General features: G+C 32.1%; 79 protein-coding genes (1 of these 79 running past the window's edge). 18 read left to right on the forward strand and 61 right to left on the reverse strand.

What is annotated here, in order from left to right:
* Nucleotides 1-23: 23 nt before the first annotated feature.
* The 25 genes from panD to NST77_RS24725 all read right to left on the reverse strand — a co-directional run bounded on the left by panD (nt 24) and on the right by NST77_RS24725 (nt 59,364).
* Nucleotides 24-407, reverse strand: a complete 384-nt coding sequence (panD, locus tag NST77_RS24605) for an aspartate 1-decarboxylase (RefSeq protein ID WP_341123783.1) — start codon at nt 405-407, stop codon at nt 24-26.
* 447 nt (nt 408-854) lie between these two features.
* Complete coding sequence (gene ectB, locus NST77_RS24610) at nt 855-2,120, reverse strand: diaminobutyrate--2-oxoglutarate transaminase (RefSeq protein WP_341123784.1); 1,266 nt, start codon at nt 2,118-2,120, stop codon at nt 855-857.
* Nucleotides 2,121-2,260: 140 nt separating this feature from the next.
* Nucleotides 2,261-2,515 (reverse strand): acyl carrier protein, encoded by a 255-nt coding sequence (locus tag NST77_RS24615; RefSeq protein WP_341123786.1) that lies wholly within the window; start codon nt 2,513-2,515, stop codon nt 2,261-2,263.
* Between the two features lie 18 nt (nt 2,516-2,533).
* The gene (locus NST77_RS24620; RefSeq protein ID WP_341123893.1) at nt 2,534-3,241 is read right to left on the reverse strand and encodes a GNAT family N-acetyltransferase; all 708 of its coding nucleotides are present in this window, start codon (nt 3,239-3,241) and stop codon (nt 2,534-2,536) included.
* Between the two features lie 508 nt (nt 3,242-3,749).
* Nucleotides 3,750-9,098 carry an amino acid adenylation domain-containing protein gene (locus NST77_RS24625; RefSeq protein ID WP_341123787.1) on the reverse strand — a complete coding sequence of 1,783 codons (5,349 nt, stop codon included), beginning with the start codon at nt 9,096-9,098 and terminating at the stop codon, nt 3,750-3,752.
* Between the two features lie 187 nt (nt 9,099-9,285).
* Nucleotides 9,286-16,242 (reverse strand): type I polyketide synthase, encoded by a 6,957-nt coding sequence (locus NST77_RS24630; protein ID WP_341123788.1) that lies wholly within the window; start codon nt 16,240-16,242, stop codon nt 9,286-9,288.
* Nucleotides 16,243-16,254: 12 nt separating this feature from the next.
* Nucleotides 16,255-17,574: a hypothetical protein gene (locus tag NST77_RS24635; RefSeq protein ID WP_341123790.1), complete on the reverse strand. Its 1,320-nt coding sequence runs from the start codon at nt 17,572-17,574 to the stop codon at nt 16,255-16,257.
* A 30-nt stretch (nt 17,575-17,604) separates the two neighbouring features.
* A complete protein-coding gene (locus NST77_RS24640; protein ID WP_341123791.1) occupies nt 17,605-22,332 on the reverse strand; it encodes a type I polyketide synthase in 4,728 nt (1,575 codons plus the stop codon).
* Between the two features lie 14 nt (nt 22,333-22,346).
* Nucleotides 22,347-23,600 (reverse strand): ACP S-malonyltransferase, encoded by a 1,254-nt coding sequence (fabD, locus tag NST77_RS24645; protein ID WP_341123792.1) that lies wholly within the window; start codon nt 23,598-23,600, stop codon nt 22,347-22,349.
* On the reverse strand, nt 23,593-30,570 hold the full coding sequence (locus tag NST77_RS24650) for an amino acid adenylation domain-containing protein (RefSeq protein WP_341123793.1): 6,978 nt from the start codon (nt 30,568-30,570) through the stop codon (nt 23,593-23,595). The genes fabD and NST77_RS24650 overlap by 8 nt, the downstream gene beginning before the upstream one ends.
* Before the next feature lie 14 nt (nt 30,571-30,584).
* Complete coding sequence (locus tag NST77_RS24655) at nt 30,585-33,710, reverse strand: type I polyketide synthase (protein ID WP_341123795.1); 3,126 nt, start codon at nt 33,708-33,710, stop codon at nt 30,585-30,587.
* Nucleotides 33,700-37,044 carry a non-ribosomal peptide synthetase gene (locus tag NST77_RS24660; RefSeq protein WP_341123796.1) on the reverse strand — a complete coding sequence of 1,115 codons (3,345 nt, stop codon included), beginning with the start codon at nt 37,042-37,044 and terminating at the stop codon, nt 33,700-33,702. Before NST77_RS24660 ends, NST77_RS24655 begins: the two co-directional genes overlap by 11 nt.
* A gap of 23 nt (nt 37,045-37,067) precedes the next feature.
* Nucleotides 37,068-37,772 carry a thioesterase II family protein gene (locus NST77_RS24665; protein ID WP_341123797.1) on the reverse strand — a complete coding sequence of 235 codons (705 nt, stop codon included), beginning with the start codon at nt 37,770-37,772 and terminating at the stop codon, nt 37,068-37,070.
* Nucleotides 37,773-37,792: 20 nt separating this feature from the next.
* On the reverse strand, nt 37,793-42,301 hold the full coding sequence (locus NST77_RS24670; RefSeq protein ID WP_341123798.1) for an amino acid adenylation domain-containing protein: 4,509 nt from the start codon (nt 42,299-42,301) through the stop codon (nt 37,793-37,795).
* 284 nt (nt 42,302-42,585) lie between these two features.
* Complete coding sequence (gene loaP, locus NST77_RS24675; RefSeq protein ID WP_341123799.1) at nt 42,586-43,086, reverse strand: antiterminator LoaP; 501 nt, start codon at nt 43,084-43,086, stop codon at nt 42,586-42,588.
* Between the two features lie 36 nt (nt 43,087-43,122).
* Nucleotides 43,123-50,355 carry a non-ribosomal peptide synthetase/type I polyketide synthase gene (locus NST77_RS24680; RefSeq protein WP_341123800.1) on the reverse strand — a complete coding sequence of 2,411 codons (7,233 nt, stop codon included), beginning with the start codon at nt 50,353-50,355 and terminating at the stop codon, nt 43,123-43,125.
* Nucleotides 50,356-50,404: 49 nt separating this feature from the next.
* Nucleotides 50,405-53,491 carry a cyclic peptide export ABC transporter gene (locus NST77_RS24685; RefSeq protein WP_341123801.1) on the reverse strand — a complete coding sequence of 1,029 codons (3,087 nt, stop codon included), beginning with the start codon at nt 53,489-53,491 and terminating at the stop codon, nt 50,405-50,407.
* Between the two features lie 27 nt (nt 53,492-53,518).
* Entirely contained in the window at nt 53,519-54,502 is a 984-nt protein-coding gene (locus tag NST77_RS24690; RefSeq protein ID WP_341123802.1) for a BtrH N-terminal domain-containing protein, read from the reverse strand.
* 40 nt (nt 54,503-54,542) lie between these two features.
* Nucleotides 54,543-55,520: a BtrH N-terminal domain-containing protein gene (locus tag NST77_RS24695; protein ID WP_341123803.1), complete on the reverse strand. Its 978-nt coding sequence runs from the start codon at nt 55,518-55,520 to the stop codon at nt 54,543-54,545.
* 15 nt (nt 55,521-55,535) lie between these two features.
* Nucleotides 55,536-57,332 (reverse strand): HAD-IIIC family phosphatase, encoded by a 1,797-nt coding sequence (locus NST77_RS24700; protein ID WP_341123804.1) that lies wholly within the window; start codon nt 57,330-57,332, stop codon nt 55,536-55,538.
* Between the two features lie 4 nt (nt 57,333-57,336).
* A complete protein-coding gene (locus tag NST77_RS24705; RefSeq protein WP_341123805.1) occupies nt 57,337-57,900 on the reverse strand; it encodes a hypothetical protein in 564 nt (187 codons plus the stop codon).
* 1 nt (nt 57,901) lies between these two features.
* Nucleotides 57,902-58,066, reverse strand: a complete 165-nt coding sequence (locus NST77_RS24710) for a hypothetical protein (protein ID WP_341123806.1) — start codon at nt 58,064-58,066, stop codon at nt 57,902-57,904.
* A 79-nt stretch (nt 58,067-58,145) separates the two neighbouring features.
* On the reverse strand, nt 58,146-58,274 hold the full coding sequence (locus NST77_RS24715; RefSeq protein ID WP_341123807.1) for a hypothetical protein: 129 nt from the start codon (nt 58,272-58,274) through the stop codon (nt 58,146-58,148).
* 38 nt (nt 58,275-58,312) lie between these two features.
* On the reverse strand, nt 58,313-58,582 hold the full coding sequence (locus tag NST77_RS24720) for an acyl carrier protein (RefSeq protein WP_341123808.1): 270 nt from the start codon (nt 58,580-58,582) through the stop codon (nt 58,313-58,315).
* A gap of 77 nt (nt 58,583-58,659) precedes the next feature.
* Complete coding sequence (locus NST77_RS24725; protein WP_341123809.1) at nt 58,660-59,364, reverse strand: 4'-phosphopantetheinyl transferase family protein; 705 nt, start codon at nt 59,362-59,364, stop codon at nt 58,660-58,662.
* Nucleotides 59,365-60,334: 970 nt separating this feature from the next.
* Between NST77_RS24725 and NST77_RS24730 the strand changes: the two genes are divergently transcribed.
* Nucleotides 60,335-60,847: a hypothetical protein gene (locus NST77_RS24730; RefSeq protein ID WP_341123810.1), complete on the forward strand. Its 513-nt coding sequence runs from the start codon at nt 60,335-60,337 to the stop codon at nt 60,845-60,847.
* A gap of 20 nt (nt 60,848-60,867) precedes the next feature.
* Here the strand turns inward: NST77_RS24730 and NST77_RS24735 are convergent, their stop codons facing one another.
* The 4 genes from NST77_RS24735 to NST77_RS24750 form a co-directional block, all read right to left on the reverse strand.
* Nucleotides 60,868-62,130: a Y-family DNA polymerase gene (locus NST77_RS24735; protein ID WP_341123811.1), complete on the reverse strand. Its 1,263-nt coding sequence runs from the start codon at nt 62,128-62,130 to the stop codon at nt 60,868-60,870.
* A gap of 10 nt (nt 62,131-62,140) precedes the next feature.
* Nucleotides 62,141-62,362 (reverse strand): hypothetical protein, encoded by a 222-nt coding sequence (locus NST77_RS24740; protein WP_047944556.1) that lies wholly within the window; start codon nt 62,360-62,362, stop codon nt 62,141-62,143.
* A gap of 339 nt (nt 62,363-62,701) precedes the next feature.
* The gene (locus NST77_RS24745; protein ID WP_162837595.1) at nt 62,702-62,854 is read right to left on the reverse strand and encodes a hypothetical protein; all 153 of its coding nucleotides are present in this window, start codon (nt 62,852-62,854) and stop codon (nt 62,702-62,704) included.
* Nucleotides 62,855-62,988: 134 nt separating this feature from the next.
* Nucleotides 62,989-63,825: an ATP-dependent DNA ligase gene (locus tag NST77_RS24750; protein ID WP_341123812.1), complete on the reverse strand. Its 837-nt coding sequence runs from the start codon at nt 63,823-63,825 to the stop codon at nt 62,989-62,991.
* A gap of 347 nt (nt 63,826-64,172) precedes the next feature.
* Here NST77_RS24750 and NST77_RS24755 point away from each other — a divergent pair, with 347 nt between their 5' ends.
* Together NST77_RS24755 and NST77_RS24760 are read left to right on the forward strand one after the other, a co-directional pair.
* Nucleotides 64,173-65,354: a hypothetical protein gene (locus NST77_RS24755; protein ID WP_341123813.1), complete on the forward strand. Its 1,182-nt coding sequence runs from the start codon at nt 64,173-64,175 to the stop codon at nt 65,352-65,354.
* Nucleotides 65,347-66,093 (forward strand): hypothetical protein, encoded by a 747-nt coding sequence (locus NST77_RS24760; protein ID WP_341123814.1) that lies wholly within the window; start codon nt 65,347-65,349, stop codon nt 66,091-66,093. Before NST77_RS24755 ends, NST77_RS24760 begins: the two co-directional genes overlap by 8 nt.
* Here the strand turns inward: NST77_RS24760 and NST77_RS24765 are convergent, their stop codons facing one another.
* The 8 genes from NST77_RS24765 to NST77_RS24800 all read right to left on the reverse strand — a co-directional run bounded on the left by NST77_RS24765 (nt 66,094) and on the right by NST77_RS24800 (nt 77,569).
* Nucleotides 66,094-66,792: a hypothetical protein gene (locus NST77_RS24765; protein ID WP_341123815.1), complete on the reverse strand. Its 699-nt coding sequence runs from the start codon at nt 66,790-66,792 to the stop codon at nt 66,094-66,096.
* On the reverse strand, nt 66,738-67,283 hold the full coding sequence (locus tag NST77_RS24770; RefSeq protein ID WP_016204239.1) for a hypothetical protein: 546 nt from the start codon (nt 67,281-67,283) through the stop codon (nt 66,738-66,740). Before NST77_RS24770 ends, NST77_RS24765 begins: the two co-directional genes overlap by 55 nt.
* A 17-nt stretch (nt 67,284-67,300) precedes the next feature.
* Complete coding sequence (locus NST77_RS24775) at nt 67,301-69,373, reverse strand: peptidoglycan DD-metalloendopeptidase family protein (protein WP_341123816.1); 2,073 nt, start codon at nt 69,371-69,373, stop codon at nt 67,301-67,303.
* A 6-nt stretch (nt 69,374-69,379) separates the two neighbouring features.
* Nucleotides 69,380-73,774, reverse strand: coding sequence for a hypothetical protein (locus tag NST77_RS24780; protein ID WP_341123817.1), 4,395 nt, complete (start codon nt 73,772-73,774; stop codon nt 69,380-69,382).
* A 20-nt stretch (nt 73,775-73,794) separates the two neighbouring features.
* Nucleotides 73,795-75,909 carry a VirB4 family type IV secretion system protein gene (locus NST77_RS24785; RefSeq protein WP_047944562.1) on the reverse strand — a complete coding sequence of 705 codons (2,115 nt, stop codon included), beginning with the start codon at nt 75,907-75,909 and terminating at the stop codon, nt 73,795-73,797.
* Entirely contained in the window at nt 75,857-76,747 is an 891-nt protein-coding gene (locus NST77_RS24790) for a hypothetical protein (protein ID WP_341123894.1), read from the reverse strand. Before NST77_RS24790 ends, NST77_RS24785 begins: the two co-directional genes overlap by 53 nt.
* A 19-nt stretch (nt 76,748-76,766) precedes the next feature.
* Nucleotides 76,767-77,117: a PrgI family mobile element protein gene (locus tag NST77_RS24795; RefSeq protein ID WP_016204245.1), complete on the reverse strand. Its 351-nt coding sequence runs from the start codon at nt 77,115-77,117 to the stop codon at nt 76,767-76,769.
* Nucleotides 77,118-77,185: 68 nt separating this feature from the next.
* Entirely contained in the window at nt 77,186-77,569 is a 384-nt protein-coding gene (locus tag NST77_RS24800; RefSeq protein WP_016204246.1) for a pilin, read from the reverse strand.
* A 900-nt stretch (nt 77,570-78,469) separates the two neighbouring features.
* Between NST77_RS24800 and NST77_RS24805 the strand changes: the two genes are divergently transcribed.
* A complete protein-coding gene (locus NST77_RS24805) occupies nt 78,470-79,753 on the forward strand; it encodes a hypothetical protein (protein ID WP_341123818.1) in 1,284 nt (427 codons plus the stop codon).
* A gap of 273 nt (nt 79,754-80,026) precedes the next feature.
* Here the strand turns inward: NST77_RS24805 and NST77_RS24810 are convergent, their stop codons facing one another.
* From NST77_RS24810 to NST77_RS24835, 6 genes are all read right to left on the reverse strand, one after another.
* Nucleotides 80,027-80,311, reverse strand: coding sequence for a hypothetical protein (locus tag NST77_RS24810; protein WP_341123819.1), 285 nt, complete (start codon nt 80,309-80,311; stop codon nt 80,027-80,029).
* Between the two features lie 768 nt (nt 80,312-81,079).
* Entirely contained in the window at nt 81,080-81,412 is a 333-nt protein-coding gene (locus tag NST77_RS24815; protein ID WP_016204923.1) for a hypothetical protein, read from the reverse strand.
* A 61-nt stretch (nt 81,413-81,473) separates the two neighbouring features.
* Entirely contained in the window at nt 81,474-82,733 is a 1,260-nt protein-coding gene (locus NST77_RS24820; RefSeq protein WP_341123820.1) for a DUF3854 domain-containing protein, read from the reverse strand.
* A gap of 23 nt (nt 82,734-82,756) precedes the next feature.
* A complete protein-coding gene (locus tag NST77_RS24825; protein ID WP_016204952.1) occupies nt 82,757-83,050 on the reverse strand; it encodes a DUF4258 domain-containing protein in 294 nt (97 codons plus the stop codon).
* Between the two features lie 179 nt (nt 83,051-83,229).
* Entirely contained in the window at nt 83,230-84,600 is a 1,371-nt protein-coding gene (locus NST77_RS24830; RefSeq protein ID WP_341123821.1) for a hypothetical protein, read from the reverse strand.
* Nucleotides 84,572-84,808, reverse strand: a complete 237-nt coding sequence (locus NST77_RS24835) for a helix-turn-helix domain-containing protein (protein WP_226793382.1) — start codon at nt 84,806-84,808, stop codon at nt 84,572-84,574. Before NST77_RS24835 ends, NST77_RS24830 begins: the two co-directional genes overlap by 29 nt.
* A 378-nt stretch (nt 84,809-85,186) precedes the next feature.
* On the opposite strand from NST77_RS24835, the gene NST77_RS24840 reads away from it, so the two are divergent.
* From NST77_RS24840 to NST77_RS24870, 7 genes are read left to right on the forward strand one after another with little or no spacing between them, the layout of a single operon-like run.
* Nucleotides 85,187-86,170, forward strand: a complete 984-nt coding sequence (locus NST77_RS24840) for a Rad52/Rad22 family DNA repair protein (protein WP_144545533.1) — start codon at nt 85,187-85,189, stop codon at nt 86,168-86,170.
* A 56-nt stretch (nt 86,171-86,226) separates the two neighbouring features.
* Nucleotides 86,227-87,366, forward strand: coding sequence for a DNA polymerase III subunit beta (dnaN, locus tag NST77_RS24845; RefSeq protein ID WP_341123822.1), 1,140 nt, complete (start codon nt 86,227-86,229; stop codon nt 87,364-87,366).
* 51 nt (nt 87,367-87,417) lie between these two features.
* Nucleotides 87,418-87,762, forward strand: a complete 345-nt coding sequence (locus NST77_RS24850) for a hypothetical protein (RefSeq protein ID WP_016204958.1) — start codon at nt 87,418-87,420, stop codon at nt 87,760-87,762.
* Between the two features lie 13 nt (nt 87,763-87,775).
* Entirely contained in the window at nt 87,776-88,327 is a 552-nt protein-coding gene (locus NST77_RS24855; protein ID WP_016204959.1) for a hypothetical protein, read from the forward strand.
* A complete protein-coding gene (locus NST77_RS24860; protein ID WP_341123823.1) occupies nt 88,305-89,018 on the forward strand; it encodes a hypothetical protein in 714 nt (237 codons plus the stop codon). The genes NST77_RS24855 and NST77_RS24860 overlap by 23 nt, the downstream gene beginning before the upstream one ends.
* 27 nt (nt 89,019-89,045) lie before the next feature.
* Entirely contained in the window at nt 89,046-89,999 is a 954-nt protein-coding gene (locus NST77_RS24865; RefSeq protein ID WP_016204961.1) for a hypothetical protein, read from the forward strand.
* On the forward strand, nt 90,000-90,848 hold the full coding sequence (locus NST77_RS24870) for a ThiF family adenylyltransferase (RefSeq protein WP_341123825.1): 849 nt from the start codon (nt 90,000-90,002) through the stop codon (nt 90,846-90,848).
* Nucleotides 90,849-90,893: 45 nt separating this feature from the next.
* Here the strand turns inward: NST77_RS24870 and NST77_RS24875 are convergent, their stop codons facing one another.
* From NST77_RS24875 to NST77_RS24910, 8 genes are all read right to left on the reverse strand, one after another.
* Nucleotides 90,894-91,259, reverse strand: a complete 366-nt coding sequence (locus NST77_RS24875; RefSeq protein WP_341123826.1) for a hypothetical protein — start codon at nt 91,257-91,259, stop codon at nt 90,894-90,896.
* Nucleotides 91,260-91,379: 120 nt separating this feature from the next.
* Nucleotides 91,380-91,505, reverse strand: a complete 126-nt coding sequence (locus tag NST77_RS24880; RefSeq protein WP_341118176.1) for a hypothetical protein — start codon at nt 91,503-91,505, stop codon at nt 91,380-91,382.
* Between the two features lie 122 nt (nt 91,506-91,627).
* Complete coding sequence (locus NST77_RS24885) at nt 91,628-92,140, reverse strand: hypothetical protein (RefSeq protein WP_341123827.1); 513 nt, start codon at nt 92,138-92,140, stop codon at nt 91,628-91,630.
* A 2-nt stretch (nt 92,141-92,142) separates the two neighbouring features.
* Nucleotides 92,143-93,006 (reverse strand): hypothetical protein, encoded by an 864-nt coding sequence (locus NST77_RS24890; protein ID WP_341123828.1) that lies wholly within the window; start codon nt 93,004-93,006, stop codon nt 92,143-92,145.
* On the reverse strand, nt 93,003-93,665 hold the full coding sequence (locus tag NST77_RS24895) for a hypothetical protein (protein WP_144545548.1): 663 nt from the start codon (nt 93,663-93,665) through the stop codon (nt 93,003-93,005). The genes NST77_RS24890 and NST77_RS24895 overlap by 4 nt, the downstream gene beginning before the upstream one ends.
* The gene (locus NST77_RS24900; RefSeq protein ID WP_047943199.1) at nt 93,662-94,237 is read right to left on the reverse strand and encodes a hypothetical protein; all 576 of its coding nucleotides are present in this window, start codon (nt 94,235-94,237) and stop codon (nt 93,662-93,664) included. Before NST77_RS24900 ends, NST77_RS24895 begins: the two co-directional genes overlap by 4 nt.
* A 158-nt stretch (nt 94,238-94,395) precedes the next feature.
* Nucleotides 94,396-95,241: a tyrosine-type recombinase/integrase gene (locus NST77_RS24905; RefSeq protein ID WP_171510392.1), complete on the reverse strand. Its 846-nt coding sequence runs from the start codon at nt 95,239-95,241 to the stop codon at nt 94,396-94,398.
* Between the two features lie 417 nt (nt 95,242-95,658).
* A complete protein-coding gene (locus NST77_RS24910) occupies nt 95,659-96,114 on the reverse strand; it encodes a hypothetical protein (RefSeq protein ID WP_341123829.1) in 456 nt (151 codons plus the stop codon).
* Between the two features lie 113 nt (nt 96,115-96,227).
* Between NST77_RS24910 and NST77_RS24915 the strand changes: the two genes are divergently transcribed.
* Complete coding sequence (locus NST77_RS24915) at nt 96,228-96,353, forward strand: hypothetical protein (RefSeq protein WP_341123830.1); 126 nt, start codon at nt 96,228-96,230, stop codon at nt 96,351-96,353.
* A 130-nt stretch (nt 96,354-96,483) separates the two neighbouring features.
* Here the strand turns inward: NST77_RS24915 and tnpA (NST77_RS24920) are convergent, their stop codons facing one another.
* The 5 genes from tnpA (NST77_RS24920) to NST77_RS24940 all read right to left on the reverse strand — a co-directional run bounded on the left by tnpA (NST77_RS24920) (nt 96,484) and on the right by NST77_RS24940 (nt 101,345).
* Nucleotides 96,484-96,975, reverse strand: a complete 492-nt coding sequence (gene tnpA, locus NST77_RS24920; protein ID WP_371474081.1) for an IS200/IS605 family transposase — start codon at nt 96,973-96,975, stop codon at nt 96,484-96,486.
* A gap of 178 nt (nt 96,976-97,153) precedes the next feature.
* On the reverse strand, nt 97,154-99,607 hold the full coding sequence (locus NST77_RS24925) for a Tn3 family transposase (protein WP_445668883.1): 2,454 nt from the start codon (nt 99,605-99,607) through the stop codon (nt 97,154-97,156).
* Nucleotides 99,608-99,866: 259 nt separating this feature from the next.
* Nucleotides 99,867-100,478: a recombinase family protein gene (locus NST77_RS24930; RefSeq protein WP_047185750.1), complete on the reverse strand. Its 612-nt coding sequence runs from the start codon at nt 100,476-100,478 to the stop codon at nt 99,867-99,869.
* A 225-nt stretch (nt 100,479-100,703) separates the two neighbouring features.
* A complete protein-coding gene (locus NST77_RS24935) occupies nt 100,704-100,961 on the reverse strand; it encodes a hypothetical protein (RefSeq protein ID WP_061794319.1) in 258 nt (85 codons plus the stop codon).
* 18 nt (nt 100,962-100,979) lie between these two features.
* Nucleotides 100,980-101,345 carry a hypothetical protein gene (locus NST77_RS24940; protein ID WP_061794320.1) on the reverse strand — a complete coding sequence of 122 codons (366 nt, stop codon included), beginning with the start codon at nt 101,343-101,345 and terminating at the stop codon, nt 100,980-100,982.
* Nucleotides 101,346-101,569: 224 nt separating this feature from the next.
* Between NST77_RS24940 and NST77_RS24945 the strand changes: the two genes are divergently transcribed.
* Nucleotides 101,570-102,166 (forward strand): hypothetical protein, encoded by a 597-nt coding sequence (locus tag NST77_RS24945; RefSeq protein WP_047185752.1) that lies wholly within the window; start codon nt 101,570-101,572, stop codon nt 102,164-102,166.
* Nucleotides 102,167-102,178: 12 nt separating this feature from the next.
* On the forward strand, nt 102,179-102,502 hold the full coding sequence (locus tag NST77_RS24950) for a hypothetical protein (RefSeq protein ID WP_047185753.1): 324 nt from the start codon (nt 102,179-102,181) through the stop codon (nt 102,500-102,502).
* 121 nt (nt 102,503-102,623) lie between these two features.
* Here the strand turns inward: NST77_RS24950 and ltrA are convergent, their stop codons facing one another.
* The 5 genes from ltrA to NST77_RS24980 form a co-directional block, all read right to left on the reverse strand.
* Nucleotides 102,624-103,886 carry a group II intron reverse transcriptase/maturase gene (ltrA, locus tag NST77_RS24955; protein WP_341123832.1) on the reverse strand — a complete coding sequence of 421 codons (1,263 nt, stop codon included), beginning with the start codon at nt 103,884-103,886 and terminating at the stop codon, nt 102,624-102,626.
* 826 nt (nt 103,887-104,712) lie between these two features.
* A complete protein-coding gene (gene tnpA, locus NST77_RS24960) occupies nt 104,713-105,168 on the reverse strand; it encodes an IS200/IS605 family transposase (protein ID WP_095330205.1) in 456 nt (151 codons plus the stop codon).
* 351 nt (nt 105,169-105,519) lie between these two features.
* Nucleotides 105,520-106,464, reverse strand: coding sequence for a hypothetical protein (locus tag NST77_RS24965; RefSeq protein WP_341123833.1), 945 nt, complete (start codon nt 106,462-106,464; stop codon nt 105,520-105,522).
* Nucleotides 106,465-107,183: 719 nt separating this feature from the next.
* Entirely contained in the window at nt 107,184-108,638 is a 1,455-nt protein-coding gene (locus NST77_RS24975; RefSeq protein ID WP_341123834.1) for a cell division protein FtsZ, read from the reverse strand.
* Nucleotides 108,639-108,670: 32 nt separating this feature from the next.
* Nucleotides 108,671-109,045 carry a hypothetical protein gene (locus tag NST77_RS24980; RefSeq protein WP_144545552.1) on the reverse strand — a complete coding sequence of 125 codons (375 nt, stop codon included), beginning with the start codon at nt 109,043-109,045 and terminating at the stop codon, nt 108,671-108,673.
* A 1,188-nt stretch (nt 109,046-110,233) separates the two neighbouring features.
* On the opposite strand from NST77_RS24980, the gene NST77_RS24985 reads away from it, so the two are divergent.
* The 4 genes from NST77_RS24985 to NST77_RS25000 form a co-directional block, all read left to right on the forward strand.
* Complete coding sequence (locus tag NST77_RS24985) at nt 110,234-111,526, forward strand: replication-relaxation family protein (RefSeq protein ID WP_341123835.1); 1,293 nt, start codon at nt 110,234-110,236, stop codon at nt 111,524-111,526.
* The gene (locus NST77_RS24990) at nt 111,501-114,122 is read left to right on the forward strand and encodes a type IV secretory system conjugative DNA transfer family protein (protein ID WP_341123836.1); all 2,622 of its coding nucleotides are present in this window, start codon (nt 111,501-111,503) and stop codon (nt 114,120-114,122) included. Before NST77_RS24985 ends, NST77_RS24990 begins: the two co-directional genes overlap by 26 nt.
* A gap of 201 nt (nt 114,123-114,323) precedes the next feature.
* Nucleotides 114,324-115,226 (forward strand): S1 RNA-binding domain-containing protein, encoded by a 903-nt coding sequence (locus NST77_RS24995; RefSeq protein ID WP_047943191.1) that lies wholly within the window; start codon nt 114,324-114,326, stop codon nt 115,224-115,226.
* Nucleotides 115,226-115,343, forward strand: the 5' end (the start) of a protein-coding gene (locus tag NST77_RS25000) for a replication-relaxation family protein (RefSeq protein WP_016205274.1). The gene runs 839 nt beyond the window's last position; 118 of the gene's 957 nt are visible here — the first part of the coding sequence; the start codon lies at nt 115,226-115,228; its stop codon lies off the right edge, out of view. Before NST77_RS24995 ends, NST77_RS25000 begins: the two co-directional genes overlap by 1 nt.

Genomic DNA, 115,343 nt, shown 5'->3' on the forward strand with positions numbered 1-115,343 from the left:
TAATCTTTTGTAGTGTTATAACTTTACTTGATTGTGTGTATCGGCTCCTGTCTCAACAGTTCAGAAATCCGGTTTTTCTCACCCATAATCGCAACCTTTGGCTTATGATGTTGCGCTTCTTCATTTGACATAACAGCATATGAAATAATAATGACCATATCACCAACTTGCACCAATCTAGCTGCCGCACCATTAAGGCAGATAGTTCCACTGCCCCTTTTTCCTGGTATAATATATGTTTCAAAGCGAGCTCCATTATTATTATTAACAATTTGTACCTTCTCATTAGGTAGCATATTCACAGCATCAAGTATGTCTTCATCAATTGTGATACTGCCAACATAATTCAAATTAGCTTCTGTTACTGTAGCTCTATGGATTTTTCCATTCATCATCGTCCGAAACATGGGCGTGTTCCTTTCTATTAGCTATTGTTATAAATTTGTTATCAATCTTGATTTTTAAGTGGACATTGTGCTGCAATAACAAAAGAGGTTTCCTAGTACAATGGCTCTTGCAATCCAAGATCACTTAGATATTCAGGTAATCAACTCTCTGCCCTTATCCTATATGTTTGATCTATTCAGATACATAAATATTATTTATACTTTTTGCTTGCCTTTTTTTGGTGCGATTCAATTTGATATCGGTAAATTACGAACTTTTTTCATTTTTATATAACACACCAGTTGTAATGAATAATATGCAATTATTGCTTCGGTCGGCGCTTGAAACTTAAAATGGACTAGTCATTATGCATCCCATAAATTACTTCTTCCTTTTTTATGAGAATATTATGATTTTCTTGTCCGAAGTTATACGTGTATATCTTCACTTCCTTATCAAATTTACTCTCAACTTGATGTATGAAAAAGTGCTTCATTGATACTATTATTCAATATATTTAATCCTTGTTCTAAACCTCTTTGATCAATAGTTAAAGGTGGAATCAGCTTTATTACATCCGATTTTGAACCCGAAGTTTCTATTAGTAAACCATTGCTAAATGAAATTGAACAGATTGTAGTTGCTAAACCATCTACTTCAAAAGCAAGACCTTGAATCATTCCCCTTCCACGCTTGCTAATAGGTAGATCCTGAAAATTCCTAACTAATTCATCTAAAAACTCTTCAATAATTGTAGAGCTGATCTTTATATTTTGGCTAAAATTATCTGCTTCCCAATATTTCAAAGCTTCTGCAGCAGTTATAAATGCAAGATTATTACCTCTAAATGTACCATTATGTTCTCCTGGTGACCAAACATCATATTCTTGTTTAATAAGGTTTAATGCCATTGGTAGGCCATAACCGCTAATGGATTTGGAGAGGCATATGATATCTGGTATAATTCCTGCATTTTCAAAACTAAAAAATGAACCAGTTCGACCACACCCAACTTGTATATCATCTACAATTAACAACATTCCATATTTACGACATATCCTTTCAATACCTTTTAACCACTCAATACTCGCTGAATGTAATCCTCCCTCACCCTGTACAGTTTCAAGAATAACAGCCGCTGGTAAAGACATTCCACTTCCTGGGTCACTTAGTAATTTATCAATATACTCTAAAGTATTGAAGTCTTCACCAAAATATCCATCATAAGGCATACGCAAAACATGATTTAAGGGAATTCCCGCCTTACGTTTAGATTTATTTCCATTTAAAGCAAGAGAGCCTAGAGTCATTCCATGAAAAGCATTGGTGAATGCCATTACGTTATGTCTACCTGTTACATTTCTTGCTAACTTTATGGCGCTTTCTACTGCATTTGTCCCAGTGGGACCTGTAAACATCATACGATACTCCAGACCTCGAGGTTTAAGAATAATCCTATTAAAACTCTCGATGAAATCTGTTTTAGCTAATGAAGCCATATCTAAACTATGGGTAATATTGTCATTAATAATATATTCAAGGAGCTTCTCTTTGAGTTTAGGGTTATTATGTCCATAGTTTAAAGCCCCAGCCCCAGAAAAGAAATCGATATATTCTCTATCGATATGATCGTATAGTCTATACCCTTTCGCTTTAACAAACATAGTAGGGAAACTCCTTACATAGTTCCGTACTCCCGACTCTAAATCTTCAATAATATTTAAAGTTGACATTGTTTATATCTCCTTGAGTTATTTTACTTTTCGCATGAGGTGTTCATATTACTGAGTATCTATGTTTTACAAAATATAAAAAGGTAGGAATTATACAAGCTCCTACCCGAAACAACATTTTAACTTAAAGAACCATCATCTTAATTCATCGCTATTACCTTTTGCTTAACGTAAGTACTTAGTTGATTTACATTACTAAAAGTTTCAGGATTTAAACTGTTATCATCAAATTCGAATCCGAATTCATTCTCTATTGCTACAAAAATTCTTAATCCGGTGACAGAGTTGATACCTAATGTAAACAGATCTGCTTCATTACTTATTTCTGAAATATCATTTATTTCATCAATATATTCAATTATAACTTCTTTAATTCTAGTTTCGATATCCTCCATCTTTTCACTAACCTTCCCCTACTTGGATTTAACCTTCGTTAATCTTTTGGCAAATGAATGGGGAGTCATTCTATGGAAGGATATTAATTCCCCTTCAAATATCACATTAAAGACACCATAAGGCGTTGGAGATAATTCCATCATTTCTGATCGGTCTTTAATTTGAATAATATTTGGTTTGATTTTTACAGCTTCTGCCGCTTTTAATGCATTTTGTGTAGCCACGTCTAAATATGGACATTGATTAGTACGTAATATAGTTAATCCTTGATTAAAACGATCTAAGCGTTCATTCCAATTCGTTGGGAAGTATGGGTTCTCGTGTTTATCCAGTATTTTATAAACTAATAGTTCAAAAGAGTAAGGTGCTTTATCAACTTGCTTAAAACCATTTTTAATAAAAATTTCTTTTGAAGGAGCCCAACCAGTATCTGGATTTGTAACTACTACGACTCCATTTTTATTCTGGTTCTTCGCATCATCGATACACTGTTGTATAAGTTGTGATCCGAGACCCAAATTATTCTCCCCAACCCATATACAATGAATTACTAAATAATTGTCCGCATGTACTGCTCTCCAAGAGTCTTCCCCTGGAGCATACTCTATAAAGCCTAATTGTTTCCCATTATCTTTGAATTGCATATATACTAGACCGTTTTTTGATTCTTCTTCCGTCCATTGTACCTTTTGTTTGTACCCATCAGACTTTTTCATACTTCTCATACAATAACATCCATGTTCACCAATATTATCTTTATATATTTCAATCCCCACTTTTTTCTCCTCCTATACTTGTGGACTCAATTGTTTTTCACGTTCTTTCTTTATTTCTCTTTTCCATCTCAGAATAAATTTAATTTTTCAATTATTTTCACTAAATAAAAGCCTAGCAATATTCTTTTTAACCAATTGTACCATAAATATTACCATAAGGGTTATATATTTCCATGATTTCCAAATAGCGTTGAGTACTAGTGAAATCATAAAGAGGCTGACCACATATTCATTGTTGGACTATTAAGTTATTATAGGTATTATTTTAATTAATTTTGGCAGGTGCCAATTCGGAACTAAATTTCATCCATACTGTATTAACTAGGAATTCCAGTATATCCCCATTGTACAAACCCCATTTAAATTAATTGAGATTGATTACTAAGGCTTGTTAGGTGCATCCTGTTTTTTCCTTATATATTTACATTTAATAATGGCTATTGAATAAATATAATTATTATCCCTCTTTATTTATATTCTTTTTAAAGCAAGCATGGTTTTCTATGATTTGTTCAAGATTTATATTAGAATTAATGTTATTAACCACATAATTAAAAAGTTTCTTATAATTTTGAAGCCATAACTCTACCTTTGAAGTTGGATATTTCTTTTTATCAAATTTGATGGACATTAATATGAACCTATTCTTAGTTGCATACCCTCTAAAAGGTACATTGTGAGTTAGAGTATTGCTTATATCACGAATATTAAGACTCCTGTGTTTAATATGATTCATATATGATTCATCTGATTCACCAACGAAGATAAATGAACGTTCATATATAGCTTGCTGTATATAATCAAGGTTTACATGTGTCCATTTAGCTATTTGTTCCGGAGAAACGAAATCATGTTGAAGCGCTTCAATTTGGCATATCTGTAAATTACGAATCCAATCAATCACAGTTATCTCATCCTTTAATTTACTACGCATTGGCAGAAAGTTCGATAGCGGTCCGGAAATTCTATCAACATTTTGAACTTCAGATGTGCGCCCTGAACTAAGAATTCCATATAATACATCATGGTTATTATCATAGCAACACCAAGTCATAGCCCATACTGCTTGTAATAGACTGTTTAGAGTTATACCGTACTTTTTAGCTATTCTTTCAGCATCATTAGTTTCCTCGCTACTAAACTCAAGTTCTATTTCTCCTGAAATAAAGGTTTGATTACTAGTTAAATTTAACGATTCAGTAGTGAATAATTTCATAGACTTAAATTCATTCTGCCAATATAACCTACTTAAGTCCGTATTTTTACTGAAAAACCATTTAACATAATCCACAAATTTCCCTTGATTTGTAATTTCTACATCAACACCCATGTTAAGAAAGTCATATGTTTCAATAACATCATTCATTATGTTCCTCCAGCTCCAATTATCGAATAAAGAAGTTGAGTAAGTAAACATAAAGAAATGCTCATTGGTTGATAGTCTAATGAGTTTAAATCTTACTAGTGGCAAGTGTGTAGAATTTATACCTTTTGTTCGCTCGTAGTCTATGAACTCATTAATTCTACTTTGGTGACTAGTGGTGTCCATCATTGACCAGTCAATATACTCAAAATCAAATGGAATTCGACGATATAAAATTTGTATCGGAGCTTTAAGTTTTCTCCATCTAAATGATGTTCTAAGTATAGGGTGGGCGTTAATTACCTTTTCCCATGACTTTTGAAATATTTCTACTTGAAGATCTCCTTCAAGTATCCAATAAATTTGTTGGCTATTTAAACCTTTATTCGCATAAAAAATATTATGGAACAAGATAGCGCGTTGCATAGGTGTTACAGGATAAATATCCTCGATTTCAAATTCGCTATTTACAATCTGCTCAATGTCATTTCGTTTTATATCATTTTGCGGGATACTAAGAATAGTGTAGTTGTAACTCTGTTGTGTTTCACAGTACTGAGTCATTATATCTATTTCGCTTATTAAAATTTCTGAAATTTTTTCTATTTCATGAACACTTAAAAACGAATCATTGTAAACGAAATTATAGTGAATTTTCCCTCGATTTATACCAAGGTTTACATCTAATACATAGTTAGTTCGATTACCTTTACCAATTGACTCACCAGGTGATTCTGATGAAATTGATAACAGTTTACCTGATGGTAGGGTTGAATCTAGGTCTCCAACATAATTGAATCTGATTCCCGAACTATGGAAAGTAGAAAGAGTATGTTTTTTGGACATGTATCGGAGTAGACCGAAGTTTATTCCATTCTGTGGTACTTTAGATAAAGCCATTTTAATTTCTTGAACCAAATCAAAATAATCCCAGTTTGATTTCCGCTCTATATGCAATGGATATAGACTTGTAAACCAACCAATAGTACGAGTCAAATCAATTTCTTCCATTGAAAGGTTACGCCCATGACCTTCCATATCAATTAGAATAGAATTTATATTAAAATATTTATAAAGTGTCTCTATCCAAACAGAAAGAATAACCTCTTCTATTCTAGCTTTTAAGAAATTAGGGACGATATTTAGAAATCTACTAGTATTTTCTTGTGAAATAAAATTTGTATATTCACGAACTTTTCCATATTTAACATTCGGTGTTTCGAATAATATTTTTCCTTTGTTAGAATGCTTGATAATTTTTTCCCAGTATTCTACTTCTAATTCTAATCTATTTACAGAAAATGACTGTTGCAGAGTACGTGACCACTCTGCAAATGAAGTAGATGATGGTAATAAATTTATTCTATTATTATTTAGTAACTGTTGAAAACATGTAAATATATCATTAATTAAGATTCTCCAAGACACACCATCCACCACTAAGTGATGGATAATCAATACTAGTCGCGAAGGCTGACCAAATCCGGTTTCTATATATGCAAATTTGAAAACAAAAGGTTGAAAAATATTAATCTCTGTTTGTAACTTTGCAGCGTAATCTTCAATTACGATTTTTTGTTCTTCGCTGTTTAACTCTGATATATCTTTTACTAATAATAATGATTCTTCTTCAATCAATTCATTACTTGGTTCGATAACATTAATGACATCATCCTTTTCGTTAAAATACATTCTCAGCGCATCATGTTGCTTAACAATAGTATGAATTACTCGTTTCGCCATCTCGAAAGATATTCTTGGATCTAAATTCAAAATGACCGCTTGGTTAAAATGATGCGGATTTTGTAAATTAAGTTCAAAAAACCACTTTTGAATAGGGGTAAGTAGGACAGGATCGTCACTCTCTTCGCTCATTTTTGTAACATCTTCACGCCTTGAGGCTATTTTAGCTATATTCTCTATAGTTAAATGCTCAAAAATATCTTTAGGCGTAATGTTTATATGCCTTGTTTTCGCCTTTGCTACAATTTGAATACTTTGTATTGAATCCCCTCCTAAATCAAAAAAACTATCATAAATGCCTATCTTTTTTTTTGGAAGTATTTCGGTCCAAACCTCTAGTAATATTTCCTCTGTTTTATTACGTGGTTGGACTATTTCTTTAGATTTATACTTATCTTCTACTAAAAGTTGATGGTTGGAAAGTAAAACACGGTCTACTTTTCCACTTGGTGTTAGAGGTATACTATCTATTCTAATAAATTGGGAAGGAATCATATGCTGGGGTAAGCGATGTTCCAACCATTTTCTAAATGAAGAAGAATCCCATTCTTTACTTTCCTCAATCACCAAATAAGCAACTAATTGCATATGGTCCCCATTTGTTTTTTCCTGTGCAACTACAACACATTGTCTTATAGAATGATGTTTAAGTATCTCATGTTCTATGTCACTAGGTTCTATTCTAAATCCTCGTATTTTTAGTTGTTTATCAATTCTTCCTAAGAACTCTACATCTCCAGTGGGTAACCACCTTCCAGCATCACCGGTTTTATACATCATTTGATTAGGAAAATAAGGATCAGAAATGAAGGATTCTCGTGTCTTTTCGTCATCCAACCAATATCCCTTACCAACAGCAATACCTGATATATAAATCTCACCCGGAGCTCCTATTGGGACTAACATATACTTATCATCAAGTATATGAACACGTACGTTCGGTAATGGTTTCCCTATTGGAACTCTTGCTTCATTTTCAGTTAATCGTTCTTTGGTGTTATACTGCATTGTATCGTCGGAAGCCTCAGTTGGACCGTATGCATTTGCTATCTTTGTATGTGGAAAGAATTCCAATAGCATATTGAGTAATGACACAGATAAAGTTTCACCTGTTGCCATAATCCATTGTAATGAAGACAGTATCGACGTATTATTAGATTGAGACATTGCATGTTGTACAAACATTTCTAGAAGCTGGGGTACAAATTCAATGACTGTAATCTTGTGTAACTGTATTAGTTCAAAAAGTTCATTTGGATTTAATAAACTATTTTTATCTACTATAACGGTAGTTCCGCCTATTAATATGGGTGAAAGGAATTGCCAGACTGAAATATCAGATGATGAAGGTGCACTTTGTAAAAACACAAGATCATCATGTAGATTCATATATTCAAATTGAGCATATATATGATTTATTACTCCATCGTGCCTTAGAACTGCTCCTTTAGGAAGTCCAGTCGAGCCAGATGTATACATCATATAAATCGGATTTTTTGCTGAAATAGGGTAATTCAAATTATCGGATGGATAATCTTCCAAGTCTGTATCTTGATTAGAAATGAAAATCACCGAATCAAGTTTTTCATATAGGTACTCGGTGTTATTTCTAACATATTCATCGACTATCACAATACTACACCCACTTTGAGTGAGCATGTATTGAATTCTCTGTTCAGGATATGTAGGATCTATAGGAATAAATGCTTTACCAGCTTTTAAAATTGCAAGCATAGCAACTAGGAAATCCGTACTTCTTTCTTTATAAATTCCAACAAATGTGTTATCTTCATTTTTTTGTGAAGATATTTCAAGAATCTTTGCTGATAATTTGTTAGCCTTCTTATTTAATTCATCATAAGTAAGTACAGTCTCTCCATAAATTACTGCAACACTATTAGGTGTTTTAAGTACCTGTTGTTCAAATAGTATATGCAAAGGAGTATTTACAGGATAGCTATTATTCTCATAATAAAATTTTTCCAGAATAAACTTCTGTTCTACTTCATCCATCCATTTTATATCTGAACATTTGATATTTGGATTCTCAATAATGTTTTGGGCAAGAAATATCCACCGATCTAAAAAATTTTTAATGGAATATTCTTTATATACTTTCGTATTGTATGTTGCGAGTAGTCTCATCCTATTTGGTGATTCATCTAATTGAATACAAACATCCGTACCAATTGGTATATCAATTGATTTAGAACCATGTAAGCCTTGAGATTTAAAAATGATGTGAAATAAGTTTTCTATTTTTATCTCATTCTCTTGCATTAAAAGATTTACTAACTCTTGGCAAGAAATATCTTGATGCTTGAATGCATCCAAAATAGTCTCTTTTACTTGTAGAAGAAATTCTTTAAAGGTAGTTTCTTCTTTCTGCTCTGTAAATAATGGTAAAAAGGAAGTCTTATCAATAGATGGGTAAGTAGGTATTCCAATAACAGTATTTTCTTCTCCCGAAAACTTTTGTAAAAGAACTTTCAATAGAGTAGCTCCGATAATAAAAATTGAAATAGGAGAATACTTTCCTAACTTTAGAATTGACTCAGCTAGATTTTTTGGAACTTCTGCCTCAATAGTTGCATATTCTGCTTCCTCAGTTTTATTTGAAATTAGATCGGGTATCAATTTTGTGGCTAATTCAAATGATTTTAACTTATTTAACCAATACACTTGATGAGAAAAATTCATTAATATTCTCCTTTTTTAGATGAGTTTTCAAAGAAGGACATTTAAGATATATATAATTAATTATTACTTTGATTATAATTTTCTATATTAATAGTTTTCTAATTAAAATTTTTTCCTCAAAATAATTTTAATAAGCTAGGAACACCCTGTTAAGGGGGTCACTAGCTTTAGAGTAGTATCCTTACTATTAAAAATCAAATGTTGCTTCTTCCTCCAATGGAACATTTAGAGATTTTGATTCGTGCCTAAGTTTAATTTCAGATAATGGTTTATTTTTATCTTCTAACATCTTCTCTATCAAATATAAATAGTCTTGCTTGATTTGTTCAATGGTCGAAGCATCATATAACTCCCTTGCATATTCAACTTCTAGTATCATTCCTTCTGAAGTATCAAGTACCTCTACTGATAACTCAAATTTTGCATGCTGGGACGGAACCATAGATGTAGAAACATCTAAATTACCTGGCATTTTGACATTCCAATCTTGCTCACTCATATAATTGAACATATATTGAAAAATATTTGTTGTATACCCTTTGTTAGTCGAAATTTTCTGAACGATATAATCGAAAGGAAGACGATTATAAATATATGCATTAATGAATGTATCTTTGGAAGCTCTCATAATCTCCTCGAAATTAGAATTCACTTCAAATTTATTTCGTAGTGCCAATGTATCAATACAACAACCTATTAAGGATTCAAATTCTTCCTCTATTCGGTTTGAGACAGGAATACCAACAATTATGTCTGTTTTTGTAGTATATTTGTACATTAATGCATAGAAAGCCGATAAAAGTGTTACGAATGCTGTTGTATTTTGGCTCTGACTAAACTGATAAATTCTATCTGTAAGTTGGGCTGGGAAAAGAAGGCCAGTTCGTTTTGCTGTATATAGAACATTCTCTAGACGAGGTCTATCAGTAGGTAATCGCAAATTCGGTATAGGATTTGAAAGCATTTTTTCCCAATATCTCAACTTATCAGCAGTTACATCTGAGTTCTTTAGTCGTTGTTCCCATTGTACATAATCTCGGAAAGGTATCTCAATAATTTCAGTTTCGGGAAATGAAATATTTCCAACTCTAAAAGATAACCATTTTCCGTAAAGATCAGCTAATTCACTGACTAACAGACCAATTGACCAAAAGTCGAATATTAAATGTTCAATCATGAAAAATAATTGATATTTATCCTGAGCATACTTAATTCCTTGCATGTGAAACATATATTCTTGTCTATGTTTTATATACATTTCGTTTTCTATTCTTTGGAAAATAGTATTTTCATCAATATCTATTTCATTACTAACATCAAGAAAATATATCTTATAATGTGAGAATTCTAGAACCTTTTGTAAAGGTACATCGCCATTAAAAATCACTTTGGTACGTAATACTGAATGTTTTTTCAACAATTCATTTAGACTCCACTCTAATCCTTTGATATCCAAATCACCTTTAATGTCAATTTTCATCTTTAACATGTAGGCTGAGCTATCTGAGTTTAATTGCTGATATGTCCATATCTTCTCCTGGGCTGTTGTTAGTGGATAATATTCAGAAATCTCATCCCCACTCAAACTCACTAGAGAAGAATCTAATTCAGTAATCTTCTCTCTAGATTGAAGAGATTGTTCAACATATAATCCAACATCATAAATTTTAGGTTTTCTATAAAATTCCCTCATTGTAAATGTAATCTGAAATTCTCGCTGAACCATAAAGATAAATCGCATAGCTTTTAAGGAATTACCACCTGCATTAAAAAAGTCTTCATAAATACTACGTGCAGGTTGTCCAAGCGAAGAAGTCCAGATTTCCATTAATGTTTTTTCGATAGCTGTCAATGATTGATTCCTACCCGGAATATCTGTATATTGTTCGATGTTGGAAGGTAATAAATTACGATCGATTTTACCATTTGGTAATTTTGGTAGAGATTCCACGAAACAGAATACATTTGGTATCATATAATTTGGTAAATATTTTTGTAGAAACTCTTTTAATTCAACATTTGATGGATAGTTATCAGTAGAATTTCCTGTTATATATGCTACCAACAAAATATTATTAGTTGAATCCTGATTTTCCTTTACCACTGCCTCTTTAATCGTTTTGTATCTTCTAAGTACAGTTTCAATTTCCTGAGGTTCAATTCGATAACCATTAAGTTGAATTTGGTTATCTCTACGGCCTTTGAATATAACCTCACCATCAGAATTAAAGTAACCAAGATCACCAGTTTTGTATACTTGCTCTTGTATATCTCCATTTGAAATGGTAACAAATCGTTCCTCCGTCCAATTTTCGTGATTGTGGTATCCTATTGCCAATCCAGATCCACCAATATATATATATCCCACAACACCAATAGGTACTTGTTCTAACTTTGAATTTAGTATATATACTTTAGTGTTTGAGATTGGCCTCCCCAGTGGGACGACTATATTTTCTATTTCATTTGTATTTATTTCATAATATAGGACATCCGCTGAAACTTCTGATGAACCATATAAGTTGATTAGTTTTCGTCCAGGCATTTTTTTATTCCATTGTCGTACAATAGATGATGTTAACTCTTCACCACTTGTTATACATAATTGTAGATGTGGTAAGAGATTGGATAAATCATCATATAAATCTAGTAGTAAAGTTAGAAGAGATGGAACTACTACAATCCTAGATACTTTATGGGTGAACATTTCTTGAACAAGTGAACTCGGGTCCATGACAATCTCAGTTGGGAATATAACTAATTGTATGCCTTGAGCTAGAGGAGAAAGAATTTCTGCAAGAGAATCGATAAAGCTTATAGAAGTCTTACAACAACAAACCTCATCTTCTCTAAATGGATACTTCTCCCACATCCACTCACACCTATTTAATAGTCCACTATGCCTACCCATTACACCTTTAGGTACGCCCGTAGAACCTGAGGTATATATAATATAAGCTAAATCATCATGATAGCTATTGTATTCTTGTTGCATTAGATTTTCATTTTGAAAGTTCGGAACATTATCGACATTCCATACCAAAACATCTTTTTCAGATAGGAAATCGTTTGTCTCATTTTGAGTTAATATTAGGGATAAATTAGCATCTTTTATCATATATTCAATTCTCTCAGATGGATATACTGGATCAAGTGGAACATATACACATCCAGCTTTCCATATCGACAGTAAACTTACTACCGATTCGATACTTCGATTCATATAAACTCCAATATGCATTCCTGGTTTCAAACCAATTTTCTTTAGCACCTTAACCTTCTGATTTACTTCCTCGTACATTTCGCTGAAACTCAAATGACTTTCTCCGTATGTAAGAGCAATTTTGTCAGGTGTTGATAAAGCATGAGTTTCAATCATGTTTAATAGATTATTCTTAGGAAAAGTTGTTTCTGTGCTATTCCAGTGCTTAATTTTTTCCTGTTCTATTTCTGTAAGTAAGTTAGTCTTCAAACTATTTTCCATTGAGTCTGACGCAATCGCACATAAAATATTTGAATAGTATTTTCCTATTCTATCTATTTCTGATTCCGTAAAGATATCTGAATCGTACTGTAATCCTAATGTAACCTCTTTGTTAAATCTCCCTTGAATGAATCTTACATACAAAGGAACATCTGTTACCTCAAACATTTCATCAGAAAGTACTTCCAACTCCCCATAATTATTAACCTCATTATAGATATGGAAGTTCTGATAGTTAAATATACTTGATATTACTATAGGCTTATTGGTAGTCTTTTGAATTTCTGCGAGAGGATACCTGCGATATGGAATCACTTCTTGTTCATTTTGGAATACACTTCTTAGCAATTCCTCCCAAGTTGAATATGAACTGTTAAATCTAAAAGGTAGGGTATTTAGGAATAAACCAAGGACTCTATCCCCACCATTTTGTTCTAATCTTCCATTTACTACAATTCCTGATAATACATCATTTTTACCACTAATTAGTTGTAATGCTTTAATATGTGCTGCTAGAAAAATTGTTTTTAATGGAACAGAAATTTTTCTGCTCACTTCTATTAATTGTTCAACCAGTTGCTCATTCACAGTTAATCTAATTTCTTGGAGAAATCTATGCTCATTTCTATCATCGTTCATCCGCTTACTTAGTAAATCTATAGCTTCCAATCCATCTAGCTTTTCTTTCCAGTATTTAGGAGCATCGTCTGATTGAATCATCTTACTTTCTGCTGCAATATAATCCCTGAAACCAATTTCTAAGTGTGAATCTTGCGAGATTGGTACTCCTACTTTTAGTAATGAATAATACTTGAACAATTCCGTCAATAGGCTAGATACACTCCACCCATCTAAAATAGAATGGTGAAAAATTAATGACAACTGGAATGCATCGTCACTTCTGTAGTGAATAAATACTCGTAAAAGCGGTGGTTTCGACCAATCAAACCCTTCATCTTTTTGTTTTGAACGCCACTTTTCAAGGTATGCATCCTGCTCTTCTTGGGTTAATCCAGTAATTTTCTCAATATAAATTGGAGCTTTTGCGTTAAAATGGACTAATTGTAATGGCTTACTAAAATTAATAAAATCAAATGTAGTACGTAATACTGGATGTTTACTTACCATAATGTTGACTGCTTTTTTGAAACTAGTTTCATCTAACTTTTCCTTGATATGTAGACTTAAAATATCATGAAAAGATTCAGATGAAGTTGACCAGATACTATGAAATAACATACCTGTTTGGAGTGCACTTATTGGATACGCATCTTCTATATTTGATGGTATTTTAGATACATCTTCGTCAGATATCAATTCAAAGTTCTTTATTAAAACAGGTTTTTGTTCTTTCTTTTCTTTTCCAACTGCCTGAACTAGTTCATATATAGTTTGATTCTCAAATAATTGTTGTACCGACATATTAAAACTTTGATCTTGAGCTTTAGATGTAACTTGTATTACTTTAATTGAATCACCACCAAGACTGAAAAAGTTGTCGTGTACACCAATTTTTTCTACATTTAAAACCTCTTTCCAAATAGAAATCATTATTTTCTCATCATCAGTTACAGGAGATATAATTTCATTTTGGTTTTCTTGGGAAACTAGTTTAGCTTTACGCCTTATGGATGCCTCTTGTCGCTCACGTCTTCTTTCTTTCGCTGACTTCATTTTTTTCTCTGAACCATCGATCCAGACCCTTTTACGCTCCAACGGATACAATGGTAGTTCAGTTTTAAATGTTTTTTTGTGATGAAATAGACTTTTCCAATCTATTGATGCACCTTTTACATAGTACTCCGATAACTTTTTCCAATTGAGATTATCACCGTCTAATAAGAGTTTTAGAATATAGGATGCCTCATCATTTAGCGCATTTAAATCTTTATCTGTTATCTCTCCATTTTGTTTTACATTTTCGTAATTTTTAATTATTCGATGCCATCCAAAATGAATATTACTATCATCAATTTCTTCCCAATCATCACAATTATGTAGAAGAAGAATTTTGTTATATAACTCTTCAATGCTATTAACCTGTAAAAGTACACGGGATTCATAATGTCCTCTTCCACATAGTGTTGTATAGCACATATCTTGTAGATCTAAGCTTTGCCAATCCACATCTTCAAGAAAATATTTATAGCTCTTTACAAGTTCCCTTAAAGTCTTCTCATTCTTAGTAGAAATTGAAAATAAATAGGGAAAAGAAGGCTCCTCTATTGCCCATCCATTCGAAGAGTTTCCATTATTCATGGGTTCTTCTAACACTATGTGACAATTTGTTCCACTAAACCCAAATGAATTTACACCACACCTACGTGGTTCTAATGAATCAACCCAATTGGCTGTACGATCACTTACATAAACTGCACTATCTGTAAAATCTATATATGGATTTACTTCTTTAAAGTTAATGTGATAAGGAATTTTCTTATATTTCATCGCAAATACTGCTTTAACTAAAGAAGCTATTCCAGATGCAGCGACAGTATGTCCTACGTTTGTTTTTACAGTACTGATTGCACAGAACTGTTTACGGTTAGTAAATTTTTTAAAAGCTTCAGTTATTGCTTTAACTTCTATTGGATCGCCCAAGAGAGTTCCTGTTCCATGTGCTTCTATATAGGAGATTGATTCTGGGTTTATTCCAGCAGATTCCCATGATTGTTCAATTACTTTTTGCTGCATATTTGCATTGGGGGTAGCAATACCCATCTTACCACCATCATTATTGACAGCTGAACCCTTTACAATAGCATAGACCCTATCTCCGTCCTTAACAGCTTCTTTATAACGTTTAAGTAAAATAGCACCTACACCTTCACTTAACAAAGTTCCTTTTGCACTTTTGTCAAAGGTCCTTACCATTGGTTCTTCTGTTAATATCCCTTGCATTGGTTGGTCTGGAGATTCTATAAAGTTTTCCCTAAGGTTTATGCCACCAGCTACAGCTAAGTTACATTGTCCATTCTTTAATGCGAGGCATGCTTGATGAATAGCAACTAAGGCGGATGAACAAGCAGTATCTACGACAATACTTGGACCTTGAAAATTAAATGTATGTGATATTCTACTAGCAAGTATAGATGAATATGATCCTGTAAGAACTAATGGATGAACATTTCCTGCGATTTTCGCATAGGAAGATTCAACAGCATGGTCCCTACCTATAAACACTCCTGTATTAGTTCCATAAGCGGTTTGACCCCCATACCCCGCATCTTCCAATGCGAGGTATACGGTTTCTAACATGTTTCTTTGCCAAGGATCCATAAACTTTGCTTCTTTTTTTGATATTCCAAAAAATTCAGCATCAAAGGCATTTACATCATCAAGATAACCGCCAAAAGATAGTAATTCTTCCGAGAGATTTTCTAATTGAAAATGGTCTTTTAAAACATCCTCCCAGCCCTTTCTTCTTAATATTGAAGGTCTGTCAATACAATTGACACCTCTCAAAATGTTATTCCAAAACTCTTTGATATCAGCTGCTTTGGGAAACCTTCCGGCCATACCAATAATTGCAATGTCATCTGAAGTCTCTTCATTACTTGTGTTTTTCTGGTTAAGTTCCTTCAATAATTTTTTTGCTTCTTCTATTGTTAGTTGATGGTTTGCGACCTGATGTAAAATATATTGTTTTAGTTGATCCACTGAGTTTCCTCCTTAAGCACCGAGGTTTGAAAGCTCATTTTCACGGAATGAATTTACTCTTTCTTCCCAATCCTCATCCCAAAATTCTTTTGCCAACTCTTCTGCTAATATAACTAATGTATCTTTAAGACTTCCAGCTTTCTTCTGTTTTTCTAAGAATTGTTCATAGATAGCATAAGCTGGATCATTGATCATTTCATGGTATAGTACTTTGATTTTTTCAAAATCTTGATTGATATTATAGAATTCTTTAAGTGTTTTTCCCGCAATATCAATACATTTTTCTAATTCAGTTCCTTTATAAAGAAGTTCCGTTGTTCTTAAATATGGTGGTAAATTTGCTGGGCTAGTAGTTAGTTTCGGGATAATGTCTGGTCTTTCACTTCCAACAGCATAAAGAGCATTAACTACAGTAAATATCCAAGGCATACCTGTCTGATCTCCATTTACTAGTCCAAACTCATTTAATCGCTCATTATTTACCATTTTAGTGTGCAGATATCCTTGTAAAGTTCTTTCCTTTCTTCCTAAAGGAGAACATAAAATGTGGTCGATACCTAGGTCTGCTAGCATAATAGCTGAATCTTTGAATAGTTGAATTGACTGCTCTTCTGTACAACCTGGAACACCAATAAGCAAGTTACCACTAGATTCACATTCGGCCTTACGAATGGTTGCGATAGCTTTTTCGATTTGTGCAGCACTTAAATTCTTATTTACCCAGTGATTCCTTACCCATTCATCACCTACTTCTACCCCAAATTCTATCATTACCTTTTTCCCTAAATTCTTTTTCCAAGACATGATTTTGTTATAATTCATACTTGATGCTCTTGTTTCAAAAATAGTTTTAAATGGACGGACTTTTCTGTTAAACATTTGTCCTTTATCAATAACATCTTCATATACTTTTTCCGGGATTTCTTGAGGATTTAAGCAGTCATATGCCGTAATAAGCTCTACCGCACTAGGTCTATGAATTTTATCTCTTGCATTCTCAATACTAAAACTTACAACTTTAGCGTATAATTCAGGGCTCATTCTCTTAAGAGCATTCAACATTGCAACCCCTTTTGTTTCAGTAGAATTATAATCGCAAAAACTGCATCCTGACATTTTTCCATTTCTCACATTATGAGGACAACCGCTAGTTACGAGTGCAATCATATTTAGCTCCCTACTCTGGAAGACAACGGTATCAACTTTTTTTACTTCTTCAATGATAATTTCCGCTAACTTTTCCGGTTCATATTTTAAAGCATTATTAAATTCGATTTCATAAACATCAGAAACTGGTTCCCAAATTTTCGTTACCACATCATCAATAAACATTACAACATCTCCCCTTAATTCTTTTTGAATTTAAATTAATTCCATTGCTTCACTTACAGATAGTGACTGATCTCTTAGTTGCTTTAGTACATCGTCTATTAACTCATCAGACCCATGGCTTACTCTATCTTTATTAGAAACAGTTTTTTCAGCTAGGTCTTGTTGAATCTGATTTTCAATATGTTTTGATATTTCTAGAATCGATGGAAATGCAAAAATGCTCCCTATATCAATTTTTCCTGGATACTCTTTATCTATTTCTTTATATATTCTCGTGGCAGTAATAGAATCCCCACCTAAAGAACCAAAACTATCATAAATTGAAACCTCTTCTATACCTAAAATATCACGCCAAATATTTGAAATCGTATTCATGACATCTTCATTTCTTGACGAATTTTTCTTTTTGAAAGATGTAGAACCATTTTCCTCTTTAGGATTAATAGTTTTAACAGTAGATACACTCTTTTGAATTCTAGAAATTATTTCGTTATCAAACAATATATCTACCTCTTTAAGTTTAGTAGCTAATAACTTTTCATTAAGCCTACCAACAACAACAGAACCCGCTTCATGCCCAAAGATATTTTCAAATGCTTCAATTCCCTCTGAAACATCCAGCATTTTGAATACTCCATTGTCCTGAACATTATTCTCAGCTGCCATACCTATATCCTTCCATGGTGCCCAATTTATTGTTAAGGTTTTGCGCCCATGAGAGTTCCTATAATCTGAGAAAACATCTAAGTAAGCATTTGCAGCAGCATAATCAGATTGGCCAGCTGAACCATATAAACTTGAAATTGAAGAAAAGGAAATAAAAAAATCCATTTCCTCATTGACTGTGTACTTATCAAGGAGCCAAGCACCATAAATCTTTGAACTCAACACTTGGTCAGTTTCCTCATCTGTTCGGTTGATAATAAATCCCTTTGAGGCTATTCCAGAAGCATGAATAATTCCATTGATTTTTTTATACTTCCCTTTAATATGTTGTACAACGCGTTTTACTTGTTCTTCATTGCTGATGTCGGCAGGAAGATATTCAACTGTAGAACCCAAAGCATTAATATGTTTTTTGGTATCTTGTATTCTCTGGGTATAACTAATATTTCCTTCTTTTTCAGTGGTTCTACCTACAAGAACCAGATGGATTTTTTCCTTTCTTGCAAGGAATTTTGCAACCTCATTCCCTAGAGCCCCTGTACCTCCAGAAATTAAATAAACCCCTTCTTGACGCAGAGGGAGGTTCTTCTTGATAGTACTATTTATTTGGCTGAGAACTGATATTTCCTTTTGATAACGCACTTGATTTCTGATTGCTGTAATATATTGCTGTGATTCAAAATAAATTTCCTTCTCGATTATTTCTAGCAAAGTATTATCGTCGATATCGATGGATCGACAAGACAAGTTAGGGTATTCATCAGGAATTGACTGCCCCCATGTTAAATATGCAGCATTTAATGGATGAATCAATGCTTCATTTCCTGTAACCTGAAATCCGTTCTTGCTCAAAAGTATAATCTCTATACCCCTGTTCTTCTGGCTATCAATCATACTTCTTAGCATATTTTTTAGGTTGTATACACTATTCTGAATTATATTATCTATATCTCTCCTCTCTTTAATCTGTTCTTTATGTAATAGTGTTGTCATATGAAGAATCTTGTATATATCGACATCACCTAACATACTAAAAAGTTTGTCATAATCCTCTTTTGTTCCTGAACAAATATATTGATTTGGACTAATTCTTTTAAATTCACTTCCAATGATGACATCTATTATATTCGAGCTAACTGAAAAATGATTTAATAAATCGTTACAACTATTTTCAAATCGGATACATAACATCTTTCCATTTCTTTCAGATAATTTATTGTTAGGAAGATCTGGAAGCTGAACCCAATTTATTTGATAGAACTTTGTTGAAGATATCTCATCACTACTTTGATGAAAATCAATTGAATTTACTCTTTTTACTGTAAAGTCCTGGGCAACAAATAGTATATTACCCTCGGAATCGTATATCGTTACATCAAAAGACATAGTTTCAGCATCCGAATGACTAACTTTCTTTTTACGTACATGACTGATAATTTTTCCTGGTAGAGCTGAATGCACCCTTATTGAATTATAAGATAAGGGTAGGTATAAGCCGTTTCCTGATACTTGACTAGCAACATTTACAGCTACATCAAGTAAAGATGGATGTAAACGAAAATTTTCTAAATCAGATGAAAAACAATCCGGTAGACTAAATTCAGCTAAAACCTCTTCCTTTCCAACATATAACCGATCTAATAGTGTAGTCCATCGTGGACCGAAATCAAAAAAGCTTTCCTCACTATTGTTGTTATTCTCATTTATGGGTTGCATTTGAGTATATAAATCATCTAAGGTCATTGATTTCACGAGTGGAAGTTGAATTGAATAGACATTAGCCTCACAATATTTAACCCATTGATGGGATTCTGATTGTTTTGATGCAATAATGATATCTAGTTTATCTTTTCGTTCTTTTACTATCATTTGAACTTCAATTTCTGTATTTGGTTCTACTATTAATGGGTTAAGAAAGAAGACATCCCTAATTTCATATGAATATTCAGTAGGGTAGTACCTAGAGCAAATTGTTTCTATCATCTCTAAATAAGCAGTTCCAGGCAACAGACTTTTCCCTAAAATTTTATGCTCTCTAAGTACCCAATGTTCATTCATTGAGAACTTACTCACATAAATGTCTTGTTCTAATGATACTATTGCGCATTCATCAATAAAGGGATGTCCGAAATCCTTAGCTGATTTTTCCTTCTTTATACTAATCGCCGATTTAGTACTAGGAATGTTTGGCCAACATCTTATATTGTCAAAGATATATCCAGGCATACTTAATTTGTAATAAGTATCCGAAAATAAGCTGTAAAAAGAATGCCATGATATATCAGCACCTTGAATATATTGGTTACAAATCTTCCGAAAATCGATAGGGGTAAGATTATTTGACAATCCTTTAATAAAATTATTTAAAGCGCTTGTAAGATAAACTTTATCAGAACCGTACATCTCTCCATTTTCAAGTTGGTTTTTAATATTGGGCACAACAAAATGAGATCCGTAAAATATATCTTGATCCTCAAAAGTATTCAATCCATGATATTCAAGATGTTTCAACTTGATTAAGAGCTCATCCATATTCCTTACTAAAATAACTAGACGATATATACTATGTGTTCTACCAGTATTAACCGTATAACAAACATTCTTTATATCTTCTTGGATATTGTTTTCTATAAATTTCCTTTGAATAGTCACCATTTTCTCAAGAACATGTTTCTTCTTAGCCGAAAGACTAAATAGGTGAATTTTTTCTTCCTTTACTGTTTTCGAATGATCATTTACCTGGTAAGCTGGAGCTTCTTCTAAAACAACATGACAATTGGTCCCACTTAAACCAAAAGAACTTACTCCACACCTTCTTGGGTGATTATTTACTGTCTCCCATTCTTGAACTTTATCAGAAACGTAAACTGGTGAACTAATAAAGTCAATGTTTCTATTAGGATAAGAAAAGTTAAGTGTAGGTGGAATTTTACGATTTTTTAACATTAATATTACTTTAAGTAATCCTAATATTCCTGCAGCGTGATCTAAATGACCATAAACCGATTTGATAGAACCCAGACCACAAAATTGTTGCTTATTTGTATATTTTCTAAATGCACGCGAAATAGCATCTACTTCAACAGGGTCGCCAAGCTTTGTTCCAGTTCCATGCGCTTCCATATAAGAAACGGTTTCCGGTTCAATACCTGCATTATCCCAAGCTTGTGTAATACAATTCTCTTGAGCCAGTACATTAGGTGCGGTGATTCCAATCGAGCGTCCATCTTGGTTCACTGCAGACCCTTTTATCACCGCATAAATATGATCATGATCATTAAGAGCACGTTGTAAAGGTTTTAACAACAAGGCTACAGTTCCTTCGCCAAATACAGTTCCATCAGAATTATCATCAAAAGTTCTTGTTTTTCCACTGCTAGATTCAATCCCAAGTTTGTCATCAGACTCAAAAGGAAGAAATGATATTTTAATCCCACCTGCAATAGCCATATCACATTCATTACTTCTAATAGCCTGACATGCCATATGTACAGCAACAAGTGAAGAAGAGCAAGCAGTATCAACCAATAAAGAGGGACCCTTTAAGTCCAAGGTGTAAGCAAGTCTACTAGCAATAATTGATTGAATATTTCCAGCTTCAGATAAGATTACGGATTCTGGTTGGACATCTGAAATAAACGTTTGATATTCACCATTACCTGAATATCCAACATAAACACCTGTTAGACTTCCGGATAATTTTCCCCCGCCATATCCAGCATCTTCAATAGCTTTACAAGCTACTTCAAGAAAAATCCGCTGATTAGGGTCCATTAGAGAAGCTTCCTTTGCCGTAATATTAAAGAATTCATGATCAAAATAATCTATATGTGGAAGGTAACTTCCATCACAATACGAGTTATGTGGGTAATTATTTTTATACTTCATATAAGCTGAAACATCTGGTATTCGGGATTTAGGAAAAGTGCTAATTGCATCTGTTCCACTACATAATAAATCCCAAAATGAATCAGGACTGTCTGCTTGTGGCAGTTTTGCCGAAACACCAATAACAGCTATTTCATGTAATGATTCTTCTTCTTGTAAAAAATCACCACTTTTATATTTTTTATTGTAATTCAATTTCAACATATTTTAACCTCGCTTCAATGCATCAAATTAAATGGAAGATTAATCTCCTTAAGCAAGTCCTTAGTACCAGTTTCATAGAGTAAGGACTTTATTCGAATATTACATTCTTGCATATCAGCTTTTTTAGTCTGGATAACTGTTAGCAACATTTCAATTGTTTCCTTTAGTTGTTCCATTGTTGGTGTTTCCTGTTTCTTTTCTAATAACAAGTACATTTCTTTAATGCGTTGATAGGGTTCTATGACACCAAGTTTATATTGTTCCACATCGTCGTTGTTATTTTTAATACAAACAGCAGTAGCTAACGCTCTTCCTATGAATGCCAATCTGTCCTCTTCAGGAGTCAATAAGTTTATTAATATCTCTGCATCTTTTTCAGTGTCATATGAATATACCTCTAGACCATTAAATTCCTTAGATAAATTATTAAGTACTGTGCCTGGACCTAATTCAATGGCATGAGTAATATTTTTCTTCAATAGATAGTTCATATTCTCGATCCATTGAACTGGTGCAGTCATTTGTAAAACAAGATTATCAATAATATTGTTAACTCCATGGTGAGGTTCCCCAGTAACGTTTGAAAGTACTGGCCATTTCATTCTTGAAAATCGGTATTTTTCAAGAGTTTTTCTTAATTCAGTGGCTGCTTCATTCATTAAAGAACTGTGAAATGCACCACTTACATTTAATGGTATAACAGTTCCACCCATCTTTTTAAGTCGCGTACTGGCCATTTCTACCGCCTTCTTTTCTCCCGAAATAGAACATTGTGTCAGGGAATTATATGCTCCTATCCCTACTATATGGCCTAATGACAGTAGTTCTAGACAAACACTGGTTACTTCATTAGAATCAATGCCAATAACTGCAGCCATTGTACCTTTCATTTGAGAAGTATCTTTCATTAATTGTCCACGTTTTTGTACAATTTTGAGAGCATCAGAAAATGAAAATACCTCACTACAACAAAGGGCCGAATATTCACCTAAACTGTGTCCAGCTAAAAGACTCGGATTTATCTCATACCTTTCATTTAAGAGTCTAAATTGAGCAACTGAAAGTGTAAGAATTGCAGGTTGTGCAATTTCTGTACTAGTCAAAGTTCCATTATTATCCTCAAAACAGATTTTTGAAAGTTCAATACCTACTGTTTCTTCAGCTTCTTCAAATGTTTCTCTTACAATAGAGCTAGATTTATATATATCTTGTCCCATACCAACGTACTGAGAACCTTGACCTGGAAATAACAATGCGGTTCTATTCATGAATTACTTCTCCTCCATTCGGGCCTATAGATTCTATAATGCTTTCGAGTACATTAGAAAATATATCAAGCATTTCTAAAACCCCTTCCTTACGAATATACTTACCTTCGTATTCACATATAATAAATATTTTCTCGTTATTTCGAGAATAGTAGAAAGGTAATCTTGAAATGTGTCGAATTCCATCTAATGTTGCTTTATGTTCAAAACTAGAAAAAACCGGTAAAAATTCATTTTGTTTTAATCTTATCTTTTGAGAGGTAAGGTATTCATAAATATTTGTATGAAAAGATTGATTATAAAGATTACTAACAATTTTAATAAATGTCTTTATTCCATTTATTTTATGGCTATTTAAATCTACAGATATTAGTCGAAGTTGTTGATCTAAAGTAACCCAAGTGTATATACTTGGCACTCTATCTTGGCTAAATTCACTAAGAGTATAGATATAAGCCGCTAATAATAGTTCATCCAAAGCACAACCCTGAATATGGGATAAGGTATCTAATTCTTTGACTATTAAGGAATCCAACTTTAGAGTACACTTTCCATTAGGACGATTGGCTAGGACGGAATAGGCATAATTATTTGGTATTTTACTTACTTCAATATGCTTTGTTAATTCCGGAGTACTTGATAATTTTTCGGATATTATACGAATAGTTGGATATCCGAATAGTTCAGTGATGGTAATTCTATTTGGATACTCTATGTTAATTCGATCATGCATTTGCATAAGCAGTATCGAGCTCCCCCCAATGTCAAAGAAATTATCATCAATATCAATGGCATCTGTTTGGAGAATATCACTCCATATTTTAAGAAGAGATATTTGAACTACATTCTCTGGATGAAATTTTAATTTAGAAAAATCTCCACCCTTTAAATTATCGTTTCTTTCAGAAAGAACTTTTCTATTAATTTTATTATTAGGAGTTAAGGGTAATGAATCTAAGCGAATCAAATACTGTGGAATCATGTATGCTGGTAATTTAGTGGTTAGAAACTGACGCATTAGTTTTGTGTCAATCTCTTCATCAGATACATAATAACCAAATAATATATCTTCAGTTCCTTTTTTCTTTTTTAATACTACCGCTTGGTTAACTCCTTCTAAAAGACCTAAAGTATTCTCGATCTCCACTGGTTCAATTCGATAACCTCTTATCTTCATTTGGTCATCTGTTCTTCCAATTAACTCGATTTCTCCATTTTTTAATTTTATTGCCTTATCTCCTGTTCGATAAATTCGCTCAGTTGGATTAAAAGGATCATTGATAAATTTTGCAAGAGTTAAATTCTCATTATTTTTATACCCTCGTGCAATACTTGGCCCACCAATATAGAGTTCACCAGGAACACCCTGAGGCAATAATTGTTGATATTCATCTAATACGTAACATCTATAACCTGGTAATGGTTGACCAATAGTGATTTTGTCTTCATTCTTTAACTCTTTGATTGTCGTCCAAACTGTAGTCTCTGTTGGTCCGTACGCATTTAAAAGTGTTCCTTTGTATTTCTCTCTCAGTTTTGGTAGCATTTGATTCGGAAATGTCTCTCCCCCAACAATTAACAGGTCCAAATTGTTAAAAATATCATTACAACCTGAGTGAGATAACATTAGCTGAATTCTAGAAGGGGTTGTTTGAATTACATTTACTTTATTATCAATTATTAACTCAGTTAACTTTTGCATATCTCTCTGCTGTTCTTCATCACTAATTACCACACTCGCTCCCAAAGTTAATGGAAACAACATTTCTGTTATGAAAATATCAAATGACACTGTAGTTAATGCTAAAAACCTTGCTGTGCTGTCTAAATTTAATCTACTACTGATGCTTGATATATAGTGATTCAAAGCTTTATGTTCAATCATCACACCTTTTGGTTCCCCTGTTGATCCCGATGTATACATAACATATGCTAAGTTATTTGATTCCAATTTTATTGGATTTACAGGGATAGACTGATTGACATTTTTATTATCACTATTGATATAGATAGTCTTCCCATTAAAATCCAAACTGGTTCTGTATTTATCTTCAGAGATTATTACTGATGTATTACTATCACGTAGAACATACGATACCCTCTCGGCAGGATATGTTGGATCTATTGTAAGAAATGCTGCTCCCGATTTAAGGATTGCTAGTATTGCTACAACAGTAGTATATGAACGGTCAAGCATTACACCAACAATTTGTTCGGGGCCAACACCAGACTCTAAAAGAGTTCTAACTAATTCGTTTATATCTCTATATAAATCGATATACGTATACTCTCTCTCATTGAAAACAATAGCGGCTTTACTTGGCATAGTACGAACACATTCATCAAAGCTTTCTAGGATAGTATGATATTCAATTTTAGATGAAGACAAATGACTTGTACTAGTAATATCAGAAACTTCATCTTCTCTTACTAAAGGAATTCTTAATATTTCCTTATCAATATAGTCCCCAATTACATTTATCATTAATTGAAATTGTTCACTAATGCGTTCTATGGATTCTGGTTTAAATAAATTTTTATCGTACTCTATGTGACAGGTTAGATTTTCTTTTTCCTCCCAAATATTTAAAGTTAAGTCATATTTAGCACCAAGTGATGTTGGTCTTACATAACTTACATTTAAATCTGGAAATGATATATGTTCGTCAGATTTATAGTTATGCCAAATAAACATTACATCAATCAGAGGATTCCTACTCAAATCTCTCTTTAAAGGAATCTTGTTTACAAGTTCTTCGAAAGGATAATCCTGATATTCAAGAGCATCAAAAACAGTCTTTCTTACTTCATAGAGATATGATCTGAAAGTTTTTTCTAATTTTGGGTAAATCCGCAAGCCGACATTATTAATAAATACACCTATCATATCAGTAATATCAGGATGCCTTCTTCCAGACACAGCTGTACCTATAACTATATCTTCTTGACCCGAATTTCTTGCTAACAGAACTCCAAATATCGATAAAACAAGAGAATACAGGGTAACACCCAATTCTGATGCCAATTTTCTTAAGAAAGCTAATTTTTCTAAATCAATCACAAATTCCTGTTCTTCGCCCTCATATTTTTTTATTGGTGGTCGTAAATAATCAGTAGGCAACTGAAGAATAGGACCACCGTCACTAAATTTGTTTAACCAATATTGTTCACCATTTAACATTTCATCAGTTTGTAGTAAGTTTCCTTGCCATACTGCATAATCTTTATACTGTAATGTTTTAGGGGATAGCTCTTCACCATTATATAAACTTAAAAGTTCAGTACGTAATAAATCTATAGAAATCCCGTCCACAATAATATGGTGCATATCAATTAGTAAAGAATGAAAATTTTCCCCATGGTTTACTAATAGAAATCTAAACAACGGAATTTTTGTTAAGTCGAATTCCTTTACAAACTTACGCATTCTAGCTTCTAAAAATTCTATTCCCTCATAGATTGTTACCAGTTCAAACTCAATATCATCATGAACTTTCTGTTCTACAGTAGAAGCTGTTAGTTGGAATGATGTTCTAAGAATCTCATGACGAGAAATCAAAATATCAATTGAGTTTCTTAGCCTCTCCACATCTAGTTTTCCCTCAAATTGAATAATATTTGGAAGGTTATAATGAATTCCATTTTCCATTAATCTGTTCATAAAGAATAGCCTTGATTGTGATGAGCTTGCTCTGTAATTTGATAGATTTGATTGCTTGTCTATTTTCGGTAATTTCATCTGAATATCATGGTTATTGATAATTGTAGCTAGTTTTTGAATTGTTACCCCTTCTAATATTTCCCTTAGAGGAATTTGGACTCCAAATGATTGATATATGCTAACTGAAAGCAGGGAAGCCTTAATTGAATTACCTCCATATTCAAAGAAACTAATATTAGTTCCAATTGAGTCCTGTTTTAATACCTCTTTCCATATTTTTAAAAGTTTATCTTCTATTTTATTTTTTGGAAGATCTTCATTGACCCTAGTGTATGAATAATCCATCGATACAAGTTTCTTTTTATCAATTTTACCGTTTGGTAGTAATGGCAACCTTTCCAAACGTAAATACAAATGAGGTATCATATACTGTGGAAGATGTTTTCTAAGATATTTTTTTAATTCCTCTTTATCAATAGCTCCCACAAAGTATACGCAAAGAGTATTTATTCGATTATTCATTAATACTACTGCTTCAATGATCTCACTGTGATTCAATAAAACAGATTCAATTTCAGTTAATTCAATACGAATTCCATTAAGTTTAATTTGGGAATCTTTACGTCCTATATATTCTATATTCCCATCTTCCAAAAACTTTGCTAAATCACCCGATTTAAATAAAACTTTTCCTTTGTCTGATTTAAATGGATTCATAACAAATTTTTCTTGTGTTAAATCCTCTTTGTTATAACCTATTGCAACCCCTTCTCCGCCGATATATATTTCTCCAACCACACCAATTGGAACTTGTTTCATTTCAGAATCTAAAATATATATCTCTGTATTTCCTATTGGCTTACCAATAGGAACCTTTTGATTTGTTTGAACTAAATCAGAGGTATCAAAATAAGTTGCATCTGCCATGACTTCTGAGGAACCATATAAATTAATTAGCTTAGTACATTGATTTGAAAGCTGCCTAAATTTATTTACTAGTGTAATATTTAGCTCTTCTCCACTCACAACCCAAAATTTTAGGAAAGGCAAATCCCTAGAAATATAAATATTATTTTCTACTATCATCTTAAGAACCGAAGGAACAAGGACAATTCTTGTTATTTTGTTCTGTTGAAGCACAAATATAAATTGATTGATATCTCTTACTGTTTCATCAGAAATAATTACACTGGGTATCCCATTTAATAGTGGACCAAACATCTCCCAAATCGAATCAATAAAATTGGAAGATGTCTTATGACAACATATTTCCGTTTCCTCAAACGGATACTTATTGACCATCCATTTTATTCGGTTAATTACATTTCGATGAGTACCTATAACTCCTTTAGGACGTCCAGTAGACCCAGATGTGTACATCATATACGCTGGAGTATGAGAATTTATAATTGTACCTAGACGTTCACTACACTCTTGCATCAAGCTATATTGATGTTCATCCACACAAATCACAGTTTGATTCGTAGATATAGGCAATAAGGAAGTGTATTTTGCCTTGGTTAAAATAGTCTTAATACCTGAATCTTCAATCATGTACTTTAGACGGTCTTTTGGATAATTAATGTCCAATGGTACGAACATTGCTCCAAGTTTTAGGATAGACAGTACAGAAATCATTGATTCCAACGATCTCTCTAAACAAATTCCCACTTTACTTCCCTTCATTACACCATGTTTCTTAAGATATCTTGCCCATTTGTTTGAATTAATTTCTAATTCGCTGTATGTGATAGAGCGATTGCCTTGAATAAATGCCACAGAATCAGGATGATCAGATACCTGAACTGAAAAAAGATCATGAATGGTACTTTCCAACTCATAATCTTCTCTCGTCTGATTCCACATGCTCAATAATTTACAATCTCCCACTGGTAAAGGTAACTCTGAAAGCTTAATAGATGGATTACTCACAATGATATCTACCAATGTTAAAAAATGATCAGCCAAGCGTTTAATAGTTTTTGATTTAAAAAGATCTGTTCTGTATTCAAATCGAAGCTCAATTGTGTTTTCATTTTCAATACACTCTAATGAAAGTTCCGCCATTGAGGTAGAACTCTCTATAGGTACATTATTAATCTGAATGTTATCCAAATTCATATTTGTAGTTTTAATATTCTGATAAATAAACATAACTTGAGATAAAGGGATTTTCCCATGTGGTCTATTTGGAAATAATTCTTCAACTAACATATCAAAAGGAATATTCGCATTACTATAAGCATTTATACTCGTTTTGGAAATACGCTCCAATACATTACTGAATTCTGGATTTCCATTTAAGTTTGTATCGAATACCACAGTGTTTGTAAAAAAGCCAATGATAGATTCAAAGTCATAATTAGTTCTTCCCGAAAAAGGTACTCCTACTACTAACCGAGACTGGGTAGTAAATTGATATAAAAGTACATTGAAAACAGCAAGAGTTGTCATGAATGTTGTTGTACCATTTTTCTGACTTAACATTCTAAGTTTATTTAATCTATCAGAATCAATAGTTGCTGAATGTACACTTCCAGAATTAGAAATCTTAACTGGATGGGAGAAATCTGTAGGTAAATCTAGGAAACCTGTCGAGTCCATTAATTGACTTTTCCAATAGTTCATTTGATGATTAAATTCTTCACTTTTCATCCACTGTCTCTGATATTCTGCAAAATCTTTATATTGCATCTTTAAAGGAGGTAGTTTTACTTGGATAAACCCTACAGCTTCCTTATAAAATGACAAAAGTTCATTAACAAAAATTTGAATGGACCATCCATCAGAAATAATATGATGCATCATTAATGAAAATATGAATCTCTCTTTCTCAAGTTCAAATACCGTTACTCTAAGTAAAGGACCAACTTCTAAATCAAATGGTATGTTTTGTATATTTTTAATCTTGTTAATTGCTTCATTTTTTCTTTCATTAAAATCTATCTTGTTTAAATCCTCATAAGAAAGATCAATAATTAATGAAGATTCAATTATTTGTTGAGGTTTACCTTCTCTTTCAATAAATCGACTTCTTAATATCTCATGTCTAGAAACTACTCTATTAATTGCATGTTCTAATGCTGATATATTTATTGGACCAAGTAGCTCAACGGCGTAAGTCATATTATAGGAACTATCAGCAGGATAATTTTGTTGATGTAAATAGATTCTCTGTTGATTTAATGACAAAAGAGAGGTAGTATCCTGATTTGGTATATTTTTTTGTAATTGATTTTCCCATTTTTCTTTAAGACGTATAATTTGTTCTGGAGATAATTGAGAAATTCTATCAGAAATAGTCTTCATGCAATCACTTCCTCTTATTTCTCAGTATTGAACTGAATAAATATTTTGGCCGCTTCCTCTTCAGTCAGTCCTTCTAATTCCTCGAGAATAGAATCGATTGTATCCTCTTCTTTTGTTAGAGAGTCTATAAAATTGCTAATATTATTTATATTTGGTTCCTCGAAAAAGTTTTGATAAGGAAGGCTGACACCAAATTGTTTTTGAATTCTTGATATTAATTGGGTAGCTTGTAATGAGTTGCCTCCTAACTCAAAAAAGTTATCAAAAATCCCTATTGGTTCAACTCCTAATAAATCAGTAAATATATTCGCAATTTTCTGATGAGATTCATTTTCAGCTTTAACAAATTCATTTGAAAGTCGTGGCCTTTGTTCATAAGTATTTAACCTAAGCGTTACTCTCTCTGAAGTATCAATTGTTTCGGGTATTTCTATATTGTTATTGTTCTCAATAATGTGTTTATGCTCATATTTAGCCTTTATCCAATAACTTTTTCGTTCAAACGGATAGGTAGGTAAAGAAATTCTTGATGCTTCATCTTTTTGATAAAAAGCTGAATCTCCAAATTTAAATCCATTACCCCATAGTTTTCCTGCAGTATTTAAAAAGAACTCATAATCATTAACTTTATCCAATGTTGACCTAATAGATGATAAAACCTGCTCTTTATCTTCAATGGACAATTGTTCTTGAACCAAAGAACATAGTGTGTCCCCTGGCCCCACTTCCAAGAAAATCATTTCAGATTTTTTTAATAATCCTCTTATACCTGCGTCAAAATTCACAGGCTGTCTCATATGCTTTACCCAATACTCTGGATCAGTGATTTCTTCTTTTCCGATAATACGTCCTGTTACGTTAGAAATAATAGTAAATTCTGGAGAGTTAAATGAAATCATATTCACAAGTTTCCTAAATTCATCTAGTATCGGTTCTGTCATAATAGAATGAAATGCATGTGACGTTCGTAACCTTTTGTAGAATACTCCATTTGTTTCTAATTTATTTTGAAGTTGATCTATTTCGTCGATTTGCCCAGAAATAACACAGAGGTTTGGACTATTTATCGCAGCTACTGATAATTTATCACCCGCAATTTCATAAGCTTCAGCTTCAGATAAATTTACTGCTAACATTGCCCCAGGTTCCATATTTTGCATTAATCGCCCTCTACCAGCAACTAACTTTAATGCATCTTCTAGCGGGAAAACCCCTGCAATACAAGCTGCGACTATTTCACCAATACTATGTCCAATTAAATAATTTGGTTTTATCCCCATTTCAATCCAAAGTGAGGCTATCGCATAGCTAATGGTAAAGATTGCAGGCTGCGTATATATTGTCTGATTTATGAGGTTTTCAATATCTGTCTTTACTTCAGTGGTTTCAGGATATATAATCTTTTCTATCTTATAACCAATCAATGGTTCTAAGATAGTTGAACATTCTTCTACTGTCTTACGAAATACTTCATTTTGGTTGTACAAGTCCTTAGCCATATCTACATACTGGGAGCCTTGCCCACTAAACATAAAGGTAATAGGCTTGATACTAGAAGTTCCGCCAACAATACTCATATCATATTTTCGTTCATTTAATATACGAATAGCTTCTTTCGCATTATTACAAACTATATGACTTCTAAATTCCATTTCTTTTCTACCAATTTGGAGTGTATGAGCAACATTATCCATATTGACATGTGGGTTATCAAATAAAAATTCTGCTAAATTATCTGCAATGGAATGTAGTGCTGTTTCAGTTCGAGCGGAGATCAGTAATAATTTCGAATTACTAGTTTCCTTTATAGCTGGTCTAGCTGGTGCTTCTTCTATAACAACATGGGCATTAGTTCCCCCCATTCCAAGAGAGCTCACTCCAGCACGTCTAGGATATTCTTCAGCATTCCAATCAGTTAATTTTGTATTTACATAAAAAGGGCTATTCTCTATATCAATATGAGGATTTGGTGATTGAAAATGTAAGCTTGCTGGAATCTTTTTGTTCTTTAATGATAGAGCTGTTTTTATTACGCCTGCTACTCCAGCTGCTGTATCAAGATGTCCGATGTTGGTTTTTACTGAACCAATAGCACAAAATTGATTTTTATTTGCGCCCATCATCCGATATGCTTGAGTTAATGCCCCTAACTCTACTGGGTCTCCCATTGGTGTTCCTGTACCATGTGCCTCAATATATCCAATACTCTCCGGTTCAAATTCAGAATAAGCAAGAGCTTCTGAAACCACCTCTGCTTGTCCTTCAACACTCGGAGCTGAATAACTAACTTTTTTAGAACCATCATTGTTTACAGCATATCCCTTAATAACAGCATAAATTTGATCTTTATCTTCTAAAGCATCCTCTAGTCTTTTAAGGACAATAGAACCTACTCCACTCCCAGTAACAAATCCGCTAGAGTTTGCATCAAATGCTCGACAGTGTCCATCTCGAGAAAGTATTCCACCCTCTTGATACAAGTACCCTGTTTTTTGGCGTGCTCCAACAGCAACGCCGCCAGCCAATGCCATATCACACTGAAAGTTTTGTAAACTTTGACATGCCATTGCTATAGCAACAAGAGAAGTCGAGGAAGAAGTTTGTATGGTTATACCTGGTCCTCTTAAATTCATACGATAAGATACATTTGTTGTTAAGCTATCCTTATCATTACCTATAGCCATCTGTAACGAATCAACACCAAGGGCACCACTAAATTGTGGGTAAACATTTTCAATTAAGTAGCTATTCATACTCTCACCTGCAAAAATACCGACTCGATGTGGATATCTTTCTGTGTTATAACCTGCATCTTCCATGGCTTCCCAGCAACTTTCTAAAAACAATCTATGTTGAGGATCAGTAACTTCCGCTTCTCTAGGAGTCATATTAAAAAATGATGCATCAAATAAATTTATATCTTCTAAAACTCCTCTAGCACGAACATAATATGGGTCTTTTAATAGATGAGAAGGTATTCCTGCTTGAAGAAGCTCCTCCTCTTCAAAAAATGTAATACTTTCCTTGTTCTGAATTAGATTTTCCCAAAACTCCCTTATGTTTTTGGCACCAGGAAATTTCCCTGCCATTCCTATAATTGCAATTCCATCGATATTCTCCTCTTGAGGCTTATTCGTCATTTTTTAAATCCCTCCCTCTGAGCTTTATATTGTCTATAAATTCATGTCTTTTCTTGATCATTGCTTTTTGTTTAGCTACCCTCTCCAGTATGGAATTGGTTTCACTGAATTGATCCTTGTGTTCATTATCCAAAAAGTTGGACAATGAAGCAATCGTAGGATACTTAAATAAATCAACAATTTTTATTTCAGAATAGATTTCATTTTTAATCCTCAACATTAGACTTATTAGCATCAATGAGTGTCCTCCAATGTCAAAGAAGTTTTGATTGATTCCGACTTTTTCTATTGATAATGCCTCTTTCCATATTTCAGCAATCTTTTGTTCTATTAATGTACCAGCTTCCTCCAAAATTTCATTGCTAGAATTAAAATAAGATTGACTATTCATGAGTTTCTGAATGTCAACCTTACCATTAACTCCTATTGGAAATTCCTCAAGATAAAGGTACCTTGTTGGAACCATATATTCTGGTAATCTGTCTCTTAGCCAATTTCTTAGACCATTTAATTCTATATCTTGTCCGCTCTTTGTTTGAATAAATGCAGAGATTACTTTTTCATGTTTATCTTCTTCCTTAATTATTACGAGTGCTTTCTGAATATCAGAATGGCGTTGAAGACAGGCTTCAATTTCATTTGGCTCTACTCTATAACCTCGAATCTTCACTTGATAGTCTTCTCTACCTATAAACAATATTTTTCCATCCGACATGCGGCGTCCAAGGTCACCTGTTCTAAAGATTTTTTCTCCTACTATAAATGGATGTTCAATAAAACGTTTATCGTTCAATTCATTATCATTTATATAACCCATTGAAATTCCACTACCAGAAATATAAATCTCGCCAATACAACCAAACGGCATTATATTTCTATTTCTATCAAGAATATAAACCTGTGTATTTTGAATAGGTATTCCAATTGGTAATGGTCCATCTATTTTTGAATCTTCCTTACTAATAATGTAATAAGTTGAGCAAATTGTTGTTTCTGTTAGACCATATCCATTTACAATGGTTTTTTCATTAATTAGGTTATAAATATCACTAAAATACAAAGGTTCACCGCCGCTCAATATTAAACGTAACAAAGGAATTTGATGTTGATGTTGATTTAAATACCTAATAAAAGATGGAACAGTACTGATAATTGTAATATCATTCTCGCTGATTCTGTTATATAGATTTTCCACGTCCAATATCCCATCATGTTCAAATAAGGCAATACTACCACCTACACACAACATGGGAAATATCTCTCCAACAAAGCTCGCTGAAGCAACAGATGATAAGGGCAAAATCCTATCCTTTGGGGTCACATTATATGAGTTAATAAATGATTCTGTGACATTTATTAACCCCCTATGACTCAGTTTTACTCCTTTCGGCTTACCAGTTGAGCCAGATGTGTAAATAACACATGCATCATTCTGAAAAGTATTTAACTCTAAGTTCTCCAGTGATTCATTATATATCTCATTTGCGTTAGGACTTGTCAGTATAAAATTTACTCCAAGAGTTTCTAAAACTGAAGAATATTCTGATGTAGTAATGACCAAACAATCTTCATGATTCTCTAAAATTATCGATATTCGGTCCATTGGTGCATTAACATCAATAGGAATATATTTATATCCGGCCTTTAAAACTGCTAAAACCGCAATAACAGTATCTAATCTATGACCGAGCATTATTCCAATTTCGTTACCAGTATTTTTTTCATTTCTTCTTATGTAGTGCGCTAGTTGATTCGCTTTATTGTTTAATACTTCATAGGTAAAAGACTCTTCCCCGTTAGTAATGGCAACATGGTTCGGAAAATTAATAACCTGTTTTTCAAAAATTTTATGGATTCCTTCTATGTTATTGTTTTGTTCATAATGTGTTAATTCCAATTTTTCATTATATTGAAGTTCAGCCTGGGTCAAAAAAGATAATTCCACAACTGGTTTATCAGGAAAAACACAAATTTGATTAAGTAAATTAATTAGATGTTGTTGTAAACGTTGGATACTGTTTTCTTGAAACAAATTACTATTATATTCAAAAACACCTAAGAAACAGTCTTGTTCTAGTTTAAAAGCTAAAGAAAGGTCGAATAAGGAAGTACCATAATCAGTATCAATTTTGTATATTTTTAAATTATGCATATTAAATGAGTGAACAGCAGACTCTTGCATCATGAACATAATTTGAAAAAGAGGTGACCTCTTATTATCACGTTTAGGTGCAATTTTCTCAATTAATTTGTCAAATGGTAGACTTCCATTTTCGAACGCTTCAAGAGTTGTTTCTTTTGTTTGATTTACTAACTGCTTAAATGTCATATTTTCAATTAATCGAGTTCTAATTACAGTAGTATTTACAAACATACCTACCAAATTTTCAAGATTAGCATGTTCACGCCCAGCAATTGGCGTTCCAATTAAAATATCATCTTGACCTGTATACCGCATAATAAGTACATTAAATGCAGCTAGAAAAAACATATATTGGGTCACATTATTTTGTTTACAATATTTACGAATGTTATAAGTAAGTTCATTTGAAAGTTGAAAACGATATAATCCACCGTTATATTCCTGTATTTCCGGCCTAGGAAAATCAGTTGGTAATTCGGATACATGTGGAGCATTCCTAAGTTTGTTAGTCCAATATGAAATTTGTGAATCCCAATTTAATTTATGCTGCCACTCTGCATAATCAGCATACTGGATTTTATTCTCCGGAAGGTAAGATAACTTCTGATTAATATAACCATCATAAAGTACAGCTACTTCCTTCAACATGATATCTAACGACCAACTATCAGAAATTATATGGTGAATAGTAATAAACATTATATTGTTAGTTGGACTTATTTTTAGAATCTTAACTCGCATTAATGGTTCTGATGATAAATTAAAGGGTTTTGTTGTTTCCTGCCTAGAATATTTTTTAATTTCATGTTGAACGCTGTTCGAATCAAATTCAGTAATATCAATTACCTCTGGTTCTATTATTATATCTGGATCCATTATTTGCATCGGCTGACCATCAATATTTTTAAAAGTCGTTCGTAGCATATCGTGACGTTTAACTAGTTCTTTAATACTAAAACAAAGAGCATCATAATTTAGATGGCCTTTGATTCTAACTCCAGTATGAATTAGATACGCTGTATTCCCTGGATTTAACTGTTCAAATAGCCATATTCTTTGTTGAGCAAAAGAGAGTCTAGCCATACCATTTTGTTCTCGTATTGGAATATAGCTTTGTTTAGAAGTTAATATTCCTTTATCCTTCAAAATCTCGGTGAATTGCTTGACTTGTTGATCAGATAATCTGGTCATCTAGCATTCCCAACCTTTCATTTTCATAAGAGCGTTCTATTTATAATTTGCATAATTTCTATTGGGTATTTATTAATAAAAAAATGACCATCACTAAAAGAATGAAAACTACATTCTTTATTAGAATAATCTTTCCATTCTTGTACATTCTCTACCTTAGTTTCTACATCATCTTGTGAATATAAGATTGAAATATCACAATTAATTTTTTTTGCTTTTGGTATAAAAAGATATGAGTCAATTACACTAAAATCTGCTCTAATTATCGGTAGAAAAAATTCTAGTAACTCCTTTGATTCAAAAAATTGTTGCGTGGTCCCCCCAAGTGTAGCAATTTTATTGCATAATTGTTCATTGGAAAGAGTATGAATAAGTTCATTTTTTAGCAAATGCGGAGCCTCCATAGCCGAGAAAAACATATGTTTAGGTAAAGGGAGTTTCTTTTTTTCTATTTGATAATACAATTCATAACCAAGAAGACTCCCCATGCTGTATCCAAAAATTGCGTACCTAGAATCTCCATCACTAGAAATTTTTTCTGATATACTATGGGTTATATCTTGGAGCATTTCGTCAAAATTAACCAGTAGGAGTTCATTGATTCTCTTACCCCGCCCTGGAAGCTCAATTGGAATTATTTCAATGTCCTTATTAAGATAACGAGCCCATTTCATATAAAGAGTTGAAGAACCACCAGCATATGGAAGTACATACAAATTTGTTTTCATCTAATATTCCTCACTTACGTCTATTCGAAGATTTTATTAAAATCTTCTTCAGATAATTGGACTCCATCAAAATCAGAGAGTGTAAAATCTAAAGACTCACGATTACAGCAATGTTGGATGATTTTACGGAGATGATTCATATAAGCTTGTAAGAAAGATTGCATAGTATCTTCAGTAAAGGAAGAGAGACTATAATTCACTGAAATGGATAATCTATTCTTCAACACGATACATTGTATATCAATTTCCGTTGATAAATGATTTGCTATATTTTTTGTATTCTTTGTGATACCTGATATATCAAGTACCTTCCAAAATTCTTCATTACCTTCATTAATAAATTCTCCTAAATAATTGAATCGAATTAGTGGATGATTCATATTATTCTTTTTTTGAATATATTTTAGAATTCCAAAACCAACTCCATGGTTTGGTACTTCTCTTAATCTTTCTTTAATTGATTTTATTTGTAAGGAAAGATCCTCATTTGTTTGTTCCCAAGCAAAAGGATATAAACTTGTAAACCATCCAACAGTCCTATTTAGATTTATACCTTGAAACAATTCTTCTCTTCCATGGCCTTCTATCTCAACAACAGCTTTTTTGGTATTACAAAAATCAAATAGCGTTAAAAAAAGTGCACATAATAGTAAATCATTGGTTTCAGTTCGATATGCTTGATTAGCTGAGTACAATAAATCATTGGTTTCATCAAGCTCAAGTAAATTTTGTACTACGCATATATTTTGATTTCCAAAAGAATCAGTATATTTATACGGTAATGTCATATAAATTTTTTCGCTCTGTTGTTTCCAATAACTTTCCTCTTCTGCACAATTATAATGATTTATTTTAAGAGCCCAATCTTTATAACTAGAAGACTTATTAGAAAAAGTTAAGTTTTTATTTCCCCTTAATTGGGAGATTATAGTTTGCATATCTTTTAATATAATTCTCCAAGATATACCATCGATAACTAGATGATGAGCAGTTAGTAATAATTTTTTCCCCATCGAGCCTAATTCAAAAAGACAAGCCCTAGCCAATGGACCCTTCTCTAAGTCAGTTGATCGCTTTATTTCCTGGATAGTCTTCTGAATATTTTCTTCTTGGGTTTCGGATGGAAGACAACTAAAGTCTTTTTTCAAGAAAAGCTTATGATGGTCCAGTTCTTTCTGATACATTAACTGACCAGTATCATAGTTTACAACCATTCTTAATGAATCATGAATATTTATTATTTCACTCCACATTAATTTTAGGTCACTTTCTCCTATATCATCATTTACTTGCAAAAGAATGCTTTGGTGATACATCTCTGGAAATTCAAATTTTTGTTCGAAGAACCACGAAACAATAGGAGTTAAAGGAACATTACCCTGAGTTGACTCTATAGTTCTTTCGATATTTTGCTGTGAATACATATAGATTGCAATATCCTTAATAACAGGATTAGTCATAATATCTTTTACAAGAATCTGATATCCTTTCTCATTTAAAGCAGATGCTATTTGTATAGCCTTAATCGAATCCCCACCAAGATGATAAAAATTACTTTCCTTATACACATTTTTCACTTGAAGAATCTTCGATACTACACTAACTAGTACAGCTACTCTCTCTTCATATGAGGTTTTATTTATTTTGCTTATATGAGTTTCTAATGTGAGTAAACGATGTTTGTCAATTTTATTACTCTTATTTAAAGGCATTCTATCAAGAAAGTTAATACTTTCTGGTATCATGTAATAAGGGATTTGCTTTGATAGTTCTTCCATTAGTTCCCTTTCAGTTCTATGAAAAGCACACACGACAAAGGAGCAAAGATATGCATTAGCGGAATTATCCATCCTCTGCAATGTGACTGATTCCAGCACGCCTTCGCACGATAGTAAAATACTGTCTATTTCACCTAATTCAATTCTATAACCTTTATGTTTTATAAAGTCTTCATTCCTACCCAAATACACTAAATCGCCATTGTACAGCATCCTTGCCCTATCACCAGTTTTGTACATTTTCTTACCAGGTATGAATGGGTTATCAATAAACTTTTCTTCATTTAGCTTTGGATTATTCAAATAACCTCTTGCTAATCCTTCTCCAGAAATATATATTTCACCTTCTACTTGTTTTGGAACTGGCTTTTTATAGGAATCTAGTAAATAAATTTGAACATTATCAGCTGGTCTTCCAATTGGTACACTTTTCAAATGGTTATTTTTATGATTATATTTTGCTATCATACATCCGACAGTTGCCTCTGTTGGCCCATATTCGTTTAAAATCTCAATTGGTCGCTTCCATTTTTCATATAGAAGGCGAACTGAATTCGATTTTAATTCTTCTCCTCCGACTATCATTCTTTTAATAGATGTATTGTTAGTTAATTCATCGAATTTCTGCATTAACGATAATTGAGCAGGGGTAAGTTTTAGAACCGTTACTCTATTCTCATTTAATATTCTGCGAAGCACATGATCTTTTCCATCATTATTATAAATTGCAATACTTCCACCACTTATTAAGGGTGTAAAAATAGAAGTCACAGTTAAATCAAATGCAAAGGAAGTAAATAATGCAAAAATCTCATTGATATCACTTACATACATTTTTTTTGCCCACCATATATAATTTACAAGTGATTGATGTTCAATTAGTGTCCCTTTTGGACGTCCAGTTGAACCAGATGTATAAATTACGTAGGCTAAATCATTGGGTTTAGACTTAGACTCAGGATTGCGATTTTTCCCAGAAAAAAATTTTCCGTCATTTAATTTCATAAATTCCACATCGTAAACTTCGACCTGTTGCTCAACTTCTACATTATCGCTTAAAACTAATTTAGTACCTGAATCCTCAAGGATAAACTTTATACGAGAAATAGGATATGTTGGATCAATTGGTAAGTATGCTCCACCAGATTTAAGAATAGCTAGAATTCCGATTACTGAATATTGATTATGTTCTGCTAAGATTCCCACAATACTACCTTGACCTATCCCTCGTGAAATTAGATAGTTTGCAAGTTGGTTTGCTTTCTCATTAAGTTCCTCATATGTAATGGTTAGATTATTAAAATTTATTGCAATCTTGTATGGGTTTAGTAATACTTGTTCTTCAAATAACTGATGCATTGATTTATTTTTAGGATAAAAAGACTCAGTAGAATTAAAGTCCACAAGTAATTCTCTTATTTCGTTATCACTCAGAATACTAAGTTCCACAACTTTCTTTGTTGGAGTTTTTAATACTTGATTAACTAAAAAAAGTAGTTTTTCATATAAATAAACTACTTCTTCTTCGGAAAAATTTCCAACATTAAAATCAAAATCTAACTCTATACTCCCTGAATTTGACCATTCCCTCACAATAAGTTGCATTGAATAATTTTGATGTCCGTTATAAAATTCTTCATTATAAACCTTTACTCCATCCATTACTTGCCTTAAATAAGTGTTGTAACAATTAATACTTAAATCAAATATTTGATCCGATATTTTGGAGTTAGATTGTAACTCTCTGATAATAAGATTAAATGGATATTTTTGATGAATATAATCGCGTCTTAATTCAAGATGTACTGTTTTCAGGACTTCTAATATAGAATCATCTGATGAAATATTAATCCAAAAAGGAATAGTAGAAGCATACATACCAAAAGTATTTTTTTGAATACCATTTGTACGGTTCGAAACGGGTATACGAAGATAAACATCCGATTTCCGACTAATTTTGTGTATTAATATGGAATACAATGATACAAAAAATGTTTGTAATGAGTAAGGTGTATTTTTAATGAAATTTTTTATTTGTAAAGAGGTTTCTTTTTCAATATTAAAAACTAGACGTTTGCCCTTTGTACTATTAGTTTGTTTGTTTATTAATGTATTAACCGAATCAGTCGGGAGTGATTCGAATTTTTTATTCCAATATGATTTATCTTTAATAAATCGTTGAGAATTCAAATAGTTTTGTTCTTGTTCAATATAATTTATATAAGTTGTTAACTTTTGATTTTTATTGTTGAGGTTTTGACCAATTAGTAGTTGGTAGTTATCAATTATTTGGTCAGTCATTAGTTGCATAGACCAACCATCAGCGATAATATGATGAAATTTTGCTAAATAACCATACTTATTTTCTGAGAGTTTAAATAGTGCAAAATAAAAAAGCCAACTGTTAGTAAAAACAAATGGCTTTTCAGCTTCATGTTGTATCCAATCAGAAAAGTTATCCTGTTTATTTCCCCTTTCAGAAAAATCAATAATTTCAAAAGGACTTCTTTGATATTCTTTGACCTTTTGAAAAAAATTACTTTCAATTTCAGTAATTTGTATTCGGACAGCTTCATTATCCTCTATAAACATTTGAATTGCTTGTTCCAAAATTGCTAATTGGATTGATCCTTCAAACGTCACATGACCTCCAATATTGCACAAAGAGGAATGAGAATGTTCTAATTCAATATTGAGGATTCTTTTTTGGGAATACGTTAAGGGATAAAACTGTGTATTATTTGTGGCCAACTCATTAACCCTCCTTTATATTCTCATATTAAAATGATGTATTACTGACAATAATCGAATTAAGGCATGCTTCGCCGGTCATGAACTGTGTCCATAACTAATTATTTTGTATAAACACCACAATTCTTATAATGTGCCTAAGCTTCATTAAAAGAATAATAGGATATTATATAACTATATTACCATGTTAACCAAATATTTCAATAATTCCCACTAAAATACTTTATTTTTTTCTGCAAAATCCCTCATATAATGTGCCTTAATTCTACAAAGCAGAGAGGGATTTATACCCTCTCCAAAAATTCTATACCTACATCAAATAAAGTTTCTCTTCCAGCAAAATTAACGAAGACTTTTGCTCTCCGAGTGTGTTTATTAATCTTTTGGATAATACCTTCAAGTCCAAATAAAGGGCCCGAAATCACCTTAATATTTGTGTTCACATCAATTTTTGACAATTCTATAATATCTTGACCATTAAGTAGTTTTAATAGAATAGAAATTTCTTTGGGCTCTAGAGGAACGCAAGTTCCTTTATTCTCAAGTATACGAAATATATATGGTAAAGAATTAACATTGGCATGAATAGAGTTATTTATTTTAGTCCGAATTAATACATATCCAGGAAATAAAGTTTTTACTACATTAATAAACCTTCCATTTCTTTTTTCTGGAATTATACGTTTTGGAATAATGGCGACGAAACTTTCACCAAAATGTAACTTCAATAATTTTTGCACAGTTTCTTCTTTTCCTGATTCAACAAAAATCGCATACCATTCCACCTCTATCGCTCCTTATTACTATAATAATAATCGTACTTATCTCGTTGTAAGAATGATTTCGTTATAAACCTTAACAATTTCCTCCAATATTTCTTTATTCCCCCAAATAGATTCCAATTTTTTGTAAGTGGTTGAAATAGTTGGATGGGTAAATAAATCTTCAAGCATATACTCTACTTGGAACACTTCTCGTAATCTAGACACTATCTGTAAGCCATAAAGTGAATTTCCACCAAGTTCTAAGAAATGATCATTTACCCCTATCTGATCAATATGAAGTAATTCTTGCCAAACCTGGGCAATAAATTTCTCAACATAATCTCTAGGCTCTATATATTCATTACTTTGCTTTGGCCTTGAATAAAATGTCTTTAAGTCATCTTTTACATTTTGTTTATTAGTAACTAATGTCATTTCATCCTTAATTGAAATAACCCAATCAGCTGGTTCCATATCAAAAATAATTGTATCTATATTCCCTAAAATCTCTTTCATATGATTTATCTCAAGACTCTCTAAACTTCCTTCTATATAAACGCTATTCCACAAATGCACTTCACCTTCAGCTGCGACTACATTTGCAACCGAAGAGGTAAAAGCATGTAATACACTCGTATACTTCTTTAGACCAGTTAGAAGTATGACAGTATAATCCAAAATTAAATCTCTGATAGAATCTTGCAATCTTCGTACTTCCAAGTCTAATAAAGATATTACATGCTCCCACTCTTCAAATGATTTGCCTCCAAGTAATTCTGAGCCATTAAGTGAGAAAATAATTCCATCGATATGCCCAAACTTCTCTTTAACTTGCAAGATTAGTTTACTGTAATCTTGCTCTTCCTCACGATAACTCCCATTAAATGAGATGTTTTTTTGAACAATATTTATATTTTCCATTTCAGAATACTTTTCTAAGAGTAACCATTCATCACTTGTTGATGTTAAACTAATAACTAAAAAAACCTTCTGCAAGTCAGTTCGTAAATTTGCACCCTGTGGAAGTTTTATATTTTGATAACTTCTTATCCAACGCTTCCCTCCACGGTATCCAACAATTTGTTTGTGACTTTCTTTAATCTCTGCTTCCTGTATTAATAGATTTACTATGTCATATGAAATTTTATCAGGCGTTGGAATATCAATTACTTTTACCATAATATTTTTTGACTTTTGGATATTCCCCAAATAGAGTTCTAAATCCGCAGTCTTAGAAGGGATTATTTTATCAATTCCTGTTATGTTATAGTATTTATCCCCAACAAGAATATAATTTAGCTTTCCATCGAAAGCTGATAATCGTTTATATAAATCTCTCCAACTCGCAATTAGTGGCTGTTTTGAATATAAGCCTCTTATATCGAAAATAGAAACTGGTACTTCTATATTCTTCAAGTATCCTTGCACAACTTCCCAATTAAAATCATGTTCCTTTTTTAGTATGAACACAGTCTTACCAAGCACTTCTAATTTATATTTTAGTTCCTCTTCTAATTCATTCTCTTCTTCAGAAATAATAAAAGAAAGTCCATTTGTAGCTACAATCCTATTAATACTTTTAAAAGCTCTTGACCAATTTGCTACAAAAGTTTGATAAATATCGTTAGAATCCTGATTTAACAAAACATTTAAATTTTTTTCACCATGCAACATGTATCGTTTTCTTTCAAAATAAGAGGTTGGTAGTGGACAACGCCTTCTATTCTCTCTTTCATGCAAGATATTCCAATCTGGATTAAATCCTAACATCCAAAGTTTCCCAATAGTATTTAAGAGGTAATACATATCACTATTTTTATCTTCATAAGAGGCTAAAGTATTAAGTTTTACATTCGCAGTATTTATCATATTAGTATCATTATTATCCGAACCCAATCTGATTAAGATACTATGAAAGTTTTCAATAAACTGCAGACAGTGTCTTATCTTAGCATTCGTAAAAATATTCTGAATCCAATATTCGGAACTAGTCGCTTGCTCATCTGTTATCCAATCCTCGCTTATATTTGAATAGAATGGAATATTTGGAGCATTAAATGTTACCTTTTTAGCTAGCTGTTGATGAAGTTCTTTCTTAAGACGATTTAATTGACTCGATTGTTGTGTGAAATCAGCAAACGTTAATTGAGATACCTTTTCACGCTCTGTGACAAGCCAAAGAGCCTCTTCTAAAGAAAATACTCCAGATAAACAAGCAGAGGTAATTTCACTAACACTATTCCCAATTAAACAGTTTGGAATAATACCGATGCGAATCAAAAATTTTGCAAGACTATACTCAATGGTAAATAACATTGGAGCCGTTAAAGAATTACTAATATTCTCTTCTATTATTGGTTTTCTTTCACCTGGATATAATACCTTATTAATTTCATAACCAATTAATGGAGACAGAATTTGAGAACATAAATTGACTTGTTCACAAAAATACTCTTGTGTTTCATATAACTCACGACCCATACCAATATACGCTGAATCTTGATCAGTAAAATAAAAAGCTATCGGACTATTTTCTTTTATGTTGGCAATCTTATTTTGTTCGGATTGTTCTAGTTTTTTAATCAAGTCATCACGATCTTTAACAAGCAAGTATTGTCGAGTGTCAAATGCAGCTCTTCCTACTTGAAGAGTAAAAGCAATGTCGGCAGGATTAATATCTGGATGTTTACGTAGATGATAAGCTAACCTTTTTTTATTTTGTATAATTGAATTTTCGGATTTGCCTGATAGTACTATTAAAGTTTGAGTTCTCCCCTTACTATCATTTTTTAATTCTGATTTAAATTCTTCCAAGACTACATGAGCATTGGTTCCCCCAATACCAAATGAACTAACACCAGCTCTTCGTGGTACTGAGATAGGTGACTCCCATTTTTTATACAAGTTGTTAACATAAAATGGACTCGTTTCAAAATCAATTTTAGGATTAGGACTTTGAAAATGAAGCGAAGGAGGAAGTTCCCTATTGTAAATTGCGAGTACAGTCTTAATCAATCCAGCAATGCCTGCAGCTGCATCTAAATGTCCAATATTCGTCTTTACAGAACCAATTGCACAATATCCATATTTATCTGTTTTCTTTCTAAATGCCTTCGTCAGGGCTGCAATCTCAATAGGATCACCTAAACTTGTCCCAGTTCCGTGCGTTTCTACATAAGTAATCTGTTCAGGATTCACACCTGCCCTATTATGAGCATCCATAATCACTTCTGCCTGTCCTTCGACTCCAGGAGCGGTATAACCAACTTTTACAGCCCCATCATTGTTCACAGATGATCCTTTTATAATAGAATAAATATGATCCCCGTCCTTAATAGCATCATTAAGTCTCTTCAGAACTACCATGCCTACTCCGCTTCCTCTAACAGTTCCAGATGCACCTTCATCAAAAGCTCTACAATGTCCATCAGGAGAACGAATTCCTTCTTCTTGATACAAATAACCATGATTTTGAGGGATTTCAACAGATACCCCTCCTGCCAATGAGATTGTACACTCCCTATTAAGTAAACTTTGACAAGCTACATGTACTGCAACTAATGAAGAGGAACAAGCTGTCTGGATGGCTAAACTCGGACCTCTCAGGTTAAGCTTATGTGATACTCGTGTTGTTAGAAAATCTTTGTCATTTCCAAGCATTAATCTATATTCGTCCAATGACCGTGAAGTTGCGAGAGGGAGTAATTGATTTACGAGATAAGTACTCATGCTAGTGCCAGCAAATAATCCTATTTTATTTTTATATTCAAATGGATTATATCCTGCGTTCTCTAAAGCTTCCCATGAACACTCTAATAATAATCTTTGTTGTGGATCCGTCATCTCAGTTTCAACTGGGCTCATATTAAAAAATTCTGCATCAAAAAATTCTGCATCATTAATAATCCCTGATGCTTTTACATACTTAGGATTTCTAATTTGTTCTTCAGGTATTTCAGAATTCACTAATTCTTCATCTGAAAAAAAGTGAATTGATTCAATACCTTCTACTAGATTTCCCCAAAACTCTTCGGTATTATCTGCACCTGGAAAACGTCCTGCAATTCCTATAATTGCAATATCATTATCTATTTGATTTTGGCTCTGTTGTTCTTGGATATCTACAGTGTTTTCTTGGTTTTTTCCATCTAAATATTCTGCAAGAAATTTTATTGTAGGTAAACGGAACATATCCGAAACAGTAAGTTCATTTCCAAAAACATCTTGAATCATCATTTGAACTTTTAACAATGACAGTGAATGTCCACCAACTTCAAAGAAATTATCATGAACTCCAATATTAGAAAGATCTAATACCTCGCTCCATATAGAAATGAGTTTTCTCTCTGTTTCACTTTCTGGACTGAGAGATTTTGAATTATTGGATTGCACTTTAATATTTTTAACCATAGCTAATCTATCTATTTTTCCGCTAGGAGTCTTAGCAAACTCTAGAACCTTGTGAAAATAGTTGGGAACCATATATTCTGGGAGTTTTTCTAACAATACCTTCCGAATGTTCTCCGCTTCTAATTCTTCAGAAGAAATAACAAAAGCGTGAAGAATGACATCATCATCTTTTTCCACTTTTAATACAAGTGCGTCATTAACTAATGGTACAGATAACAAAGCTTCCTCAATCTCACCTATTTCAATTCGATAACCTCTAATTTTCACTTGGTCATCATCTCTACCAAGAAATTGAATGTTCCCATTAGGAAGTTGAATCGCCTTGTCGCCAGTTCTATAAATTAACTCATCTTTATTCCATGGATGCTGAATGAACTTCTCTGAAGTTAGTTGTGGCTGATTAATGTATCCTTTTGCCAGACAAACACCAGAGATATAAAGCTCTCCTATTGCTCCAATTGGTTGAAGTTTCATATTCCTATCGAGGATATGAAGGTTCACGTTACTTATTGGTTTACCGATAGGAATTGAAGTAAGACCTTCTTCTATATCGTTTACATCATAGTATGAAACTTCTACTGTAGCTTCTGTTGGACCATACATATTCGTAACTTTTGTACCATTTGGAATCGTTAGCAGTTTGTTAATCCGTTCTACATGACTTAGCTTTATACTTTCCCCACTCGTAAAAATTCTTTGAAGGCTCTTAAGTTTCTTTATTTCATGCGGATTTCTTTCCAAGTAGTCTAAAAAATAACCAAGCATACTTGGGACAAAGTGAATTATTGTTATATTATTATCATATAAATGCTGTATTAATGAACTCGGATCCCCTTCTTTTCCAGGTGTTAATAAACAAAGTTTAGCTCCTCCAAAAATCCACCAAAATAGTTCCCATACGGATACATCAAAACTAATAGGTGTCTTTTGCAGTATCGTATCTTCTAAGGTTAATTGATATTTCGTTTGTGACCAATTTAATCTATTTAGGATTGCCTTATGAGTAACCATTACTCCTTTTGGCACTCCAGTTGAGCCAGAAGTATAAATAACGTATGCTAATTGTTCTAGAGCTACATTTACTTTAACCTTAACAGATGGATATTTTTCGAGTTCATCGATAGGATGTGAAATGACATTTGAAACTATAAGGGTGTCACCGTTATCCAAGATTAAATGTTTCACACCAGCATTTGAACACATATACTGTATTCTATCTAATGGAAGCTTTTGATCAATTGGCATATAAGCACAACCAGCTCTCATAATTCCAAGCATACTCGCTACCAAATTAATAGAACGTGGCATCATAATACCAATAACTTCTTCTGGCTGAACCCCTTTGTCTAAGAGACCATTTGCAATTCGATTTACTAAATTATCTAATTCTGAATAGCTTATTTCTTCTTGGTTACAGACTAATGCAATACGATTTGGCCAACGCTTAGCCTGACTTTCTAGTAATGTAGGTATAGGGCAATTATTTTTGTAATCATGATCAGTTGTATTATAACTATTAATGAGAAGATTTTTATCATTATCAGAAATCCAATTAATTGCCCCTAATCTACTTTCAGATTGGCTAATAAATTTATTGATAATTGATTCATAAAGCTCAATTATTCTTTTGATGATTGAACTTTGAAATACTTCCGGATTATAAGTGAAATTAAATTCAAGTTTTCCGTTTACCACCATTAGTGTTAGGGTTAAAGGAAAGTGATTACTTTCTATAAATTCGAACGATTTTATTTGAATACTTTTATCAGTTGAAAATTCTAATAAGTCATGAAGGGGATAGTTTTCAATAACAATTAATGTATCAAATAGGGAATTCCTACTGTCTATACCACTATAAGATTTTATATCCACCAGTGGAGTATTCTCGTATGGTTCTAAACTAATATAGTTTTCATGTACCCGATTAATAAATTGCCGAACTGTATCCTTGCCATTATCTCTTACTCTAAAAGGAATCGTATTTGATAAAACTCCAACAAGATTTTCTATACCAATAATAGGTGCTTTACGACCAGATACAACTGTACCGATTAAGACATCATCTGTATCATTATAAATTTGTGTCAAGATCCCCCAAGCTGCTAACAAAGTTGATGACAAAGTAAAGCTATTGCTTTTAACAAAATTCAAAATTTCATCCGTTTTCTCGAAAGTTAATTTATGATTATAAATAGCAGCATTAGTATTTTTATCATCTGAAATTGCCTTACTATTAACAGGAATTAATGTTTGGGCATTTGATCCATGTAAATAATCCTTCCAAAAATCTTGTAGTGATATTTTATCCCTCTGTAAAAGCCATTTAGCAGTTTGCTTTAATTTGGGTTTAGGTAAAACTATTTCAGCACTATTTTCGTTTTCATAAAGATTTATAAATTCATGAAGAAGTTGAACTAAACTCCACCCATCAAGTAATATATGGTGATAACTAAAAACCATAACCGCGGATGAATCAGTAATAAGATAAATGGTAATGCAAAATGGTTCTAAATCAATTGGAATCGGCTTTGCAAAAACATGTTTTTTTTCCATTTCTACTTTCTGATTTGCTTCATGAAATGAATATTCACGAAAGTCATGTATATGAAGAGGTAATGTCTTCTGTTTTAGAATAACTTGAACAGAGTTTTTCATATTTTTCCATCTAAAGATGGATCTAAGTGATTCATTAATCTTCTGAACTCTCATCCAAGTTGTTTTTAGTTTTTCTATATCTATTCGACCTTCAATGTCTAAAATCAAATGCTGACAGTATTGATTCGAATTTTGCTCCATACGATAGTGGTACAATAAACCCTCTTGCATAGGGGATAATGCCACAATGTCTTCCACATCATTTTTTGATAGTCTGTAGTCCACCTTTACCTTTTCCCCTTTCACATTAAAAATGCATTATTTTCCCATTTGATTAATTTAAACTAGGTTGATATATATAACCAGTTTTTGAGGAATAATTAGAATCTACTATTTTCCCTAACTCCATTTTTATTACCTGATCAGCTATATCAAAATATCGGTCATCATGAGTTATTGCAATAATACATTTACCCCTTGTTTTTAAATCAGGTATAAACTCATGATAAAACAAATCTCTAAATTGAGGATCTTGCTCCGCAGCCCATTCATCAAATAGATAGATAGGTGAATCCTCAAGTAAACAAATTAGAAGAGCAAGCCTTTTCCGCTGCCCAGTTGAGAGTTTCGTGGTAGTAAATTCACCGTTTTGAATTTGCACTTTAGCCTCTAACTTAAACAACTTCAAATATCTTTTTATTTCTTCCTCGCGTCCGTTCGTTTCAATACCATACAATCGATCAAATAGATAGTAGTTACTTTGAACTGCTGAAAAATATTCACCTAACTGTTTAGAAGAAAGACTTGAACCATTTATTTTAATGCTTCCACCTCTAGGTTCATATAATCCCATTATAAGATTTGCGAGTGTTGATTTCCCACTACCATTACTACCGACTATAAAAGTTACTTCACCTGAGCGGAAATGAGCATTCAATGGACCCACATTAAAAGAATCTTCTCCAAAATACTGATAACTTACATCCTCAAGCTCTATATGGTAAAACTCCTCTAAAAGAACCTCTTCATCTATAGGGGGATGTGCAGAAGTTTTTAATTCCTTCTCTAATTGAACTACTCTTCCCCAACTAACTTTAGCTTGAAATAAAACTGGAACTGTACTTAACAACCCATTTACAGGACCAATAATAAATAAAAAGACAACAACAAAGTTTAGAATAGTAGTGTCCTCAAAACTATCAATTATATTAGGAAGAAGGAATACCGATAACCCTAAAACGATAATGAATAAAAACTCACCAAGTACATAAGCATTTATAAATTTCAAGTCACCTTTAATACGAAAATTTTTAAGTTTTAAGCACTGTTCAATTATGTCTTTATAAAAAGCACTCTTCTTCTTTTGGCGCATGTGTAGTTCTTTGAAGCCAGAGATCATGTCCTCAATTAATTTATAAAATATGTTTTGTACATCCCGATTCTTTTCCCAAAAACGTTGGGAAACCCTTCCCGTCAAAATATATAGAGTTAGGCCTAAGACAATTAACCCAACTGATAGCAAAAATCCTTCAAATTGAATAAATGATAAGTACACTATACATACGAGTAATGTTATAAGGTTTGTTCCAGCTGTAACAAGAGAATTGACAGCTCTACTGATTACTTCCATATCTCCATTCAATGTTGCATAGATATTACTTTTTACAGATCTATCGATGCTTTCATATGAAGAATTAATCAGTCTATTAATTAATTCTTTTCTCTTTTCATAAAGAAACTCGTTGGTAAGTGTAACCAACCCACCACGGACATACTTTTGACCAATTAAATACACAATCACAACCATAATAAAATACATAAAAATCCTATTTCGATCTTCATCTTCTATACCAATACTGCTGTTGATTATAAAAATTAATAATGAGTTTGCTAAACCACTGACAATACTTAAAATAATTAAATTAAAAACTACTTTATTCTTTGTACCTATAGTTACATGTAGAAAAATAAAATATAAATAATATACAAATCCAATTATCCTTAAAGTCCAACCAGCTAAGGATAAAGTAAATGGAGCCCAGACTTTAATAAACTCCCAATTCGCTCGTCCTAAAAAAATATCTGGAATATAAAAAATAGCAAGCTCATATATAACTATAAGTATAGTAGCTAAAAACATGATTGCACTTTCTTTAACTCCTAACTTGCGTAGCTTTCTTTTCCCCTGAATTACTTCTTTAATCAGTAACCCTAAAAAGGCAATAAGGGATATTGTGAATATAGCTCCTACACCTAATATTAATGTGCTAACCCAATCTATTTTAATATAGCCGTCTAAACTATCACTAACACTTATTTCTTCACCATCCATTAACTCCATGATTCCTTGGCCAATTTTTTGTACATTTGAAGAGCTAAGATTAGCTAAAACTGTTACTGCATAATTTTTTTGCCCCAGACGAAATAATGTATGAGCCGAATAGTTAGGGTTAGAACCAAGGTGTGCTACCATTCCATCGCCATCCTGATAAATTGCCCACCCTGCAGCATATGAAGAACCATCTATAGTTGGTTCAACACTTCGATCTGGCTGGTGCGATTGAGATATAAGATTGAACCACTCTTTATGTTCAAGTCCCATTTGAATACGCAACCATTTTTCTGCATTATTTAAATCGGTAAGTATATATGCAGCTGGGGTATTCCCTCGATAATCTGGTGCTTTATATGGAAAGGGTTTTCCAAAAGCAAGTTTATAGCCCGTTGAAATATTTGATTCATCAGAAGGTCTACCTACGGACATACCATTAAGTCCAAGTGGACTTAAGATATTTGTTGTAATATAATCCTCATATTTAGTAGATGTTACTTTTTCAATTACTAGGCCCAATACATCATAGTTAATTGTTGCATAGTGATATTCCTTACCAGGTGCCTCTTTTAATTCAACACCTGAAAGTGCTCGAATATTCTCTTCAAGTGCATGTTCAGAACTACTCTTTGGAATATCTACCATTGTATAGTATGGAATACCACTTGAATGATATAAAAAATGTTCTAATTTTATATCAGCACTTTTTCCTTCAAAAGTCGCATCAAACCATGTAAGGTATTTAGAGATTGGATCAGATAGTTTTAATTTCCCTTCTTCTTCAAGCTTTAATATTGCTAAAGCAGTGAAAGCTTTGGTATTAGAACCAATTTCAAACATCGTTGAGTCTGACACCAGCTTCTGAGATTCAATATCTGAGTATCCTTTTGTCTCCTTATAAATAGTTTTACCATCTTTTATTACTACAACAGCAAGACCGGGAATCTTTGCTTTCTCTTTTTGTTCTTCTACAAAAGAATCTATATCATCTATTAATGTATTAGAAGATATTGCAAACGCCGAATTATATACATGTAATGAACAAAAAATAATACAGATTAGAGAGAATAGGATTTTTTTAAACATCATTTCTTTACACCTCCTTGTTCTGTTAATTTAAACTTTAACTATGAGTCTTTCTATATTTTCCAATATTGCTTGCTCGTGGCTAAATAGTAGTTGTATACGTTTTTGTAATCTATCCTGCATATCTATATTTGGATACATCAAAGCTTTCATTAGTAAATTGGCATATACAATCCAACTTTGATGACTAGTTAGATACAGCTTAGCTAAATCTAACTCTCCAAATTTATTAAGATATGAATGGGCATTATATCTTGAATTTGAAACTTCTTTCAGACTTGTATATATGTGGGAAACCAAAAAGTCTTTATTATCAAAATTACCTCTAATAATATTCAATAGCTGGTCGCCACATTTTTTTATAGCTTGTAGCCCTAACACTCCAGGATATTCAGTAGTGTCTTGTAGTAAAAAGCAACGCTCACCTCTCATTACATTCCAATTGTTTTTTATTACTTCTATATAGTTTTGTTCTGGTAAAAAAAACTGATTAGTATCTCTAGTTAAAAAGAAAAGAACTAAACGCCCACCTGACAGTTGATTTTGAAACTCATTCAATATATTTATCAATCTAAACTTGTTCATTTTCTCACTATGAGAAAAATAATGATCAGCTACTTTATAATTACTATCTACTTTTCCTAGTATTTCAAAACTATGTAAATAATGAACTCTCTTTTCGTTAAGACGACTGTAATCTAATGAAAATACATCTGATAAGACACCAACTGTTTGATTGGCGACTAACAGTTCTTCTAAACGATGTATAAATGAATCTATATCCAGATATTCTTCAGTTTCAACATTCAGTCCAAAATATTGTTTTATGTTATCTTTAAAACTTTGAAAATAGGGTTCTATAACAATCGTTGGAGATTGCCCCTTTTGAAATTCAAAGTAGAGTCCAGCTTGATTAAAAAGCAGTGTAACATCAATCCCTAGCCTTTCCAGCATCGCGGCAATCGTAATATGCGTGCAATTATAACGTTCGTTTTGATAAACTGCTTCTAACATAAAACCCTCTCCCTTTCTACTCATATAGCGACAATTAGAGTTAAGCTTTCTCTTTACTCCTGTTTGCAAAATCCATAATATATGGATCTCTTCTTATTTCCTTAATTAAGTTCTTATCTAATTCCAATAAATGTTTACATTTTGTTTTAATATTCTCCATATTTAATTTGGAGGAAAACACAGCTTTTCCAAAGAGAAACATTAGTACCTTTGCTTCTTGGTAGTATTGAGTAAGATAAGATTGAATTAAATGATTATGACAACCAAGTGAAATTAGCCCTTTTAAGAAACAGTACCTAGAACCAGAAATTAATCCAAAAACATGTGAATAAAAAGTCAAATCTTCAGATTGCTTCCTTAAGCTTTCCCACTTCTCTTCAGAAGCATTAATGAAGTCGTAATAAACCTCGTAATCATCTTCATACTCTAAAATGAGTTTTCTAATCTGATTAATAAAATGGTGTTTATCTAAGGTTTCATTAGAATTTTGACTAATTTCAAAATGGATAACAAACTTTTTCCTTATAGCATTAAACGCAAGCTTAAGGTACTCTTCAGGACATTTTTGTTGTTTAATATTTGCTCCAACGTTATCGATTGTATTGAATATCATACTCCCATCTTCAGCATATTCATATCCGACGATCATATGGCTATGACTAGTATGAAGTTTATTGTATTGAAGAGAATAAGGAAGATAGTATTCATCAACATATAAAAATACTTCTTTACCATTGCCAAGTAGCTCAATCATATTAGATTTTAATTCTTGATAATCTGAACATGTTGTAACGAAAAGATTTATATTAAGATACTTTAGATTTGATAATTTAACCTGATTTTCATAGTCGAATCTAGATTTTCTCTCTATGAAACTGCCTTTATAAATTCTGCTAGTTGTTTCCAGTGCATTACAATACATATAATCAATTGGATTATTTATCTTTAATCTCTCTTTAAAATAGTACATTAGAAGAGTTTGATAACATGCAAGATATAGTTCCTCGTTTTTATCCACTATCATCACCCTAATCTATTCAAAAGTTGAACAAATTTCTATGCTCTCTCTCCACTTTTCACTATTTTTAAACTTAAATGGATTACAAATATAAATGGTACTTATCTCATTTTTACTAGTTTGTTGGAATCCTCGCTTTTCGTAAAATAGTTCTGTTTGTTTATTCTTAGGAGACGCCTTATAAACCCCTATTAATTTCGTTATACCTTTATATTTCGTACGCTGGATTATAGATGAGAGTAATGCATCTTCTACTAAACGCCCTAATGCTCTGCAGGATAGTATAAAGTGTTCAATTACTGCTTTTTCTCCTTCATAATGAATTATACTGGTTCCAATAACCCCAAAATCCCCAAAACGATCTTCCAATTGAATCACAATCACATCATAATTTTCATTGTTACACCGTTGTCTTATTTCATCCTCAGTACATCGAATAGTTGTTAAATTAAATTGATTAGTCTTCTGAGTTAGTTGAGCTACTCTTGGAATTATTATTTGCTCTGCCAATGAAACTTTTACTTTCATTTGTAGAGTTCTATAATATTTCAAAATATCCATATCACTTTTAAGACTTTTGTCTCGAATTCTATCTTGTTCTTCTTGGTACATTTTCGTACGCATTGTATCTTCAGAAGTTAATGATTGATTTGACAACTCATATGCTTCAAGTAACTTATCTCGAAATAAATATGGTTTTTTCCTTGGCATATGAATAGCTTTCACTTCTGGAAGTAATTCTTGAATTTGAAAAACTTCCCATTCACTATCATCCATAAATACCAAGCTATCTAATGATATATTAAGTTTATTTGCAATTCGTAATAGGTTTGTTGCTTTGTCATCCCAATTTATCTCATATGCTGCTAGATGATTCTCTTTAATTAACATATGAGGGTGATTTCGTATCACTTCAATTACATCGTATTCATTGTTTTTACTACAAAGAGCAATTAGAATTCCTCTATTGTAAAAATTTAGCACTTCTTGCTGGAATTCATAATAAGCAGAACCAGGATGGTAAGGACTTAAACGAATATTTTGAATTCCTTCTTCTCCTATGATTCCACCCCATAGTAAATCATCACAATCTAACACTAGGCATTTCCGACTTTTACCACGAAGTGCACATATGTTACTTGCCATATATCTGGTTATCTCTCGACAGCCATCTTTACTATATGGTGAACGGCTCCAATGCCATTGTCGTTTGTCATAAATAAACTCGGCTCCGAAACGATATAAAACAAGGTTCAAATCTATAACAAAAGTGTTATATGATTTATCAAGTTCAACTTCCATAAAATCATTTAAATTTTTTATTATTTTATAAGGATTATAATCTAAATTTGAATTTATCATTACAGTAGGTATGCTCGGCAATTCAAACAAATTCCATAGTATAATAGCTTCTGAATGTTTGCGTATTCCCTTTAAAAGTGTTAATAGATTATGTTTAACAGAGATTGTCTCTTCAATTAATTTATTTTTATCCAGTTGATAGGGGTTTTTGAATAAATTGTCATTTAACGCATTGATATTAGGAAAAATAATTATAAAATCACTTTCTTGTTGTAGTAGATTAGTATGTTGTTTATGTATTTTCATTATAGTCTCATCAATATCAAGAAAAGATAATTCAGCACTTATTTGGTTTTGTAAGAGGAAATGAATTAAATAAGTATCAAATATAGGTTTTAAGGTTACATTTGTGAAAATTGTTATATTAATTTGTTCTTTAGCTTCTAACTTTTCCGCTTCATTAGTTTGTAATATATTTAAAAATTCTTCCTTGCCGGGATTATTTAACATATCATTATTCCTTTTCAGTTTGTTTTTCAACTGTAATTGAAAAAATGTGCATACAGGGGTTTTCCCCAAGTAAAATAGAGTCTATAAGAGATGGGACTGGAAGACTTAATTTTGTATACCAAATACATGGTTGGATTTTTGAATTTACTTTTGTTCCTGAATACAGAAAAGGGATTTGAATAAAGCATTCATTATCAGTCTTTGAGGGATCAGTTCCAAAATAACTAAGTTTTAAGGGTGCAGTATGAATTGTTGTATCTTTGTAATAAATCTCTATTTCTTCTTCCATATCTGTCATACTAGATGTTCCAATAACATGTATTGCTGAAGCTTCTGTATCTGATAAAAAAACTCGTTGTCCCGATAACTCCAAATTATCCCAATTACTTTGCTTACCCATATAGAATGGTATAGTATTATATTCAAAAACCTTATTAAAAGGCATATATTCTTCGGGAATGGAAGAACCTGATATTGTTAGGTATCCTCCTTCTTCAGAGTCCTTTAGTGAACAGGCCTTATGATTTAATATATTACTTAAGTCTAAACAATTATATTTATAGGACATTTCAATTCCTCCATTTAGAAAGTAAAGCATGATAATAAGTAAACGGTCTAAAGGACAGGAAATCACCTGATTTATGTAAAGTGCCATTTGCATTTAATATATAGCCATTAAGCGAAAACATAAAATTTTTTGCAAAAAGAATATATATTTTAATAATGTTCTTCAAGCAGAGAGTTCTCCAAAAAAGTGATGTTTAGCAAGAACAGGATAAAAGAAACTACTCTTATATCCTGTCTTGCCTTGTATTAATTTGCTGCTTTGGTAGCAGGACTAGCTTTAACAAATTCCACTTCTCTGTATTCCATTCCTTTTGCATCTGTAGTAACTTTGGAAATTAAGTATTTTAGCTGACTCAAGGTTTCATTCTTCTTCATATTTAACACCTCCTTTCAATATTCTTTAGGAAATTTTTTTATATTTCAGGAGTAGCACTACTAACATGACTTTGTATTAAATTAATAATTGATCCAATACTTTTGAAGTTTTCCAAACTATACTCATCATCATAAAATTCAATATCAAATTGTTCTTCAATAACAACTAACAATTTAATCCCTTGTACGGAGTCTAAACCAAGACTAAATAAATTATCCTCCTTACCAATTTGGTTAAAATCTATATTTACATTTAAGCAATTACTAATAGCAATTTGTAGTTTTTTTTCTATTTCTAACCTATTCAAAGATTCACTCTCCTTTTCATTTAGTAAAATTGATATTTATAAGGATTTAGGAATTAATAAAGTTTAATAATACGCTACTATTTGTAAGCAATTTTAGTAAATTCCTCGAATAAATCTGAAAACTTGAAATGAATAACATCTGAATGATATGGGCTTTGTGAACACAAAGTAGTCTTGTATTTTTCTGAAATATTGTACGATTTAAAATAGCAAGATGGTTCAGTGATTATTTGTCCATTACACTCATATAGTTTTATTGCCTTATCAAAGATTTCAATGGTAAACGAATTTAACGGTATAGACATACCTTCACCTATAAATTTGATATAGCTTTCTTTAGCTGTCCATATAGAATAAAAACGTTTAATACGATTTTCATTAGTTGCTTGATTTATGTAGTTGATTTCACTATTAGTAAAAAAGCGATCAGCTATTTTTAAATCTATATCTTTTATTTCTTCAATATCAATACCTACTGGACGATCTGATATTGCACACAGAACATAGTCACCCGAATGAGAAATATTGAATTGGAATTCAGGGTACTCTTTTAAATAGGGCTTTCCAAAATTATTAATACATAAAGTAATGTCATTATTGTCAATATTGAGTCTATGAATTATTAGAGTTCTTACTAATGTTTCTGCTACAACACCTCTAATTCGATCCGGTATTTGTCGGAGTCTCAATATTCGTTTTTTTCGTTCTTCTGATAGCAAATAAAGAATATCTTCTATATTATTTTCGTAATTTTCAATCTTTACTGAATATAGTTGTACCAAACTAAATTTCTCCTTTTAGTAGATAACAAGTAATAATTTAGTGATTTACTTAGAAATAAAACTGTACTTCTTTCATATTTATATATTTATATTACACAACTCTTTACATTTTTGGGTATTTATTTACACTTTACTTCATTATACATCAAGGAAAAGAAAAAATTCTACAATTTTTTCCATTATAAATACTAATTTACGAACTATATGGACTTAAAGAAAAAATCCAATGATAATTGAAATTATATTTCTTTTTAATAAACAAGACTAAAAGAGAGACTATTGCAACACCATTAATTGTGCTTTTACACAAAAAAGCATAGAAGTTTTTATCCTCTAATGCCACAAATTTATTCCTATATTAGATTTTCTATTCATCCTATTTGATGATTTTATAAAATGAACATTACCTGAAAATTATTTTTAAATCATTAGTTTGATTATGTATTTCAAAACCAATAAAAATTAAAGCACCTCCAGATGAACTAATAAGACGAATAGAAAAATTTACATTCCTTTGCAGAACAAGTAACGATAACTAATCGGGATGCTTGTGAAATGATTGAAGAGAGTAATGGTGGAAGCAAACTACTATTTTTATTGACCTTCCATATGTTAATAAAGCCTCTTCACTATATCGATGTTATTACAAAGAAGAGATCATATTAAACTTAATTGTTTATTCGATACTTTATATCATGGTTTTGATGGTGGCTGGAGAACTTATATTTATACCCAACTGTTAAAGCTGTGTCAAGAGCTTACACCGTTTAAATATCAAGAACATTTTAAAATCGTCGATAATAATAGTAGATAAGAAAGGGGATTGTAAATTATAATGAGTTGGCCGTTTAGTAAAGAAAGATTATTTTTATATCTCTCATATGTTATATATAGTTTTATAGTTATCTATGCTATTACATACATATATCCAAATTACTTTAGTGAAACGATTCTTATATTCCTTGCTGTAATGTTTTTCAGTTATGGTGCATACTTGATATCCCGCTTAACTGGTGTTTATAAAAAGGTGCAGGAAATCGAGGGGGAAATTTATCGACAAGAAATTAAGAAAGCATATGCTCATTTCTACTCAGAAAAAAAGAGCGATATTAGGAATTCTGCTTCTTCAAAGGAAACGAAATTGGAAAAGGAGGAATGGATAGAATTCGCGAAGGCTCAATGGTCTTGGAAAGGGAAAACCAACCGTGAATTAACAGCTGCAGAGAGGTATTTCAAAACTGAAAATAGTTTAAGACGGATAAATACTTTCGATAGGATTATAAATCTCATTTCTTCTCATTGTTACGGATTCTTTATTTTAGTTAATCCTCTCTATGCTTTTCTAACAACTATTCCAGTAGTTATCATTTCATTAGTACTATTTTTAATCTACAGAAAACTAAGAAGAAAATTACAGGAATTGTATATTGAAGTATACCCCGAAAATGTACGAGAGACATTGGAGAGTCTTGGTATAAAATAAAATCCCCCTTTAAGGGGGGATTAGGCTCTATGCCCACCAACCAATTTGGAACGGTGTACAGCTGTCCCTCCTGGAGTATAGGAGACTGCCCTTAGTAAAGAGGTGGGGCCAAATTTATTTCTTAATTCGTCTACTACATAACCTATTTTTCGTTTTTTCCAACTATTAGTATCAAAAAGATCCAATTGCACTTCGTAATCATCTACGAGTTTGGACAAACTAACAGATATTTGTCTAACAGTTTGTCCGCGATAATTTTCTCTCATAATATCCAAACATACCTTATATATATCCATGGTTGCATTAGTAGGATTTTCGATTGTTCTTGACCGATTAAATCCCCCACCATACTCATCTCGACTATATCCTAACCCAAAACTTATAGTGCGAACCGCATGATGATTTTTTCTTGCTCTTTTACATACCTCTTCGCACATTTCTAATACTACAGTTTCTATCTCTCTTCTTTCCTTGTAATCCCGAAGTAATATTTGACTTTTACCGTAACTGACTTGCCCAGCCATAATTGGTGAACCAATTTCGGATAAATCTATTCCCCAAGCATGATGAAACAATTGGTTTCCCAATATTCCAAACTTATTTTCCAGTAATTTTAAATCGTATCTAGCAAGTTGCCCTATAGAAAATATCCCCATACTGTTTAATGTTTTTTCAGTTCGCTTACCAATCCCCCAAAATTCACTCAATGGTGATATTGGCCATAATTTCTTTTGTACATCATTGAAAGTCCAAGTTGCAATACCACTATCCACCTTTTTAGCTTCTAAATCTAGACACAGTTTTGCCATAAGCATATTTGGACCGATTCCTACTGTACAGGGGAGTCCGAAATCACTGTAAATATCATATTGAATTTGTTTAGCTATTTCTTCTGGAGTGCCCCATTTATCAGAAGGGCCAAGTTCTAAAAAGCTTTCATCGATGGAGTAAACATGTACTTTATTAGGAGGTACATATTTATAAAATAACTTAATAATTTCTGTAGATACGCGGACAAATAAGGACATCGATGGATCCACTACAACAATACGAGGATCTTTTGGAATTTCAAACTTCCGAGAACCCGTTTTTATCTTAAAATCTCTTTTCATAGCAGGAGAGGCAGCAAGTACTACACTCCCCTCCCTCTCCGTATTTCCTACTACAGCTAAGTGACAAGTAAGAGGATCGAGACCTAATAATACAGCTGATACGGAAGCATAAAATGACTTCATATCGACTGCTAGTATGTTTTTATGAGGAAACTGAGAGTAGTCGAACATAAACAATCACCTATTTTGTTATTTTACTTATCATTGAAAAAGGTAGATATAAAATTTCTTCTGTTGTATCTTTAACTAAACGAAAATGCTTATTGTTGTAATCGATGAATATAGTTTTCCCTATTATGATTGCCTCACCTAGTGCTGGATGGTCAAAAACATAAAAAGAAACCGAAGAATTAGTTTCCATTGCATTATAAATTGTTTCTTCTTCAAGAAAAGAATAAGTCATTACTATCTCCTCCAATTAATATAAAAATTATATAAGAACTTATGTTCGATTACAATGTTATTTTCTTACTGGAATGTGTGATTTATACTATCGAATTTTAAATAATTGATATGATGAAATGAGAAAATGGAAGAAGAAGGTGAAATAAAAATACCTATTATCGGGGAATTTAATTGAAGATGAATAGAGAATGTTAGAGGATTATCTATCTGTGATTTTAGATTCTAACGGATTGAAATTTTTGTAGTAAGGGTATATTATAATATATAAGAATCAAACTAAAAAAACCAAGGAGCTACAACTCCTTGGACAACTACTTACGAGTGGTATGCTAAATAGTTATTTAGAAGACCCACCCTTTTGCTTCCTACGGCGCGGGGCGGGTTTTCGTTTGTTCTTCTTTTTGCTTGCAAAGCGATTTGCATAGCCCGCAGCAAGAGTAGTAAAAAAGATTTTTGCTACATCTTTGAGTAAGTCCAATACGAAATCCATTTGTATGTCACCTCCTTTCCCTCTTAGACAGGAAAAGAGTGCATACCACCCGCACCTATGTAGTTGTATCACCATTATATCACACCATTTTTCCATTAGGACAAACAAAAACCCCTTACATTGTGTAAAGGGTGTTAAATGATAAATTTTTGAAAGCTAGCACTTCTCATAAAACCTTTAGAAGTTAAACATTGATATTTAATTTCGCCCTTTAGAAGAGGGTCTAAATAAACAAAGTTCTTATCTTCTCCGATAATTAATTGTTTTGAAATTTTATAAAAGGCTTCCCTTTCCTTTTTGGGGACAAATTCCACAATTCCTCTTGATTGGTTCCCTTCTTTTATCAACCATCCAAAAGAGTTTTTTTTATATCCATAAATATTTCCTATTAAGAATTGGTAATTTTTGATTTTTTGGAAAGCGAAGGTTCGACTATCTAATATATATTTAGATGAGAGTTTTTTACTTACTATCCCTTCTAATCCTAGCTCCTTCACTTTATTAAATAAGGTTAGTCCATCGTTAAATGAGGTAGCTGCCGAAATTAGATGGTCATTATCAATAATCGAACTTAAGATATCTAATCTCTTTTCTAGGGGATCATGTATTGTAGATACTCCATTAAGGAAAAGAATATCAAATGCAACGAAGTGTACGGGGATAGCTTTCGCTAGAGAAACAATTTTATCTCTTTGAGACGCTTGAAATCGTGCCATTAGGCATTCGAAATTTGGTTTGGGTATTTCACCATTCTTATCAAGAACAATCACTTCTCCGTCCAATATACATTTTTGGACAGGCAAGTTTAAATTAAGTAATTCAATGTACTTTAATGTAACATCATTTCCATGTCTGGTGTAGATAGTGATTTTCCCATGATCGTAATGGAATAAAGCTCTATGTCCGTCAAATTTCAACTGATGTATATAATTTGAATCAGTTGATATAACCTCAGATGGTTGTAATAACATTGGTTTTAAAGGAGTGTTTAACACAGATTTTTCACCTCTTCTAATATCATAACAGAGACAGATTGGTCGATAAATAGAACGTTATTGTTAAAAGAGGAATAATGTGGTGACATAACCAAGGAAAAGCCCTTCAGTTTATTAGAAGGACTTAAGTGTGGTGATTCATGCTTTAAGACTAATATATAACCATCCCGTCTATTTTATGCATTTGAAGTATGTATGATTGTATTAATTTTGATTACAGTTTTATCGTGGCGAAGAACATTGACTAAACATTGGTTATAATTTATAATTCAGTTATAAGCGGTGTAGTCATTGTTTTGTTCATAAAAAGGGAGAGGGCAGTTATGAATACGATACTTACATTCCTTAACGGTTTTGTTCAATACCGAAGGGGGAAACAGACAGGTTTAGCTGGATTATTAGGACTTATTATTTTTGTTTTGGCAGTTTACAGATGGGATATTACTTATCCAATTTTAGAATCGCTGAAAATTATTGATTTCTTTGATAATTTGGGTTTGATATATGAGGGCGAACCAGGAACGACGTTGTACGCAATAATGTTATTCTTATCAAGAGCAGCAATAGTAATAATGTTTTTCTTAGCCGTAGCTTTAATTCTAAGTTTATTTTTAATGATTATTGGCTCTTCTAAGTTAGGACAAAATTTATTAGCATATGTGGTACTTACTATAATGATTCCCCTTTTAATAGTATGGATGTTAGGATATTATATTGCTTATTGTTTTGGATTTCGTACTAAAAAGGAAAAGGCAGAGGAGTCATATGAAAACTGGCATCAAGAGACTTTTGGAGAACATTCTGATAGATATAAGGAAGAGCAATTAAAGTATGAAGAGTCTCGTCTTTCCCCTTCTGATTTATTAAAAAAATACTGCACTACTTATTATATAGAGGATACAATTAGTCAGTTAAATAGATTGCCCATTTTTGGTGATACAGTTTTCATGCTAGGAGAAACCTATGATGGATCACTCTATATCTTAATGCCTGACCCTTTATTGAAATATAATAGAAAGATGGATATCGAATATAGGAGGAACTATTCTACTCCTATAAAAGCAGTACCATTTACTCTGAAAAATGTTGTGTTAGAAAAAAAAGATGATTCTAATATCATGAAATATAGACCAGAAAAAATGGTCATTTCTTTGAAGAAAAATCCCGAGTATAATGTAAATAGTGAATTAATTAAATATGAATTTTTAGTGGATATAGACTTTTGGGATATCAAGTCTTTTTATATGCCGGATCTTGATTTAATAGACATTAAGCATTACATTAGCTCTTTCGGCAAAAGAAATGATTATCGAATTTATTTAGAAGATAAGGTAGAAAAGTATTTTTCTCAAAAACAACATCTTTTAAATTTTTTATATAGAGACATATCAAGCGAAAAATTTCAAGAAGTTACTAATGACCTTAAAGAATTAAATGCAACAAATGAAGATATAGTTAAAATGATAAATGATTCTCCCAAAATACTAGGAGTGAATAATGAATAAAGAAACTTTAATAGAATTGTTAATTCCTCATAAAGAACATTTAACAACGGTAGGCAAGTGGGAAGAATATGCTTCAAAGCACAACCTACCATCCTATTACTCATTAAGAAAGTTCTTTAATGATTGGAACGAAATTAGAAGCGCTTTAGGAACAGAGATAAAGGGAAAATATAATCGAAATAGCCTTATTCAAATCGGAAAGGAACATAAAGAGCACGCTAAAACAATAAGAATGTGGAAAGATTACTCTGCTAATCAAACACTAGATCTTCCCTCTCCTGGTCAGATTTTAACAGTATTTAAAGATTGGTCATCGTTTAAAAATGCCATTGGAGTAGAGAATGAAAGAACTCCGAAGTATACAAAGCAAAAAATAAAAGAAATTCTTGAAGAACATAATGAATTTTTTATTTCACGTTCTCAATGGGATATATATGCTTCTGAGAATAAATTACCAACTTATAAAACAATTAGAAATCATTATACGTACGATGAAATATTGGATATAGTAGGAAAGAAAAAAGTTTTTAATTTATCAAAAGAAGAACTAATAAAACTTACATTAAAACCAGAGTATTTATACAAATTTCTCAATTCTACTAAAACAAAGTGGGATGAATTTGCAAGGGAAAATAATTTACCTTCTTCATATAAGTATATAAAAACTTTCGATACATGGTTAAAAGCAAAAGAAGAAATTGATAAAGCCTATCTAACAATGTCAAAAGGTACGGAATAATTACTTTACCGTACCTTCTATTTGTTTAACTATTTCCCAAGCGGAAGTTACAATAGAATATGTGGAATGGTGATGCTCCTCTGAGTGAGCGTACTCCGAGGGAGAAATACGAATTTCTATCCTTTTAGAAAGACCGTCTGAGTATTTTAATTCTAATAATACTCTATTAGAATTAGGACCAATCCCTTCTTTCGCTTCTTTGATTTTTAATCCCTCAATACTGCCGTTTCTTGAAATTCTGTTTATTATTTCCTTTACCACTAATTCTTTGTCCTCTTCTTTTGATTGGAATAAATCCTGTGAAAGAACTTCAATATCAAATGCAGAAGTAAAATAATCAATATTATCTTGTAATAACCCAGTCATAAAGTAGTTGATGACGTTTCTCTGAGGAGAAACGTCACTATGTTCATTTGGTTCATAAAAACCTAAGTCTAACTCCATGTCACCTTTTGCATTTTTTTCTGCCCACTCCATTGTCTTTTCTTGATATTCTTTATTAAATGATACTTCCTTAGCCACATTGTTTTGCATATCTTTTAAATCAACTGGAGTAAGTTTTTGACTGGAAGAAACATTGATATATATCGCAATACAGATTGTGATTATTGAGATACTGATAATCCAAATATAATGTTTTTTCATCATTTTTCTTCTTCCATAGCTGCACTTGCCAGCTCTTCTCTTAGTATTTTCCATTGGTTAGCAGTATTTGCTTGTTCCTTTTTAATTTCTATATATTCTTGTCTTAATGTGTCCTTATCCATGGTATTAGATTCATCTGTACTACTATTATTGGCACTTTCAATTGCTGTAAGTAATAATTGATGCGAACGATTGACTAAAACAATAAGATTTTGGTGTGCCTCAAAAAGTTCTGGATTAACATCTAGTGCCTCCACGTTGGAAACAAGTTCATTTGATTTTTTTATTGTTTCTTTCATTATTGTTGCAAATTGACTATTACTTACCTCATGGGTGTATAGACCATCTAAAGAATTATTAAAATTTGTTAAAATACTAGTCATTTCTGTTATAAATGTTTGTAACGATTCATCGTATTCAATGAGGTAGTCTATATTATCTTCTGTCACTTTTATATTAGCTTTAGAACTTGAAGAGCATCCACTTAAAATTATTACTAACGACAAAATTAGAAAAGAAAAACGTAGTTTACTAGTAGCTTTCATATACTCACCCCTATAACTTAAAATTTGATGTATAAAGCGGGATTTTTAGCATTTGCTTTATTTGCAGTCCATGCTGGTGAATGGATTTCAAAATGCAAATGAGGTCCGGTGACGTTCCCAGTACTACCCATATATCCTAAAAACTGCCCTTGTTTTACTTTTGTACCGGCAGAAACTGCTCTATTTTGCATATGTGCATATACAGTTTCATATTTCTTACCACCTATTGTATGTTGAATGTAAACAACATTCCCATATGAACTACTTAGATAGGATCTATGAACGACACCATCTGCAGCAGCATATATTTTCACGTTTGATCTACCACCTAATCCAATATCTATACCATAGTGAGTAGCACCCCATCTTGCACCAAATCCAGAAGTAACTTTTCCTGTGGTAGGTCTAATAAAACTTCCTGGATTTAGTTCTGGAGAATCAGATCCACCGCTATAACTAGCGCTTGTTTTGAATTTTTCTGCCCTAGCTAGTACATCGTTAACATACCAATCTGCATGGTTATATTGATAAATTGATTTTCTCTTATCTGTAGAGTAGCCGTTCTTTGAAAGATAATTTGCTGCAGTGAAAATAGCATCTTCTAAAGTAAAAGGATCTGCCTTTCCATCATTATTACCATCTACTCCGTATCCTCCACCTGCTTTAATAACATTCAAATCTGTATAATTTGTAGTATTTGAAACTCTTCCCCCTCCAATATTGTATTTCCATCCTGCCCAAGTTGCAGGAAGAAATTGCATGTGACCAACAGCTCCTGCATAAGAAAGCATTGGTTTTATTGTACTGAAGGCTGTCTCCTTACTATGAATAGCGGCTAGTGTATACCAATGTACCCCATACTTTTTTTCTGCAGCAAGGTATATAGGCATGTATTGCGGAGGTACCCCAGCTCCAGGAATTATGTCACCATCATAACTGATATCATCAAACCCGTATACGCCACCATTCCCTTTCAACCAATCTATATAATTTATATCTCCTTCAAGGAAGCTATAATTTGCTTCTATAAGCATCTTATCATCCAAGCCCAGTCCCATTGAGTTTAATATTGCATCAAAATTCGCATAATCTTGTTTTACTTGTTTACTAGATTCAAAATATTGCTGTCTAGTTTTAGTTGTAGTTTTTACTTCTACAATTCTTTCAACTTTAACTGTCTTAGTTTTTAAAAGGTACACTTTAACATAACCTGAAGTGTTAATCTTATTTTTTTTCTGTCTGGTTTCTTCTGCTAGTAGTGATTTCCACGTTTTGCTGTTTGAATTATAAAATGGAAAGTAAGGATCTGACCTATCTACAAGATACATAGGGACTTCTAACGCTTTCCAATAGTCAACTTTTTTATTTTCTTTTATGGTTTTGTGGATAATGACTGTATTTGATTTCCACGCTGTGACTTTGGGTTTATAGGAGAATATAGTTGAACCATTCCAATATTCTACAGAATTTAATTTGGTTACCATGTTTTTTGTATGTTGAACTTTCCCAACATTACATTCTTTACCTTCCTCACAAACAGTCACTTGCTTTTCTTTCCATTCATCATATTGACCATACTCAAATTCAGGAGCGAGTTTAGTAGCCATGTTTCTAATAATTTTTTTCGTTTGGGAAAGACTGTAATCTTTTTGCTCAAAAAAATCTAACATTATAGTTGAGGATATTAACCCTTCTGGTACACGATAAGGTCTTTCTAAATCACTATCCATATTCACAGTAGATTCGGATTGTTCCTTAATATACGCTTGAATTTTTGCATCATCACCACTTAAATTATCATCTGAAGTCCAAAAAAAGGATAATGCAACAGAGATGATAACAGTTACAATTATTATTCCTAAAGTTATTAAGATACCAGGAATACCTACTGTACCAATTAACCAAGCAAAAATCTGTTTTAGTACTTTTAAAATTACTTTGGCTGCAACTTTTATGGCTTTTTTGGCAACCGCAGCAGCTTTTTGTTTAAATTTTTTACTAAAGGGTTTAGATAGTAATCTACCTAATCCCTTCATTCCATTTACTAATTTTTCATTTAAGGTTTCTTGAGTATTTTTGTTATCACTCATCACTTATCACCTTAAAGAACTAGTAAATGCCTTATTTCTATGCATTTCTAATTGCTTTCTTGCAAAATTACGTTTATTCGGTACAGCATATGCCATTAAATCTTCGGGTTTAAGTGAAGTTGTAAAGTCACTATCACTAAAAGAAGGAATTAATTTTTTATTTCGTACTTCACAATTAGCAGTTATTGTTTTATCATTTTGAACTCTTGCATCCCCTGGACCGTAAGGAGAAATACGATAAGTCGTTCCATTTCTAGTACCAATCATATAACTTCTATTATGATCAATGACCATTTTGATGTTTTCCATTTCGTTTAGAGCATCTTTCATGTAATACTGTCCACTATCGACTAATTGATTGTAGCTTTGAACCTCTTGTACTACTCTTGGAGTCTTACTAGTGTTTCTATTGGTAAATAACTGGTTTGGATTTACATTAATTTTAGGTGCTGGTACTTTACCACCTCCACTGTCTAAAGAGTAGGAAGAACTTGCGGATAATAATTGACCGTCCCTAACAGTTAAATCTTGATAAACCACTTGATTATTTTTCAATCCAGAGTGACCTGAAGCCATACGCGAAACTACATGAGTTTGACCAGTTTTATCCCTAACTTGGACAACTGTATTTTTATTATCAGTTACCATTTGAATAGCCCCTTGTGCAATTTCAGTTTGGCCATTATCTAAAGTAACTGTTTGAGCCATATGTGCAACATCAGAAATTTCTTTTATTTGTTTATTAACTGCATTATTATATGGATTAAAACCTTTTAGACCAAAAGCCTTTGAGTTGCTCATACTTGGAGCGGCATATTTAGCCATCACTTGATAACCCCCAACTCCTGCAACCATACCACCTGCGTAAGCAACAGCGTTTCGGAATTTCGCTTGCTTCTCTACTAAATTACTTGGAGTATAAGACTTATAATCATTTGCAAAGGCTTTTCCGCCATCTACAATACTTTCTTTTGCCGCAGAAACTAACTGCGTAGGATTTTGTGCTAGACTATTTAGGTTTGGTTTATTTTTAATAAATGAAGTAGCAGCAGTCATACCAAGTGTTTTTGTTGCATGGCCAATTTTGGTATCTCCAACAAATTGACTTACCTCTTTAAGACCAGAGGCACCAACAACACCTTGTACTAATCCATTTCCTAGTCCAGCTGTAATACGTCCAGCTGAATTCTGAATAATTCTTTGTCCTAATGGAATGTTAGAAGGCATCGATTTTTGAACAGACGAAGTAATCTCTTGGGCTTTGCCACTTGAATCAAAGTTTTGATACGCTTGTGCGCGTGGTAGATTACTATTATTCGCAAAGGTCTCTCTAGCTTCATTTATTTTCATACTTGCTATTTGATTATTAACATAAGGAACATTCACTTCCTTACCAGAGTACATGGAAGTCCCTTTAACAGATGCAATTGAATCTTTTACATTATTAATAGAACTAATTGATTTTAACCCTTTATCAACTAACGATGGTGATGAAATACCTGTTTGAAGTTGTTGAGTAATAGCATTCATACCAGCTGCATTGTTAGAACTAATTCCCATTTCATTTGCGATAGCTGAAGTTACTTTACTAATTTGAGAAGGAGTTCCATGAAGAACAGCATTGCTATTATCTCGGATAATATTACTAATACTTTGTTGTTTTTGTTGAACCTCAGAATTCCATGCTTTTTCTTTTTGTTGATTATGACTCGTTATCATTTCAGAAGTTGCATTGGCAGGAAGTGGATTAGACTTATCATAATTTTTCATGAAATTTTGTTTGTTGTTCTTTGCCCAACTAGATGCTAATACTTCAGTAGTATTGCTTACTTTTGAACTAGCACCTTGTACTGACGACAATCCAGTTTGTACTTGTGATGAAATAGCATTCATTTTACTACTATCAGAAGTACTAATTCCTAGTTCTTGTGCAATTGACTTTGTAACATTTTCTAGTGGAACATATTTACCACTCATTATTGCGTTACTTTGGCTAGTTAAAATATTTCCAAGTTTTTGTTGCTTTTGTTGTACCTGGTTATCCCAAGCATTCTGTTTTTGTTGAGCATGGTTGGCTTTTACTTCAGATGTCGCATTATCTGGAAGTGGATTAGATTTATCATAATTTTTCATAAAGCTAGCTTTATTATCTTTAGCCCAACTGGATGTTAATGATTGAGTAGCGGTTGAAATCGGATTAGGTGAATACACATTATGAAGTTGATCACTTATTTGATCCATTTTTTCTGAGTTTTCGTTTACACCTATAATAGAACCGATATCTTTTGCCAATTGATTAGTAAATAGCTGATTTTTTTCTTGCCCATTTCTTAATTTCAAATTACCATTGCCAAGAACATTAGCTATACTTTTCTGTTTATTATCAATTTCATTTTTCCATGCTTCTGCTTTAGCATTTGAGTGAGCAGATTTTTGTTCTGCAGTCGCATTTAAAGGTAAAGGATTTTTCTCATCATAATTTTTCATAAAGTTATCTTTGTTATCTTTAGCCCAATCTTTGGCAAGGTTTGTACTTGTTTTAGTAATAGCCTTTTGGGATATACCACCAGCCATTCTTTCGGCCATTCTTTTTTCAAAGTCCTCTTTATTTATATAACTATGATTTAGGGAAGCACCATTTCCGATATCATTAGCAACATCACTCGCTAAATTTTGTATCGAGCTTTCTTTTTCCTTTAATTGAGATTGCCATGCATTTTCACGAGCATTTTGATGGCGTGATATCTCCTCTTTACTTGCATTTTCGGGAAGAGGATTTTTCTGATCATATTCCTTCATAAATGGTTCTTTATTTTTCTCCGCCCATTTATTTGTTAGATTACTAGTTGCGTTTTTAACTAAAGAAGAAGCATTAGCATTTTTCCCTTCTTTGCTTTTCATACCCGCAACCATTCCTCTTGCTTCATTTAAAAATCCTGCTTTTTTTGAAGCTTTTTCATTATCCCAAGCTTTATTCACAGCTTCTTCATGGGCATCCGGGAAACGTTCTTTAAAGTCTTTTCTGAACCCTTCTTCATTTTCATTTGCCCATGCTGTAGCTTTTTCATCAGCAATAGTATTAGCTAGTTGTTCATCCGCTGCTTTATCAGCATTATTAATATCTTTAAAACCTTTAAGTCCACTTTTCAAAAGAGCTGAACCTCTGTTTGCTAATAATTGAGCACTTGCTCCACCAACTCTTCCTGCAAGTCCACCAGCAACACCGCCGGCATGAAAACCAATTGTTGAACCAGTTAGCACACCCATTGGTCCAAGAGCAGAACCAGCAAGGGCACCAGTAGCCCCAAATACAGCTTTACCGCTTCTAGACAAAATGTTTCCTGGTTTTAACATTTTTTCAGCATTAGCAGTAGTCCCAGTATCTGTTCCTGTATTTCCTGCAAGAGTTTTTTTGATGTCTCCTACTGGATCATTATCTTCTGATGATACATTGTCAGAGTCTTTTCCGTTACCTTTACCTTTGTTTTTAGCATTAAGGTATCCCCTTTTAATAGCATCTGTAACTGATGTACCTTCTAATGCCCCTTTAGCTGCTCCATACATTCCAACTAAAGCGGACCCACCCATCATAGCAGCTGCTTTTGAGAAGCCATCATTCATTTTTCCTCCAAGACCTATTAAAGCTCTTAAAGATTCAGTTACTGGAATAAAGATAATCATTAGAATAACTGCTTCAATCGGATTTGCTGCACCAACCATAACAGCCATTATGAAATAAACGGCTGCATGAATAGATTGAACAAATATAGTGCCTACTAATTCTTTAAACCATGCCACTGTAATGGACTTTGTTTGAGGAATTAAGAAAAATACCAGCATCAAAGGACCGGTAATTAACAACAACATAAGTGTAAATTTCCGCATTGAATAATAGAAATACGCCCATATACAAAGACCGACTTTTACAATCGTAATTGCTAAAACACCTAACACTCCACCTGGATATTTAGACATTTCTATAGCATTTTTTAAATTTAATAAGTCTACATCAGATCCAAATAATCCGACAATTGCCTGGTTAGTAAGAAACAAAATGGCATAAATTGAGTACAAGTTTGCGAATAGTACTGAAACTAATAATAATTCTTTAAAATACTCAATTACATAGGTTCTATTAGATGGATTGATACTGGTCGATGAAATTTTCATTGCTGCCATAATAATACTAATTAATAAAGCGGTAACTGCTAAGGCTGTGAAAATATTCATTCCTGGAGTGTAAACCTTAGTAATTTCATTTTCTGTAAAAGTTAAGAAAGCTAAATTTTCATCCCCTCCAAAAATCAAATTCTTTAATGTTGGGAGACTTTTAAAAGGCGATGCTATCCAATCACCCATAGCAGAAAAAAGTGAGGATATAAGTTCCTGGATTTTATTCAAAGCAAGATAACGCCTCCTTCCTAATAAAAACTACTAGCTTTTTGTTTTTGTCTTTGCATTGTTTCTTCATAAACCGCTTCATTGGATTCAATAAAGAATAATTCTTCTTTACTAGGATTCGTTCGTAACCATACAGATGATTTTCCGACTCGGAGAATTCCTTCTCCTTTATCCGGATTACCGAATAGAATGTTAATTTCTCCTTCAGATAAATCAAAATTTTCTCTTATAGCTTTTAAATCCAATTTGCTTTGTTTTAAAAACATAAAAGAGTAAGTGTTTTGTAGGATCCCCCTAGCTTTCTTATTTTCAACAAAACGAACAAAATCTTGACTTGCAAGTCTTAAACCAGCGTTCCGCTTACGAGAACGTCTTGCCATTTTCTCAAGAAAGTTAACAGTTTGCTCTGAATCTATTAAAGTCCAAGCTTCATCGGCATAAACAAATTTCTTTTTCTTTGCGTTATCCAAACTCTTAACAAAGTGTTCCCATGTATAGTTAAGGAGTACATGATAAGCAATAGGTCTTAAAAAGCCTTCTTCCATTTGACTAATATTGAAATTTACGAGTCTAGCATTTTCTAATGATTGAGTGACTCCCTTTCCTAAAAAAGTTTGTCCATCAAAAATAGGTTTACTACCAGTTCTTAAGAATGGTTTGATGGCAGCTATTAAGCGAAACGCCCTTGGTTCTTCGCCGTATTTTGTTATTAAGTATTCATTAACATCACTTATTGTTGGTTCTGGTTTTCTAACCCGTGATTGAACAAGATGATTATCGATAGTTCTTACATTGTTTTCAAATAAGGATTCAGGGTGTGAATTTATGTTTAATTTGTTATGAATAACATGCTGAAGTGCTTCTTCTAAATAGTTTCTTTCAAAGACATCTAACCCTTCAGCTTCTTGGTTTTTACCTCTACATATAATGTCAAAGAAATCGATTGCCTCATTGATTTTTTCTCGAATAGGTACAAATCGAATATAGATTTTCCCATCCTTTTCTATAATTTCCTTTTCGTCGCTTTCTTCTATTAAACTAAGTTCTTCATCTCCATCTTCAAAGGGAATATCAGAATAGTTTAATGCAAGAGGGTTGATACAGATATCTTCTTCTTCGTTAATATTTAAATTAATTCCACCTAAACGTTTTGTAATTTTAACAAATTCACCTTCAGGATCTATTAATCTAGCATATACATCTGCTCCGGTAAGTTCTCTTGCAATTAAGAGTTTAAGAGTAACGGACTTTCCGCTACCAGAAAATCCAGAAATAAACATATTATAATTATCAGGTCGAAAATCTTCATTTCCGAAACTATTTATAAATTCAAGTTGATCAGTAATTTTATTTATCCCAATAGGAACTCCACCCATGTACTTTCCACTTCCAGAAATAAAAGGCGAGAAAGTAGATAAAGCACGTCTATCTATATTTCTAAGAGAATCATGTATTTGGTTTTTTCCAAAGGGCAAGATACTTTTGAACCCCTTTTGGATCCTGCCCCATGTACTAGTTAATCCAAAGAATGAACTACTTAATTCATCCTCTAAAGACTCACTAAAATAGTTTAATTGCTTCTCATTTTCTGCATATAACATGGCCAAAGTTCCAACATTAAACATATCATTTTCACCAAACTGTATTTCAGACATCAATAAGTCTGTATCTCTTATCTTTGCTGTTAAATCATTAATTTGGTCAATATTCCCTCTTTTCGTTTGAAAGGAGAGGTTAGATTCCAACATTGTAATTTGTCGCTGAAGAGTACGGATTGCATCTGATTTACCAACTTTATGAATATCAAGAAATACATCTACCTCTCCACTTGATAGTAAGGAATTGAGCCAATTGGTTTGCATTTTCCGTGGATATCCATCTCGAGGTATGTACATTGGTCTAAAATATGTTTTTGTACCTAATGATGTCTTTATAACTCCATAATCTTCCGACTCAATTTTTAAGCCTTCCGGAGAAATAATTTCCCACATTGTTGGTTTTGTATCAATTTGATAATCTATATCTTTTACTTCATTGCTTTTTTTATTTTTATTCCCTTTTGCTTTCTTACTAGTATTTTTTTTAGCTAGCTTCTTTTTCTCTTGCTCTCTCTCTTTCGTTTTCATTATCTTCATATTCCTGAATCGTCTCCTTTACTAAGTCAATATGAGAGTCTGTTTGATCTGCAGTTACATATAATGCATCCTTTTCTTGATTAACCAAATCCTTAAATCGGTTTTTTACAGCTTTACGACGATTAAATGTATAGTAAAGTAATTCATAAATACCTTCTGTTGGTAAAAGAGAGACATGTATATCGGCTTTTCGCAATTGATTTCTTGCAGAATTAACCCTTCTCATTAATTCAGCAAAAGCTTTATCTACAATTTTTTCTTCTAACTCTTCTTCAGAATCCGCGCTAATAGAGTTAACATTTATTTTATGAGTGAAAATCATATAAATTTTAGTTTCAAATCTTGGTGCGGATTTTTGCCATTCAACAATATCTGCAATCATCGCTTTTCCAAATGAAAGGGCAGCTTCATTTAAATCCTTGGATTCTTCCATTACTTTATTCATTGCTTCAATAGGCTCCGAAACATCAACGAATCTATTTTGGAGATAAACACTTACAGGATAGTTAAGTGTTGCTGTCCAACTCTCAAAAGTCACATCAATTGCCTCTTGTTCAAATTGGCTTTTAAGAAAATAGTTAACAGGGTCTACTTCAGCGATTATAGAAAAAGAATAGTCAGTATAATGAATAAGGTGATTAGATATATCTTTTACATCTGAGAATAACTCTTCGAATATTTTTGGATCTTCTTCGGCTTGAAGAGGATTATTCTTCCCATTTTCATTATTTTTCTTATTTAACTTTATTGGTGTTGCTTTTTTTCCTCTACCTGGGATAATCGGTTCCTTCAGCATGATTTTCATGAAAACATATGCACCAACTGCAAAGAGCAGCATAATCAAAAGAGTTCCCACTTTAACTATTCACCATCCATTTCTTTGGATACGTTCCTTTTCTCCATATGCCATTTTGTTTTTTCATGTTCATTTTTATTAAAAAGTACTGATCGAAGTTTAAATGAAGATTTTTCTTTTTAAAAAAGCCAAAAACAATTACGAAAATTGCTGTTGGAATAACACTAAATACACATGCTATCAATGCCACAATAACACCGGCACTTGAGAATATTTTGTATACCATTGGGATATATGCATAAACTATTGACCCTGCTGCTCCTAGATAAATCAATTGTCTAATTGAGATGAATCCCAAAATAGTTTTTTGTTCAGATGCCATATCTATTGGAACCTCAGCTCTTCGACTCATTTAATAATTTCCCTCCTAGAAATGAACCCCTCAATGTAAAGTACGATAGAGGGGTTTCAAACCAATATTTAAGCTCCAAATCCTGCAAAATAACCAGCTATTACTTTTGCTTGTACAATAACAAAGACTCCGATACCCGCCATTGCAAGACCAATAAAACCTTGTGTTCTATTTTGTGGATTCCCTTGTGAGCCAGATAACTTCATTCCAGCAAAGATAATACAAGCTAGTGCCCATATTGCACCGATTCCTGTGATAAGATATACAACGTTATTTAACTGGGTATATATCTTACTGTCTTTTACATTCCCTTGACTGGTGATTCCAGCTTTTTTCCATGCTGCTAATGCAGACTCTGGAACAAATAAGTAAAGATAGGTTAGTATCAGTGCCCCTAGGTAAAAAGGAATATCATTTAACCCTTTTACTCTTTTGATTGCCCCTGTCTTCATTCTTAAAATCCCTCCTTTTAAATCAAGGAAAAACCAATAAAAAAAGTCCCCGAAAAGACTATGGAAGATTGTACTTATGTACAATGCCATAGAATTCTCGGGGACTTCCCGTTGTTTTTTCACTTGTAACCTTATCATAATAAAAACAAGAAATATGGTCAAGGTATTTTAGCCAAAAAATATACTGATACGAAACCCAACTTTAATTTAAAACATCAGAAAGTAAAACTATTAAAAGAAATACTAGATAATGCTGCTCTTGATATATTTATTAATATGATTTTAGAATTTTAATTTCTCGTGATTAATTCTTAGGAAAATTAAATCATTCAACCAAAATATTACACTACTAGAGATGATCATATAATAAAAATTTTGGTCTAAGTAAAATTGGGGATTTAGATCGGTAGCAAGCGGATAGAAAATCAAATTAACTATAAAACCTAATATACAAAATAATACAAAATTTTTAATATAGGAATTATTTAGGGACTTTCTAAAGAAAAATTGAATGGGCGCTCCTATTACTAGATAGATTAAACTAAAAATTGTAAAAAATAACAAGAATGAAGCTAAATCAAAAGAGTCGAAAATAGAAAATGGAACCGTGTTAATAAAGTAAAACAAAAAAAGAGCAAGAAAAAAAGCTGAAGAAACAGAACAAATTAATAGTCTGATAAAAAAGTTGTTTATTAATTTCATGATAAACATAGTACCTCCTCCTAATTCCAATATTAGTAAGTTATACCTATATATAGTATAGATGTATATTGTTACAATTAATTATAGCATTACTACTATACATATATAGCTTTGTAATGAAAATTTAAAAAATAAAAGGAGGAAAAAATGTAAAAAAAAAAGATTATTTTTACTTCAATTATAGCCTTAGGATTTGCTATGTCTCCCTTAATTGTTAGCGCTGACAATGATGTAACTGTTAAAACAAATGATAATAAGGTGATCTTAGAGTTAAGCCCTAAAAAGAACGAATACTATAAAATATACAAAGACGACCAGTTAGAATATAGTGGTACAAACAATAAATATACAGACTATATTGATCAATCACAAAAATATAAAATAGGAGTCTATTCAAATGGTAAACTAAACGAGGTACTCTCTGTTAAAGCGGCTGATAATAAACATAATATTTTTGAACCAACATCTATGAATACCGCAGAAAAAGAGGAATATATTGATAGCATAGTTCAAAATACAAGATTAGAAACTATCGTCACCTCTAATTCAGTAACTATACAATGGCCTAAACTTCCAGATGAAGATAATGTTTATGAAATATTCAAAAATAATGTAAAAATCGCTGAGACAACAGATCTAAATTATGTTGATACTAATGTAGAGAGTGGCAAAGAATACAATTACATGCTAAAAATTAATAATGTTGTTTCTGAAGAAACTGCAGATTTAATAAAAAATGAAGCAATAAAAGAAAAAATAGTATTAACTGATGAAATGTTTGAATATGATGGCTCAATATCTACCCTAGTAGCAATACCATCCGTAGAGGAAGAGTCATTGACTGAAGATCCAATTATGGATCCTATCTTTGAAAAGGCAAAGGGTAGCGGCACTATTGGTACAAAAGCAATTCCTAAATCAAATGAGTTTTCATTTGATTACAGGACTTATATACCATTCAAGTCAGTTAAAAATCCAAATGTTTTAACTAATGATGACTATCCTTACTTAAAAGGAGATAATAGATCAAATCCTACTGCTTATTCTGATAAATACAGAACAGAAGCTAGAGTATATGCAATGTTAAGTCAACCAGCAGCAGTAACCTTATGGAAAAGTGTTTCAAAATCACATTATTGTACTGCTTCAAGCTGTTCATCACCAAAATCTCTTGGAACTGCATCGGATAGTGGAATTAAATTACTTAAACATAGAGTTAAAACTAATGACTTAATGTGGGCTGTGAATCATGCAGTGGGTGTTCCAAAAATTTCTGCTCCTAAAATTGATTATAATTATGTTGCTCAACTTTCTAATAAATCATTTATTGCTTATGGAAAACATGATAGAGCACCAAGTCATGAATTTTATATGAATTACCCAACTGGTAGCAAGAAAATTTATTCCCATCAAGTTACTAGTTCACTCGAATTTTTATTGCTTTTTGGTGTCGTACAAGGATCATGGAGTTTTGATATGTAATAATAAAACCATAAACTGTGCTCACTAGAAGGTGTATTGAAGCAAAGTTTTTACATCAAATAAAGTAAAAAAATGCGAGTATTAAAATTTTCTTCTCATAGCATGGGGTAGCGTCAGGAAAATGCGGTTTTGCAAAGCTAAACCTATTTTCCTGACGATTACCCCTTCTTTATCCTTATGATGATATATGGTTTATTTTCCCCTAGGGTATTGACTTATTCCCCAAAGAGTGGGAATCTTTCTAACACAGTCCAGTTAAACGGATCTTTTATTCTAAAAGAACTCTAAACCTATCATTAAATGATAGAGTGGACTAAAGAGATCTGATTCAACAAGTTCTTTCATATGGTCAAAATGAATTTGTAATTCTTCCATTTCGCTGAGAAGAATTTCGTTATTTGAACTTCCTTCTAAGCTGACCTTAATATAAAGAACATCTGAAGATAATTCATCAAGAATTTGCTTATCATATAACTTTTTTAAAAGTTGATCTTCCTTTCTTCTGTTTATCTCATTTAAGAAATTTTCTAATTGGTTAATTACTTCTTTTTTCTTCATTTTATTATCTCCTTTCACTTTGAACTTTCTAAGTAAATAGATTACTTCGTTCGTGACTTTATTATAGTTAACTGTCCTTTATATATAACCGGAAAATGTTCGAGTAATTTCAGCCCTATAATTAGATACTTGCAATCTTAACTTCTATTAGGACAAACGGTTAATATTAAACATCTAAAGAGTTATAGGGAAAAAGTGAAGAGAGTGTACCAAAAATTAAACTTTTTTTGAATAAATTGTGAACTAGTAGGATTATATACTTATGAAATAGAAAGATTAATATGAAAGGAGGGATATAATTGAACGACTATGATTTGTTACTCCATCTAAAAAACCAATATGATGCAACCAATACTTCCACCGACCTCAAAAACCTCATCGATACCTTCTTAGAATATTTTCCAATCGAATAACATATAATAGTTCATCTATTTGTTTTGAATTAACATTAATATGCAGCTTTACTAAAAAAAGAGGAAGACAAAGATGTAGGATTGTTACTTGAAGAAAGAAAAAGATTATTAATTAAAGAACCTTGTTCAACAATAGAAAACACAAGGAATAAAAAGGAATTTCAATTTCTTATTAATAAGTTTTTATCTAAGAAATTATCTTTGGTTGTTATGATAGTTCTACACTTAATAAATAATGTTCTTTATTTATTAAGTGTAGAAAGTAAAATACATTTTCTAAATATTAAAAATCTCTCGGTTGAATAATGTACCTATCAAGCCGAGAGATTTTTGAATGCCATTTTAATTGTTACATTTAACTAATTTTGATATCTGAAAGTGAATCAACTATGTCTTCATGAAGAATATTGACCTTGAAGTATTCTCTTAATTTACATAAGAATACGTTTAAATTATATTTATATCTTATTTGTATTTTGGTAATACCCGATTCAGGTAAATATTCATGTCCTTTATAACTTCCACCTACTATAAAGAGAGTGATTGTATCACCTTTATAGTCTTGTCCGTTAAAACTAGGTAAGATGGTTAGCGTTTTATTTCCTATATAAGCGGCTGCAACATCTATTGCTGCTTCCGTTGGAGTTACTTTCACTTTAGTATTATTAAAAATGCTATATACTGGCATATTAAGGTCCACCTTTTAAATTTTTTAGATTATAACTTCTTTATACTTATACTAAATTCCATCAATAAATCCTTTTAATGTTAGGGATTTTATTGTTTAATAATAAATCATCAATCCCTTTTCCATCCGATTCTTTCCAAACAATTAAATTAGCATGAAATTTTTGTTTTTTTAATTCCTTTGCACACTCCAATAGATGTTTTTTTACATATACATTCTCAATAGCATCTGCATCGAAACAAATATTAACAGTTTGAACCCCCATCTCTTTTAATACGGGGATTGCTAACCTCCATGCTCCTACACCAGGAAGACTAATGAAAGTATCTCCAATTTGATCTATCTCTAATGGATCATATAGATTAGCCATTAAGTCAACTGCTATATCTCCTTTTAAAGCTCCTTCACCAAGCCACACGGTTTTAGCTTTATAAAGAGTACCAGGAACCCATTTTTTTAACTTTGTACTAGGAATTGATACATGAATAGGTGCTGGATTACCAGAACCTGTCCCATTAGGTTTATTGGCAGAACTTAACCAGTAATATCTATTCGCTTTTTTAACTCTAATCCATCCCAATAACTCATTATTATCTGTAATAGTAGTCCATTCCTTTTGTAGAGGAACCTCGCCTTGAAATATGATATTTCCTTTATATTTTACTTCTACAACATTTGGCTGTTCGATTACTTTAGCCTGAAATTCTTTCCCATTAAGTTTAACTTCCACTATATTCGGTGGGTTATCAATTCTATATTGAAAGCCTTCGATTTGGTTATATTGGTTTCTGTAAGGAATGAGAATTCCTTTCATTCCTGCTATACTCCAATAACCATTTTGAAAATAGAACCCTGGTATTCCTTGAAAATCATTTATCCCTAAATCATTGCTAATGGCCTTTACAATATTCCAAGGCTTATCAGGGAATGATTTATAATTTCTGATAGTTATTTGTTCATCACTCAATTTCCGTTCATTTGAAGTTAAATGATTATAATGAAAATCATCTAAAACTAGATTATCTAAAAGCGCATGATAGATGGTATCTAGTGTGATACGGTCCTTTTTGGGAAATCCATTTACTTCTTCAGCCATTCCCTTAACATTCACTTTATTTCTATTATCTTCTTTTAATACATGCAAGTAACTAATTAACGCGGAGTTTTTTGAAAACTGAATATCGCTTTCTACTCGAATGCATACTACTTTGCTATTATCTTCATTGGTCATGCATGCTCCTGTTTTGCCACAAATGGGACAAGGAGTACGATAATATTCATAAAACCCTTTTACTTTTGTTTTTCTATATAAGGAATTCATACTTATCCTCCTCTTTCGTCTTGTTAAATACAATATTTAAATCTACTACGATCAATTGGTGGCATAGTTGTAACAATCTTAAATTGATGATTTGATACTTTTGCAATTACTACTACCACTGGATTATCGTCAGTATCTCTTCCAAGTACTGCAACTTTTGAAATGGATTGCCTTTCCACTATTTCTCCATTTAATATGGCAGTAACTATATCTGCTTTGGTATAACCTCTTTGCTCTAATCGCTGCATAGTATGAATGCTGATTATAATTTTGCCTTTTCCACTAAATAGTACTTTTTTTACTTCTTGTAATTTCATCTCCTTCACCTCCAAAAAAAAAGACTTTGGTATGTAGTTAAAGGACAGAAATACTCCTCAAAACTACGAACCAAAGTCCGCTATTATTAATTATTAAACCGCTTATCAAAAAGAAAGCAACAAAATACTAAAATATATACAATTTATGTATTTATCATAGCACTTTATTTAAGTTCTATTCAACCTCTTGATTGGAAAAGTTTTTTGATAAGTGTTTTGAGAGGAAATTTTTTTGAATTTGATATGGAATCCAATTGAAATCCCGCCTTAATAAGATTTTCATAATTCTCTTTTACTTTTTCCCTTACTTCATCAAATGAGATAAGAGGCTTCTTTTTATATTGTAATCGAATATATTCTTCTGTTAGATCCGGAATGGTCCCTATTATGGGGAGTTCGAGGCCATTCACTAAAGAGTTAATCTTACTAAATGGAAAACTACGATTATAGATTAATTTCATCGATATTCCATGTTTTTCTCTTAATTGGTGAATATACTTTTTCCACATTAGAATATCTACAATTGAATTGTCTACCATTACCCAAAGTTCATCAATATTTTTAAGTACTTTTTCTGTTTCTTCTGTCATCTTTCCACTTGGCAAATCTGTTAAAATTACATCATGATATCGAAAAAATTGAAAATACACTTCTAAAAAGTCCTCAGTCCAGTTATAAACATAATCTTTTTCTCCAATAGGTAACCATAAAACTCCCATATATTGCCAATTTGTTTTGTGATAATCTAATTCCATAAGTTCATATTCTTCTAAATGAAACACTTCTATAAAAGAACGAAAATTAACCGGCATTGGTTCATATCTAGACAAAACACTAGATAATTTTGGAGGTTGCATTGCCTCTATAACAGCTGTTTGTATTTTTTGTTCTTGAAGGTATATTGCAAAGTTTAGAATAAAACTCGATACTCCTATACGATGAAGTGGAGACCATACAGCAATCGTTTTGTTTTGTGGGTATTGTTTTCCTTTGTATACATATTGCTTTCTCATAGCTTCAATTTTATTTGTACTGAAATGACTAATGTTAATAGGATATTCCGTTGATGGGAAATCATCTTTAATACTCACCGGTGGTGCATTGTTACAATCAACAGTTTCAATGGAGTCTATTATTTTATTTTCTTTTGCTTCTCCTGTAATTGAAGTATGTAAAGATCCCTGGTCAACTTGAACCTCCATATTGAGTGTATTCTCAGAAGTACTAATATCTTTATCTTGACTATTTTTTACTTTTTTTGGCCAGATGAATAGAGCCTTTCTGAGCGAATCCTCATTCTCAAAGAAATACATGTTTCTCCCATTTGCTTTATTGTCATTTGAATTACCCAAAATGTAAATATCATGGACTTTAAGAGTCGTAAAGAACTGATTGTTTATTTCATCTGAAGTAATAATTAACAAATTAAAGATGTAATTTTCTTCTTCATGGTTAATGAAGTTAGAATCATAGAATACAATTTCTACATCATTTGATTGTATTGCCCCGATGATCTGTTCATCACTTATAGAGGTTAGAACCTTTTTCATAGATTAAATGCTCCTGTTTTAAGTATTCATCAATTTTTTTTCGGAATTTAAATGGAAAAGGAATTGTTCTGCTTTCCACTTTTCTTAAATAGCTGCTACTGATTCCTATCTCTTTCGCGAATTGAAATTGATTTAACTTCAATCGTTTCCTCAAAATAATAAGTCTTTCAACATCATCTTCAATACAAATTTGGTTTAAATTTCTCATCATTTTTTCCCCTTCTTTCCAAAAAATAAAAAAAACCGCTAATATCCCCTTAGATAAGAGGATACTAGCGGTTATCGCTTTCATGTTTACTATTAATCTAAATAGAGTATATCATAGACTTTAAAAAATATATAGAATGAATTATTTAATAGTTGTTACAGTTGGAGACAAAATGTATAATTTAATTATAACTTTTTTATATTTTTAATTTTGTGGCGATCCTTTTGGATTTGCGGTTTCTAAAATAAACATACAGCCTTTGGGTTGATAGATTTTAAGAATAGCATTTTGCTATTCTTTCCCTATCTCTCCAAAGGCTTTTTTATGTTTATCGATGTAAAAGAGTTATAAATTATTCTAAGAAAGGGAGAGAAAAAAATGACGACGCAATCTACAGAAGAAATTCTTAACAAATTAAGACAACCATTCTCACAAAATGATATAGAATGGAAAGTTCAAACAAGTAACAAAGGTAACAACGGAGCTTATGCTTTTGTAGTAGCTTACGTGAATAACAGAGCTATTCAAAATAGACTAGATGAAGTATTTGGTATTGGCGGCTGGAAAAACTCATACGTAGAATTCTCCGGTGGTATAATTTGTGAACTTAGTTGTTATATTAATGGCCAATGGATTACCAAATCGGATGGTTCTGAACCTTCTAATTTTGAAGCCTTTAAGGGTGGTTTATCGAATGCGATGAAGCGAGCTGCTGTACAGTTTGGTATTGGGCGTTATTTATACAAATTAGAGCCGATATATGTTCAAGTTTCTGAAACTAAAAGTAATAATTCTATCTACTTGAATGATAAAAAAAACAAAGTAGTGGGTTATTATGAACCACCGTGTTTACCTGATTGGGCTTTACCACCTGATGAGCAAAAACAAGGAAAAAACAATGAAACAACTAGTACTAGCGATAATAACAATAAAAAAAGAGAAATTGATAAGAAGACTGGAAATAACACCTTCAATAGGAATTCTTATTTTATTTCTATCACCGAATTTATAAATAAAATCAAGCTTAAACCAAGAGCAGCAATGGAGTTATTTCATCATATAAATTCTGATACTAAATCTGATTGTGTTGAAATAAAAGATATTAAGGAAAAGGCTACTGACAAAGAGTTAATTAAATACTATGAAACCTTAAAACCCGTAAGTGACTTAGTTAAAATGAGTATTCATTATAAAATACCAGTTGAGAATGTATTAAATTATGTGAGGATTTTAAAACCACAAGAGAGGATCGATAATCTTCATTCTTGTTTACTACGTTTGAACAGAGAAGACATTAAAGAAATCAATGGATTTATTGAAGGTGATATAAAAAATAATATGTTTGAACATCAAACAGCGTAAACAAACACAAAAATATTTTTGTGTTATTTTTTTAACCTTTTTTAGGAGGAAATTACATGGAATTTATTATTAATAAAGAAAGTTTATTAGAGGTCCTATCAAAAGTAGAGAAATTAGTAAAAACTAAAACATCAAATCCAATACTACAAGGTTTTTATTTAGAAGTTAAGTCAGATAAGATAATCGTTATTGGATCTGATTTAAACACTACTATTCGTTATGAATTACCAGTTTTATTCGAAGATGAGTCAATACTTATTAATAAAGAAGGTAAGGTAGTTGTTCCCTATCAGTTATATGAAATTGCTAAGAAAGTTAAAACCGAATTAAGCATTTCGTTAGATGATACGCAATTAGTAATAAAACATGGGAAGAAAAAAAAGAGTGAATTTAAACTATCAGTTTTTAAGGCAGAAGAGTATCCTAAATTACCTAGATTTGATGGTATAGAGCCAACTCTGTCTATTAAAGGAACCGAATTTAATTCATTTATCAAAAAAACAGGGTATGCAGCTTCAAGTTCTGATGCTAGACCAGTTCTACAAGGAATTTGTTTTGAAATTACAGAAGATAAGCTACGACTTGTCTGTACGGATTCTCACCGTTTAGGCGTTATTGACGTCACAGAATCTCATAAGGAGTCCAGGAAGATTATTATCCCAGCAAAATCAATATTGGAAAGTTTGAAGTCCTTTGATTTAAGTGAGAAAGTTACTGTGTTTTGTGAAAATGATCGAATGCTTATTTTACAAAATAATAATCTCACTTTTTATTGCCGTCTATTAGAAGGAACTTATCCAGATGTAAGCCGCTTAATTCCAAAAGAGCATCTTGCTGAAATGAAAATAAGCAGAAAAGAATTTTTGGAAGGCTTTGAAATGATTAGTGGTTTGACTAATGCAGCAGATAATGAGACTAAAGGAATCGTTAAACTCCATGTAAATGGAGTTGCGACTTTATCAACATATCAAGCGCAAACTGGAAGCGGAAAAATTGAAATCGATTATGAAAGTTTAGAAGGTGAAGATAATTTTGATATTGCCTTTAATAATAATTATATGATCGATACATTAAAAGCAATGGAATCAGAGTATGTGTCCTTTAAATACCAAGGTTCTATGCGTCCATTTTTATTAACACCTTGTGATTCTTCTCATGAGGAAATACAATTGATTCTTCCGGTGAGAAATAAATAACAAAATGTTAGAAGAAAGGCTCTCCTTTCTTCTTTTTCTATTGGAGGATTTATGAAAATAAATATGAGGAAACTCTCACAGGAAATTAAAAATAAAAATACTATTGTTAAACCAAATTCATCGGAAGCAGGAATGGCCTACTTTATGGATATAGTTATTAACCATTCTGAAACAGATAGTATTAATTTCAATTCATTTACCTATGATGAAGCAATTCTTGCCTTCGATGAATTCTATTATTTACCATCGGATGAATATACGGATGATTTTTCTGAAGAAGACTATGAAAATATAAAAAATAATATGTGGTCCTCTTATTTGCAAACCCAAGAATTTTTTGTCCGTTGGAGTCAAGAAAGCAAAAAAATATATTGGTATGAGGATGATTTTATTTAGAGAGGTGAAGAAAATGACATCAATTTTGATGGATGCAGAGTCTAAAGCAAGTTATGACTATTCAATTTCTAACTTATTAATGTTAAAGATTCTCCATGACGCTAATGTGGATGTAAGTGGATACGGTAACTATCGAGTAGAAGTAGGTTTTATGTCTAATCCTGGATACGATTTTTTAATGCGAGGTATGAATGATTTAGGTTTTGATACAAAACACGCAACAGTTTATACGGATGATCCAGAAGAAATCTCACTTGCTAAACAAATCGAGAGTGTAATCAACCCAAAAGCAGAATGGTATATAGTGTTGAATAGCTTTAAAGTGGAAAAAATACTACTTTCTAGTCAAAAAGATGAGTATATAGCCTTTATTAAGTCAACTTTGAATCACATTGATTTAGAATGTGAAGCATTTGTAGAGGAGTCTTTGGGGATTATTATTGGATTCATTTTTGATGGATTTTATCATGAATTATTATCAGCTTTAATAGAGGTGGCTGATGAGACTAATAATATTTACGAAAAACTGGAGGAACAACAAAATGGACATTATCTTTCGGCTTAGTGATGAACCACAGCACTTAAATGCACAAGTCGAAGTGTTACAAATCACTTCTGATTTCAATAATACTTTAGATTCATTAGATCAAATGATTAAGTTAAATGGAAGAATGATAGAGGGATTATATAACATTACCCTCCCTAATCTTTTTAGTATTCTTCAAGAAAGTATAGAGGATTACATAATTGATTCTCAAACTCCAATTCTTCCAAAAAATTGCGTGAAACATGTTTGGATTAATGAATTAGCAAAGCATCAACTAGTATATATAGAGGTACCAAAACAACAACTTGATATGCGGTATGGAAAAACACTATTTAAACAGGTTGGACTACCAAGACTAATCTTCTTATATGAAGTAATGGAGAAAAAAGTAAAATTGAAAAACATTGTTGCTGTTAAAGGCTCCAAATTTTTGACAAAAGATACGGAAGTATTTCTTTTCCCCTTTTCACATGTATCTTTAGACGGTCATGTTTGCATGGGAGGAAATACTTTTCCTGAAATAGATGACATCTATCAATTAAACAGTTTGCATTTATTGTTTTTGCAGGCACCTTTTGGAGAAGATTATGGAGCAAAAACAACTACTAATTTAAGTGTGGCATCATTATTTGAAAAATATGAAAATAAACAATTTGATGATGAAATCTTATTACCACATTCGAAAATTCAAATTTTAGAGAATCTATAATAAAAATACAATATGGAGGAATTGAAAATGACAATAAAACAGGATGATATCTTTTCACTATTTGATATTGAAGTGGAGACTAAAAAAGTTGACCTTAATAAAATGAATGATATAAAGGAAAATAAACCAAAGCTAAAGACTGATACTAATTCTAGTTCTACAAAGAGTTCAACAAATAAGAAAGATAACTTTAAATTAACAAGTAAAACCATTATTCGGTTTGGGATGAATGAATATCCAGTTACTAATTATTTCTCCAAGGACGAAATTGAAAGAGGACTTCCATCTAAAAAAACGTCTGAGGATGGAGAAATTGAATATAAACCTATTAGTGAAGAACAACTTAGAAAGAAATTAGAAAAAGACTTTCCAATCTTAGTACCTAAATATACCACCTTGGTATATGTAGAAAAACAAGATGTGGTTATTCCTATTATGCAAGCAAAGAAAAATGGCAGCATGGATAATAAAGAGTTCTCTTTCGAGGACTCTTCTTTAAAACAACAAAAAAAGAAGATTCCATTTCAAATCTTATTAGATTTTATCCATATTGCTAAGTACTTTTCAGATAATCACGGTACTGAAGTATTTGCTAATATTTACTTTGATCATGACACTGAGGAATTTTTTATGGATATTCCTTCCCAAAGAGTTAGCAGATATTTAGTCACTATTACAGAAGAGGCACAAGAGACCGCTCTTAAACTCATAGAGAGAAGGTATTCAAAGGTAATGGAAATACATTCACATCATATTTTAAGTCCTACACCGTCCAAAATAGACGATGACAACCAGCGTGCTCCTATTTTATATGCCATTATTGGTAATATTAATGGATTATTCCCTGATGTGCTAGTTCGTACATTCAATAAAGAATTAAATGAACATATTATTATAGATAGTAGCAAAGTATTTGAATTTACATTGACAACTAAACAAAAGGTAAATGGCTATGATCTAACTGTAGTGGAGGTTGAATAGATGCAACCTATTTCTATAGATTTAAGCCGCTCTTATCAAAGTGAAGTATATTATCAGATTCTAGTTATAGGCGCAGGAGGTACTGGAGGAATTGTTATTCAGCAATTGTGCCAAATGTTAAGTATGTTTGAGATATCGGCAAAGTTAATAATTGCTGAACCAGATATTTATGAAGAAAAAAATAGAAATAACCAACTATGCTTAGCAAAAGATGTAGGTAAAAATAAAGCAGATGTCTTAGCTAAAAGGTATCGTGCTGCTTATCAACTAGACATAGCCACTTACACTGGAGGTTATGTAGAAGACACTAAAACAATAGACACATTGTTCCAACTCAATTATGAAAGAATTCCATATAACTATAGAATAGTCCCTATTCTTATTTCTTGTGTTGATAATAACTATTCAAGAAAGATATTCCATGAGTATTTTAACACCGCTCAGACCCTACTATATTTTGATGTAGGCAATGAAAATGTTATCTTACCAAAGGATCACAGAAATAGACCAATTGAGTCCTGGACGAAAGAGGAATTGGAAGAATATAAAGATTCAGGTTTCACTGGACAAATGGTTTGTGGTTTCAAGTCTGATTGGAAAATACTTCCAGAACCAATAGGTACGTTATATCCAGATATTTTAGAGGACAATGATGAAATAGCTCCTTCTCAATTAAGTTGTCAGGAACTAGCTGCATCCAATCCTCAGAGATTAATAACTAATCGTTATAGTGCTATATCTGTAATTACTGTACTGAATGAAATATTTGAAACTAAAAGTCTATCAACTCACAGGATTCTATATCATGCAAAAAGAGGTTATATGAAGAGTGAACCGATTTTAGGATAAAAAAAGTAGCACAGACATAGAACTTGTTTGTGCTACTTTTTTATTTTACTCTTTGCTATTATCCAACTTTGCTTTTCCAGACCCTATCAATATATCAATTTTGTCTCCTTCTTTGTAGTTATTAAATTCATTTTCTGTCACCAATATATCATAAGGCTTTTCATTAACAAATATTTTAAAGTATAAGTTAATTTCTTCTTTTGATGTTGTGATTGGTACACCTGCAGCTGTCATTACAGGATCAAGTTCCATTACTGTTTTTTTATTAGCAAATTTACTGGCTAACTCGACCTTATATTTAACGCTAGTTGATTCGAACTTATATCCTTCATAAAAATAAAAGCACATAGTTATTAGCGAGAGTATCCCTACCACCCAAAAGAATGGAGTTAAGAAATTTCTAGTATCCATCATTCATTTCCTCTTTTCACTAATATACAGGCGCATTTAATAAAATTCTTTGGAAATTTTCGGAATAGATTATTCTTGATTGATTACCTCTTTTATTTTCCAACAGGTCTCAGCTACGCCTTATAAATAAAACATTTTATCAAACAAAAAATAAACTAAATAAAGTAATAATGCCCCACTCCCCCACAATATCCCAACAACTGCTCCAATTAAAGCAGAAATAACCAAACGATCGAAAATAGCCATTAATATCCCTCCAAGCTAAATAAAAATCCAAAAATTTTAAACAAGCTTTCTAAATATCTCACTACGTTTGTGAGTTGCATTCACAGCTCCAGTTTTCTTTCCCTTTCTTCTAGTTTAGTTTTTTAATTTTCATAAAGTAATTTCCATTCCTCTTTTATTTGGAAGTTCGTGTAATATTTTCTATAGTAGTAAAAGTTTGGTTTGTCTTCTAATTGTTCGAATACATGCAAGAAGTTAAAGTACTCAGAAAGATAGTATATTAAAGATGGTTTGTCTCCTCTTAAATTATTCTCTGCATACATTGCTTCAGGTACATTGTGAAGAGAATCTGCTAAATGCCAATTTACAGCTAACTGAAAATCAATGAAATCTTTATTCATACTTTCACTATTAATTTCTGATGTTGACCTAAAAAACATCAAGCCATTTAGTAAAACTGATGAAGCCATTTCTCTTAGTTCTTCAATTGAAAATGTTTCTAAATTTTTACGAATTTTTGCTTTTATTTCCTTATTTCTATTTATTTTGCTAAAAATAAAATCCATCCAATTGATTGGTTCTTTTTGGTTATATTGAGTAGATCGAAGTTTACTTTCACTGGAGATTTCCTGCCTAAATCTCTTGAATTTTTTCATTTTCATTCCTCCAAAAGTTCATCAAAGTTTTCTTCACTTGTATCAAAGAACTCTTCTCCAACGGTCATAGTTTTAAACAATTTACCTGTTTTTGCTTTTTCTTTTATCATCCCTTCAATACGGTTAAATATCATGTTTCTTTGAACGAGAGGTAAAGTGTTTTTCATCGTTACATTTAAATAGAGGTCACCTATAGAATTTTTAATGACAAAAATGTCCCCTATCTTGTCGAAACCATTCCAGAATGATTGGGTAATGGTCCATACCTCTACATTGTTATTTACAACTGAAATATTCATAAATACATCTGGAAAAAGGAAGTGTGTATCTTCTATATTCGCTAATATTCCTCCCTCTTTATTTTGATTCGGTAAACTTATTTCTCTTCTATCCCGTTCATCTTGAAAGGCAAGTTGTACACCCAAAACGGTTGTATAAAATGCATAGTTCAATAAAGTAGGAAGAATATTTTCATATTCTATTACTAGTTTTGCAGTTAATTTTCTATGTGGTTCTGTAATTAATGTATCCTCTACACTTTCACCTAAGACCTGACGGAGCATATCAAAAGTTTGTTGTTTAAGGTTGGCATTACTTTGTTCAAATATTTCATCATCTTTAAATATCTCTTCTAGATTGTTTAATATTTCCATCCCAATAAAATATCCATTAAATAAAAGAGATTTTGATACTTTAAATAGATGATTCTCATATTCCTTAATTTTCTCTGCGTCCATAAATTGTTCAAGGTGTATACGCACATATTGGTTCAAAAGAAAAAAATCTTTGTTAAACTCTCCATTTGTTTGATAGTGTAACATCAACATTTCCTCTGTTTTTTGCTGAATTTCTTCTAAAGTTTTCATTTTTCTTTTCCTCCTTGGGATTCTTCATAAAAAGGATCTGATGGCTCATCAGTAATATATTTCCAAGCACCATCTTCTTTATAAATAGAAGTAATAAAATAATTAATTCCTTCTGTACTTAATACTTTGCGATAAAAGTACCCCTGTCTTTTAAATCTATCTAAGTTTACTACTGTAATATCATAAGACTCCCCTTTGACATTAGCTTGTAAATAGGAATCTTGTATTGATTTGAAAATATTTATGGCATCCTGTTTTTGTGGTAATTCTTCAACGGTCTGAATACTACCATAGTCTAAAATAAAGTTATAGAAGTCCTCAGAAGAAATTTGCAGAGATTGGAATTTGTATAAGATATCGGCTGCATACCTTGCAAACTCCTCTGGATCTTCATAAGAAGATTTTACTTCCACTTCTTTCTTATCTAGTATTTTGACAGATTCACCGTCCAATTCAGCGACAACCTCATCTAAAGGCCGTACCTGATCCTTATAGAATGATTCTAAGTCCTGGGATTTACTATCAGTTTCAGTTTCTTCATGTGTATCCTTTGTGTCATTTATTTTTTTCGCTTCCTTAACAAATGGATCATTACTACAACCTGAGAGTATGATAAAACCTGAGATCAAAAGTGAAGAGTAAAATGGTTTATATCTCATAAAAAACTCCCTTCCTTTATTTCTTTTTTCTCTTGTTCTGTAAGAAAATCAACAAGTTCCGCTGTATGAATAGTCGAAGAATTTCTAAAAACATTCATAAAGAACTGTTTAACATTAAAAATTCTAATTCGATCCCCATGGAAAGAAACTGGGACATTGATGTTTTTATTTATACATAAGCACAAAGTTTTAAGATGATCCTTGTGAATGCTGGAGTGTATGCTAATATAATCCTGTTTTCGTTCCCCAAACAAAATAGCAGCAATTATGATAGCTTCCTTATCAATTAATGATGGATCAACACGATAACTAAATATCTTATGGTCTTTAATGTACCAATTGCTTAGGAAGAATCCTAAAGCATTACTATGAATAGTGAATTCTCCTTTTTTGAATTGCACTGACACGCTATTTTCTAATTTGTATTCTGCTAATAAGTTAGATAAATAAAGAATTTTTTTCTTATTAAATGGAACTTTAAGTTTTCGCGAACTTGATTGTATTTCTTTTTCTCCTTCACTTAAGAGGGACGCAGTAATAACCTTGTTAATAAAGCTGTTTTCCCTTTCCATTAATCAACTTCTCTCCCTAAAAAAAGAACCCAGAATAAACAGCTCTTTTATAGAACTGTTTATTCTGGGTTCTTCCCATTGAATGATTTATTTAAATGTATTATAGCCTATAAAGTTATTATATTTCAACCTATTATTAATATGATTCTAATTAAGTTTTAGATGCTTTTCATACTCTTCGTTAACTTACTTAAATAGATAGATACAGTTTGTTCTTCTATACCCATAATCAAAGCTATACGTTGGACTGCGAGTTTTTTATTAATATATAAATAGTAGCACAGAGCTTTTCTAATAGTTGTTAACTGCAGGTTTTGATTAATATCATAATCCTTTTGTATATTTTTTAAGTGATAGTGTATTCCCATAAAAGTAATAGGTATTATTCTATTATTTACTGAATCCGTATAAGTGAATAGATACTCTGACTCGTTTAGTAAATTATTATAATAAAACTCAAGAAAAATACTTGCATCAATGTTATCCAATGTAATGACTCTATTGGAAAGATTAATCTTAATTCTATCATCGATTATAGAAACATCATCCTTTTTAAACTTAAATTCGGAGGCTTTTAATCCTTCCATAGCAAGTATAAACAATGCTTTTCGCTTTGCTGAATAATTGGTATTTGCTATTACAAGTTCCTTTACCTTAAGTAAATCTTCATAAAACAAACTAATATCCAGGTGTTTTTGTACCTTTAGTCTTTTTATTTTTGCTGCTGGATCAATAGGTACTTTGTTTCTTTCCCATAAATAATCAAAGTAGGATTTTAAAATGGCCAACTCTTTATTAATTGTGGAGATTGCCTTCTGATTATCTCCCTGAGTTGAAAGATAGTCTCTTATATCTTTAGATTTGATTTCATATAATTCTATTTTCTTTTTATAGAGTTGTCTTAGGAATGAGAAGAATTGATTTAAAACAAGTTCATAACTCGCTATAGTAGTTTCACTATAATTCTTTTCTTCTAAAAACGAAATAAAACCATCATACTTCATCTTCTATCCCCCTTTTAAAAACTATATAGTAATTTCAACTTATAATCTCTACTTCGAGAATTTTATTTACTTAGTCCTTAGTATATTTTAGTATAAATTATGGATAGTAATATGTCATTTTAATCTAACGTTTTTAAAAGGGAAATACCCATTAATGATGTGTATTGGTTATTTATTTTAAAAAAGCTTAGAGTATATATGTACTCTAACGTAATTATTAAAAGATAACATGTCATTAAGGGATATCCGCCAAAGTAAAAATGGAACACACAATAGTAAGTCGGTCCATACGGCACGACTTTTTAATTTGACTTGAAAAAACCAAGAAACCGTCTTTTGCTTTTAGCAAGACGGTTTCTTAGTTTTTGATACAAAATAAGGGAAATAGGTTTAAAATTGATTCTATTGAGTGTATTTTTATAGTGAATTTCTTATTGTTCCAGTTGTTTTTGACGCAGTACCTGAGATTATTTCTATCCTATACTCCTTACCTTTTTCCATCCAATAATCTAGCGTAGCTTCGCCACCCTCTTCGAACAAGGTTAAACCAGTACCACCCATAGTTACCCAGTTATTACCGATTTTTTCTTGCACATCTAAACCTGCAACCCCAGTTGAATAAAGCTTTATTTTACCATACTGACCTTTACCAACCACAGCTCCTGACACCGCTTTCCATTCAGGCGGACTTATAGTAACACTTGATGAATTTGCAGCATATGCAGTTAAATTCACATATGGGGTAGATAGTTCGTTACTTGCTGAAGTTAGTTGGCTTTCAGTATTTCCTGATGCGGCAAAAGTTGGAATAGCAGAACCACCTACAATAGCTATTGCTGCAGTAGCACTCAGAACTAGTTTCTTAATTTTCATTTTTGAGAACACTCCTTTTTAATATTTTTTTAACCGTGAGTTACAATGTACTTATTCTACTTTTGGTATTAAATACCTTTTTGAAAAATGTTAATTATTTGGAAAATTGTAAAATGAGTAGATATTACTATGGTTTTATGACAATTAAAAAAGAAGGCTATAGCTTCTCGCGCCAGGCTAAGTCCTATCAGAAAATAATCCATACAGCCAATTCTTCATTACTATTACAAAACGATTAACAAAGAGATTATTATAAACAAGTAAGTATCCGCCGGTAGAACCGGCGGTTTTAATTTCGCCCTATAAGGGCACTTTACCAACGAAGCCCCTAAAGGGACCTCTAAATTGACCGCCAACCGTTTACTCTCCCTACTTATCTTTAAATGGATCGACGTATTCTCGTTTGCTCATATTATCTCGCAAACGGTCCTCTGCTTCTTGCTCTCGTATATACTTTGCAATTGTTTTTTCGTTTAATCCAACCGTACTTACGTAATATCCTTTCGCCCAAAACGTTCGATTTCCATGATTATATTTTAAATTTGCATGTCTATCATGGATCATCAATGAACTTTTACCTTTTAAATATCCCATGAAATACGAAACAGACATTTTCGGTGGTATTTTTACCAGCATGTGTATATGATCTGGCATGGCATGTGCTTCCATTATTTCTACATCTTTCATTTCACATAGTTTTCTCAATATAGCACCTATATCTTTTCTTAATTTCCCATATACTACTTTCCTTCTGTATTTGGGAATAAATACGATATGATACTTACAATTCCATCTTGGTCGAGTAGATAAGGGGAGTTTCACCCCAAATCTCTCACAGAACCGTACGTGATAGTCTCCCATCATACGGCTCTTGTCATCTCACTGGCATATAGCCCACTTTCCAATGGTAGAATCTTTCCGGATTTGACATTGCTATACGGGGTACAGCCAACATTTCGGAAATTTTGTACGCTAAGCAAATTTTGACACAAAAAAAGCCAAATACCTGTACGTTAAGGAATTTGGCTTCAGATACAGATTAATTTTTATTTAAGGGTCTTAGCATATTAGCTGGTAACCTATTTGAATCAAACTTATATTCGCCAAGAAGATTAATATGTTCCCAACCTAGAGGTGAAATATGTGGGAGTAATTCTTCTTTTAAGGCATCATGTTTCTTTAATTCTTTTGTTGCTTCACCCAAATACACTGTATTCCAAACGCTAATTGCATTTATTAATATATTTAAAGCACTAGCTCTTTGTAATTGATCTTGCATGCCACGTTCTCTGAATTCCCCACGTTTACCAAAAAATAAGGCTCTAGCCAATCCATTCATGGCTTCTCCCTTATTTAACCCACGATGTATCCTTCTTCTTAATGTTTCATTCGTAATATAGTCAAGAATAAAAATTGTTTTTTCAATTCTTCCAATCTCTCGAAGAGCTGTGGCAATTTTGTTTTGTCTTGCATACGAACCTAATTTCCCCATCATTAATGATCCAGAAACTCTTCCTTCCCGAATTGAATGGGCCAGCCTTAATACATCATCAAAATTTTCTTTAATAACCTTCGTGTTAATCTTTCCCCGTAGTATGACTTTTATACTCGGAAAATCATCAGGAGACGTAAGGGTATATAATTTTGCGTCGCTTATGTCTCTCAATCTTGGAGCAAAGCGAAATCCTAATAAATGACTTAATCCGAAAACTTGATCCGTATAACCAGCTGTATCTGTGTAATGCTCCTCAATTGAAAGGTCGGATTCATGGTGTAATAATCCATCTATCACGTGTACGGCATCTCTCGCATTCGTGTTGATTACCTTTGCATAAAATGAAGAGAAATGATCACTTGTAAATCGATAAATGGTTGTACCTTTTCCCGTTCCATAATGTGGGTTTGAATCTGCATGTAATGATGATACACCGACAGGAACACGCATACCATCTGAAGATGAAGTTGTTCCATCTCCCCAATATGAAACCAAAGAAAGACGGTGCTGATAATTTACTAACGTTGCTTGAGCACGATTCATCGCATCTTCATGTAATCTCCATTGCATAACATTAGCCATCTGGCGATATGATATATCGGGAGTAGCCTCTGCCATTTTAGTTAATCCAATATTTGTACCCATAGCCATTAACGTTGCCATTATAACAGATTTTTCCTCACCTTTAGGTGCTTGATTGGAAGAAGCGTGAACAAAGGACTCCTCAAATCCAGTCCATTCAGCTACTTCCATTAATAAATCAGTGAGTTTAACTCTTGGAAGCATTTTATAAAGAGATAAGCTAAAATTTCTAGCTTCTTCAGGTGTATCTGCTTGTAATCTCTCAACATGTATCTTTTGTTTTTTTATGTTGATACTTTCGATATTATCAATATTTTTGGAAATCCATTTAAGTTTCGTATTTAAAGTTTCATATCTTTCTGATATATACTGATCAAAATTCACATTAACAGCTATATTAGTCCCTTGAACTTTTGCTTTTCCCCAATCGTCTTTTGGCACTAGATATTCTTCAAAATCCTTATGTAATCGACTACCTTCAACCCAAACATCACCAGAACGGATATAGTTTTTGAGTTCTGTTAAAGCAGCCATTTCATAATATTGACGGTTAATGTTTCCTTCATCATCAAAGACATGCTTTTGCCAACGTTTAGGAACAAAATTCAAAGGCGAGCCTTCAGGTACTTTCCTTTTTCCAGAATTATTTAACTCACGTATAGTGCCTAATGCTTTTAATAAAGGTTCTGCTGATTTAGTAGATTTGAATTCTAAAGAATCCAATAGGCTTGGAGTATATTTCCTTAAATAGTTATATCGTGTTTTTATTAAATCAAGATAATCGTAGTCCATTGGTCTTGATAATAATTTAGCTTCTTCAATCGATTCTACAATTTTTTCCCAAGGCATTACCTGCTCTAATGCCAAATAAGGATCGATCCCTTCCTCTTTGGCTTTAATTAAAGCCGTTCCTATATCTGCATAATGCACAACTTTTTCATTTACTGACTTTCCATTTTGTTTTTGCATTTCTTCTTGACTTTTTCTACCTTTTGCTTGTAACACCATCATTTGTCTATCATGAATCTCAATGGCATGATCAGTTAAGTCTTGGGAGAGAGTGATTAAGTGAGCAACTAATAATGCATATCTTTTATCTTCTTTAAATCTTCTAAAAGAATGGGGTTCATATCTCGCCCCAATTCGTGCTAATTGTAAAAGTCTATTGGGGTGGATTAATCCCGTATCAGCTGCAATGTTCATTTCTTTAATGTACTTTAATCTTTTTATTACCTTTAAAAAAGAATCCGGTGACGACTGTCCGGGAATTTCTCTAAGCCAAGCTAATTGAGTTTTATTATTATTTACCGTTAAATCAATCAGTTTTTCTAGTTCACGTTTATTTCTTTCAGAAAGATTACTTATTAGTTTGGCATATATTTTTTTCTCTGCACGTGTTCTAGCTAACCAAACCATCCTCTCGATTGTTGGTTCAAATTCTGATAAATTATTAAGGTTTAATATTTCTTTTCGCTGTTCTGGTGACAGCAATTCTTTCACACTCAAGTTAAATCAATCCTTATAATTAATTTTGAAATTCCTTAATTTCCCTATTCAAAAATTCTGAATCATGTTCTGATAAGCAGTAGTAAGAAGCAAGCTCCCATTCGCTTAGGAGGGATCATTACCTCTTGTCGTTGGTCTATTGTAAGAATTTCTTTTCCATGCAAGATTTTCACGCTTTTCTTTGGTTTTCATACTCCTTTACCCTTCGATAAAAAGTATTAGGCTTTAAATTAAGACGCTTCATTCCTTCCGTCGCAGTGATTAATCCAGACTTCCATTCCGAATACACTCGAATGAAGTCCTCATTAATTTCGTACTTACGACGCCCGAATCGTACACCGTTATTCTTGGCCACTTCAATTCCTTCTGCCTGACGCAGCTTATTTTTTTTACGTTCTTGCTCAGCGACATAGGAAAGTAAACTTAAAAATTGGTCTTCCATTAATTTTCCAAGATCGCCCATAGTTCGAAATTTCCTACTATCAAAAAGGGTTTCATTTTCTAGGACTACAATATCTGCATTCAGCTCCCGAGTAATATACTTCCATTCCCGAATGATACCATCGTAATCCCTTCCTAATCGGTCCAGTGCATCAAGGTACAATAAATCCCCTTCCCGAATAATTAGAAGCATCCCTTGATACTGTGGTCGGTTAAAATCCTTTCCACTTTGCTTGTCAATAAAGATATAACGTTCTTCAATTCCAAGCTCCCGAAATTTTTTAAGCTGTCGTTCCGGGTTTTGGTCCTTAGCTGAAACACGAGCATATCCAATCTTCAAAATTAATAACCCCTTTCCCCTTTCTATAAAACTATTTATCAATATATGTCAAAAAGTATATCAATAAATTGAAATGTTTCAAAATTAAAAAACACACTTTATGACACGGTAATATTAACTGTTTTCTAACGTGTCACAAAGTATGCTTTTTGACAAAAATTATTAAAGGGGGTAGCGTTGGTGGGACCCCGTACTGGGGAAACGTAAAAACAGGAGTAGCAAAAGCTACTCCTGTTTTTTTAAAGCATCTACAAGTTGCTTAGCGTCCAACATTGACATGCCTTTTTCTTCTCTTAGATACTTTATAGTCTTAATGTCACCAAGAGTTTTCAATTTCTCCTGTGCTAAGGCAATTAATTCATCATTGTTTTCACTAGGCTTTGCAGTTTCCTTTCTTAAAACTTTAACCTTATTAGTTAAAACAACAATATAAATTAAGAACGCTACATTAAGAATGAATGATGTGATTAAACTCCAGATCAAAATGATACTCCTATCATTTTAAAAACCACATTCATTCCTTACGTTTGTAAAACCTGATAATTCCGCAATAAGGGCTGAGGGAGTTGCTACTTTTTCACCTGCTGTTGTAGCACCTACCAGTAGTTTTGCAGTTTCCCATGCTCCTCCCAATGCTTTAACATATTTCTTTATCTTAGTAAGTCTTGCAATCGGTATTGCATTCATAACAAGCAATTCGCTAATTGCCAAACTACAACTCCATACACTTTGTGTGCGAATTCTAGGTAAGGTCTCCATAAAATATTTTTTGATTTCTTCTGGGGATCCTTTTTCCAATAATTCATCAGGAATATGCTCGATAGCATCTAGCGCCGGTAAAAGTTCATCTGCGGTTGCTCTGCTCATTGGTGGGTTTTTTAGATTAACATTGCTTTCTACACTCTTAATTATACCACCTTCCAGTAATTTTTTTTCAATGTATGATTCATTCCTGAAAGTTACTCTTGTTTTCCGAAGAAATTATTCCCTCTTAAATAGTAAGTAAGATATATTGTAAAGTATAGAAAAATGTGTAAATTTAGTGTAGTATTTTAATAGTGTAAGAGAAAAAAGAGAGAAGAGGTAAACCTATGGAAAAACTTTTAAGGAAACTCGGGTTAACGATCATGGTAAGTGTTCTGTTATTTAGTGGTGTATTAGCATTTGTACCAAATGTATTTGCAGCAGAAGGAATTAATGAAGTTTATGAAGAAGGAGATGCAGTATGGGAAGATAACTATGATGAAGAGCCAATAAACGCCGCTGAAAGATATGCCTCTGATAGATATAGTGCAGAAGAGATAGCTATACTTTCTCAAATTGCTTATGAAAAATCTATTAATGAGAGTGAGGCTGGCGAAGGGAAAATCGTTCCGTTTGGAGCTAAATCAAAAGCTGTTATAAAAGTTTCTCAGTTACTTTTAAAAGGTGGAGATGAAGTTATTGATGCAGCTAGAGCCTTCAAAATTATTGATTCTGCCACTGCAAGAACATTTAAAAGCAATAGTGTAAAGATAGGGAATTTTTTGAAGAAGTTTGAAAATGCAGGGGCCAACGCAGCTAATGAAGTTCGTACTCAGCTTCCTGTATGGTTTAAAGATAACACAAGGGTTAGCAAAGGAGTAGCTGAAAATATATCAATCGCTGTAGCTTGGGCAATTCGCGGTGCTGATTGGTTATTTTTTTAGGAGTGAAATAGTATGGAAAATGAAACTGTTAGTGAATGGTTAGGAAGTAAAGGATTATCTAATACTGATATTGATTTCATTGAAACAATTTTGACTTTCACATCCACAGCAATTGTACTAGAGTCTAAAACAGAAGATATTAACAAAAAATTTCAAGCGACTTTTCCGGAAAAGAAAGCAAAAATCATGCCTGATTTAACCTACCAACAGTTTGAAGAAATATTACAAGATAATGGTTTGTCAGTCAATTTAAGCGAACTGTTGAAAAGGTTTAGCTCACAAGGTATTTGTGTGGAACTCTGTGAAAAATTGTTAAGAAAACAAGATGATAATTAACGGGATTAAAAATCTAAAAAAGGAAGCAAAGCGCTTCCTTTTTTTGTTACATATTCTAGCCTATCTTAGGCTAACTAGGGATACCAACAAAACCGATATGAACATTTTACTGTTGGACCCCTTAAAGTAAGGAAAATCGAATTTTATCATGTCGAAATTTGCTTAGCGTACAAAATTTCCGAAATGTTGGCTGTACCCCTATACGATACAAAAGATGTTGTGATTTTATATAGCTTCGTCTAACCTTTTTCCTTGTTCTTACTAACCATCTTGTCAATGTTAGATTCACATAATTTATACCTTGTCTAAATGCTTCACTTGGAGTGTATTTCATAAAGTAATTCATCCATCCACGAATGATGGGATTTAGTTTTTGTGACAGCAGCACTATATCAGTTGTATTCATTTCCTTTATTACATTTCGGATTTTCTCTCTAAAGTTTTTCCCAGCTTCTTTACTGACCGCAGGTGTAAACCCCATAAAGTATATCCCCTTTTGGCTCTTAACCATTCTCTGCCTAAAGCAATATCCCAGAAAGATAAATGAATGATTATCTGATTCCAACTGCCTATTATCTCTTTGACAGAAAACGATTTTGCTTTTCTCAGGATGTATTTCCAAACCAGCATAACCCATCTGTTCTATCAATCTGTCAAGTACATACTCCGCTTGTTTTCTGCTAACACAATGTATCAGTCCATCATCTGCATATCTCTCCCATGGACAATTTGGAAAATTTCTTACCATCCAATCATCAAACATATAATGCATAAATAGGTTCGCAAGAACTGGACTGATTACTCCGCCTTGAGGGGTTCCCGATTTTCTTTCAAAAATCTCTCCGTTTGGCATTTGAATGGATGTATTTAGGCATCTTTTAATATATAAAATAATCCAATTATCTTTCACATGATACGCTATCAATCTCATCAATCGTTCATGTTCTATATTGTCAAAGAGTCCTACGATGTCAAACTCTACAACCCATTTCATACGAAAACATCGTTTTCTCGCTTGTCCCACTGCGTCCAATGCAGATTTTCTTGGACGATAACCATAGGAATCTTCATAGAATATTGGTTCCACTAATGGCTCTATCCGATTTCTCAGAACCATCTGTGCCACACGATCTTCGATCGTTGGTATTCCTAACAGTCTCATTTTCCCATTCTTCTTTGGTATTTCCACTCCACGCACCGGCTTAGGAAAATAGCTTCCCGATGACATTCTATTCCAGAGCTTATAAAGGTTGTTTTTCCAATCTTTATCAAACTCATCTATTTCTATGCCATCTACCCCACCTGCGCCTTTGTTTGCCTTGACTGCCTTATAGGCATTCAGTATTTCATTCTGTGAAATCCGAAATGATTTCCCCTCTTTCATAAAATCCTCCCATTTTTTTTGGTTGTAATATTCAAGAAGTTTAATGACAGAACCCCTTCGCTCCACTGACATTACATCAGCTTCCCCACTACTACGAATTCTTCCGCACCTGTACTGCTCATCCCTACTTTCATACTCGCATATTTGTAAGCTTGTATTTTTCGGTTAACATAGCAATACAAGATTCTCCTGTTCCTCCCAAGAGCCTATGCCACACTCCTGTAACCTCAACACCGACAGCCATCTATCCAGTAAACAGGTTTCCGATAGATTTATCCCAGCGTCCACACAATACTCTGGTTTTGACTATACTTGTAAGTCTTAACGATGCTTCATCAGTTCTTCACTCTCGTTCAGCTTTGTGGCACCCAACTGACAGTTTCTTTACTGCCTTTTCCTCATACGCTCAATACCATAGCTTTTGACTACAGCACCTATGGGTGTTTTGCAATCTACACCTGTATGTCGATTGCGGAAGACCTACTTCCATCTCTTAGAAAGCATTGCTTTTGGGTTACTATAATTCTTTCAGCATCCTCTAGCATTCAGGACACACTATGTGATAAACTATTGTCGCTCGACATGAGCAGAACTCCTCTCGTTATTTGAAGTTGGTTTGACGGCCATCTTCTATTATAACGATTGGAGTTTTTTTCTAATACGACTCTACAAGTTTTATTTTCACACAGGCAGAGCCTGTGGTTTAAAAAGAGTAAAGTAAGTATCCGCCGGTAGAACCGGCGGTTTTAATTTCGCCCTATAAGGGCACTTTACCAACGAAGCCCCTAAAGGGACCTCTAAATTGACCGCCAACCGTTTACTCTCCCTACTTATCTTTAAATGGATCGACGTATTCTCGTTTGCTCATATTATCTCGCAAACGGTCCTCTGCTTCTTGCTCTCGTATATACTTTGCAATTGTTTTTTCGTTTAATCCAACCGTACTTACGTAATATCCTTTCGCCCAAAACGTTCGATTTCCATGATTATATTTTAAATTTGCATGTCTATCATGGATCATCAATGAACTTTTACCTTTTAAATATCCCATGAAATACGAAACAGACATTTTCGGTGGTATTTTTACCAGCATGTGTATATGATCTGGCATGGCATGTGCTTCCATTATTTCTACATCTTTCATTTCACATAGTTTTCTCAATATAGCACCTATATCTTTTCTTAATTTCCCATATACTACTTTCCTTCTGTATTTGGGAATAAATACGATATGATACTTACAATTCCATCTTGTATGTGATAAACTATTGTCGCTCGACATGAGCAGAACTCCTCTCGTTATTTGAAGTTGGTTTGACGGCCATCTTCTATTATAACGATTGGAGTTTTTTTCTAATACGACTCTACAAGTTTTATTTTCACACAGGCAGAGCCTGTGGTTTAAAAAGAGTAAAAAATCAATAAAAAAAGACTAAGTACAATTAACTTAGCCTTTTTTATTTAAAAGTACCTCTTTATATGCTTACCAGTATTGATCCAACTAGAGTAAAAATAGATACTATTACAATTGTATTCAAAATAACGTTTTCAGATTTTTTTGTTTTAAGTAAAAACATTAAAACCACCTCAGTTCATTTATGTACCTTTATTATAAAACAATATGACAGAATTTTCAATCTATTATATTATTCTTTAAAGGATTATTTAGAAAGTTTTGAACCGAGTATTTGCCCTCTTCAAGAATTCTTTCCTGTTCCCTTAGCGCTAGTTCATATTTTTGCTCCGTTTCAGCTATTTCTTCTTTTATACTATTTAACTCTTTATAATAGCCATCAATCTTTTCTTTTAATAACTCAGTCTTACTTTGAACAGCAGCTTCTTGCTTTTCTTTAAGTTGTTTATCTACTTCTATATTAATAAGTTCTTCTTTAGAATCATTTTTAAATCTACTAAAAAAACCTTTTGGTTTTTTCTTTAATGAAGCAACTAAAATTTGGTCTTGCCTTTCCAAGAGATAATTGCTCATAGAATCATTTTTAAGTTCAGTAACCTCGGATTTAGCATCAGCAATTTTTCTATCAATGTTTACTGACTCAATTCTTAAATTACTCAACATTTTCTCATATGATAATAACAAAACCGTTTGCTGCTGCATTTTTACTAACAATTGATTATTAAACTTATAAGAAGCTTCAACAAATTGAGATAACTTTTTAAGATCGTCATATAAAGGTGTATTTTTACTAGAAGGAACAGTTGTAGTTTTATGACCTAACTCAGTTAGTATTTCAGTTGTAGACAACCCCCCTATATCTATTAATATAGAGACTAAATGAATTTTAAAGATAGTATAATAACTTAATTTATAATATCTCCCTTGTTTTTCCGGCTTTATATAAATATCACTTAGCTCATGTCTTAAGTAATATCTTATAGTTGCATCAGCACGTCCAATAAATTTACTTGCTTCTACTGTATCGTAAGTTCGTTCATTACTCATACTTAAAATTTTTTCAGTCCAAATATAATCTTCTAATTCACGAATAATAGCAACATTATAAAGAGGATCAAGTTTAAATTCATCTTCTAATAATTCTCTCATAGAAATTTCACTCATTCACCGCACCTCCTACCACATTATATTGTCAAAAATGACACTTTACAATTGATTTTACACGGAAAGAACCAAAAAATCAAAGGAAGTAAACGATAATTTTACATACCATCAATGCAAATTACGCTTACATAAATCATCATCTTACAGCAATTCTATATAAACTTTATAAAATACTTTTGTAAGCATTACGTAAAATAAATATAATGTTACATAAAATTTATATCATAAATACGTAAGGCTTACATAAGTACATAAGATTAATATATAAATTACATCATTATTACGTAGTGTTTTCATTGGTAAAACCCATAGAGTACGTTAATTTCATGTTAATATACACTTTATCTATAAAACTCAACGTAAACATCACATAAAACAACCATTTACATAAACTTTCTCTTATAAAGAATGCGCTTTCCAAAAGAATTCAAGCGAATAGGGGAAACAAATAGATTATAATAGTATTATTGACTATAAATTAAGGAAGTAATGAGATGAATAATTATTTAACGAAAGAAGAAATTGATATAAATAAAATCTATGATTATAATTTATATCCTGACAGGATCAGTGGTAGATGCGACAATTGTAATATGGCACATTTTAAAAGTTCTATATCAAAGGGGAAACTACTTAGGGAATGCCGGAACTGTTCAATGAAAAAAAGTATCTAAGTCAAAAAAAAGCAAAGAATAGGACGATTCTTTGCTTTTTTTATCTTATTTTAATTCATTCTCATTTATTTGTTGTAAAATATCATCAATATCTATATCCTCATCATCAGTAGAAGAGGCTATTTCTCCAACCGATTCTTCAAAAAGATCTTCCACTCCTAGTTCTGCAGCCAGTTCAGAAAGATCAAAATCATCCTCTTCGTTAGTTTCACTAATTTGCTCAATGCCTTGGGACATATAGGTTATTTGTTTTTGTCTTTCTTTAAATTCGTTATATTCTTCCACTAATCCCTTAGCCAATCGCTTAGGAAATGCCTCCGCTTTAAAAAATGTATAAACAGTTACAGAAAAATCATTTTGTTCTTCAATATAACCAGAAAAAACAGTACCGTTTAGGGGTAATTTATTAATAATTTCATCTCTAGCATCATCAATAAAAGAACTACCAACTTTTAATTTTGAATCAATAATAGCTAAAATCCCTATATGGTGAATTTTGGCCATTTGATTTGTCTCTGGATTAATCAATTCTATAGGATCGTGAAAGCTATTTTTATCGAGAGACTCAGAAAACATTTTATTAATATCATGACCATTTTTTATTTCAGAAGCAGGTTTAGTTACCTTACTTATGAATAAACAACCTTGATGTTCTAAAATTGTTCTTCTAAAATCAGCACTATCAAAAGTAACCGAGGTTCCACCACCAGTAGTAGCAGTATTTAGTTCATGAAACTCTTCAACTAGTTTAATATTTGCATAGTCTCGGTAATTTTCAATTCCTTTTCTCTCATTTTCTAGTAAACTATTGAACTCTTCATACATTAGTTGGTTATCAGGATAGACTACAAATGCTACACCTTTATTAGGGTTTTTGGCAATATCGTCAATTTTTTTAGTGAAATTATTTACTTGTCTTAATACATCAGGACCATCCGCTCTAGTAGGGATAGTAGCCACTACACCAATCTTTGTAAATCGTTTACGAGCAATTTTAGTAGCTTCAATTAAGTATTTTTTTGGCTCTTTTTTTATTTCATCTATACCATATTTTTCTTTTAATTTATTAAACTCTTCTTGAATTTTAGGTTTATTGTTATATTCATAAAATTCTTCAATTGCCTTTACGATAGTAGAGGTACCCGTTCCGCCACCTAGACCAGCAAAAAACATTACTAAGTCGTCAGTCGGTCTAACTCTATCTTTTATGAAACCTTTTAGTTGTTCTTTAACTTTTTCATTTGTTTCTAAAATTTGCATTGCCTCTTCAGGATTTTTACCTAAACCACCCAGCTCTAGACTCTCTCTATTATTGGGAGTGATGTGCTTTAATCCCGCTAAATCACCATCATTACTGTTTAGTGCTAAACAATTATATACAGAAGTGCCATCAGCATTTTTTATAGCTGCAAATTGATCTGCCATTCTTGAACCGGCTTGTCCAAACCCAACCATAGTTATGTTAATAGCAGGTTTATTTTTTGTGAACGTTTTAGCCATTATCTCATCTCCTTATTTACTAGTAATCTTCTTCATCCATAAAGTCTTTGAATTACTTGTTTGCCGCGAATAGTTAAAAACAAATGCTTATATGGTGGAACAGCTTTATAATATATCAACGACATTGCTAACAAACGCTCAACTATTTTTTCCGCTTGTTTTCTATGTATGTAATCATCCTTGGAAACAAATGAATAACGTTTATTTTTTTCAACTCTATGTTTTCGTTCTACCTGTACTTTTTCAGATATTTCTCCAACTGTTACAATACTGTCCTTTTCGTTCTTTGCAATAAAGAGAAATACTTTTTTTAATACTGTGTCATTAGATATTAAATCGGTGAACAAATCTAATGTTTCTGGATCAAATTTTGTATTTTTATATTTTTGATGAAGCTCTAAGTCCAATATTATCCTCCTTTACTAAGATATTCTTATAATTTAAATATATAATAACCAATTAAAGTTACTAATTCAAGTGTCTACACTTTTAATAAATAAATTAACAAATGAAATACATCTCACAAACCCAATAATATCAACGTTTTACTCATAGTTACTAAAATAAGTTACTGTATAGATTGATTATAAGTTATCTCACTTTATTTTCATTAATTATTGCTTAAAAAAATAAATTTAATATTATCTAAAAGTCACAAATTAGTATTTTTAGTTATTTCGCTATCATTTAAAAGTATTTTTTATATTAAACGATTAATATAGTAACTATATTTAGTAACTATATTAAAAACCTTATATGACTTGATATTTTTTATATATTACAAGTTCTATAAGTAAGTAACAACCGATATGGTTACCACTATTAGTTACTACTTATTTAATTTGTTTTTTTTGGTGGATTTACATCTAAATTATATAAGCACTGCAAATACCAATCATATAAACCAATGTTTTACGTAACTCTTACATCAACTCAATAAACAATTTCCTTACTCTAAATATACTTTTTACATTAATCAAACATAAACGAGAGATTAACATGGTTTCTTCTAAAATGAAGACTTATAAGTCAGTTTATTCGCAATTAGATTACTAACTCGAATATAGATCACTCCCATTTTCATTGTCCTTCACCTATAAAATTTAGATGAAACAGTTCATTTTTTATTCACTTTTTTATACACTCGTGATTATATAAAAAATGCTGACTTTTTTAATTAATTTCAACTGCTTACGGATATCCTATTACGGATAAGGTTATTTGTCCGTGAGCGGACATCCTTAACAGAGGATGATGTTAACCCTTGATAAACTTATATTTTTTTAGGTTTTAAAACCCCAACTTCATATGTTTTTAGAGTTAGATAACACACATCATTTTATGTTTTTTGTACTCTAATCAAAATTAATTTTTTACAGTAGTTATCTCGAGTTTTTTTACTAGTAATTAATTTAAGATTAGTATGCCTAATGAATGAATAATACTAATATTTATGCATAAAACTCTAGTTGTTAGGATCATCCCAAAATGATATACTAGTCACAGTTTAATAATACAAAGGGAAAAACCCTCAAAATGATGAAGATTGATTCTTCACTATTTTGGGGGTTTTTCTGTTTTAAGGAGGAGGAAATTTGGAATCAGCCAGAGTATGGTATGGATTTGATAATGAACATGAAAAAAGAAAAGGAGCCTGGATAAATTCAACTGATTTGGAGCTATTATCACTTATTTGGACTAACCGTTATTTAACTAATAAGCAATTAACCAAATATGGTAATCAATTATTTGGATATAAAGGGGATTCTATTCAAAAGAAATTAAAGAGGTGGTCAAATTACGCTATTGTAAAAATAGAATATCAGTCCGTCCTAAATAAACCACCTATATCATGTTATTACTTAGGAAAGAATGGTATAAACATTTTAAAACAAGAAGGAATTATTAAGGAAGAAGAAAAAGCTATAAATATCAATAATTACATTAGAAACTCTTCTCATTATTTAGGAATTCAAGATGTGGTTATAGATACTCTCATAGCTTTAAAATCAAATAGGAAAAACATAATTTCAATACATCCCAACAAAGATACTTACAAAAATGAAGTTGGTGGACCATTTATTGTCCCTGATTGGGTATTTAGAAAGGGTAGTCGCACTCTAAATATTGAATATGACACAGGTTTACAGACAATGACAAAAATCAAAGAAAAAATAAAAAATTACATCAAATTAAGTAAACACAAACCTGAAGAAGAACATTATGTATTAATATCAGTTGCTGATAACAGCAATATCTATACAGTAAAGTATTATGATGATAGAAGAACTAGAGTTTTAAATATAAAAGACACCATAATTCATAAAGGCGCTGATAAGATATCTAACCTTCACTTTTATGTTACTACAGCTAGTCGCTCACCAATTATTGCAAACAATATATTAAAAGGAATTTATCCATTTGATAAATCTACTTTTAAGTCCGAACAAGAACTTTTTGAACTATCAATGGAAATAAGCAATTCTAATTATCAATTGGTGCCTCTTGCAAAAAAGGAAATATTTCATAATGATAGTTATAACATTGGAGAGATAGCACAATATGAATTGATTCATAAAGAAAGAACCAATTCAAAACAAGTTTTAGTTTTGAATATAGTGGAAGAGGCAAGTGTTGCTGCATTAAACAAAATAAATTATCTAGAAGAAGAAAACAAAAATAATAAATTTAAACAAGAGGTTTCACACCTTCTTATTGTTTATCAGAGTAGATCTGAACTAGAAAATGACATTGTAATGAAAAATTATGAAACACTAAAATTTACAGATACTAAAAATTGGCCATTACTTCTCCAAGGAGAAAAGCAGCTAACATTGGAGAAGAAAAAGGGGGGCAGAGTACTTGAAAGAACTAAAGGTTCATCCTAAGCTCCCTGGGATCACTATTTTAGTTACTGGGTTAGTCTCTGTTTTTTTATCAGTTAGAAGTATTTGTAACTATCTTTTCTTAGTTATTGGGCAGTTTTACAATAGTGTTCCTAGCTTCGTTTTATTTGGTAACAGCTTAAGTCCAGGCTTAATTGGTTTTCTTACATGTACAGTCTTCTTGATTATCTCTTGGTTAGTAAGTACAAAATATGAAAAAACACAAAAAAAGTTGTGGAGAAGCCTATGGTTTTGGAATATGTTCATTGGAATAACAGCCTATTATATGTGGTTAATCACAGCACCTGTTTATAATACGCTCATTCCTTACCTAGGAAATCTTATCAATAGCATACATGTAGATAATATTTGGTTTAATGTAGCTGTTGGGGATATTAACACTTTGTTTTACACTTTAGTTTTTACACCTTCTATAGTTACAAGTATAATTTTAATTTGGCTGGGTGGACAATATTCCCAATACTCTAAACAAATTAAAGAAGCATTTGAAAAATTTGAATTTAAAAATGTATATTTACAAAAATGGTTTAGAAATAGTAAAGAAGAGGTTTGGCCAGACGTTGTTCTAGGTCCCGATTCTCAAACTAAAGAACTTATTATTCAACCTGGTAAAGATAGATCATTACATAATGGCATATTCGGACCACCAGGAACAGGTAAAACATCAGCATTAATATTACCTATCATTAATCAGGATTTGCACTGGCTAACAAAATTTATCAATGTATTTCCTAAAGTCTCTAAATTATCCAATTATAAAACGGAGGAAATAAGAGGAACATATTTAAGTAGTATTAGTATAATTGAACCATCTAACGATTTGTGTCAGAAAGCATTTCAATTAGTTAAAGCTCATGATATACCTGAAGAGGCTGTATTCTATATTGACCCTACGAATCCCAATACACCATCTATTAATCCCATGCAAGGACCAGTTGACCAGGTAGCCGAAGCATTTGCAATGGTAATGGATGGAATTCAAGAAGGGGGAACAGGAAACTTTTTCTTTCAACAAAGTCAAAGAAACCACTTAAAAAACTATATTTATCTATTAAAATTACACGACCCGTCTACAGAGGCACAATTTGATACTTTATTAAAAATGTACAATGATCCTCAAATTGTTAGGCATATGCATTTAAAGTTAAAGGAAACTATCCCTAAAGATTATCACCTTATTAAAGATAGGGATGAACGAAACCATTGGGATATCGTAAAACAAATTGATAATTGGTTTAACATGAACCATATTCCTAAAACTAGTCGAAATGGAGCTAATGAACAAGTTAAAGAAGGCGAATACTATGGGGAAACAGCTTATTTTGACGCACAAGGAGAATATGTACAGGGGCTAAGAAACGTTCTAAATGATATAGGAGCAAATAAACTGATAAGACGCGTACTATTTGATAAATCAGAGTTTTCTTTTGACGAGCACTTAAATAGAGGCGGTATATTATTAGTCAATACGGCAAAAGATGATTTAGGAGGTCTTTCTAACGTTTTAGGGAAGTTTGTTTTGCTAAGCCTACAGAATGCTGTATATAGGAGAACACCTCTAACTAGTACTTTTGCACATATAATCATCGATGAATTTCCAGACTATATTTATTTACCATTTAAAGAATTTATATCGCAAGCTAGAAAATATAAAGCTATTATTACTGTTGCAGCACAAACAGTAGCTCAATTGGCAGACAAATACGGAGAAATGTACATGCATACTTTGTTAACTGGTTTTAGACACAAAATGGTTTATGGAGATATCTCTTATTTTGACGCACAATTATTCTCAAAATTATTAGGAGAAGAGGATAGTTATGAAGAAGGGAAAAACGAACAGACTGTTAGCCCTCTTCAAGAAGAACCTGTTATGCGATCCGGTAGTAGCTATCAACAAAAAACAGATGTCATTCTAACACCAAATAAGTTAATTTTTCAGGAGCCATTCCAAGCTGCTGTGAAAACAGTTGTTAATAATAAACCGATACCTGTACGGCAGATTGATGCAAACTTTGTTCCAAAGGCTGAATTTAAAGAAGCGAAAGTAAAAGTAATCCAGGAAAGTGCTAGTATTTGGTTAGAATCAAAATCCTTAAATACGGAATTGTTTCACGAAACAGATAAAGCGCTATCCGAAATAATTGATATACCACTTCAAGAGGAAGAAGCATTAATAGGAATTCCTCTTCCAGAAAAAGATGCTGTAGAGGATATAGAATTAGAATTAGTTGAATTTGATAGATACCCTGATAAATATTTATCTAAAAAGGAAGCGATAAAAGAAGAAGCATATAAAACGCAGCCAATATCACAAAAAGGAACTTCTTTAGGCGAAAAAGCAATTAACATAAATGATGAAGTGGTTGACCTTGATGTATCAAGCTTATTTTCCAAAAATTTACCACCTTCGAATGAAGTAGCTAATCAGTCAGTATTAGATGAAAAAGAAGAATCATTCTATAATGATTTAATAAAAGAAATTGATGATACTACAAAAGAGGGGGAAGTTGAGAAAAAGGAAGAAGGAAAATCTAGTCCTTTTGACTTTATTACTCCATTTTCTGATAAAAGTTAAATATATCCTAGGTAATTTTCAGTAAGTATTGAAAAAATTAAAAATATAGGTTAAAATTCCAATAAGTTAGTAAACATAAAAAACAAATAATAAAATTAAATATTTAATGGGAACGACCCAAGACGAAGTAGTTTGAATAACTGCTTTTGTTTTGGGTCGTTTTTTATGTTTACAGAAAATTCACTATTAGGAGGGAATATGATGGCTGAAACACTAAAAACATCATGGGTTAATGACAACCAATTAAATGAACTAGCAAAGATTAAGCGAGATAGAACTATAATTAAAGGAGCTGTAACAGCAGTATCAACAAGGGAAACCAAAGTATTAGAAGATGGAAAATATGTAAAAAAACAGATGGAAGTAGCAACATTTCTCTTAGAAGGTACAAACATTACAGCATATTGCCCAAGCAACGAATTTTCTGATCATGATTTCCGTTCATTAAACGGTTTTACAGGATCAATTCAAGAAGTGATTGTAGACCAAATAGACATTGAAGACAATATTGTATTGGTATCAGTAAGGAAAGCGGATGATATCAGAAAAGCGGAATTCATGAAACAATTAGTAACACTTGAAGCTGAAGATTCCTTAAAGTCAACAATTTTTGACGGTGTAGTAAGAGGTTATAATCCAAACACGAGGAAGGTTTTTGTCCGTATTAATGGTGCAGATTGCTTTATGAACGCTAGACATTGGAGCTGGGAAAATGGAAATATTCAGCATGAAATTAATCGAGGAGAAACAATACAAGTAAAAGTTTTGAGATTTGATAAAGAAAATAATCTTATTCAAGTTAGCAGAAGGGATACTCAAGATGATCCATTTAAAAAATTAATCGAACTTTATAATCAAAACAGTACAGTCGCTGGTAAAGTAACGAATCTAGACCCAATACATGGGATATTTGTTAAATTAGATGCAGGATTAGAAGTTAAAGGGATCCGTCCCCGTCACTTGCCAGAGCCAGTAGTTGGAGATATTGTTTCTTGCACTATCCGCTCCATCGATAAAGATAAAAGACATGCCAAAGTAACTATTACGGGGTATCCAAGGGGTAAAAAGAAAATCAAAGATGTCGCTTCATTCCTCTTTGAATAATGAATATTTCTGAACAAAATAACTTAGTAATGGACGATTTCCCTGTTTTCACCACAAGAAATGGTGAAATCCCTTTCTGGGACCATCCACTACTTAAAAGTAGTTATGTAAAACCTT

The organism is Niallia sp. FSL W8-0177, assembly GCF_038006285.1.
Classification (GTDB): domain Bacteria; phylum Bacillota; class Bacilli; order Bacillales; family Cytobacillaceae; genus Niallia; species Niallia circulans_A.

Excerpts from the sequence above, each read along its gene's own strand:
- NST77_RS24815 (WP_016204923.1), bottom strand. The coding sequence starts at position 81,412 with ATGCCAGTATATAGCATTTTTAATAATACTAAAGTGAAAGTAACTCCA.
- NST77_RS24810 (WP_341123819.1), bottom strand. The coding sequence starts at position 80,311 with ATGAAGAAAAAAGAAGTAATTAACCAATTAGAAAATTTCTTAAATGAG.
- NST77_RS24945 (WP_047185752.1), top strand. The coding sequence starts at position 101,570 with ATGGAAAAACTTTTAAGGAAACTCGGGTTAACGATCATGGTAAGTGTT.
- NST77_RS24700 (WP_341123804.1), bottom strand. The coding sequence starts at position 57,332 with ATGTTAAATAATCCCGGCAAGGAAGAATTTTTAAATATATTACAAACT.
- NST77_RS24750 (WP_341123812.1), bottom strand. The coding sequence starts at position 63,825 with ATGTTATTACAACCATCTGAGGTTATATCAACTGATTCAAATTATATA.
- NST77_RS24905 (WP_171510392.1), bottom strand. The coding sequence starts at position 95,241 with ATGAAGTATGATGGTTTTATTTCGTTTTTAGAAGAAAAGAATTATAGT.
- NST77_RS24625 (WP_341123787.1), bottom strand. The coding sequence starts at position 9,098 with ATGAATTTTTCTCATCAAGTGTATTGGTTAAATAAGTTAAAATCATTT.
- NST77_RS24840 (WP_144545533.1), top strand. The coding sequence starts at position 85,187 with ATGACGACGCAATCTACAGAAGAAATTCTTAACAAATTAAGACAACCA.
- NST77_RS24655 (WP_341123795.1), bottom strand. The coding sequence starts at position 33,710 with ATGACGAATAAGCCTCAAGAGGAGAATATCGATGGAATTGCAATTATA.
- NST77_RS24880 (WP_341118176.1), bottom strand. The coding sequence starts at position 91,505 with ATGGCTATTTTCGATCGTTTGGTTATTTCTGCTTTAATTGGAGCAGTT.
- NST77_RS24925 (WP_445668883.1), bottom strand. The coding sequence starts at position 99,607 with ATGGTTTGGTTAGCTAGAACACGTGCAGAGAAAAAAATATATGCCAAA.
- NST77_RS24820 (WP_341123820.1), bottom strand. The coding sequence starts at position 82,733 with ATGAATTCCTTATATAGAAAAACAAAAGTAAAAGGGTTTTATGAATAT.
- NST77_RS24975 (WP_341123834.1), bottom strand. The coding sequence starts at position 108,638 with ATGGCTAAAACGTTCACAAAAAATAAACCTGCTATTAACATAACTATG.
- NST77_RS24950 (WP_047185753.1), top strand. The coding sequence starts at position 102,179 with ATGGAAAATGAAACTGTTAGTGAATGGTTAGGAAGTAAAGGATTATCT.
- NST77_RS24795 (WP_016204245.1), bottom strand. The coding sequence starts at position 77,117 with ATGAGTCGAAGAGCTGAGGTTCCAATAGATATGGCATCTGAACAAAAA.
- NST77_RS24715 (WP_341123807.1), bottom strand. The coding sequence starts at position 58,274 with ATGAAGAAGAATGAAACCTTGAGTCAGCTAAAATACTTAATTTCCAAA.
- NST77_RS24915 (WP_341123830.1), top strand. The coding sequence starts at position 96,228 with ATGAGTAGATATTACTATGGTTTTATGACAATTAAAAAAGAAGGCTAT.
- NST77_RS24765 (WP_341123815.1), bottom strand. The coding sequence starts at position 66,792 with ATGGAAAATACTAAGAGAAGAGCTGGCAAGTGCAGCTATGGAAGAAGA.
- NST77_RS24640 (WP_341123791.1), bottom strand. The coding sequence starts at position 22,332 with ATGTTGAAATTGAATTACAATAAAAAATATAAAAGTGGTGATTTTTTA.
- NST77_RS24790 (WP_341123894.1), bottom strand. The coding sequence starts at position 76,747 with ATGCTGCTCTTTGCAGTTGGTGCATATGTTTTCATGAAAATCATGCTG.
- NST77_RS24745 (WP_162837595.1), bottom strand. The coding sequence starts at position 62,854 with ATGGATTTCGTATTGGACTTACTCAAAGATGTAGCAAAAATCTTTTTT.
- ltrA (WP_341123832.1), bottom strand. The coding sequence starts at position 103,886 with ATGAAAGAGGGGAAATCATTTCGGATTTCACAGAATGAAATACTGAAT.
- NST77_RS24770 (WP_016204239.1), bottom strand. The coding sequence starts at position 67,283 with ATGAAAGCTACTAGTAAACTACGTTTTTCTTTTCTAATTTTGTCGTTA.
- NST77_RS24755 (WP_341123813.1), top strand. The coding sequence starts at position 64,173 with ATGAATACGATACTTACATTCCTTAACGGTTTTGTTCAATACCGAAGG.
- NST77_RS24635 (WP_341123790.1), bottom strand. The coding sequence starts at position 17,574 with ATGTTTATTGATGATGTGGTAACGAAAATTTGGGAACCAGTTTCTGAT.
- NST77_RS24785 (WP_047944562.1), bottom strand. The coding sequence starts at position 75,909 with ATGAAGATAATGAAAACGAAAGAGAGAGAGCAAGAGAAAAAGAAGCTA.
- dnaN (WP_341123822.1), top strand. The coding sequence starts at position 86,227 with ATGGAATTTATTATTAATAAAGAAAGTTTATTAGAGGTCCTATCAAAA.
- NST77_RS24705 (WP_341123805.1), bottom strand. The coding sequence starts at position 57,900 with ATGTCCTATAAATATAATTGTTTAGACTTAAGTAATATATTAAATCAT.
- tnpA (WP_371474081.1), bottom strand. The coding sequence starts at position 96,975 with ATGGGAGACTATCACGTACGGTTCTGTGAGAGATTTGGGGTGAAACTC.
- NST77_RS24940 (WP_061794320.1), bottom strand. The coding sequence starts at position 101,345 with ATGAGCAGAGCAACCGCAGATGAACTTTTACCGGCGCTAGATGCTATC.
- NST77_RS24660 (WP_341123796.1), bottom strand. The coding sequence starts at position 37,044 with ATGACCAGATTATCTGATCAACAAGTCAAGCAATTCACCGAGATTTTG.
- NST77_RS24870 (WP_341123825.1), top strand. The coding sequence starts at position 90,000 with ATGCAACCTATTTCTATAGATTTAAGCCGCTCTTATCAAAGTGAAGTA.
- NST77_RS24760 (WP_341123814.1), top strand. The coding sequence starts at position 65,347 with ATGAATAAAGAAACTTTAATAGAATTGTTAATTCCTCATAAAGAACAT.
- NST77_RS24995 (WP_047943191.1), top strand. The coding sequence starts at position 114,324 with ATGGCTGAAACACTAAAAACATCATGGGTTAATGACAACCAATTAAAT.
- NST77_RS24830 (WP_341123821.1), bottom strand. The coding sequence starts at position 84,600 with ATGAAAAAGGTTCTAACCTCTATAAGTGATGAACAGATCATCGGGGCA.
- NST77_RS24910 (WP_341123829.1), bottom strand. The coding sequence starts at position 96,114 with ATGAAAATTAAGAAACTAGTTCTGAGTGCTACTGCAGCAATAGCTATT.
- NST77_RS24965 (WP_341123833.1), bottom strand. The coding sequence starts at position 106,464 with ATGAGTGAAATTTCTATGAGAGAATTATTAGAAGATGAATTTAAACTT.
- NST77_RS24865 (WP_016204961.1), top strand. The coding sequence starts at position 89,046 with ATGACAATAAAACAGGATGATATCTTTTCACTATTTGATATTGAAGTG.
- tnpA (WP_095330205.1), bottom strand. The coding sequence starts at position 105,168 with ATGTCGAGCGACAATAGTTTATCACATACAAGATGGAATTGTAAGTAT.
- NST77_RS24665 (WP_341123797.1), bottom strand. The coding sequence starts at position 37,772 with ATGAAAACAAATTTGTATGTACTTCCATATGCTGGTGGTTCTTCAACT.
- NST77_RS24730 (WP_341123810.1), top strand. The coding sequence starts at position 60,335 with ATGTTTTTCAGTTATGGTGCATACTTGATATCCCGCTTAACTGGTGTT.
- NST77_RS24740 (WP_047944556.1), bottom strand. The coding sequence starts at position 62,362 with ATGACTTATTCTTTTCTTGAAGAAGAAACAATTTATAATGCAATGGAA.
- NST77_RS24860 (WP_341123823.1), top strand. The coding sequence starts at position 88,305 with ATGGACATTATCTTTCGGCTTAGTGATGAACCACAGCACTTAAATGCA.
- NST77_RS24825 (WP_016204952.1), bottom strand. The coding sequence starts at position 83,050 with ATGAAATTACAAGAAGTAAAAAAAGTACTATTTAGTGGAAAAGGCAAA.
- NST77_RS24775 (WP_341123816.1), bottom strand. The coding sequence starts at position 69,373 with ATGAGTGATAACAAAAATACTCAAGAAACCTTAAATGAAAAATTAGTA.
- NST77_RS24850 (WP_016204958.1), top strand. The coding sequence starts at position 87,418 with ATGAAAATAAATATGAGGAAACTCTCACAGGAAATTAAAAATAAAAAT.
- NST77_RS24620 (WP_341123893.1), bottom strand. The coding sequence starts at position 3,241 with ATGAGAAGTATGAAAAAGTCTGATGGGTACAAACAAAAGGTACAATGG.
- NST77_RS24900 (WP_047943199.1), bottom strand. The coding sequence starts at position 94,237 with ATGGAAAGGGAAAACAGCTTTATTAACAAGGTTATTACTGCGTCCCTC.
- NST77_RS24855 (WP_016204959.1), top strand. The coding sequence starts at position 87,776 with ATGACATCAATTTTGATGGATGCAGAGTCTAAAGCAAGTTATGACTAT.
- NST77_RS24735 (WP_341123811.1), bottom strand. The coding sequence starts at position 62,130 with ATGTTCGACTACTCTCAGTTTCCTCATAAAAACATACTAGCAGTCGAT.
- NST77_RS24895 (WP_144545548.1), bottom strand. The coding sequence starts at position 93,665 with ATGAGATATAAACCATTTTACTCTTCACTTTTGATCTCAGGTTTTATC.
- NST77_RS24690 (WP_341123802.1), bottom strand. The coding sequence starts at position 54,502 with ATGTTAGAAGCAGTTTATCAAAACGAACGTTATAATTGCACGCATATT.
- panD (WP_341123783.1), bottom strand. The coding sequence starts at position 407 with ATGTTTCGGACGATGATGAATGGAAAAATCCATAGAGCTACAGTAACA.
- NST77_RS24835 (WP_226793382.1), bottom strand. The coding sequence starts at position 84,808 with ATGAGAAATTTAAACCAAATTTGTATTGAAGATGATGTTGAAAGACTT.
- NST77_RS24885 (WP_341123827.1), bottom strand. The coding sequence starts at position 92,140 with ATGAAAAAATTCAAGAGATTTAGGCAGGAAATCTCCAGTGAAAGTAAA.
- fabD (WP_341123792.1), bottom strand. The coding sequence starts at position 23,600 with ATGAATAGAACCGCATTGTTATTTCCAGGTCAAGGTTCTCAGTACGTT.
- NST77_RS24875 (WP_341123826.1), bottom strand. The coding sequence starts at position 91,259 with ATGGATACTAGAAATTTCTTAACTCCATTCTTTTGGGTGGTAGGGATA.
- NST77_RS24650 (WP_341123793.1), bottom strand. The coding sequence starts at position 30,570 with ATGAAGACTATTTCTGATAGAATTTCTCAATTATCTCCAGAACAAATT.
- NST77_RS24890 (WP_341123828.1), bottom strand. The coding sequence starts at position 93,006 with ATGAAAACTTTAGAAGAAATTCAGCAAAAAACAGAGGAAATGTTGATG.
- NST77_RS24685 (WP_341123801.1), bottom strand. The coding sequence starts at position 53,491 with ATGATGTTTAAAAAAATCCTATTCTCTCTAATCTGTATTATTTTTTGT.
- NST77_RS24805 (WP_341123818.1), top strand. The coding sequence starts at position 78,470 with ATGTCTCCCTTAATTGTTAGCGCTGACAATGATGTAACTGTTAAAACA.
- NST77_RS24800 (WP_016204246.1), bottom strand. The coding sequence starts at position 77,569 with ATGAAGACAGGGGCAATCAAAAGAGTAAAAGGGTTAAATGATATTCCT.
- ectB (WP_341123784.1), bottom strand. The coding sequence starts at position 2,120 with ATGTCAACTTTAAATATTATTGAAGATTTAGAGTCGGGAGTACGGAAC.
- NST77_RS24615 (WP_341123786.1), bottom strand. The coding sequence starts at position 2,515 with ATGGAGGATATCGAAACTAGAATTAAAGAAGTTATAATTGAATATATT.